106 protein-coding genes, 1 tRNA gene and 1 pseudogene (2 of these 108 cut by a window edge) are annotated in these 114,082 nt (G+C 60.9%); 41 read left to right on the forward strand and 67 right to left on the reverse strand.

Annotated features, from left to right (window positions below):
* Positions 1 to 157, reverse strand: partial view of a glycoside hydrolase family 25 protein gene (locus MHY13_RS00275; protein ID WP_239279943.1) — the beginning only. Its footprint begins 1,004 nt before the window's first position; only the first 157 of its 1,161 coding nucleotides appear in the window; it begins with the start codon at positions 155 to 157; the stop codon falls past the left edge of the window.
* A gap of 208 nt (positions 158 to 365) precedes the next feature.
* Here MHY13_RS00275 and MHY13_RS00280 point away from each other — a divergent pair, with 208 nt between their 5' ends.
* Positions 366 to 1,535, forward strand: a complete 1,170-nt coding sequence (locus MHY13_RS00280) for an HNH endonuclease signature motif containing protein (protein ID WP_239279945.1) — start codon at positions 366 to 368, stop codon at positions 1,533 to 1,535.
* Here the strand turns inward: MHY13_RS00280 and MHY13_RS00285 are convergent.
* The 6 genes from MHY13_RS00285 to MHY13_RS00310 are packed head-to-tail and all read right to left on the reverse strand — an operon-like array spanning position 1,532 to position 7,179.
* Complete coding sequence (locus MHY13_RS00285) at positions 1,532 to 2,647, reverse strand: cysteine desulfurase family protein (protein WP_239279947.1); 1,116 nt, start codon at positions 2,645 to 2,647, stop codon at positions 1,532 to 1,534. The genes MHY13_RS00280 and MHY13_RS00285 overlap by 4 nt on opposite strands.
* A complete protein-coding gene (locus MHY13_RS00290) occupies positions 2,647 to 3,588 on the reverse strand; it encodes an electron transfer flavoprotein subunit alpha/FixB family protein (protein WP_204609383.1) in 942 nt (313 codons plus the stop codon). The genes MHY13_RS00285 and MHY13_RS00290 overlap by 1 nt, the downstream gene beginning before the upstream one ends.
* A gap of 8 nt (positions 3,589 to 3,596) precedes the next feature.
* Entirely contained in the window at positions 3,597 to 4,379 is a 783-nt protein-coding gene (locus MHY13_RS00295; RefSeq protein ID WP_204609385.1) for an electron transfer flavoprotein subunit beta/FixA family protein, read from the reverse strand.
* 24 nt (positions 4,380 to 4,403) lie between these two features.
* Positions 4,404 to 5,537: an SAM-dependent methyltransferase gene (locus MHY13_RS00300; RefSeq protein ID WP_239279949.1), complete on the reverse strand. Its 1,134-nt coding sequence runs from the start codon at positions 5,535 to 5,537 to the stop codon at positions 4,404 to 4,406.
* Positions 5,534 to 6,361: an NUDIX domain-containing protein gene (locus tag MHY13_RS00305; RefSeq protein ID WP_204609389.1), complete on the reverse strand. Its 828-nt coding sequence runs from the start codon at positions 6,359 to 6,361 to the stop codon at positions 5,534 to 5,536. The genes MHY13_RS00300 and MHY13_RS00305 overlap by 4 nt, the downstream gene beginning before the upstream one ends.
* Positions 6,358 to 7,179 carry an ABC transporter ATP-binding protein gene (locus tag MHY13_RS00310; RefSeq protein ID WP_005327654.1) on the reverse strand — a complete coding sequence of 274 codons (822 nt, stop codon included), beginning with the start codon at positions 7,177 to 7,179 and terminating at the stop codon, positions 6,358 to 6,360. The genes MHY13_RS00305 and MHY13_RS00310 overlap by 4 nt, the downstream gene beginning before the upstream one ends.
* Before the next feature lie 58 nt (positions 7,180 to 7,237).
* Between MHY13_RS00310 and MHY13_RS00315 the strand changes: the two genes are divergently transcribed.
* Together MHY13_RS00315 and glgB are read left to right on the forward strand one after the other, a co-directional pair.
* On the forward strand, positions 7,238 to 9,247 hold the full coding sequence (locus MHY13_RS00315; RefSeq protein ID WP_239279951.1) for a maltotransferase domain-containing protein: 2,010 nt from the start codon (positions 7,238 to 7,240) through the stop codon (positions 9,245 to 9,247).
* Positions 9,248 to 9,291: 44 nt separating this feature from the next.
* Positions 9,292 to 11,409: a 1,4-alpha-glucan branching protein GlgB gene (gene glgB, locus MHY13_RS00320; protein WP_239279953.1), complete on the forward strand. Its 2,118-nt coding sequence runs from the start codon at positions 9,292 to 9,294 to the stop codon at positions 11,407 to 11,409.
* Positions 11,410 to 11,413: 4 nt separating this feature from the next.
* On the opposite strand, the gene MHY13_RS00325 is transcribed toward glgB, so the two are convergent.
* The 20 genes and pseudogenes from MHY13_RS00325 to rho all read right to left on the reverse strand — a co-directional run bounded on the left by MHY13_RS00325 (position 11,414) and on the right by rho (position 28,439).
* On the reverse strand, positions 11,414 to 11,806 hold the full coding sequence (locus MHY13_RS00325; protein ID WP_239191474.1) for a low molecular weight phosphatase family protein: 393 nt from the start codon (positions 11,804 to 11,806) through the stop codon (positions 11,414 to 11,416).
* 20 nt (positions 11,807 to 11,826) lie between these two features.
* Positions 11,827 to 12,753: a tetratricopeptide repeat protein gene (locus MHY13_RS00330; protein WP_204609398.1), complete on the reverse strand. Its 927-nt coding sequence runs from the start codon at positions 12,751 to 12,753 to the stop codon at positions 11,827 to 11,829.
* Positions 12,754 to 13,062, reverse strand: a complete 309-nt coding sequence (locus tag MHY13_RS00335; protein WP_005323373.1) for a thiamine-binding protein — start codon at positions 13,060 to 13,062, stop codon at positions 12,754 to 12,756.
* Between the two features lie 10 nt (positions 13,063 to 13,072).
* Positions 13,073 to 13,355, reverse strand: a pseudogene (locus MHY13_RS00340) (hypothetical protein).
* Positions 13,355 to 14,047, reverse strand: a complete 693-nt coding sequence (nucS, locus tag MHY13_RS00345) for an endonuclease NucS (protein WP_179386385.1) — start codon at positions 14,045 to 14,047, stop codon at positions 13,355 to 13,357. The pseudogene MHY13_RS00340 and the gene nucS overlap by 1 nt, the downstream one beginning before the upstream one ends.
* Before the next feature lie 23 nt (positions 14,048 to 14,070).
* Positions 14,071 to 14,547 (reverse strand): DUF2550 domain-containing protein, encoded by a 477-nt coding sequence (locus MHY13_RS00350; RefSeq protein ID WP_239191476.1) that lies wholly within the window; start codon positions 14,545 to 14,547, stop codon positions 14,071 to 14,073.
* A gap of 185 nt (positions 14,548 to 14,732) precedes the next feature.
* The gene (locus tag MHY13_RS00355) at positions 14,733 to 15,101 is read right to left on the reverse strand and encodes a F0F1 ATP synthase subunit epsilon (RefSeq protein ID WP_239279955.1); all 369 of its coding nucleotides are present in this window, start codon (positions 15,099 to 15,101) and stop codon (positions 14,733 to 14,735) included.
* A gap of 10 nt (positions 15,102 to 15,111) precedes the next feature.
* Positions 15,112 to 16,557 carry a F0F1 ATP synthase subunit beta gene (gene atpD, locus MHY13_RS00360; RefSeq protein WP_049361377.1) on the reverse strand — a complete coding sequence of 482 codons (1,446 nt, stop codon included), beginning with the start codon at positions 16,555 to 16,557 and terminating at the stop codon, positions 15,112 to 15,114.
* A gap of 3 nt (positions 16,558 to 16,560) precedes the next feature.
* A complete protein-coding gene (locus tag MHY13_RS00365) occupies positions 16,561 to 17,550 on the reverse strand; it encodes a F0F1 ATP synthase subunit gamma (RefSeq protein ID WP_239279957.1) in 990 nt (329 codons plus the stop codon).
* A 50-nt stretch (positions 17,551 to 17,600) separates the two neighbouring features.
* Positions 17,601 to 19,241, reverse strand: coding sequence for a F0F1 ATP synthase subunit alpha (atpA, locus tag MHY13_RS00370; protein ID WP_023021750.1), 1,641 nt, complete (start codon positions 19,239 to 19,241; stop codon positions 17,601 to 17,603).
* 60 nt (positions 19,242 to 19,301) lie between these two features.
* A complete protein-coding gene (locus MHY13_RS00375; protein ID WP_239279959.1) occupies positions 19,302 to 20,117 on the reverse strand; it encodes a F0F1 ATP synthase subunit delta in 816 nt (271 codons plus the stop codon).
* Positions 20,118 to 20,123: 6 nt separating this feature from the next.
* Positions 20,124 to 20,696 (reverse strand): F0F1 ATP synthase subunit B, encoded by a 573-nt coding sequence (locus MHY13_RS00380; RefSeq protein WP_239191484.1) that lies wholly within the window; start codon positions 20,694 to 20,696, stop codon positions 20,124 to 20,126.
* Positions 20,697 to 20,740: 44 nt separating this feature from the next.
* Positions 20,741 to 20,983 carry an ATP synthase F0 subunit C gene (locus MHY13_RS00385; RefSeq protein ID WP_049361381.1) on the reverse strand — a complete coding sequence of 81 codons (243 nt, stop codon included), beginning with the start codon at positions 20,981 to 20,983 and terminating at the stop codon, positions 20,741 to 20,743.
* Positions 20,984 to 21,086: 103 nt separating this feature from the next.
* Positions 21,087 to 21,899 carry a F0F1 ATP synthase subunit A gene (gene atpB, locus MHY13_RS00390; RefSeq protein WP_179386380.1) on the reverse strand — a complete coding sequence of 271 codons (813 nt, stop codon included), beginning with the start codon at positions 21,897 to 21,899 and terminating at the stop codon, positions 21,087 to 21,089.
* A gap of 458 nt (positions 21,900 to 22,357) precedes the next feature.
* Positions 22,358 to 22,735 carry a hypothetical protein gene (locus MHY13_RS00395; protein ID WP_239280180.1) on the reverse strand — a complete coding sequence of 126 codons (378 nt, stop codon included), beginning with the start codon at positions 22,733 to 22,735 and terminating at the stop codon, positions 22,358 to 22,360.
* Positions 22,736 to 22,808: 73 nt separating this feature from the next.
* Positions 22,809 to 23,984 carry a glycosyltransferase family 4 protein gene (locus MHY13_RS00400; RefSeq protein ID WP_179386378.1) on the reverse strand — a complete coding sequence of 392 codons (1,176 nt, stop codon included), beginning with the start codon at positions 23,982 to 23,984 and terminating at the stop codon, positions 22,809 to 22,811.
* 12 nt (positions 23,985 to 23,996) lie between these two features.
* Positions 23,997 to 24,665: an L-threonylcarbamoyladenylate synthase gene (locus MHY13_RS00405; RefSeq protein WP_005327639.1), complete on the reverse strand. Its 669-nt coding sequence runs from the start codon at positions 24,663 to 24,665 to the stop codon at positions 23,997 to 23,999.
* A gap of 32 nt (positions 24,666 to 24,697) precedes the next feature.
* Entirely contained in the window at positions 24,698 to 25,534 is an 837-nt protein-coding gene (gene prmC, locus MHY13_RS00410) for a peptide chain release factor N(5)-glutamine methyltransferase (protein WP_239279961.1), read from the reverse strand.
* Positions 25,535 to 25,540: 6 nt separating this feature from the next.
* Entirely contained in the window at positions 25,541 to 26,617 is a 1,077-nt protein-coding gene (gene prfA, locus MHY13_RS00415; RefSeq protein ID WP_239228092.1) for a peptide chain release factor 1, read from the reverse strand.
* Positions 26,610 to 28,439 carry a transcription termination factor Rho gene (gene rho, locus MHY13_RS00420; RefSeq protein WP_239279971.1) on the reverse strand — a complete coding sequence of 610 codons (1,830 nt, stop codon included), beginning with the start codon at positions 28,437 to 28,439 and terminating at the stop codon, positions 26,610 to 26,612. Before rho ends, prfA begins: the two co-directional genes overlap by 8 nt.
* A 355-nt stretch (positions 28,440 to 28,794) precedes the next feature.
* Here rho and MHY13_RS00425 point away from each other — a divergent pair, with 355 nt between their 5' ends.
* The 5 genes from MHY13_RS00425 to MHY13_RS00445 all read left to right on the forward strand — a co-directional run bounded on the left by MHY13_RS00425 (position 28,795) and on the right by MHY13_RS00445 (position 34,041).
* Positions 28,795 to 30,576 (forward strand): long-chain fatty-acid--CoA ligase, encoded by a 1,782-nt coding sequence (locus tag MHY13_RS00425; RefSeq protein WP_239279973.1) that lies wholly within the window; start codon positions 28,795 to 28,797, stop codon positions 30,574 to 30,576.
* 66 nt (positions 30,577 to 30,642) lie between these two features.
* Positions 30,643 to 31,755: a GTP 3',8-cyclase MoaA gene (gene moaA / locus MHY13_RS00430; RefSeq protein WP_239279982.1), complete on the forward strand. Its 1,113-nt coding sequence runs from the start codon at positions 30,643 to 30,645 to the stop codon at positions 31,753 to 31,755.
* A gap of 10 nt (positions 31,756 to 31,765) precedes the next feature.
* The gene (locus MHY13_RS00435) at positions 31,766 to 32,965 is read left to right on the forward strand and encodes a molybdopterin molybdotransferase MoeA (RefSeq protein ID WP_239279984.1); all 1,200 of its coding nucleotides are present in this window, start codon (positions 31,766 to 31,768) and stop codon (positions 32,963 to 32,965) included.
* A gap of 9 nt (positions 32,966 to 32,974) precedes the next feature.
* Entirely contained in the window at positions 32,975 to 33,454 is a 480-nt protein-coding gene (gene moaC, locus MHY13_RS00440) for a cyclic pyranopterin monophosphate synthase MoaC (protein ID WP_239191494.1), read from the forward strand.
* On the forward strand, positions 33,454 to 34,041 hold the full coding sequence (locus tag MHY13_RS00445; RefSeq protein ID WP_239279986.1) for a molybdenum cofactor guanylyltransferase: 588 nt from the start codon (positions 33,454 to 33,456) through the stop codon (positions 34,039 to 34,041). The genes moaC and MHY13_RS00445 overlap by 1 nt, the downstream gene beginning before the upstream one ends.
* A gap of 227 nt (positions 34,042 to 34,268) precedes the next feature.
* On the opposite strand, the gene MHY13_RS00450 is transcribed toward MHY13_RS00445, so the two are convergent.
* The 3 genes from MHY13_RS00450 to MHY13_RS00460 are packed head-to-tail and all read right to left on the reverse strand — an operon-like array spanning position 34,269 to position 37,881.
* Positions 34,269 to 35,636: a multicopper oxidase domain-containing protein gene (locus MHY13_RS00450; protein ID WP_239191496.1), complete on the reverse strand. Its 1,368-nt coding sequence runs from the start codon at positions 35,634 to 35,636 to the stop codon at positions 34,269 to 34,271.
* Positions 35,637 to 36,815: a beta-carotene 15,15'-monooxygenase gene (locus tag MHY13_RS00455; RefSeq protein ID WP_239279988.1), complete on the reverse strand. Its 1,179-nt coding sequence runs from the start codon at positions 36,813 to 36,815 to the stop codon at positions 35,637 to 35,639.
* Complete coding sequence (locus MHY13_RS00460; protein WP_239279990.1) at positions 36,802 to 37,881, reverse strand: hypothetical protein; 1,080 nt, start codon at positions 37,879 to 37,881, stop codon at positions 36,802 to 36,804. Before MHY13_RS00460 ends, MHY13_RS00455 begins: the two co-directional genes overlap by 14 nt.
* Positions 37,882 to 37,947: 66 nt before the next feature.
* On the opposite strand from MHY13_RS00460, the gene MHY13_RS00465 reads away from it, so the two are divergent.
* The 4 genes from MHY13_RS00465 (at position 37,948) to MHY13_RS00480 (ending at position 41,576) form a co-directional block, all read left to right on the forward strand.
* Positions 37,948 to 38,208 carry a DUF2249 domain-containing protein gene (locus tag MHY13_RS00465; protein ID WP_239235769.1) on the forward strand — a complete coding sequence of 87 codons (261 nt, stop codon included), beginning with the start codon at positions 37,948 to 37,950 and terminating at the stop codon, positions 38,206 to 38,208.
* Positions 38,209 to 38,276: 68 nt separating this feature from the next.
* Complete coding sequence (gene modA, locus MHY13_RS00470) at positions 38,277 to 39,041, forward strand: molybdate ABC transporter substrate-binding protein (RefSeq protein ID WP_239279992.1); 765 nt, start codon at positions 38,277 to 38,279, stop codon at positions 39,039 to 39,041.
* A gap of 4 nt (positions 39,042 to 39,045) precedes the next feature.
* On the forward strand, positions 39,046 to 40,878 hold the full coding sequence (locus MHY13_RS00475; protein WP_239279994.1) for an ATP-binding cassette domain-containing protein: 1,833 nt from the start codon (positions 39,046 to 39,048) through the stop codon (positions 40,876 to 40,878).
* 38 nt (positions 40,879 to 40,916) lie between these two features.
* Positions 40,917 to 41,576: a metalloregulator ArsR/SmtB family transcription factor gene (locus MHY13_RS00480; RefSeq protein ID WP_239279996.1), complete on the forward strand. Its 660-nt coding sequence runs from the start codon at positions 40,917 to 40,919 to the stop codon at positions 41,574 to 41,576.
* Here MHY13_RS00480 and thrB read toward each other — a convergent pair.
* The 4 genes from thrB to argS all read right to left on the reverse strand — a co-directional run bounded on the left by thrB (position 41,563) and on the right by argS (position 47,025).
* A complete protein-coding gene (gene thrB / locus MHY13_RS00485) occupies positions 41,563 to 42,492 on the reverse strand; it encodes a homoserine kinase (RefSeq protein WP_225747108.1) in 930 nt (309 codons plus the stop codon). The genes MHY13_RS00480 and thrB overlap by 14 nt on opposite strands.
* 24 nt (positions 42,493 to 42,516) lie before the next feature.
* Positions 42,517 to 43,860, reverse strand: a complete 1,344-nt coding sequence (locus MHY13_RS00490; protein WP_239280005.1) for a homoserine dehydrogenase — start codon at positions 43,858 to 43,860, stop codon at positions 42,517 to 42,519.
* 174 nt (positions 43,861 to 44,034) lie between these two features.
* A complete protein-coding gene (gene lysA, locus MHY13_RS00495; RefSeq protein ID WP_239191524.1) occupies positions 44,035 to 45,372 on the reverse strand; it encodes a diaminopimelate decarboxylase in 1,338 nt (445 codons plus the stop codon).
* Complete coding sequence (gene argS / locus MHY13_RS00500) at positions 45,373 to 47,025, reverse strand: arginine--tRNA ligase (RefSeq protein ID WP_239191526.1); 1,653 nt, start codon at positions 47,023 to 47,025, stop codon at positions 45,373 to 45,375.
* A gap of 212 nt (positions 47,026 to 47,237) precedes the next feature.
* Between argS and MHY13_RS00505 the strand changes: the two genes are divergently transcribed.
* The 5 genes from MHY13_RS00505 to MHY13_RS00525 all read left to right on the forward strand — a co-directional run bounded on the left by MHY13_RS00505 (position 47,238) and on the right by MHY13_RS00525 (position 51,971).
* Positions 47,238 to 48,023 carry a (Fe-S)-binding protein gene (locus MHY13_RS00505; protein ID WP_204611449.1) on the forward strand — a complete coding sequence of 262 codons (786 nt, stop codon included), beginning with the start codon at positions 47,238 to 47,240 and terminating at the stop codon, positions 48,021 to 48,023.
* A complete protein-coding gene (locus MHY13_RS00510; protein WP_239280182.1) occupies positions 48,023 to 49,528 on the forward strand; it encodes a lactate utilization protein B in 1,506 nt (501 codons plus the stop codon). Before MHY13_RS00505 ends, MHY13_RS00510 begins: the two co-directional genes overlap by 1 nt.
* Positions 49,525 to 50,145 carry an LUD domain-containing protein gene (locus tag MHY13_RS00515; RefSeq protein ID WP_239280007.1) on the forward strand — a complete coding sequence of 207 codons (621 nt, stop codon included), beginning with the start codon at positions 49,525 to 49,527 and terminating at the stop codon, positions 50,143 to 50,145. The genes MHY13_RS00510 and MHY13_RS00515 overlap by 4 nt, the downstream gene beginning before the upstream one ends.
* Before the next feature lie 124 nt (positions 50,146 to 50,269).
* A complete protein-coding gene (locus MHY13_RS00520) occupies positions 50,270 to 51,844 on the forward strand; it encodes an alpha/beta fold hydrolase (RefSeq protein ID WP_239280009.1) in 1,575 nt (524 codons plus the stop codon).
* A 53-nt stretch (positions 51,845 to 51,897) separates the two neighbouring features.
* Positions 51,898 to 51,971: transfer RNA gene (locus tag MHY13_RS00525), tRNA-Arg, on the forward strand.
* A gap of 64 nt (positions 51,972 to 52,035) precedes the next feature.
* Here the strand turns inward: MHY13_RS00525 and MHY13_RS00530 are convergent.
* Together MHY13_RS00530 and MHY13_RS00535 are read right to left on the reverse strand one after the other, a co-directional pair.
* Positions 52,036 to 52,380 carry a TipAS antibiotic-recognition domain-containing protein gene (locus MHY13_RS00530; RefSeq protein ID WP_239280011.1) on the reverse strand — a complete coding sequence of 115 codons (345 nt, stop codon included), beginning with the start codon at positions 52,378 to 52,380 and terminating at the stop codon, positions 52,036 to 52,038.
* Between the two features lie 3 nt (positions 52,381 to 52,383).
* Positions 52,384 to 52,833, reverse strand: coding sequence for a MerR family transcriptional regulator (locus MHY13_RS00535; protein WP_239280013.1), 450 nt, complete (start codon positions 52,831 to 52,833; stop codon positions 52,384 to 52,386).
* Positions 52,834 to 53,030: 197 nt separating this feature from the next.
* Between MHY13_RS00535 and MHY13_RS00540 the strand changes: the two genes are divergently transcribed.
* The 3 genes from MHY13_RS00540 to MHY13_RS00550 are packed head-to-tail and all read left to right on the forward strand — an operon-like array spanning position 53,031 to position 55,510.
* Positions 53,031 to 53,438: a hypothetical protein gene (locus MHY13_RS00540; RefSeq protein ID WP_239191536.1), complete on the forward strand. Its 408-nt coding sequence runs from the start codon at positions 53,031 to 53,033 to the stop codon at positions 53,436 to 53,438.
* A 2-nt stretch (positions 53,439 to 53,440) separates the two neighbouring features.
* Positions 53,441 to 54,340 carry an ABC transporter ATP-binding protein gene (locus MHY13_RS00545; RefSeq protein WP_239191540.1) on the forward strand — a complete coding sequence of 300 codons (900 nt, stop codon included), beginning with the start codon at positions 53,441 to 53,443 and terminating at the stop codon, positions 54,338 to 54,340.
* 3 nt (positions 54,341 to 54,343) lie between these two features.
* On the forward strand, positions 54,344 to 55,510 hold the full coding sequence (locus MHY13_RS00550; protein ID WP_239280015.1) for an ABC transporter permease: 1,167 nt from the start codon (positions 54,344 to 54,346) through the stop codon (positions 55,508 to 55,510).
* A 56-nt stretch (positions 55,511 to 55,566) separates the two neighbouring features.
* On the opposite strand, the gene MHY13_RS00555 is transcribed toward MHY13_RS00550, so the two are convergent.
* The 7 genes from MHY13_RS00555 to MHY13_RS00585 all read right to left on the reverse strand — a co-directional run bounded on the left by MHY13_RS00555 (position 55,567) and on the right by MHY13_RS00585 (position 64,258).
* Positions 55,567 to 55,770 carry a hypothetical protein gene (locus MHY13_RS00555; RefSeq protein ID WP_005323426.1) on the reverse strand — a complete coding sequence of 68 codons (204 nt, stop codon included), beginning with the start codon at positions 55,768 to 55,770 and terminating at the stop codon, positions 55,567 to 55,569.
* 108 nt (positions 55,771 to 55,878) lie between these two features.
* Positions 55,879 to 56,178, reverse strand: coding sequence for a molecular chaperone GrpE (locus MHY13_RS00560; protein ID WP_239228070.1), 300 nt, complete (start codon positions 56,176 to 56,178; stop codon positions 55,879 to 55,881).
* 5 nt (positions 56,179 to 56,183) lie between these two features.
* Positions 56,184 to 56,690: a MarR family winged helix-turn-helix transcriptional regulator gene (locus tag MHY13_RS00565; protein ID WP_239191547.1), complete on the reverse strand. Its 507-nt coding sequence runs from the start codon at positions 56,688 to 56,690 to the stop codon at positions 56,184 to 56,186.
* 4 nt (positions 56,691 to 56,694) lie between these two features.
* Positions 56,695 to 59,280, reverse strand: coding sequence for an AAA family ATPase (locus MHY13_RS00570; RefSeq protein WP_239191553.1), 2,586 nt, complete (start codon positions 59,278 to 59,280; stop codon positions 56,695 to 56,697).
* Positions 59,280 to 60,398: an exonuclease SbcCD subunit D gene (locus MHY13_RS00575; protein WP_239191555.1), complete on the reverse strand. Its 1,119-nt coding sequence runs from the start codon at positions 60,396 to 60,398 to the stop codon at positions 59,280 to 59,282. Before MHY13_RS00575 ends, MHY13_RS00570 begins: the two co-directional genes overlap by 1 nt.
* Positions 60,398 to 61,219, reverse strand: coding sequence for an SWIM zinc finger family protein (locus MHY13_RS00580; RefSeq protein ID WP_239191558.1), 822 nt, complete (start codon positions 61,217 to 61,219; stop codon positions 60,398 to 60,400). The genes MHY13_RS00575 and MHY13_RS00580 overlap by 1 nt, the downstream gene beginning before the upstream one ends.
* Before the next feature lie 3 nt (positions 61,220 to 61,222).
* Positions 61,223 to 64,258 carry a DEAD/DEAH box helicase gene (locus MHY13_RS00585; protein WP_239280017.1) on the reverse strand — a complete coding sequence of 1,012 codons (3,036 nt, stop codon included), beginning with the start codon at positions 64,256 to 64,258 and terminating at the stop codon, positions 61,223 to 61,225.
* 167 nt (positions 64,259 to 64,425) lie between these two features.
* Here MHY13_RS00585 and putP point away from each other — a divergent pair, with 167 nt between their 5' ends.
* The 3 genes from putP to MHY13_RS00600 are packed head-to-tail and all read left to right on the forward strand — an operon-like array spanning position 64,426 to position 67,101.
* Positions 64,426 to 65,991, forward strand: coding sequence for a sodium/proline symporter PutP (gene putP / locus MHY13_RS00590; RefSeq protein WP_204609485.1), 1,566 nt, complete (start codon positions 64,426 to 64,428; stop codon positions 65,989 to 65,991).
* Between the two features lie 37 nt (positions 65,992 to 66,028).
* Positions 66,029 to 66,607 carry an HNH endonuclease family protein gene (locus MHY13_RS00595; protein ID WP_239191564.1) on the forward strand — a complete coding sequence of 193 codons (579 nt, stop codon included), beginning with the start codon at positions 66,029 to 66,031 and terminating at the stop codon, positions 66,605 to 66,607.
* Positions 66,608 to 66,651: 44 nt separating this feature from the next.
* A complete protein-coding gene (locus MHY13_RS00600) occupies positions 66,652 to 67,101 on the forward strand; it encodes a DUF2269 domain-containing protein (RefSeq protein ID WP_239191570.1) in 450 nt (149 codons plus the stop codon).
* A gap of 20 nt (positions 67,102 to 67,121) precedes the next feature.
* Here MHY13_RS00600 and MHY13_RS00605 read toward each other — a convergent pair whose 3' ends face one another.
* The 4 genes from MHY13_RS00605 to hutU all read right to left on the reverse strand — a co-directional run bounded on the left by MHY13_RS00605 (position 67,122) and on the right by hutU (position 73,246).
* Positions 67,122 to 68,348: an HNH endonuclease signature motif containing protein gene (locus MHY13_RS00605; RefSeq protein ID WP_239191573.1), complete on the reverse strand. Its 1,227-nt coding sequence runs from the start codon at positions 68,346 to 68,348 to the stop codon at positions 67,122 to 67,124.
* A 148-nt stretch (positions 68,349 to 68,496) separates the two neighbouring features.
* On the reverse strand, positions 68,497 to 70,356 hold the full coding sequence (locus MHY13_RS00610; protein ID WP_239280019.1) for a DEAD/DEAH box helicase: 1,860 nt from the start codon (positions 70,354 to 70,356) through the stop codon (positions 68,497 to 68,499).
* A 43-nt stretch (positions 70,357 to 70,399) separates the two neighbouring features.
* On the reverse strand, positions 70,400 to 71,569 hold the full coding sequence (gene hutI / locus MHY13_RS00615) for an imidazolonepropionase (protein WP_239280021.1): 1,170 nt from the start codon (positions 71,567 to 71,569) through the stop codon (positions 70,400 to 70,402).
* The gene (gene hutU / locus MHY13_RS00620; RefSeq protein WP_239280023.1) at positions 71,570 to 73,246 is read right to left on the reverse strand and encodes a urocanate hydratase; all 1,677 of its coding nucleotides are present in this window, start codon (positions 73,244 to 73,246) and stop codon (positions 71,570 to 71,572) included. It abuts the gene before it with no gap.
* A gap of 189 nt (positions 73,247 to 73,435) precedes the next feature.
* Between hutU and MHY13_RS00625 the strand changes: the two genes are divergently transcribed.
* Complete coding sequence (locus MHY13_RS00625) at positions 73,436 to 74,227, forward strand: SGNH/GDSL hydrolase family protein (protein ID WP_239280025.1); 792 nt, start codon at positions 73,436 to 73,438, stop codon at positions 74,225 to 74,227.
* Here MHY13_RS00625 and hutH read toward each other — a convergent pair.
* A complete protein-coding gene (hutH, locus tag MHY13_RS00630) occupies positions 74,205 to 75,758 on the reverse strand; it encodes a histidine ammonia-lyase (protein ID WP_239280027.1) in 1,554 nt (517 codons plus the stop codon). The two genes, MHY13_RS00625 and hutH, sit on opposite strands and share 23 nt — an antisense overlap.
* A 78-nt stretch (positions 75,759 to 75,836) precedes the next feature.
* On the reverse strand, positions 75,837 to 76,580 hold the full coding sequence (locus MHY13_RS00635) for an IclR family transcriptional regulator (RefSeq protein WP_239280029.1): 744 nt from the start codon (positions 76,578 to 76,580) through the stop codon (positions 75,837 to 75,839).
* A gap of 63 nt (positions 76,581 to 76,643) precedes the next feature.
* On the opposite strand from MHY13_RS00635, the gene hutG reads away from it, so the two are divergent.
* Positions 76,644 to 77,576, forward strand: coding sequence for a formimidoylglutamase (hutG, locus tag MHY13_RS00640; protein ID WP_239280031.1), 933 nt, complete (start codon positions 76,644 to 76,646; stop codon positions 77,574 to 77,576).
* An 8-nt stretch (positions 77,577 to 77,584) separates the two neighbouring features.
* On the opposite strand, the gene MHY13_RS00645 is transcribed toward hutG, so the two are convergent.
* Positions 77,585 to 78,931 carry a YjiH family protein gene (locus MHY13_RS00645; protein WP_239280033.1) on the reverse strand — a complete coding sequence of 449 codons (1,347 nt, stop codon included), beginning with the start codon at positions 78,929 to 78,931 and terminating at the stop codon, positions 77,585 to 77,587.
* A gap of 133 nt (positions 78,932 to 79,064) precedes the next feature.
* Here MHY13_RS00645 and MHY13_RS00650 point away from each other — a divergent pair, with 133 nt between their 5' ends.
* The gene (locus MHY13_RS00650) at positions 79,065 to 79,460 is read left to right on the forward strand and encodes a (deoxy)nucleoside triphosphate pyrophosphohydrolase (RefSeq protein ID WP_239280035.1); all 396 of its coding nucleotides are present in this window, start codon (positions 79,065 to 79,067) and stop codon (positions 79,458 to 79,460) included.
* Here MHY13_RS00650 and MHY13_RS00655 read toward each other — a convergent pair.
* Positions 79,447 to 79,650, reverse strand: a complete 204-nt coding sequence (locus tag MHY13_RS00655; RefSeq protein ID WP_239191599.1) for a hypothetical protein — start codon at positions 79,648 to 79,650, stop codon at positions 79,447 to 79,449. The two genes, MHY13_RS00650 and MHY13_RS00655, sit on opposite strands and share 14 nt — an antisense overlap.
* Positions 79,651 to 80,017: 367 nt before the next feature.
* Here MHY13_RS00655 and MHY13_RS00660 point away from each other — a divergent pair, with 367 nt between their 5' ends.
* Both MHY13_RS00660 and MHY13_RS00665 read left to right on the forward strand, forming a co-directional pair.
* A complete protein-coding gene (locus tag MHY13_RS00660; RefSeq protein WP_239280037.1) occupies positions 80,018 to 83,140 on the forward strand; it encodes a DEAD/DEAH box helicase in 3,123 nt (1,040 codons plus the stop codon).
* Between the two features lie 93 nt (positions 83,141 to 83,233).
* Positions 83,234 to 84,526 carry an Nramp family divalent metal transporter gene (locus MHY13_RS00665; RefSeq protein WP_239191604.1) on the forward strand — a complete coding sequence of 431 codons (1,293 nt, stop codon included), beginning with the start codon at positions 83,234 to 83,236 and terminating at the stop codon, positions 84,524 to 84,526.
* A 14-nt stretch (positions 84,527 to 84,540) separates the two neighbouring features.
* On the opposite strand, the gene MHY13_RS00670 is transcribed toward MHY13_RS00665, so the two are convergent.
* Positions 84,541 to 85,782 carry an MFS transporter gene (locus MHY13_RS00670; protein ID WP_239280039.1) on the reverse strand — a complete coding sequence of 414 codons (1,242 nt, stop codon included), beginning with the start codon at positions 85,780 to 85,782 and terminating at the stop codon, positions 84,541 to 84,543.
* A gap of 112 nt (positions 85,783 to 85,894) precedes the next feature.
* Here MHY13_RS00670 and MHY13_RS00675 point away from each other — a divergent pair, with 112 nt between their 5' ends.
* Entirely contained in the window at positions 85,895 to 86,413 is a 519-nt protein-coding gene (locus MHY13_RS00675) for a hypothetical protein (RefSeq protein WP_239280041.1), read from the forward strand.
* Here MHY13_RS00675 and MHY13_RS00680 read toward each other — a convergent pair.
* The 3 genes from MHY13_RS00680 to MHY13_RS00690 form a co-directional block, all read right to left on the reverse strand.
* The gene (locus MHY13_RS00680; protein WP_239280043.1) at positions 86,410 to 87,252 is read right to left on the reverse strand and encodes a hypothetical protein; all 843 of its coding nucleotides are present in this window, start codon (positions 87,250 to 87,252) and stop codon (positions 86,410 to 86,412) included. The genes MHY13_RS00675 and MHY13_RS00680 overlap by 4 nt on opposite strands.
* 171 nt (positions 87,253 to 87,423) lie before the next feature.
* Positions 87,424 to 88,272, reverse strand: a complete 849-nt coding sequence (locus tag MHY13_RS00685; RefSeq protein ID WP_198492851.1) for a DNA primase — start codon at positions 88,270 to 88,272, stop codon at positions 87,424 to 87,426.
* An 81-nt stretch (positions 88,273 to 88,353) separates the two neighbouring features.
* Entirely contained in the window at positions 88,354 to 90,057 is a 1,704-nt protein-coding gene (locus MHY13_RS00690) for a carboxylesterase/lipase family protein (RefSeq protein WP_239280045.1), read from the reverse strand.
* Between the two features lie 116 nt (positions 90,058 to 90,173).
* Between MHY13_RS00690 and MHY13_RS00695 the strand changes: the two genes are divergently transcribed.
* Both MHY13_RS00695 and MHY13_RS00700 read left to right on the forward strand, forming a co-directional pair.
* Positions 90,174 to 90,908: a hypothetical protein gene (locus MHY13_RS00695; protein WP_239280047.1), complete on the forward strand. Its 735-nt coding sequence runs from the start codon at positions 90,174 to 90,176 to the stop codon at positions 90,906 to 90,908.
* Between the two features lie 159 nt (positions 90,909 to 91,067).
* Positions 91,068 to 94,808, forward strand: coding sequence for a multifunctional oxoglutarate decarboxylase/oxoglutarate dehydrogenase thiamine pyrophosphate-binding subunit/dihydrolipoyllysine-residue succinyltransferase subunit (locus tag MHY13_RS00700; RefSeq protein ID WP_239280057.1), 3,741 nt, complete (start codon positions 91,068 to 91,070; stop codon positions 94,806 to 94,808).
* A gap of 343 nt (positions 94,809 to 95,151) precedes the next feature.
* Here the strand turns inward: MHY13_RS00700 and MHY13_RS00705 are convergent, their stop codons facing one another.
* Positions 95,152 to 95,892 (reverse strand): hypothetical protein, encoded by a 741-nt coding sequence (locus MHY13_RS00705; protein ID WP_239280059.1) that lies wholly within the window; start codon positions 95,890 to 95,892, stop codon positions 95,152 to 95,154.
* A 105-nt stretch (positions 95,893 to 95,997) separates the two neighbouring features.
* On the opposite strand from MHY13_RS00705, the gene MHY13_RS00710 reads away from it, so the two are divergent.
* The gene (locus MHY13_RS00710; RefSeq protein WP_239280061.1) at positions 95,998 to 97,128 is read left to right on the forward strand and encodes an Mrp/NBP35 family ATP-binding protein; all 1,131 of its coding nucleotides are present in this window, start codon (positions 95,998 to 96,000) and stop codon (positions 97,126 to 97,128) included.
* Positions 97,129 to 97,132: 4 nt separating this feature from the next.
* Here the strand turns inward: MHY13_RS00710 and MHY13_RS00715 are convergent, their stop codons facing one another.
* The 3 genes from MHY13_RS00715 to sigE all read right to left on the reverse strand — a co-directional run bounded on the left by MHY13_RS00715 (position 97,133) and on the right by sigE (position 98,890).
* A complete protein-coding gene (locus tag MHY13_RS00715; RefSeq protein WP_239280063.1) occupies positions 97,133 to 97,687 on the reverse strand; it encodes a twin-arginine translocase TatA/TatE family subunit in 555 nt (184 codons plus the stop codon).
* Between the two features lie 23 nt (positions 97,688 to 97,710).
* Positions 97,711 to 98,160 (reverse strand): anti-sigma factor, encoded by a 450-nt coding sequence (locus MHY13_RS00720; RefSeq protein WP_239280065.1) that lies wholly within the window; start codon positions 98,158 to 98,160, stop codon positions 97,711 to 97,713.
* Positions 98,161 to 98,260: 100 nt separating this feature from the next.
* Entirely contained in the window at positions 98,261 to 98,890 is a 630-nt protein-coding gene (gene sigE / locus MHY13_RS00725; RefSeq protein WP_005323510.1) for an RNA polymerase sigma factor SigE, read from the reverse strand.
* 151 nt (positions 98,891 to 99,041) lie between these two features.
* On the opposite strand from sigE, the gene MHY13_RS00730 reads away from it, so the two are divergent.
* The gene (locus MHY13_RS00730; protein WP_239280067.1) at positions 99,042 to 99,689 is read left to right on the forward strand and encodes an O-methyltransferase; all 648 of its coding nucleotides are present in this window, start codon (positions 99,042 to 99,044) and stop codon (positions 99,687 to 99,689) included.
* Here MHY13_RS00730 and glgC read toward each other — a convergent pair.
* A complete protein-coding gene (gene glgC / locus MHY13_RS00735) occupies positions 99,686 to 100,903 on the reverse strand; it encodes a glucose-1-phosphate adenylyltransferase (RefSeq protein ID WP_204609533.1) in 1,218 nt (405 codons plus the stop codon). The two genes, MHY13_RS00730 and glgC, sit on opposite strands and share 4 nt — an antisense overlap.
* A 109-nt stretch (positions 100,904 to 101,012) precedes the next feature.
* Between glgC and glgA the strand changes: the two genes are divergently transcribed.
* Entirely contained in the window at positions 101,013 to 102,167 is a 1,155-nt protein-coding gene (gene glgA / locus MHY13_RS00740; protein WP_239280069.1) for a glycogen synthase, read from the forward strand.
* A 12-nt stretch (positions 102,168 to 102,179) separates the two neighbouring features.
* Entirely contained in the window at positions 102,180 to 103,622 is a 1,443-nt protein-coding gene (locus MHY13_RS00745) for a GH32 C-terminal domain-containing protein (protein ID WP_239280071.1), read from the forward strand.
* Between the two features lie 342 nt (positions 103,623 to 103,964).
* Here MHY13_RS00745 and MHY13_RS00750 read toward each other — a convergent pair whose 3' ends face one another.
* Genes MHY13_RS00750 through dapE form a run of 7 tightly spaced genes read right to left on the reverse strand, consistent with a single transcriptional unit; the run spans position 103,965 to position 108,720 of the window.
* Positions 103,965 to 104,831 (reverse strand): methyltransferase domain-containing protein, encoded by an 867-nt coding sequence (locus MHY13_RS00750; protein WP_204609539.1) that lies wholly within the window; start codon positions 104,829 to 104,831, stop codon positions 103,965 to 103,967.
* A gap of 9 nt (positions 104,832 to 104,840) precedes the next feature.
* The gene (locus tag MHY13_RS00755; RefSeq protein ID WP_005323535.1) at positions 104,841 to 105,008 is read right to left on the reverse strand and encodes a DUF3117 domain-containing protein; all 168 of its coding nucleotides are present in this window, start codon (positions 105,006 to 105,008) and stop codon (positions 104,841 to 104,843) included.
* 12 nt (positions 105,009 to 105,020) lie between these two features.
* Positions 105,021 to 105,314, reverse strand: a complete 294-nt coding sequence (locus tag MHY13_RS00760) for a DivIVA domain-containing protein (protein WP_005327512.1) — start codon at positions 105,312 to 105,314, stop codon at positions 105,021 to 105,023.
* A 3-nt stretch (positions 105,315 to 105,317) separates the two neighbouring features.
* Positions 105,318 to 106,040, reverse strand: coding sequence for a glucosyl-3-phosphoglycerate synthase (locus MHY13_RS00765; RefSeq protein WP_239280073.1), 723 nt, complete (start codon positions 106,038 to 106,040; stop codon positions 105,318 to 105,320).
* Complete coding sequence (folP, locus tag MHY13_RS00770) at positions 106,037 to 106,849, reverse strand: dihydropteroate synthase (protein WP_239280184.1); 813 nt, start codon at positions 106,847 to 106,849, stop codon at positions 106,037 to 106,039. The genes MHY13_RS00765 and folP overlap by 4 nt, the downstream gene beginning before the upstream one ends.
* Positions 106,850 to 106,863: 14 nt before the next feature.
* On the reverse strand, positions 106,864 to 107,628 hold the full coding sequence (locus MHY13_RS00775; protein WP_198492838.1) for a TIGR00730 family Rossman fold protein: 765 nt from the start codon (positions 107,626 to 107,628) through the stop codon (positions 106,864 to 106,866).
* A gap of 3 nt (positions 107,629 to 107,631) precedes the next feature.
* A complete protein-coding gene (gene dapE / locus MHY13_RS00780; protein WP_239228038.1) occupies positions 107,632 to 108,720 on the reverse strand; it encodes a succinyl-diaminopimelate desuccinylase in 1,089 nt (362 codons plus the stop codon).
* An 89-nt stretch (positions 108,721 to 108,809) separates the two neighbouring features.
* On the opposite strand from dapE, the gene MHY13_RS00785 reads away from it, so the two are divergent.
* From MHY13_RS00785 to MHY13_RS00810, 6 genes are all read left to right on the forward strand, one after another.
* Positions 108,810 to 110,168, forward strand: a complete 1,359-nt coding sequence (locus MHY13_RS00785; RefSeq protein WP_239280075.1) for an amino acid permease — start codon at positions 108,810 to 108,812, stop codon at positions 110,166 to 110,168.
* A gap of 17 nt (positions 110,169 to 110,185) precedes the next feature.
* Positions 110,186 to 111,157, forward strand: coding sequence for a 2,3,4,5-tetrahydropyridine-2,6-dicarboxylate N-succinyltransferase (gene dapD / locus MHY13_RS00790; protein WP_150851324.1), 972 nt, complete (start codon positions 110,186 to 110,188; stop codon positions 111,155 to 111,157).
* A gap of 99 nt (positions 111,158 to 111,256) precedes the next feature.
* Complete coding sequence (locus tag MHY13_RS00795) at positions 111,257 to 112,588, forward strand: amino acid permease (RefSeq protein WP_239280186.1); 1,332 nt, start codon at positions 111,257 to 111,259, stop codon at positions 112,586 to 112,588.
* Between the two features lie 318 nt (positions 112,589 to 112,906).
* Complete coding sequence (locus MHY13_RS00800) at positions 112,907 to 113,764, forward strand: type IV toxin-antitoxin system AbiEi family antitoxin domain-containing protein (protein ID WP_204609551.1); 858 nt, start codon at positions 112,907 to 112,909, stop codon at positions 113,762 to 113,764.
* Positions 113,765 to 113,821: 57 nt separating this feature from the next.
* A complete protein-coding gene (locus MHY13_RS00805; RefSeq protein ID WP_049377975.1) occupies positions 113,822 to 114,031 on the forward strand; it encodes a helix-turn-helix transcriptional regulator in 210 nt (69 codons plus the stop codon).
* Positions 114,024 to 114,082: the 5' portion of a transcriptional regulator gene (locus MHY13_RS00810; RefSeq protein ID WP_204609553.1), read on the forward strand. 424 nt of this gene lie beyond the right edge of the window; 59 of the gene's 483 nt are visible here — the first part of the coding sequence; the start codon lies at positions 114,024 to 114,026; the stop codon falls past the right edge of the window. Before MHY13_RS00805 ends, MHY13_RS00810 begins: the two co-directional genes overlap by 8 nt.

Here is a 114,082-nt window from a genome sequence, read left to right on the forward strand (position 1 = left end):
CGATGGGCGTGCCGCCTGGATGCTGGTGCGCCGCCACGTCAACGCCCTTGGGTGCACCAAAGCTCACCGCCTGGGCAACAGCGGTACCACTTACAGCTAGTGCAGCCACGGTGACTACCGCAGTAATGCTCTTTCGGAGTGCCTTCTTTGAAGTCATGCGCGTGAGTTTAGCAACGCCTTTACTTCTGTCACATCTTTAACACGCACCACTTGAGATATTTTTCTTTACTTCCGTTTCCCCCTTCTGGGAATACAAACTTTTAGAACACATATTTGCCCATAACTCTTGCGAAGCGGCAGGACACGGCTTAAAATGGACACCATGAAACTACGCACACTAGTTCTACTAATCGGGGGATTTAATCTTGGATGCCTACTACATAGTCAATGACCCCAACGATCCCATAGCAGTTAAAGCCACAGAAATCAGAAAGCAAGATTACCTGTTCTGGAGAGAGGTCAAGCCAGATCTAGAGGACGATTTCGACATCTCCTGCCACACACTTTCTACCCGGACGGGCTTAAGCGAGCGGCGCACGCGAGACATAACAATGGCCCTATATCGACTCGCAGAGCTGCCACTCACAAAAGCACTCCAGGAAACCTATTACTTCCTGGATTTCTCTCGTCTTATTACTATCGACGCCGTGCTGAGCAAGCTTGGCGACATCCCGACCGAGATACTCGAGCGGATAGACCAAGAGCTCGCGAGCTACCTGACCCCCACTAAGCCCGGCCAGGTACTGCCTTCGAATACGAATTTGCGGCGAAAACTAAATGGCCTCATCGCTGTAGAGGACCCAAACCCCAAAGAGGATACGGGGTCTGACACAGGGAACGACTCCTATTACACCTACCCCAGCTTCGGCGGAAAGGCCGGACTAGCAGTCGAATTCGATGAAGCAACCATGATAGCTATCGATGAACACGTCAGTAAGGCTGCCGAAGAGCATAATCTCACCAAAGCTGAAGCGCTAGCCAAGTTGATTCTGGGCGAAATAGAGTCGCGGACGAAAGTGGTTCTTCACATGTACAGAGCCCACGACCAGGAGGCGGCTCCCGCATTTATCCGGGGATTCGGGTGGGTAAGCCCAGAGACCGCTGACAGTCTGTGCCCCACCCAGACGCGAGACATGGATCGTGCCAAAGGAATGGAGAGCGAAAGCTACGTCACTCCCCCGCTCATTGGCGCCTACGTAGAAGGCCGCGATGGCGTGTGCCGATTCCCGGGCTGCAATCGCCCCGCAGAAAACTGTCAAAAGGACCACCGAATTGACCATGCAAAGGGAGGGAAAACTTCGGGAAGCAACTTGGCCTCACTGTGCCAGCACCATCACAACATCAAAACTGATGGTGGCGCCTTCTACATCATGGATCCACATACTGGGGACATAGTATGGCTCTTTGATGACGGTCGCTGGGAATACGATGAGCCCCAAGGACCGCTAGCGCCCAAGAACAAGAACTGGGCACTAACGGTGGGCCAAGCTATCGCCGCCCGGCGGGCGGCGGCAAAGGAAAGGAATGATAGCTAGACGGAGCGGGCTCGGGAAATGACCTCCGGCAGATGAGCCAAGACGTAGTCAACGTCCTCGTCCGAAGTGAGTCGGCCAAGAGTAAAGCGAAGAGAACCAATACCTTCCGCCTCACTTACGCCCATTGCTTCGAGGACATGAGACATGCGGTTTACGCCTGCGCTGCAAGCGCTGCCGGTAGAGGCCTCGATCTGCAAGGAATCCAGCAGCATGATGAGGCTATCGCCGTCAGCACCGGGGAAAGAGACGTGCAGGTGGGAAGGCAAGCACGGCTCAGCGGAATTGACCACCGCGTCATCAATGGTGGCGAGAATTCCGTCGCGCAGCTTATTGCGGAGAGCCGCAATTCGCTCGCCTTGGACGGCGATTTCGGAAACGGATTCCTCCAGCGCCGCAGCTAGACCGGAAGCGCTCGCGACGTCCACGGTGCCAGGGCGAATACCTCGCTCTTGGCCGCCACCGTAGGCAATCGGCTGGGGCGCAGGGCTGCGCTTGGCCAAAAGCAGACCGATGCCGCGGGGGCCGCCGAACTTGTGGGCGCTGGCGGCAAGGCTGGTGACCCCTAGCGAGGAAAAATTGATGGGGACTTTGCCAACAGCTTGGACCGCATCCACGTGCACGGGCGTGCCTGTCGCATTCGCTCGGGCTGCGATCTCTTCGATGGGCTGAATGGCGCCGGTTTCGTTGTTTGCCCACATGCAGGTAGCGACGTCGGCAAGCGTGTCTAGGACCGACAGATCTGCGATGTGCCCGGAACGGTCGACGGGAAGGATGTCGACGGCCGCTCCGGTTTTCTCCAGCTTAGAGACGGTGTCGCGCACGGCGGGGTGCTCGATATCGGTAGAAATAATGCGGTTTGTTTGCCCAGCCGCGTAGAGCCCCTGAATGGCGATATTGTCCGCCTCGGTGCCTGAAGAGGTGAAGATGACTTCGATGGGCTCGCAGCCGAGGAGGGAAGCCACCTTTTCGCGGGCATCATCCAGCACGGACCGAGCCTTGCGGCCGGAACCATACTGCGCGCCGGAGTTGAGGGAGCCGGCCGCCGCCACCCACGCGTCAATCGCGCTCTGGCGCATCGGCTGGGTAGCGGCATAGTCGAAGTAGTGCGGCATTACTGGCGCGCCTTCAGTTCCTCGGTCAGGGCCGGTGCGATTTCATGCAGGTCACCCACGACGCCGAGATCAGCGATCTGGAAGAACGGCTCATCCTGGTCTTGGTTGACCACCACAATGGTGCCGGAAGTCTGCATGCCAGAGGTGTGCTGGATAGCGCCAGAGATGCCCAAGCCGATGTAGAGGTCGGGCGAGACGGTAACACCGGTCTGGCCGATCTGATAGGCGGCGTCATAAAAGCCTTCATCGACGGCGTCGCGGGTGGCGCCGACTGCGGCTCCGAGGGCGTCGGCAAGCGGCTCGACGACGGCGCCGAACTCGTTGCCCACGCCACGGCCGCCGGCGACGACTGCCTTGGCCTCGGTAATTTCCGGTCGTGCGGACTTCTGTGCCGGAGTAAAGGAAGTTACCTTGACGTCTTTGCCCGTGGCGGCCGGCAACGGCATCGGCGCCGGCTGCGCCTCCACTTGCTGTGGCGCAGCCTCAACCGCGCCTGGGCGGAGGGTGTAGATCGGGCACTGGCCAGCGGCGGTGGAGGTGGTCTCATAAGAACCACCGAAAATACTCATCTTGGCGGAGCCATCAGCGGCGATGCCATTGACATTGACCAGCGCGCCAGAGGCGAGGCGAGCCGCGAGGCGGCCGGCAATCTCATTATTGGCCGGAGTTGCGGCCAGCACGATGGGCGCTGGGTTTGCAGCGCCAAGCGCATGCAGGGCATCGACCTCCGGGGTAAGGAACCGCTGGTCATAATCCTCGGCCGTTGCCTGAACTACCTGTGCGGCGCCGAGGGCGGCAAGGTCGGCATCGAACTTATCGGCCTGCTTGCCGACGACCACTGCGGACACCGTACCCAATTCCCGCGCGGCCGTAATCAGCTCGCCGGTAACGGGAAGGAGGTTGTCCGCGTCGTGCTCAACTAGTACGTAAACGTGCGACATATCTACTCCTAAATCAAGTTCTTTGCGGACAGGAAGTCAACGATCTTCTTCGCTGCGTCCTGCGGGTTGGGCTCCGAAATAACTTCGCCGGCGGTGCGCGGTGGGCGCTTCTCAGCGGCCGACACAGAGGTCGTCGGCGCAATAGCCTCGATGCCCAAATCAGCCAGGGTGAAGGTGGTGATTTCCGCCTTCTTAGCTGCCATAAGGCCCTTGAAGTTGGGGAATCGCGGCTTGTCGCTCTTATCGTTCACCGTAACGATCGCCGGCAGTGGCGCCTCGAGTTCCCAGGTACCGCGCGCATCATCGCGGGTGCCCTGCAGGGTGCCGTCAGCTAGCTCTACCTTGTGCAGGCCGGTAAGGGCCGGCAGCTGGCGGTATTCGGCGAGCAGGCCGGCAAGCAGGCCGGTGGAGGCGTCGGAAGCCTCGGCACCGGCGGTGATCAGCTGGACGTCGTCAAGCTTATTGAGCGCGGCATTGAGGGTCCACGCGGTCGATAGCGCGTCCGCTCCAGCCAGGGAGTCGTCAGAGACGAGCACGGCATCGTCGGCGCCCATGGCCAAAGCCTTACGCAGTGCCTCGTCGGCTTGGGCCGGCCCCATCGTCAGCGCTACGACCTTGTAGCCAGCATCGGGGTTATTGTCGCGCAGTCGCAGGGCTTGTTCCACGGAGTACTCATTAACCTCATCAATGACGTTATCCACGGAGGTGCGATCCAGGGTGTGGTCATCGTTCAAAGACTTGGTAGACCACGTATCCGGCACGTGTTTGACCAGAGCCACGATAGTTGGCATTGGGCACTCACCTTTCCGATATATTTATGTTGCGTAATTATCCTCGGACGATAATACTCGGGGTTGACACAGCAAGGCGATTCCCTGTGAGCCAATTCGCGTAATGATGACCGCAAAAGGTTTCTTTCCCTTCAGCTTCATCTTCTTCCGCAGCTGGTCAGGGTCCACTTCTACCCCGCGTACAAGGATTTCTAGGCTTCCCGCATCATAGGATTTAAGTACGGATTTTAATCTCTTTAGGGGTACTTTTTCTATGAATGGAAATCCCGAAGTCCCCTCCGGAATCCTCTCTCCTGTCAGGTATGCGATGCGCGGATCGATTTGATGCAGCCCTTCCCTGGCCGCGTAGTGCTGAACCAATCCCGCTCGCACGATGGCCCCATCCGGATCGATGAGGTAACTGCCAATGTCTCCGGCATCGGGTAGGTTGTCTGCGTGGTCATCGAGGACATCTAGCTTGCCTCCGCGAATCATTACCGCTCTTCGGCCGCTGCCAAGGCCTGGGGTATAAAGGCAGGCTTCTTTTACCCCGCCATCGACGCTCGCGACAGTAACGAGGCCGTCCCACTCGCTAAAATCAAGGCCAGGCGCGCACTTGATGGCCAGTTCCTTGTCGCGGTGCTTATCGACGACCTCCGGGAACGGTGGCACCAAATCCTCCGGCCGCGTGATCCGCCTGCCGCCGGCGCGGCGGGCCGGGTCTGCAAGGAGAACATCGGCCGTGGTAGTAGTCGTCAGCGCATCCGCGCGGAAAATCTTGGCGGAAGAGAGGTTGTGCCTCGCCATTCTTACCCGTGATTCATCCAGGTCTGAGCCAAAATAGTCGAGCGGAGAATTATAGCCTTCGGTGCCGATGGAACAGGTGACGTCGTGGACGCTGCGCACGCCCTGCTCGGCGAGGAATTTCGTCCGATACGCCGCCACTTCGAGGGGGGTTGCTTGCTGGGCGGAGTCTGCATCCATCAGCCAATCGTGCGGGAGCTTGCCGGAACTGCGGGCGGTTACCAGCTCCATGACCGCGCGGCCATACTCACCGAACTTAGCTTTGAGGATTTCGGTGTCTTTGAGCCGAGAAGCCTTGGTTAAGGTGAGGTCGAGGTGTGCTATTTCCTCTTGATGCTCGGCAAGGAAGTCAACTTCTGCGGGGGTATAACTCATATTCGGTCTAAAGGGGTGGTGGAGAAGAATTCGCGGTAACGGGGATCTTCGCGGGGATCCCCAATGACGGGGCGCAGGTCCGAAAAGGACGCATCCTCTAGGACCTCTTGTACGGAGGAATACTTGCTCAGCCTCTGCATCTGTGCCCACGTGGGGATGGCAAGGCGCACCAGCCCGGCGCGCCAGCCGTCCAGGATGAGCTGCGGGGAGAACCATCCGGCATCGTCTGCTTCATCGGTATCCCCATCGGGTTCTTGGCCGGAGGGCAACACCCCAACGAAGAAGAAGGTGTCGAACCACTGGCTCTTTCCCTTTCCTACCCAGCGCGCCCAGGGAAGGAGCATATCGGCGTCGACACGCATGCCGTTATTGCTGAGGAATTCGGTAAAGGAAATGGTGTGGTTTTCTAGTAGTTTTCGCTCTTTGTGATAGCGCCGCGCATTGGAGACAATGCCGTCCTCGCGGATGGCGAAAAGGGTGCCGGCCTCTTCGAAGAGCTCGCGGGCAGCGGCGAACACTAGGGCGTGGGCTTTGTACTTGGTCACGCCCATCCGGCGGGCCATGGAGATGACAGACTTTCCGGCCCACAGCTCGCCCGAGTCCCAGGAACGTGGTGGAAAGTCGCGCGGATCTACGCCGCCGCCGGGAAAGACTGAATGCCCCGGGTAGTTGTGCATGGTGTGGACGCGCTCTTGTACCCACACTTCAAGACCGTCAGCGCCATCCCGCAGGAGCAGGACGGTTGCCGCCAGGCGCCCACCGTGGAAGCCGGTGGTATCGCTGACGTCAATGGCATCGAGACGGTCATGAAAAGGATTGGTCATAGAGAAGCTCGGCGGGCGAAGTATCGCTGTCCAATGCGGTCCACCTGAATAGGCTGGTGGAAAGCGCGAGTCAGATTTTCGGAGGTGAGGACGGAATTAATCAGTCCTTTTGCCACAACTTTACCCTCATCCAACAGCATGGCGTGGGTGAAGCCATAGGGAATCTCCTCCACGTGGTGGGTGATCATGACAATCGCTGGGGCATCGGGGTCCATGGCTAGATTGCCAAGATATCCCACGAGGTCTTCGCGGCCTCCCAGGTCCATTCCGGCGGACGGCTCATCGAGGATGAGCAACTCCGGGTTAGACATGAGTGCGCGAGCGAGGACGACGCGCTTCTTTTCTCCCTCAGACAGGGTTCCCCAGGTGCGCTCTTTGAGGTGGGTGGCGCCAACTTGGGCCAAGATGTCATCCGCGCGGGAGAAATCCATGTCCTGGTATTCTTCCCGCCAGCGGCCTAGCACTGCGTAACCTGCGGAGACAACTAGATCGTCCACTCGCTCAGTGTCCGGGATACGCGATTGCACCGCCGCGGAGGAGATGCCGATAAGCGCGCGCAGATCGCGCATGTCGGTTTTGCCGATTTGCTCCCCCATCAAAAAGGCGGTGCCTTTCGAGGGGAACTCTTCGGCCGCGGCCATGCGCACCAGCGAGGTCTTGCCCGCGCCATTGGGGCCGATAATGACCCAGCGCTCATCGAGCTCTACTTGCCAGTCCACGGGTCCGACGAGGGTCTTGCCCCCGCGGCGCAGCTCGACGCCGCGAAAATCTACGAGCCAATCTTGATCAGTGGGAGTTACGTCGTTCACGCCTTCCATTGTGACTGATTTGTTCTTTGCCCGGTGAAATTGACACAGCTGCATTAGTCTTATGGGCATGACTTCTCGCCTTGGTATTGACGATGTCCGCCCGCTTATCTCCGCCGGTTCTGTAGCCTCCAAAGCCGTTGTAGGCGAGGTAATTCCTGTCACCGCCCTCGTCTGGCGCGAGGGCCACGATGCGGTCTCGGCAACCCTGTCTGCGTGGGCGGCACGGACCACGGCTACCTCCTCGGTCACCATGCAGGTTGATCCCGATGACCAGGATCGCGTGCACGGCGTATTTACCCCGGGCACCCAAGGCACCTGGTACTTCCGCGTCGATGCCTGGTCCGATCCCATCGCCACGTGGAAGAACGCGGTAACCAAGAAGATAGCGGCTGGGCAATCCGCTGCTGAGCTCGCCAATGACCTGCAGCATGGCGCAGATCTGTTTTCTCGCGCGGCTCTGCAAACCCCGTCGGATGTGGTGGAACCGCTCTTTGCGGCCGCTCGGGACTTGGAGGATGAGTCCTTGGACGTCGATAAGCGCGTGCAGGTAGCGCTCTCGGAGGAGGTAACAGGCATCCTGCACTCGCATCCCCTGCGCGACCTGCTGGTGGAGGGCGCAATCCATGAGGTATATGTGGAGCGCCCGGCCGCACTGTATAGCTCGTGGTACGAGCTCTTTCCTCGCTCCACGGGAGGCTGGGATGAAGAGGGAAATCCAGTCCACGGCACTTTTGCTACCACTGCCAAGGCACTGGAGCGGGTGGCCGATATGGGCTTCGATACAGTGTACTTTCCGCCTATCCATCCCATCGGCAAGGTGCACCGCAAGGGAAAGAATAATTCGGTCGTGGCCGAGCCCGGCGATGTGGGAAGCCCCTGGGCCATTCAGGACCACTCCACCACCCATCCGGATTTGGGCACAATGGAGGATTTCCAGAAACTAGTCACCCGCGCCCAGGAACTCGGGCTGGAAGTAGCACTCGATTTTGCTCTTCAAGCGTCGCCCGACCATCCGTGGGCGAAGAGCCACCCTGAATTTTTCACCGTACTTCCGGATGGCACCATCGCCTATGCCGAGAACCCGCCAAAGAAGTATCAGGATATTTATCCGCTTAATTTCGATAACGCTCCTGATGCCATCTACCACGAAATCTATGAAACCTTGATGATTTGGGTCGAAGCCGGAGTGAGTACGTTCCGCGTGGATAACCCGCACACCAAGCCGGCAAACTTTTGGGACTGGCTAATTACCCGCGTACATGCCACCCATCCGGATGTCATCTTCTTGGCCGAGGCCTTTACCCGCGCCCCTCGCCTCTTCGGTCTAGCGAAGGCAGGTTTTTCCCAGTCCTATACCTACTTCACCTGGCAAACCTCCAAGCACGAGCTCACCCAGTTTGGCCAAATGCACGTCGACCAAGCAGATATCTGCCGCCCTAACCTCTTTGTTAATACCCCGGATATCCTGCACGAATCCCTGCAGACCGGTGGTCGTGCCATGTTCGCCATTCGCGCTGTCCTAGCCGCGACCATGTCACCGCTGTGGGGCGTGTACTCCGGCTTCGAACTCTACGAGCACACCCCGGTAGCCCCAGGTTCTGAGGAATACCTCGACTCTGAGAAGTACGAACTACGCCCGCGCGATTTTGCGGCGGCGGCTGCCTCCGGAGATTCCCTTGAGTCCTATATCCGGCTGCTTAACCAGATCCGCCGCGATAATCCCGCTTTGCAGCAACTGCGCACCCTGCGGTTCCATGACACCGACAATGAAGCCATCATTGCCTATTCGAAGGCGGATCCGACCACCGGCAACGTAGTCCTCGTTGTGGTCAACCTGGATCCGCGCAATGCACAGGAAGCCACCGTCACGGTAGATATGCAGGCTATCGGCCGCCACCCCGGCGAGTCCTATACCGTCCAGGACACGATTACCGGCTCTGCCTACCATTGGTCCGAGCGCAACTTTGTGCGCCTAGAGCCGCTTCGCGACGTCGCCCATGTCTTCGTCCTTCCCCCTGCCGACCACGCCCTCCAGGAACAGCTCACCTGGCGCGGAGTAAGCGACTATCGCCCGTAAATATTCGCCCACCGGACCGCACTCGAACTAGGTACTCTGATTGTATGACTATCCCGGCCGCCGACCTCGCTCGCCTCAATGACTGCCGCCACCATGACCCGCACGGTTTCTACGGCTGGCACGAAGGTACCGTCCGCACCCGCCAACCAGGCGCTACCGAGGTGCAGCTGCACACTCCCACGCAGTCCGTGTCCATGGATTTGGTCGGCGATGACATCTGGGAGGCGGAAATCGGCGATAACTGCGATTACCGCCTAGAGATCACCTACCCCGAGGCCCCTACCCGCACCGTGGCCGATGGATACCACTTCCTTCCCACCGTCGGCTCGCTAGATCTGCACCTGATTGGGGAAGGCCGCCACGAGCGCCTCTGGGATGTCCTCGGCGCCAACCTGCGTTCCTATGACACCGAGATGGGTACCGTTTCCGGCGTCTCCTTTGCCGTGTGGGCTCCTAATGCCCAGGGAGTTGCCGTTGTGGGCGATTTCTGTGGCTGGAACCCCACCCAGTATCCGATGCGTTCTTTAGGATCTACCGGAGTATGGGAGGTTTTTGTTCCCGGTATCGGTGCTGGCGAGCACTATAAGTTCGCCATCTTTAGCCACGAGGGCCGCAAGGACAAGGCCGATCCCCTAGCTAAGCGCACCGCCTGCCCGCCGGAGACGGACTCTATCGTGGATTCCACCAGCTTCGCCTGGTCCGATTCCGCATGGATGGACAAACGCACCGGCAACCTCGATGTGCCCATGAGCGTCTATGAGGTTCACGTCGGCTCGTGGAAGGTTGGTGCCAACTACAACCGCTTGCGCGAGGAGCTCATCCCGTACCTCAAGGAGCACGGTTTCACCCACGTCGAGCTCTTGCCCGTGGCCGAGCATCCCTTCGGCGGATCCTGGGGCTACCAAGTCTCTGGCTACTACTCGCCTTCTGCGCGTTGGGGCTCGCCGGATGAATTCCGAGAGCTGGTCAATGCCCTGCACGAAAACGGCATCGGCGTCATCGTGGACTGGGTGCCGGCACACTTCCCCAAGGATGATTGGGCTCTTGGTCGCTTTGACGGCCAGGCTCTCTACGAGCACCCCGATCCCCGCCGCGGCGAACAAGCCGATTGGGGCACCTATGTCTTTGACTTCGGCCGCAATGAGGTCCGCAATTTCCTCGTGGCCAACGCCCTCTACTGGGCCGAAGAATTCCACATCGACGGCCTGCGCGTAGACGCCGTGGCTTCCATGCTCTACCTGGACTATTCCCGCGATGAGTGGCTGCCCAACCAATATGGCGGCCGCGAGAACCTTGAGGCCGTGCAATTCCTGCAGGAAACCAACGCCACCCTCAACCGCACGCATCCAGGCGTGCTCACCATCGCCGAGGAATCCACTTCCTGGCCGGGCGTTACCGCCCCCACCTCTGAAAACGGCCTAGGCTTTTCCCTGAAATGGAATATGGGCTGGATGAATGACACCTTGGAGTACTTCAAGCACGAGCCCATTCACCGTTCCTATCACCATGGCGAGCTCACCTTCTCCATGGTCTATGCCTACTCCGAGCGCTACGTACTGCCGTTTAGCCACGACGAAGTAGTTCACGGCAAGGGCTCGCTGTGGGAGCGCATGCCTGGCGACGACTGGAATAAGGCCGCCGGCCTCCGCGCCCTCTATGGCTACATGTTCTCCCACCCCGGCAAGAACCTGCTCTTCATGGGCCAGGAATTTGGCCAGACTACCGAGTGGGCCGAGGGGCATTCCGTGGACTGGGGCAACCTCGACGGTTGGGGTAGCGAATGGCACCAGGGCATCAAGCTCCTCGTGCGGGATATTAACCTCGTCTACCGCGATACCCCAGCGCTGTGGAGCCAGGATTTCAGCCAGGACGGCTTCCAATGGGTCAAGGCGGATGACTCGACCAATAACGTTCTGGGCTACGTCCGCTACGGCGCAGACGGCTCTGCCCTGCTCGCCGTGTGCAACCTTTCTGGTTCTTCTATCCCCAACTATGGCCTCTGGGTTCCACACGACGGCGAGTGGCAGATGGTGCTCAACACCGACGACGCCGTCTATGAAGGCGCCGGAAATCCACTTCCCCAGCGAGTCCGCGTGGAGAACAACTCCACGACCCTGCATCTGCCGGCCAATTCCGTGCAGTGGTATGTGTTGGAAGGCTAGTTCGCTACCGGTGCGCGCGCACGAACTCCGCCACACGGGCATCGATGTCATCGCGCAGCGCGTCCATGCGCTCTTCCCCTTCCAATCCGCGTAGCGATGGATCCTCAATGTCCCATCTCTGCGCTGGACCATCATAATCCGCATCGCCTACCACCACCACGTGGTCAACAGTTGCGGCAATCTGGGGATCCACGAGAGTGGGCGTACCCGACATCTCTACTCCCACCTTCGCCAGGGAAGCTTTCGCCTCTTTGTTGATTCCCTGCTTGACGTGCTCATCTGTAGTTTGCACGCCAGCAGAGTAAATATCCCAATCTGGTGCATGCTTGAGGGCGAGCGCCGCTGCCATTTGCGACTTGCCTCGGTTGGTATTGCAAAGAAAAAGCACTGAAGTCATGCTTTCCCATGCTACCCAAGCTAGTACAGGGCGCTCGCCAGCTTGGTGCGCGCCTCCAGGACGCGTGGGTCATTGCCCTCAAAGAGCCCAAAGAGCTCCAGCAGGCGCTCGCGTACGCGGGACTTCTCATCGCCGGCCGTTGTCTTCATCGTCTCGATGAGGCGATCAAAGGCCTTTTCTGGGGCTCCGGCTACCACCTCGGCGTCGGCAGCCCGCATTTGCTTATCGACGTCCCCCTTATCCCCCTCCGCGGCCGCAATCGGATCCTCGGTTTGGTTGGCGGGGTCGAGGCGCTTGAGCAAGACCGTGGTGTCACGCGCCTGCTTGATCTGCACATTATCGGGCTCAGATTCCAAGATGGAGTTGTAGACGTTGAGAGCGCCATCAAAGTCGCCGGCGTTCAAGAAGCTTTCTGCTTCCTGGAGCCGCGGATCCTCTTCTTCCTCCTGTGGCTGTTCCGATGCCTCATTGCCTTGCAAGCCCTTCAGCTGTGGACCAACATTCTGCACCAAGGTATCGACCCATTGCTTTAGGGCTTCTTTGGGTTGCGCGCCCTCAAAATTGGTCAGCGGCTGTCCAGCGCCCAAGGCCACGACTGTCGGCAGATTCTTAACGCCAAAGGCCTGCGCAACCTGCGGAGTAGCATCCGCATCCACGTAAGCAACCAAGAAGCTCAAGTTTCCTTGCGCGGCCAAATCCGCAAGGTCAGTCTTCAACTGCTCCGACTGGGTAGAGCGAGCAGTACCGATGAGGACCACGACCGGAACTTCCGTAGACCGGCGAACCACATCTTGGTCGAAGTTGGCCTCGGTTACCGCGAAGAAGGGTTGGATGCCGCCCGCATTTGCCTGCGGCGACTCCTGTGCCTTTTGCCGGGCCTCGGCTCGCGCCTTGACTTGGCTGAGGTCGAGCGCTCCTCCTACATAAGCATTATTTGGTGAAGTCATCTAGTCCTCCTTTGCAAGGCGGCGATTAACCGCATCTACCTTATCCGTTAGCTGGTTAGTTACGCCTTCGCGAATATCGGCCTTAACCACCAAAGAAGTGCGCGGGGAAACCGCACGCACTGCATCGGTGGCCTTCTTAATCGTGTCAAAGACCTCGTCCCATTCGCCTTCGAGCAAGGTGAACATGGCATTGGTCTCGTTGGGCAGGCCGGATTCGCGGACCACGCGCACGGCCTCGGACACAGCATCGGCCATTTCTTGGGAGTCATTATTGACCACCGCAGGGGCTACAGAAAATGCAACAATCATGCCCGCCAGTCTACCTACGCTCCCAGCAGTGGCTGCCAGTGCCGGCGATCGTCGCCCTGGCGGCCCACGTCCCACGGCCAGGCAACGATGTGTGCCACCCCGGGTGGGATGTTCTGGTTACACCCCGGGCACACGTAATACTTCTGGGCCCGAGCAGAACCGATATGCCGCATGACATAGGGTTCGCCGTGCGTCCAGCTTGGCCCCTCGACCGTTTGCGAGCCGAGGAAAGTTGAGCCGTCCTTAGGCAGGGATCGGATCTCTACGGGTTTGCGCCTATTTCGCCGTGGCATTAGAACAGCCGCAATTCATTCGACTCGAGCCCACGCAGCTCTTGGTAATCCAGTACGACGCACCGAATCCCGCGGTCCTCAGCCAAGGTACGTGCCTGCGGCTTGATTTCCTGGGCCGCGAATACACCGGACACAGGGGCGAGAAGCTCATCGCGGTTAAGCAGCTCCAGATACCGCGTCAGCTGCTCTACGCCATCGATGCCACCCCGGCGCTTTACCTCAATCGCCACATTATTGTTGTTTTCATCCTTCGCCATAATGTCTACGGGGCCGATGGCGGTGGGATATTCGCGGCGCACCAGGGTGTAGCGCTCGCCCAAGGTATCGATCTGATCTGCCAAGAGCTCTTGTAGGTGAGCCTCGACGCCATCCTTGACTAAGCCTGGATCCTCGCCCATGTCATAGGAGATTTCTTCATGAATCTCAGCAATGGTGATGCGCAACTGTTCGCCCTTAGGGTTTTCCACCAGCCACAAGACCTCGCCCGTATCTTCACCGTCGAGGTCCTCAATCGCGGACTCCTTCAGGGTGCACGGGGGTGTCATCCAGTTGAGCGGCTTATAAGCGCGGTCGTCGGCATGCACGGACACGGAACCGTCCGCTTTGACGATGAGCAGGCGGTCTGCCATCGGCAGGTGGGCATCCAAGCGGCCCACGTAATCTACTGAGCATCGGGCGATTACTAAACGCATGCTCTCTACCCTAGCGGGTGGGCCTATCGCTTGGATTGACGGGTAGCGCGCTCGCGCAATTGCCGGAAGTCAAAGCGCTGCTGGCGCTTGGATGGAGCGGCCTCGACCCACGCCCCGAAGGCCATGATGCCGTGGGCGTCGGAAGCCAGCTCATATTCTTTTCCCTTAGCCCGAAAGCGAACGACCTCGGTGGCAGCGGACATAAAAGAAGCCTCGTCATCATCAAGCGGGCGGGTGCTCACTACTTCGATGTCGAGGCGGTTGATGCGCAGATCGCAGCGCGGAGAGACAGAACGGAGCTTGAAATACTCCACAAACTCTCCTTCATAACGCAACGAACCATGGCGCCAGGAAAGGGAATTCTTAGCCGGAACTCGGCGCAGGAGGACTGAAGTACCGCGCGATCGCACGGTGAAAAAGCGAAGCGCAGCCAGAAAAATAACTAGCAGCAGGGCCACTCCAAGGGCCCACAGAAGCACTGCAACCACCGTTGAATTCATGGGCCTTTTCACGCCATCCTCGCTCTGTGGGGAAACTGATTCTTTGGATTGTAGCGCCTTGAAGGGCCTACACGCCAATAAGAAAAGGCAAAGAAAAACGAAGAAGGCGCACCGGCTATAAACCGATGCGCCTTAAGAGAGCAGGAAGGGCGGCTATTGCTGCCCTCTCCTACCAATCCAAGGTATTAAGCCTTGGCGCGGCGAACTGCACGCTGTGCGGCCTCGCCACGGGACTTGGTGAGCTCGTGCTCAGAAGCGAAAGCATTCTGAGCCTTCTCCTCATCCACCTCATCGGACCAGATGGCCCAATCAGCGAGGACGGTGATCTTGTCCTGGGTAACGGAGAGGAAACCACCCTGCACGGCGGCGACGCGGCGCTCGCCGTCCACTGGGTGGATGGTCACCACGCCATTATCGATCAGCTGACCGATCATTGGCTCGTGACCGGGAAGCACGCCGATCTCACCCTCGGTGGTCTCAGCCGTGACCATGGAGGCCTGTCCAGACCACAGCAGGCGCTCGACGGAAACCAATTCGGCGGTGATGTCAGCCATGTGCCTCTCCCTACTTCTCGTTCAACTTCTTGTATGCAGCCTCGACGTCGTCCAAGCCACCCAAGCCGTTGAAGGCCTGCTCTGGGTAGTGGTCAAACTCGCCATCGCAGATGCGCTCGAAGGCATCGATGGTCTCAGACAGCGGCACGTAGGAGCCCGGCAGGCCGGTGAACTTCTGTGCGACGAAGAAGTTCTGGCCCAAGAAGCGCTCGATACGGCGGGCACGCTGAACGGTGACCTTATCTTCCTCAGACAGCTCGTCCATACCAAGGATGGCGATGATGTCCTGGAGCTCCTTGTTCTTCTGCAGAATACCGATGACGCGCTGTGCAACCTCGTAGTGCTTCTCGCCAACGATACCCGGCTCGAGGATACGAGAGGTAGAGGTCAGCGGGTTCACTGCTGGGTAAATACCCTTGGAAGCAATAGCACGGTCCAGCTCGGTAGTGGCGTCCAAGTGAGCGAACGTCGTTGCCGGGGCCGGGTCGGTGTAGTCATCGGCAGGAACGTAAACGGCCTGCAGGGACGTAATGGAACGGCCCTTGGTCGAGGTAATGCGCTCCTGCAGAACACCCATCTCATCTGCCAGGGTTGGCTGGTAGCCCACGGCGGAAGGCATACGACCCAGCAGGGTCGAAACCTCAGAGCCGGCCTGGGTGAAGCGGAAGATGTTGTCGATGAACAGCAGCACGTCCTGGTTCTGCACATCGCGGAAGTACTCCGCCATGGTCAGGCCGGACAGAGCCACGCGCATACGGACTCCTGGCGGCTCATCCATCTGGCCGAAGACAAGTGCGGTATCTTGCAGCACGCCCATCTCTTCCATCTCCAGGAAGAGGTCGGTGCCCTCACGGGTACGCTCGCCGACGCCGGCGAAGACGGAGGTACCGGAGAACTCACGGGCGATACGGGTAATCATCTCCTGAATGAGAACGGTTTTACCCACACCTGCGCCGCCGAAGAGGCCAATCTTGCCGCCCTTAACGTACGGGGTCAGCAGGTCAATGACCTTAATGCCGGTCTCCAGAATCTCGGTCTTACCCTCGAGCTGGTCGAACGCTGGCGGTTCGCGGTGGATGCCCCACTGCTCACCATCGCGGCCGAGGCCCGGCTCGTCGAGGCAGTCACCGAGGGCGTTGAAGACGTGGCCCTTGACGACGTCGCCGACCGGCACGGAAATTGGCTTTCCGGAGTCGATGACCTCGGCACCGCGGACGAGGCCGTCGGTCGGTGCCATGGAGACGGTACGGACAAGGTTGTCACCGAGGTGCTGAGCGACCTCGAGGGTGACGGTCTTTGCAACAGCTTCGAGCTTAATGTCGACGTGCAGTGCGTTGTACAGGGCCGGCAGTGCCTCACGTGGGAATTCCACGTCCACAACCGGACCGATGACGCGCACGACACGACCGGCGACTGCCGAAGACTGTGCATTCTGCTCTTGCAGAGCTGTAGTCATAATCTAGTCACTTTCTGCGCTGTCAGATAGCGCGCCAGCGCCACCGACGATCTCTGAAATTTCCTGGGTAATCTGTGCCTGACGGGCCTGGTTAGCCACGCGAGAGAGGTCCTCGACCATCTCGGTTGCGTTGTCAGTAGCAGACTTCATAGCTGTACGGCGTGCAGCGGACTCGGAAGCGGAAGCCTCCAAGAACATAGCAAACAGGATACGCGAGACGTACTGCGGAAGCAGGGCTTCCATGAGCGTATCTGCGTCTGGCTCGAACTCGAATCCTGCGGCAACGTCGTCCGCAGACTCGGAGTCAGTCAGAGCGGAGTCACCGAGGTGGTACTCCTCATCCTGAATAACCGGCTGAACTGGCAACAGCTGCTGAGCACGCGCGGTCTGGGTCAGCATGGACTCAAACTCGGTGTAGACAACGTGTACCTGGTCAAAGCCACGTACACCGGCGCCCTCACCCTGCGCATGCAGGCCGTCGCGGCCCTTGGTAGTGCCATGGGAACCAGCAATAAAGCCATCAATCAAGTGACGGCGCACATCGTGGGTGGTCTCCCAGGTTGGATCCTGAGAGAAACCGCCCCAGCTGCCAACTACCTCGTCCTCGCGGAACTTGTAGTGGCCGATGCCCTTATTACCGGTAACGTAGCGAACTACCTCGTAGCCCTTGCTTTCCAGGAGAGCTTGCAGCTGTGCAGCCTTCTTGAAGACGTTGTTGTTATAGCCACCGCACATACCGCGGTCAGAAGTGACCACGAGGATGGCGGCGACGTTTCCGTCTTCACGCTCACGCAGCATGTCATGCTCCAATGTAGAGGCGGCAGCCAGCTTGTTCATCATGCTGGTCATCTCAGCCGCGTACGGCTGAGAGGCCTCTACCCTAGCCTGCGCCTTGGTAATGCGCGAGGTAGCAATGAGCTCCTGGGCCTTGGTGATCTTCTTAGTCGAATTGACGGACCGGATGCGGTCACGTAGTTCGCGAAGATTAGCCATCGTTTCTCCTCCCTTCTTTAATCTAGACGGTTAGTTGTGAGTTCTGAACTCTACTTAGCCGTCTTGCGGGAGACGTTGAGCTCGGTGTTCTTTACGTCGCTTTCATCCAAAGGCTCTACCGGCGCCTCGGAGCCCAAGTTGTGGCCCTCGGAGGTGCGGAAGGTCGGCTGGAAGTCCTTAGCTGCCGCAACCAATGCGTCCTTGGACTCATCGGTCAGCGGCTTGCCGCCGGAAATCTGCTCAAAGACCTCTGGGGTATTGGCGTTGAGGTACTCGTGTACCTCGTCCTCGAAGCGGCGGACGTCTTCAACGGGAACGACGTCGAAGATGCCAGCCTCGGCGAGGTAGATGGACACCATCTGGTACTCCACTGGCTGCGGGGAGGACTCCGACTGCTTGAGCAGCTCGACCAGACGGGAACCGCGCTCCAGCTGAGCCTTGGAAGCAGCATCCAGGTCAGATGCGAATGCCGCGAAGGCCTGCAGGTCACGGTAGGAAGCGAGGTCCAGACGCAGGTTACCTGCGACCTTCTTCATGCCCTTGGTCTGTGCAGCGCCACCGACACGGGAGACGGAAACACCGACGTTAATAGCCGGGCGAACGCCCTGGTTGAACAGGTCGGACTCCAAGAATACCTGGCCGTCAGTAATGGAAATGACGTTGGTCGGAATGAAGGCGCCGACGTCGTTTGCCTTGGTCTCGATGATCGGCAGGGCGGTCATGGAGCCAGCACCCATGTCGTCGGAAAGCTTTGCAGCACGCTCCAGCAGGCGGGAGTGCAGGTAGAACACATCGCCTGGGTATGCCTCGCGTCCCGGCGGACGGCGCAGCAGCAAGGAAATGGCACGGTAGGCCTCAGCCTGCTTGGTCAGATCATCGTAGATAACCAGGACGTGGTTGCCCTGGTACATCCAGTGCTGACCCAGCGCTGCACCGGAGAACGGTGCCAGCCACTTGAAGCCGGCGGAATCGGAAGCCGGTGCAGCCACGATGGTGGTGTAATCCAGTGCGCCGTGCTCCTCAAGGGTGCGGCGCACGCCGGCGATGGTCGAGCCCTTCTGGCCGATAGCGACGTAGATGCAGCGTACCTGCTTGTCCTTGTCGCCGGACTCCCAGTTAGCCTTCTGGTTCAAAATGGTATCGATGCAGACCGCGGTCTTACCGGTCTTACGGTCACCGATGACCAGCTGGCGCTGGCCGCGGCCGATCGGGGTCATTGCGTCGATAGCCTTGATGCCGGTCTGCATTGGCTCTTCAACCGGCTGGCGCTGCAGCACGGACGGTGCCTGCAGCTCGAGGACACGCTCCTCTTCAGCGTTGATTGGGCCCATGCCGTCAATCGGCTGACCCAATGGGTTAATTACGCGGCCGAGGAATTCCTCGCCCACTGGGATGGAGAGAACCTCGCCGGTCCTCTTAACCTCGTCGCCCTCCTTGAGGGACTCGAAGTTACCCAGGACCACGACACCGATGGAGTTGGTGTCGAGGTTCTGTGCGACGCCAATAACGCCGCCTGGGAACTCGAGCAGCTCATTCGCCATAACGGATGGCAGGCCAGAAACCTGCGCAATACCGTCAGCTGCCGAAATGACCACGCCGACCTCCTCACGGGAGGCCTCCGCGGAGTAGCTCGAGGTGTAGTTCGCAATCGCACTACGGATCTCGTCGGAGGAGATCGTCAGCTCCGCCATGTTCTTCCTGCTCTCGGTAGTATCTTCCAGCACTTACTTAAATCGTTTCTGTCGTTTCGGCTACGCCATCTGGGCACGCAGGCGGGCAATCTTGCCTGCCGTGGAGCCATCAATGACTTCATCGCCGACGCGGATGCGCATGCCACCGAGGAGGCTGGTGTCAACCTCAGAGTGAATGGACATCGCACGACCATAAATTTTGCCCAGCTTCTCAGCGAGTACTGCTTGCTGGCCTTCGTTTAGTTCACCCGCTACGGTAACGCGCGCAATGGTGCGGTCCTGCAGGTCAGCTGCAGTATCGGCCAGTGCGGCTACGTCATCGATCGGGTTCTGCTCTGGGCGGGAGATGGCCTGAAGCACGAGGGCCTCAGTAAACATCGTGACCTTGCCGTAGAGCACGTTTGCCAGCAATCCGCGCTTGCGGGCGGAATCAGCAGTTCGGTCGGAAAGCAGCTGGGTGAGCTCGCCCTCACGGTCAAGGATCTGGGACAGGCGGAAGAGCTCGTCTTCTACCTGGCCCAGCTGACCCTGCGCTTCAGCACCGCGCAGCAGTGCGCGGCGGCCCAGGGACACCAAGCCCTTGACAAAGTCCTTCGGGGTGGACCACTGTGCGGCCGCAGCTTCCTGGATGATACGCAGTGCGCCACCGGAAATCTTGGAGCCGAACAGGGTCTCTGCCAGGGACTTGCGTGCCTCGCTCGGGGCGGCGATATCGGTGAATGCGACGCGCAACTCGCGGTCTGCATCCAAGACATCGACAACCTCGAAGATATCCAGGCCCGCCTGTGCAGCGGTGGCGACATTGTTATCGCCTGCCAGGATCTCGTCCAAGCGGGTTTGTGAGGTTGCGAGTGCTTCGCGGCTAGCTGCCTTCATAGTTGCCTACTTTCCGGCCGGTGCCACAGAGTCGAGCTCGGACAAGAAGCCATCAATGGTGGAGGACTTCTTAGAGGCGTCGGAAAGCTCGCCGCCCAGAATCTTCTCCGCCAGGTTGATGGAGTTCTGGCCCATTTCGGAACGCAGCTCAGTAACAACCTGCGAGCGGGAAGCCTCCAGCTGCTTCTCGCCATTGGCGACGATGCGACGGGACTCTTCTTCCGCGTTGGTCTTAGCCTCGGCCTCAATCTGCTTACCGCGCTCGCGCGCCTGCTCGCGGATCTCGGCTGCCTCTGCACGGGCGTCGGCCAGCTGAGCATTGTACTTTTCCAGAGCAGCCTTAGCCTCGGCCTGCTGGGCCTTGGCACGCTTCAAGCCGCCCTCGATCCGGTCTTCACGCTCCTGCAGCATCTGGCTGTACTTCGGAAGAACGAACTTCGCGAAAATCAGCAAGATGATGGCGAACGGAATGATTGACCAGACTAAGTCGTACATCTTGGGCAGGAGGATGGAGTTGCCGCTCTCCCACGGCAGGTGCTCACTTCCTTCTGCTGCAAGGTAGTAAATGACGTTGTTCATGGGTCTCCGTTCTTAAAGTTCGATTTACTTGTGTAAAGCGTTCTTTAGAACAGGAAGCCTGCAACGAGGCCGATGAGGGCCAGTGCCTCAACGAAGGCGATACCCAGGAACATGGTGGTACGCAGCTGGCCGGCCATCTCAGGCTGGCGTGCCATGCCCTCAACGGTCTTGCCAACGAGGATGCCGATGCCCAGGCCCGGGCCGATGGTGGCCAGGCCGTAGCCGAGGGACTGAAGGCCGTCGAAGGAGGTGGTTGCTGCGTCCTGAGCCAGGATGATCTCGTTCATGTGAAAGTCGTTCCCTTTCAATGTATATCCCGCGGGAGTGTCCTGCGGGGCGGTGTTGGTTTGATTTTGGGGTATTTAGTTAACCGCGAGGTTCGCGTTGTTGTTAGTGCGAATCTGCATGCAACGACAATTCGATGTATACCGCCGTCAGCAGGGCAAAGATGTATGCCTGCAGGAAGATGACGATAAGCTCGTAAAGCGTGAACAGAACCGCTGCGACCAGGGTCAAGCCACCCACTGCGGTCCAGGCGTTGAACTGGAAGAAGAAGAAGTTCGTAGCCGAGTACAACAGGACCAAAATGAGGTGACCAGCCAGGAAGTTCGCCATAAGACGAAGAGCCAAGGTGACTGGGCGCATAACAAACGTAGAGAAAGCCTCAATCGGCACGACAAGAATGTGCAAGGCCGGCGGCAGGTTAGGAATAACCACCGAGGACTTGATGAACTTGCCAAAGCCATAGCGCTTAGCGCCGGCGTAAATCATGGCGATATACGCGACAGCGGCCAAGACGATTGGCATACCGATACGGGCGTTCGGAGAAATGTTCAGGCCCGGCACAATAGTTGTGAAGTTCCAGAACAAAACTGCAAAGAAGATAGAGGCCAAAAGTGGAAGGAAGCGACGTCCTTCCTTCTTGCCCAAGATGTCTTCTGCGATCTGAACTCGCACGAAGTCAATCGCATGCTCGCCTACGTTTTGAATTCCTTTAGGAACCAGCTTGGGGTTCCTGAAGGCGACAACAAATAGGAGCACCAGCACGGCCGCCATCAGAAGGCGAACGAGCATGATGCGATCCAAAGCGAACCAACCGTTGGCAAAATCGCTCAACCAGAGGTCAACGACTCCGCCATCATCGGTTACGTGCCCCGGGAAAAATTCTGGGTCCAGTTCGGGTGCGTGGAAGCTACCCTTCATGGCCAATGTTGTAACGCTCAGCGTTCTCTCCCGTGTTCGGGCCACACAGCTTGTCGAAGGCCGTGTGGTGCGATGGACGTCTCAAACTCTCTGCCTCACACACGGACTCCGTCGCACATCAGCGTGCGCAAGACAGGGATTCACCGCTGCGAAAGCCAGCTTTTGTGCTAGCCCGCGGTAACCCGAAGAAAAGCGTATCAGTTAGATCAAGAGTTTTCGCACGTGGGGGGCCACTAACGCCCCTAGTTTCACCACTGCGGGCTCAATTCCGCCACAAATTCACAACAAAAAGGCCACATTCTGCCTAAATCCTGCTACGTGGAGTTCATCACACTTGCCTATTTCCCCACCTTGACGGGGGTAACCACAACAGAAACGATTGCATGCACGCAAAGCAAAAGGGCCCACCACCTTTCCTTCCAGAAAAGCGGTGGGCCCTTTAGGAGGCCTCTTCCCTACTACGAGACGTAGGTGACGCGCGAGGTAACTACTGCCCACACCTCCGTGCCCAAGGTGGCAAAAAGTGCCAGCATGACGGTTACGAACAGCGCCATGGTGTCATAGAAATCCATATCTCGGATTACGAGAAGCACCATGACCAAGACGATGACCTTGAGCAGCCAACCGCCCAGCACCACGGCCATGGTGTTGGCAGGAGTGGTATTGGCGGTTAGCAATACCGACAAGGCGGTGAACAAGACGAAGCCGCCACCGATAGCGGCACCGACCAGGACTCCCCAAATGCCGGGGAGACCACTGATACCGCCCCAGACGGCTAAGGAGACCACCGTAATAACCAGCAGGGCAAGACCACCCAGCTTGACCGCCCTTTGCATGGGACGGCGGTGGTCATCAAATTCCGAGGGTTGCGTAGTCGCTTGTGCTTCACTCACGGCTACACACCCTACCTCACGAGGGCTCAGATTCCTTCACCACGACGGTCTCTCGCGCGGCAGGCCCAATCTTTCCTTGGCGCAAAGGCACGAGGGTCGCCGCGAACGCGAGGAGCAAGGCAACGATGGTGACGCCAATGGCCACCGGCGCGGGCACGATGGAAAAGGACACCGCGCCGAAGGCTACGGCGGAGACCCACAGGTAAAGAACCAGCACGGTCCGGCGGTGGGTATGGCCGAGCGAGAGTAGGCGGTGATGGATGTGCGCCTTATCCGCAGAAAACGGTGAGCGGCCCTGGGACAGACGGCGAATGACGGCCCAGACAAGGTCTAGGACTGGAATAAACACCGCTGCGGCCACCACGATGATGGGCGACATCAAGGCGACAATGTCCACCGTGCCGTAAAGCGACATGTTGATCTTGCCAGACGCGGAAGTCGAGGCCGCAGCGAGCAAGAGACCAATAAGCATCGAGCCAGAATCGCCCATGAAGATGCGCGACGGTTCGAAGTTATGCGGCAAGAATCCAGCGCACATTCCCACCAAGGCAGCGCTGATGATGGCCGGTGGGTAGGCCGAGACTGCACCGCCCTGGTCATGGAGAACGGTCAAGGAAAAGACCAGAATTGCCCCGCCCGCAATCATGCCAAGGCCTGCCGCTAGGCCATCGAGTCCGTCGACAAAGTTGATGGCATTGATCAGCAGAACGGTAAAGAATGCGGTAAGCAGGGTGCTTTGCAATTGGTCCAGGACGACCGTGGTGCCGCCGCCAAAGGGGATGAAAAGCAGCGTCCAGGTAAGCCCCAGCCCGCTCATCAAGGTGGCCGCGAAGAGCTGGCCAAAAAGCTTCACTATGGCACTGAGTTCCACCAGGTCATCGACCACTCCGACAAGCACGAGCGCCAGGGCCGCCCACAACACCGCATTCATCTCCGGAGTGACGGGCATAAAGCCCCGAGTCAAGGCTGGAAGCTGGGCCGCGAGGAATATCGCCGCCGCGAAGCCGGTAAACATGGCTACCCCACCCATGCGCGGGGTGGGCTGCGTGTGGGCGTCGCGCAGGCGAATCTCCGCCACCCGGCCGGTGCGCACCAAAAAGGAGCGCACCACACCGGTGGTGAGATACGTAAATGCTGCTGCAACGAGGATGACGAGGGCCAGCTCGCGCAGCGGGACACCACTGCCGCTCACGCGAATTCCCCCTTAAGCCTGTGGGCGGGTGCGCAGGGTCTGCGCGTCGACGCCGATAACCTCGCCGATTTCCTCGGCCGAAAGCGCGCCTTCGCGCAGGAGGTATGGGCGCTCACCGGAGAGGTCAATGATGGTCGAGGGCTTGCCGACGGCCGTCTCTCCCCCATCCAAGTAAACCGTCACGGCTTTACCTAGCTGCTGCTTGGCCATAAGCGCCGTGGTTGGTGGCTGATGGCCAGAAATATTGGCGGAGGAGACTGCCATGGGGCCAACCTCGCGCAGCAACTCGATGGCGATGGGATGCAAAGGCATGCGCAGCATCACGGTGCCGCGGGTATCGCCGAGGTTCCACGGCAGGGACGGCGCTTGCGGGACGACGATGGACAGGCCACCGGGCCAGAAGGCCTCCACCAAGTCACGCGCGGTATCCGTATAGGAAGCGACCAGACCGCGAACGGTATCCCAGGAACCCACCAAAACCGGCACCGGCATATCCGGGCCACGCTGCTTGGTGGCCAAGAGGTTGGCTACGGCATCATTATCAAAGGCATCGCAGCCGAGTCCGTAGAGCGTATCGGTGGGCATGACCACAAGGCGGCCAGATTGCGCAGCCTTGACCGCAATGTTCATGCCCTCTTCGCGCTCGGCATCATCGGCGCAGTTAAAAATCTTTCCTTGCATAATCTTTTCCCCTTCTTGCCCTCAATGGTGTCTTAGTCTACCCCGCGCACCGCAGTGGCAAAGCGGGGCGTTCCCGTCAGGTCCTGCAGCGCGGCGATCTGTTCAAAGCCGCCGTGTCGGGCCAATGCGGCTTGGACGGCCTCGCTCGTGGAGTCATCGTGTTCGATGGCTAGCTTGCCGCCCGGGCGCACAAGTCGCGCAATGGTCGGGATAAGGCCGGTGATGACCCCCATCCCATCCGCTCCGGCAAAAACCGCGTTATGCGGGTCATGATAGACCTCGGGATCAAGATCCGGGGTCTCCGGCACGTAGGGCGGGTTGGTCACGAGTAGGTCCACGGTCCCATTCCATTCCGCCAAAGTATCGTCGGCCGTGGCGTCAGCCTGGATGACCTCTACCCCGGTGTTACGGGCATTGGCTTGGGTGTAGGCGAGGGCGGCGTCGGCAAGCTCCACTGCCTTCACTTGCGCCTCCGGTAGATAGTGGTGCAGGTAGAGCGCTAGCGCGCCCGTGCCGGTGCACAGATCTACCAGCCGCGGGCCATCTGCGTTGCGCACAGCCCAGTCCGCCATCACCTCGGTTTCCGGCCGCGGGATAAACACGCCTGGGCCCACCTTGAGCTCCAGCGGGCCGAACCAGGCGCTGCCTAGTACGTACTGCAAAGGCTCGCGGGCCTCCCGGCGGCGCAGCAGCTCAGCAAAAGCCACGTCGAAGCCGGGCATAGGAGACTGATCGAGCGGGATATCCATGTGGCCGCAGTGGATGAGGCGCGCGGCCATGATGCGTGCATCCCATTCAGGGCTGGCTACCCCGGCAGCACGAAGGCGCTGCACCCCGCGGCGCAGCGCCTGTCCATACGTGTTTTCCACGCTGGTTTAACCCTCGGCTTCGAGGCGCTCGGCGCGCTCTTGGTCCTGCAGAGCCTTAATAAGGTCATGCATGTCACCGTTCAGCACGGAGTCCAAGTTATTGGCCTTGTAACCAATGCGGTGATCCGTGATGCGGTTTTCCGGCCAGTTATAGGTGCGGATGCGCTCGGAACGGTCCATGGTGCGCACCTGGGAGGCGCGCTGCTCGCCGGCCTCAGCCTCGCGGGCCTCGCGCTCCATTTGATCCAGACGGGCCTGCAGAACCTGCAGCGCACGCGCCTTATTCTGAATCTGGGAACGCTCCTTCTGACAGGTCACGATGAGCCCGGTGGGCAGGTGGGTAATACGCACCGCGGAGTCGGTGGTGTTCACGCCCTGACCGCCCTTACCGGAAGAGCGGTAGACGTCGACGCGAATATCCTTGTCATCGATATTGACGGACTCGACCTCTTCCGGCTCCGGGTAGACCAGCACGCCGGCGGCAGAGGTCTGGATGCGGCCCTGGGACTCAGTGACCGGAACGCGCTGTACGCGGTGCACGCCGCCCTCAAACTTGAATACGGACCATGCACCATCGCGCGACGGGGACTTGGAGCGGAAGGAAATCGTCATATCCTTCACCCCGCCCAAATCGGACTCATTGAGGCCCAAGACCTCCCAATTAAAGCCCGTCTTATCCGCATAGCGCTCATACATGCGGGCCAAGTCGCCGGCAAAGAGGGCTGCTTCTTCGCCGCCCGCGCCGGCCTTGATTTCCATAATGATGTCCTCGGAATCCTGCTCATCACGCGGCGCGAGCAGATCAGCGAGCTTTTCTTCCAAGTTCTCCACGGACTTTTCTAGCCGGTCCGCTTCTTCCTGGAAGTCATGATCCTCGTAGGCCATCTCCTTGGCATCAGCGAGATCCTCGCGCGCCTGGGTCAGCTCATCATTGACCATGATGATGGGGCGCAGCTCCGCGTAGCGCTTGGAGAGCTTGCGGAATTGCTTCTGGTCGCCGGCTACTTCCGGATCGGCCATCTGCATCTCAATGCCCTGGTACTCGGACACGATGTCATCAACGAGTGAAACCTGATTAGACATAATCTTCTTCATCCTTATCCGCAGCCATCGGGGCCGAGGAGGCCACCTGCATCAAGAACTCGCCGTTGGAGCGGGTCTTCTTCAGCTGCTTAATGAGCAGGTCAATGGCCTGGTGGGAATCCAGGGCGGAGAGGATGCGACGCAGCTTGGTCATGATGCGTGCCTCCTCTGGAACGAGCAGCAGCTCGTCCTTACGGGTGCCGGACGGGTTGACGTCCACGGCCGGGAAGACGCGGCGCTCAGAGATGCCACGATCCAGCTTCAGCTCGGCGTTGCCCGTGCCCTTGAACTCCTCGAAGATGACGGTATCGCCGGTAGAGCCGGTCTCCACCATGGCGGTGGCGATAATCGTCAGCGAACCACCCTCTTCTATATTGCGGGCGGCACCCAGGAAGCGCTTTGGCGGGTAGAGCGCATTGGAGTCCACACCGCCGGAAAGAATGCGGCCAGAAGCCGGGGAGGAATTGTTATAAGCGCGGCCCAGGCGGGTGATGGAGTCCAGCAGAACAACGACGTCCTTGCCCTGCTCCACCAGGCGCTTGGCGCGCTCGATAGCCAGCTCCGCCACGGAGGTGTGCTCTGATGGCGGGCGGTCAAAGGTGGAGGCAATAACCTCACCGTTGACGGAGCGCTGCATGTCCGTAACTTCCTCAGGGCGCTCGTCTACGAGGACGACCATGAGGTAGCACTCCGGGTTATTGGTAGAAATCGCATTAGCGATATTCTGCAAAATCGTCGTCTTACCGGCCTTTGGCGGGGAGACGATAAGCGCGCGCTGACCCTTACCAATCGGCATGATGAGGTCAATGACGCGGGTGGTGAGGATCTTCGGATCCGTTTCCAAACGGAGGCGCTTATTCGGGTACAGCGGGGTGAGCTTATTAAAGTGCGGGCGCTGCTTTGCGCCTTCCGGATCGATGCCGTTGACGGTATCGACCTGTACCAGCTGGTTGTACTTGCGGCGGTTGCGGCCATTGCCGTGCGTATGCGTCGGGCCGGAGACCTTGACCTGTCCGGTGATGGCGTCACCAGAGCGCAGGCCCAGGCGTCGGACGATGCCGTTGTTCACGAAGACGTCGGAAGCCGCGGCACGGTAGCCCGTGGTGCGCAGGAAGGCGACATTATTGTCTACGACGTCCAAGATGCCGCCTACGGCCTGCAGCTCATCGCCCTCGCGGACCTGCAAATCGTTGCCGCCGTTATTGTCATTGTTATTTCCGCGGCCGCGGCGGTTGCGGCGGTTGCGGCGCCCACGGCGATTGCCGCGCTCGTGGTGATTGTTGTCCTCATGGCGGTTGCCGCGCTGCTTATTATCGCCGCGGTCATTCTTCTCGCCCTGATTATCGGAGCCGTCCTGGGAGTTATTGTCGCGGTTGTCTTTAGTGCCGCCCTGCTCCTCGTTGCGGTTGCGCTCTTCGCGCTCTTGGCGTTCCTGGCGCTCCTGACGCTCTTGGCGGCGGGCGCGGTTGCGGCGAGCGCGGCGGGCCTGGGAGCGCGACTCATAGCGCTGCTCCTCGCCAGAGCCCTGCTGGCGATTATCCTTCTTCTCGCTGGATTCTTCCTGCTTTTCCGCCTTATGCGGCGCTTCATCCTGCGCCTTATTGCGCGGCTTATCTGCCTTGTCCGCCTTTTCTACCTGAGCGGCCTTTTCCACCTTGGCCTTCGCCTTAGGCGGAACCTGTCCGGTCTTGATGGCGGTGATGAGATCCCCCTTGCGCAGGGCAGAGACACCACGTAGGCCGCGCTCTGCGGCCATTTTGCGCAATTCCGGCAGCTTCAGGGATGCAAGATCCTGTGCTGCGGTGTTGTCCGTTTCGCTCACGGATATCCTTTCGTTGCTTGACCAGGTCCGATTATGCGGGAGCCGCCGCAGCCTATGCTCGCGGCGTTGCACTGGAAGCCAATGTGTATTTTTCTAGGACTTCTCGCCCTCGTGCCAAGGCGCATGTGCGTCCTGCCGGGCAATAAGTATGAGGCCTCTTCCGTGTCCTCGAGGAGACTTCGCACAGCTAGTGCGCGAACCGGAAGAAATCAAGAAACGACTGCGGGCAAAAATACTTCTCTGGGCCCGAATGCATAGGAAAGGGGAGCTAAAACTTTCCGGTTTCCTACCAGTCGCGAACAAGTATAACGCATAGGGCGCAACGCCCGCACCATGACACCGCTACAGTAGAGGCATGCTTTCCACGATGATGGATATCCCCCTCTCCCTGACCCGCATTTTGGAATACGGTGCCTCAGTACACGGGGACACCACGGTTACCACCTGGCACGGTGAGGGCACCGGCTCGGAATTCGATCCGGCCGAGGAAGTTACCTTCCGCGATATCGCCGCCCGCGCCGCCGCGTTCGCCCACGCCATTCACGATGAATTGGGTATCACCAGCGATGAGCGCGTGGGCAGCTTTATGTGGAATTGCGCCGAACACTTGGAGGTAATGTTCGGCACCGCCTGCAAGGGCGCGATTTTTGCCCCGCTGAATAAACAGCTGATGAATGACCAGATTCGCCACATTATTAACCATGCGGAAATCTCCGCCATCGTGTGCGATCCCCGCCTGGCGCAGCAGCTAGGCAAGGTGCTCGTGGGCACCAACTCCGTGGGAAGCGTCATCATCACCGGCGCCCAACCAGCGCAGCAGTTTGCCCACCTTTTCCCCCGCGGGGTTGAGGTGTATTCCTATGAGGCTCTTATCGACGGCCGCTCAACCGTCTATGACTGGCCCGAACTAGATGAGCGCACGGCCGCGGCGCTGTGCTATTCCACGGGCACCACGGGCGCTCCCAAGGGAGTGCTGTATTCGCACCGGTCTCTCTATTTGGAGGCCATGCAGCTGCGTTCCTCGGACTCGCTGTGTATTACCCACGGCGAGACCTTCCTGTGCTGCATTCCTATCTGCCACGTGCTCAGCTGGGGCGTTCCCTTCACCTGCTTCATGACGGGCACCCCGCTGGTGCTTCCCGACGCCGACGTGTCCGCCCCCACCCTTGCCAAGGCCATCGCCGCTACTTCTCCGCGCGTGGCACACGGCGTGCCCACCATCTGGATTCAGCTCTTTGTCCACTACATGCATCATCCACCAGAGCGCATGACACTCACCGAGATTTACGCCGGCGGCTCCCCCGTCCCGCCGACGCTGATCAAGATGTGGGAGGAGCGCTACGGCGTCGATGTGGTCCACGTGTGGGGCATGGTGGAAACCTCCACCGTGGGCAGCGTTGCCCGCCCGCCCCAGGGTGCCTCCGGCGATACCCGCTGGGCCTACCGCGTATCCCAAGGTCGCATCCCCGCCTCGCTGGAATACCGCGTGGTCAATGATGGGCAAGTCGTCGCCCGCACCGACCGCAATGCCGGCGAGCTGCAGGTGCGCGGCAACCTGGTCACCGGTTCCTACTACCACTCGCCCACCGCTGAGCCGGGCGAAATCGCCTCCGAATTCCGCGGCAAGCAAGTCGAGGCCGCGGAGGATAAGTTCACCGCCGATGGCTGGCTGCGCACTGGCGACGTCGGCTCAGTTACCAAGGACGGCTTCCTTACCGTGGAGGACCGCGCCCGCGATGTCATTCGCTCCGGCGGCGAATGGATCTATTCCGTGCAGCTAGAAAACCTCATCATGTCTGACGAGCTTGTCGTCGAGGCCGCCGTGATTGGCTACCCCGATAAGCAGTGGGTCGAGCGCCCACTCGCCGTCACAGTATTGGCCGAGGGCGCCTCACCCACCATCGAGACCGCGGAGCGCCTGCGCGCCAGCATGCGCAAGGAACTGCCGAGCTGGATGCTGCCGGAGTATTGGACCTTTGTGAAGTCCATCGATAAGACATCCGTGGGCAAGTTCGATAAGAAAGATTTGCGCGCCCACCTGGCAGAGGGCGAGTACAACATCATCCGACTCAAGGGCCCAGGCGAATCCCAGCGCCTCGATGCCACCAACGCCGCCGATTTAAGCCGGGAAAACTAGGAATAAATTCGCGTCAGTCGCCGTTGCAGCTTGGTGTACCTCGTCCCCTCTCTTAGACTGGCACCAATGACCTCTTCCTCCCAGCAGCCCGTGGTTTCCCTGCCCCTGCCTACCGTGGGCCGAGTGAAACCGCCGGCGGATCTGCCTGCACCGGCCGCTGATGGCACGCGCGCATTGCTGGATCGCTATGGACGCCAAGCCCGCGACCTGCGCGTCTCGCTCACGGATCGCTGCAACCTGCGCTGCACCTATTGCATGCCGGCCGAAGGCTTGGAGTGGATGCCCACTGAGCAAACCTTGAGCGATGAGGAAACCATCCGGCTGATCCGGATAGGCGTCGGCAAGCTGGGCATCCGCCAAGTGCGCTTTACCGGCGGCGAACCACTGCTGCGCAAGTCGCTGGAGAAAATTATTGCCGCGACCAAACAGCTGCGCACCGACCAAGGCCGCTCCCCATCCACCGCGCTGACCACCAACGGGCTTGGCCTAGAAAAGCGCGCCGGCGCCCTCGCCGCGGCCGGGCTCGACCGCATCAATATCTCGCTCGACACCATCGACCGCGAGCGCTACGCCGCACTCACCCGCCGCGACCGGCTCGACCGCGTGTTGCAGGCCATCGCCGCCGCGGATGCCGCGGGCCTGCATCCCATCAAGATCAACGCCGTGGTCATGCCCGGGGTCAACGAAGAAGACATCGTTCCACTGGCGGACTATGCCGTCCACCACGGCGCCCAGCTCCGCTTCATCGAGCAGATGCCGCTCGGGCCCCGCGAGCAGTGGCGCCGCGAGGACATGGTCACGGCCGAAGACATTCTCGCCCGCCTGCGCACCCACTTTTCCATGGCGCCGGCACGCGAACCTCGCGGTTCCGCCCCCGCCGCTCTGTGGGAGGTCAGCGCTCCGGATGGCACGCGCGGCACGCTAGGCATCATTGCCTCGGTCACCCACCCCTTCTGCGGCGATTGCGACCGCACCCGCCTTACTACCGATGGCGCCATCCGCAATTGCCTCTTTGGCAATTCCGAAACCCCACTGCGAGACCTGCTGCGCTCCGGCGCGAGCGATGAGGACATCATGGAGGCTTGGGCCGGGGAAATGTGGACCAAAAAGCCCGGTCACGGCATCGACGACGAGGACTTTCTCCAACCGGACCGTCCGATGTCCGCCATCGGCGGCTAACCTGAGTCTTATGTCCACGCCCCGCAGCATCTCCGCGCACCTCGATGCCGTACTCGCGCTGGCTTCCACGCCGCCGGCCGAGTCCGCGCCCGTCGACGCCTCCCTCATCGGCCGCGTCCTCGCCGCCGACGCCACCGCGCGCTTCCCCGTGCCGCCCCATGCCAATTCGGCGATGGATGGCTTCCTCGTCCATGCCGCGGATATTTCCTCCTCCGCGCCATGGACCCTCCCCGTCGCCGGCGATGTACCGGCCGGCGCGGCTCCCATCGCTGTGCCCGCCGGCCACGCCGTTCGCATCATGACCGGTGCCCCCGTGGCCGATACCGCAGGAATGCTCGTCGTTCCCGTGGAAAACACCACCACCCCGTCCGGCCCGGTAGCACTTCCTCACGAGGTCACCATCACGGAGGCCCCCACCAAATCGCATATCCGCCCCGCCGGCGAGGATATCCAGCCCGGCGCGCCAGTCGCCACCGCCGGCACGCTTATCGACGCCGCCGTCATCGCCGCCCTCACCTCCTCCGGCGTATATACCGTTACGGCCTACCGGCGCCCACGCATCGCGGTCATCTCCTCCGGCGAAGAACTCGTCTCTTCCCCAGTAGAGCTCGCCCCCGGCCAACTACCGGATTCCAATGGCCCAATGCTCGCTGCCCTCTCCGGCGCAGATACGCACGTGCACGTGGGCGACAACTCCGCCGAGCTGTCCGCTGCGCTCGATCAGTTGTCACCGTCCCACGACCTCATTATCACGTCCGGTGGCGTATCAGCCGGCGCCTTCGACGTCGTGCACACCGTACTCGGGCGCACGGATTCCGCGTGGTTCGGGCACGTCGACCAGCGCCCGGGTGCCCCGCAGGGCTACTCCCTGTGGAATGACACCCCGGTGCTGTGCTTGCCCGGCAATCCCGTGGCAGCCTTCGTCGATTTCCAGCTTTATGCCCGGCCACTTATCGCCGCACTGTCCGGTCACCCCGCGCCACGCCAGCGGGTCAACCTGCACGCTCGAGTGGAGTCTCCCCTTCCCGCCTCCCGCGGCCGGCCGACCATTGTTCCCGTCACCGTAGACTTTCAGGCAGCGCCCGCCATCACCTCGCACCTGCCCCACGGCAGCCACCGCGTGGTGTCGCTGGCCGGCACCAATGGCTTTTGCCTCATAGACTCCGAGCCACCGGCCATGGGCAAGGACATCACCGTTTATCTGTATTAAGGAGCAACCATGGAATTTACCCACCTGAACTCTGACGGCGCCGCCTACATGGTCGACGTCACCGAGAAGCAGCCCACCGTGCGCACCGCCACCGCTGAGGGCGAGGTCGCCTGTTCCCCCGAGGTCATGGCCGCCCTGCGCGATGGCACCGTGCCCAAGGGCGATGTCCTCGCGGTAGCCCGCATTGCTGGAATTTCGGCCGCCAAGAAGGTCCCCGAGCTACTTCCCTTGGCACACACCATCGGCGTGCACGGCTGCGCAGTCGAACTCACGCTTGCCGACGACCACGTGTCCATCTCCGCTACCGTCCGCACCGCCGACCGCACCGGCGTGGAAATGGAGGCGCTGACGGCCGTGAACGTTTCCGCGCTCGCCATTATCGACATGGTCAAGGGCGTGGACCGCTCCGCGTTTATCCGCCGCTGCGGAATCGTGGCGAAATCCGGCGGCCGCTCCGGGGACTGGTCCCGCACCCTCCCGGAGTCCTAATGCTCGGCGCGGTCATCCTCGCCGGCGGCCACGGCAGGCGCATGGGCGGCACCGATAAGGCCTCCCTTTTTGTCCACGGCACGCGGTTTATCGACCGCCTGCTCGCCCAGCTTCCCTACGGCACGCCGACCGTGGCCGTCTCCCCGCATCGCCTCGGCCTGCCCCAGGTGTGCGAGTCACCGCTCTACGGTGGTCCCGTCGCCGGCATCGCGGCCGGCGCCCAGGCATTATCCCACTGCTCCGAGCTCGCCCTCTTCGCCGTGGATGCCCCCGATTCGCCGCTACTGCTTCCCCGCCTGCACTCGGCCCTCGTCTCCTCCTCGGCCGATGCCGTCCTCACCCGTGCCGCCGACGGATACCTCCAGCCGCTGTGTTCCCTCTGGCGCGCTCCCGCGCTCCACTCTCAGCTCGAATCCCTTCCTACGACTCGGAACGTCTCCGTCCGCCGCCTCATCCGTGGCGCCAACTTCATCGAGATTCCCGGCACCGGCGCCGAACGCGACTACGACACCCGTGCGGAGCTGCGCGAGGTTCCTGCGTTCCCTCCCCACACCGCCCTTCGCGCTCACCGGCAGCCGCTCGGCTAGTCCTCCACTTCCGCCGGTGACCGCCAAGGGAGAAGTCTCCGCCTCCCCTCCCTTCGCGCTCACTGAGAGCCGCAGCAAGCGCGAAATCGCCGCCTCCGTGAGCGCGAGGGATGGACGAATACACAAACCCGCCCTTCGCGCTCACGGTGGGCATCAAATGTGACCACGAACGGTCGCTGGTAAGCGCGAAGGGCGGGAGGAGCGGGAGGGGCCGTACCGCTGGAGGGCTACTCGGTAACGATGAACTTGCCGTGCTGGCCCTTCTCCGCGTTAGTCATGATGTGATTGACAAAGGAATAGGTACCGGGCTCGTTGAAGGTCATCTCGACGAATCCGCCTTGCGCCGGGAGGAGGTCTAGGGCTTGCGAGCCGGTAGAGTCCTCATTTTTGATGAGGTAGGCGCCTTCCTTGTAGGCAGTATCGAATTGCTCGCCCACAACGTGGAAGCTCAACGGCTGGTCGGGGCCTAGGTTGGTCAGCCACAGGCGGACGGTATCGCCTACCTTGGCCTTGATGGGCTCTGCGTCATATTGGCCGGGGTAGTAGTTGAAGGCCATCAGGTCGAAGCGGCCGTCGGCAACGCGCTGGGCGTCGGCGCCAGTGGATTCCTCGCCTAGGAAGACATCGGTAGCCATGAAGTTATACTCCGCGTCAACGGGCTTAAGGTTCGGCGGATCGATGATGACATTGCCGGCCATGCCGTTGGCGATGTGAAGGGACATGGGCATCGTGGAGCAGTGATACATCCAGATGCCGGAGCGGTTCGCGGTGAACTTGTAGGTCAACTCCTCGCCCGGCTGGATGGATTTCATGGTCTTATCTGGGTTGACCTCGCCGGCGTGGAAGTCAATGGAGTGGGCCATGGAGCCCTCGTTCTTGATGGTGATTTCGAACTTATCGCCCACCTTGCCGCGCAGGGTGGGACCAGGGGCTTGGCCGTTGAAGAGCCAGCGCATCTGCTTGATGCCGGGGGCGACCTCCACGACTTCCTCGGTCATCGTCCAGGTCTCTTTGTGCGTCTTCGTCTCAGCGGCCGGCTGCAAGGTGGCGTCAAAGGCGGAAAACTCGTCGCGCTGTGCGCCAAGTTCGGCGGCGGTTGGCACGTCTACGTGCGGGTTGCTAGCTGAGGACACCGCATGGTCATGTCCTGCAGCGGCGCCGTCTCCCACGTTGACCTGGAAGGTCATGCCCTGCATCTTGTGGCCGGCGATGGTGCAGTAGCCTTCCTCGGAGGAGTCGATGACTCCAGCGTCGAGTTGGACGGTCTCGCCGGGGTCGACGCGGCCGGTCTCGGCGTCGCCAATCTTAAGGTCATGGACTTGGTCGCCGGAGTTGGTGAAGTTGACCACCAGGTGGGTGCCGGGATCGATGTCGATGGACGAGGGGGTAAAGGCCATACCATCCACGCCCACGTCAACGGTCTGCGTTTCGCCAGAGGATACCGGTGCCGCGGACTCCGAGCCCTTACCAGTGGAATTGACCACCGCGAGCGCGATGACCGCTGCCAGCGCGATGCCGATGAGCAGCCACGAGGCCCAGGAAGAATCCTTCGGCGCGGGTTTGTCCGCAGGTTGTGAGGAAGAAACGCTCAGCATTTAACTCTCCAGTCTTTTCTGTAAGTAGATGGCTCGGCCGACGGCGATAACGTTGGCGGCAAGGCCTATCCCCATCATGATAAGCCCGGCCACGGTAGCGCCTAGCAATGTCAGCACTCCGCCCAGGTTGATGAGCAGCAGACGGGCGTAGCCGGTGCGCTCGGTGGTATTAGGGCGTGCGCCGGTAAGGATGGGTAGCAAGTGGTGAAGGACACCGGTGACCAACTGCAAGAGGCCGGCACCGAGGAAGCCTGGCAGCAATATCAGGGTGATGGCGCGCGGGTAGGCACCCACCGCTGCGGAAATGGCGTCACCGGCACACAGCGCCAGCACCCACAGCAGTCCGGCGATAACGGCCACGGTGGCGGTGGTCAGCCGCGGCGAGCGCCCCATAACGGTGGCAAGCACCGGCTGGATGATGAGTACCGCCGCCAGGACCACGAGCAGTTGAGCCACGCCTGCGGCGCGGGTAAGGCCCACCGCGTACAGCGCCATCGCCAAGGCCAGGCCAACACAGTGCACGATGAGCGCGCGAGTACACCGCGCGCGAGCGGTGGGCGAAATCGCGGTGGCCGATAGCGTGGGGAGCAACGTGACCACCGTGCCGATGACGGTAAGCCATGCGAAGCCCCAGATCATGCCGCGCGAGTGGGCGCCGACAAGGAGGGAATACTCGCCTACCCCATTACCGCTGAGGATGACAAGCACTACGGAGACAATCATGAACACAGACGCCGCGATATAAAAGGGCACGGTCACGGCAAAAGAACCAGACAATGAGCCGCGCAGGCGCCGCGCGATGAACCACAGGTGCCAGGTGAGGGCGGCGATGATGAGGGCAGAGGCGGCGTCGGCAAGCGGGCCCCAGTCATACCCCGCCCTATCAATGAGCAGCAGGATAAGCCCGAGCTGCACGAGGCCCACGCGACTGCCGACGCCCCGATAGTCCCCGCCCGCAGTCCGGGTCAACGCCTCAGTGAAATGGGTGGAAAAGACGATGATTGCCGTGGTCAGCGCGCCAATGGTGAAGGGATGGATGATATCCCACCACACCACAGGAGCGCCCAAGGATGCAGCGATGAGCAGGCCGAGGCCGGTAAAAATCCACAAGCCAATAAGGGCGGCGCTCAGGGTATGCCAGCGGCCGCGCGCGGCCAGGGATACGTCATGAATGCGCACGTCGCGCCTCCTTTCCGGTCAGGGCAATCCCGCAGGCGAGAAAAACTAACACTGCGATTATCGTAACCACCCCGCCAGTGTGGAGGGCCGAGGTGTGCTCGGCGCAATCGGCAAGGATGCGCAGCGCGAGGCCGCCATGTAAGAGCGCCACCGGAACATAGAGCACCGGGCGGTACGGCAATCGGCGGCGGATAACGGAGGTAAAGATGATGGGTGCGTGCGCAAAAATCATGGACATGACAAAGCCCAAGAAGATGGCGTGCACTGCGGCATCATAGGCAAAGCCGGTGGACTGTCCGTGTAGCAGCCAGAGGTAACCGCCGAGGGCGAGCCAGCCGTAGCCGGCCAACATGCACGCCGCCGAGTAGCGCGGCAGGCCGTGAGAGCGCACCAGATTCTTGGCCACGTCTACCCGCGCGGTGGCCGCAGCGATGGCGATGAGCACCACGCCCATGGCGCGATAGCCCACCGCAGGGGCAAGCACGTAGATGACGCTGGCCGCCGCCAGCCCCAGAACCAGAAGGGTCAGGTGGTTTTCGGCGCGGGTTCCGGCCATGGTGACGCGCGCTAGTTCCATGCGCTCGCCGATGATGGTGGCCACGGCGTAGAGGACGCACAGCGGCATCGCCGCGGCGAACCCCGGGCCCATGGCCCATAGGGCGGCGGCTGCTACTCCCCCGATTACACCAGCTGCCTGCACCAAGATCGCGAGGCTCGCCTGACGGCGATAGATGGTGGCGTAAATGAAGCCAAGGACGAGGAAGCTGGCGGCAAAGCACACTGCGGGGACCGCCCGCGGCAGGCCGGCGAGAATGCCCATTACGCCGGCAACGTGGCACGCGGGTCCGGCCCATGCCCAGGAGGTGCGCACGGCAACGGTGCGCTCAAGGCCGATGGCTCCGCCCACGAAACCGAAGACCATGAGCGGTCCGTGGTCGGCGGCGAAAGACGCTCCCGGGGTAACGTTCAGCCCCAAGAGGGTGGCACCCGCAACCAGACCTACCAGCAGGGACAGTCCTGCGAAGGCGAGGAAGATGAGGCGATGCGCCACGCTATTGTTTTGCACGGGTTTTATCGTACTAATATTGCTAACAGAGCGAAACTCGCACCCCTTAAGAAAGGACCACTCGCTATGCAACTGCCCATCTCCGATGCCAATAAGCCACACTCCATCCCAACTCTGAATGCCTCCGAAATTCCGCACGCCGTTCGCCACGGCGCCATCCACGGCGCACTCGGCACCCTCAACGTGGGCGAAGCAATGATCCTCATCGCCCCGCATAATCCGGTTCCCCTGCTCAAGGAGGTCGAGGCTCGCGAGGAGAACTTCGAGCTGGACTACCTCAAGGAAGAAGAAAACGATTTCCATATCAAGTTCACCCGCGTGAGCTAAACCATTGCCGGGGCGGAGGGCTATCCTGGATAGGTCACACTCTCCGCTGTAGAAGGAGCCCTCCGCAGATGAAGAAGCGCGCCGCCGCACTCCTCGCCGCCATCGCATTCGCCCTTGCGGCCTGCGCTCCCCCAACGTCAACGACCTCCGCCCAGGACGCGGATGCTCCCACGCTCAATGTCCTGGCTGCATCCTCCACCCGCGTCATCAATGACGAACTAAGTCAGCGCGCAGGCCAGCTCGCGCCGCCGGTAAATCTGAACTTTGAAAATGGCGGCTCCTCCGATTTGGTAAGCAAGCTGCGCGAAGGCGCCCCGGCTGATCTTCTCCTCACGGCATCGAAAAAGACCATGGATAAGGCGGTGCAGGATGGCACGGTTGCCACGCCCGAGGTGCTTGCCACCAATGTCATGGTCATGGTCGTGCCCAAGGGCAACCCGGCGGGAATCCAGTCAGTGGAGGATCTCCCCCACTCCCACCACTTCGTGCTTTGCGATCCCCAAGTTCCCTGTGGCGATATCTCCTCCCAGATCATCGACGATAAGCGCCTTGACGTCCACCCTTCCTCCCAAGAGCGCCAGGTAGCTGACGTATTAGGCAAGGTTGCCTCGGGCGAGGCCGATGCAGGGTGGGTCTACTCCACAGACGCCGCTGCGGCAGGCGATGATGTCGAGGTGATTGACATTCCTGGCGCGGAGAAGTTCTCTAACCAGATCGTGGGCGCCGTAGCCAAGGATGCATCCCACCCCGATCAGGCTCGCGCGGTGCTCGATATCTTGAGCGGCGACTTTGCGTCCACCTGGCGCGACCGCGGCTTTAACCCGGCGGAGTAGTTCTGTGTCCTCACCCCAGCCGATTCGCCCCAAAGCCCCGCTTCTTATCGGCCTTATTGGCCTCATCGCGGTGGCGACCATCATCGTCCCCGTTGCCGCTCTTGGGCTGCGCGTGCCATGGGCGCGCATTAGCGACTACCTCGCGCGCGACGAGATCCGGGATATGCTGCTCATCTCAGTGGCAGCCGCTTTCCAATCCATGATCCTTGCGCTCGTTCTGGGCTTGGGGCTAGCCCTGTGGGTGCAGCAGCTCGGCCGCGGCAGCTCCGTAGTGCGTCTCTTGGTCTACCTGCCCTTGGCCATGCCACCGGTGGTGGGCGGCTTGGCCCTTACCGCAGCCTTTGGCCGCAAGGGGTACCTGGCCCCGCTTCTCGACGCCCTAGGCATCCACCTCGCCTTCGCCTTCCCCGGAGTCGTTATGGCGCAGACCTTTGTGGCGCTGCCCTTTGTGGTGGTCGCGGTTGATTCGGCATTGCGCCAGCTGGACCAGGAAATCCTCGCCTCTGCGCGCGGCGTGGGCTTGGGCCGGTGGGAGGTCCTGGGCAAAATCACCCTGCCGTCCATCGCCCCGGCCTTGGCTACGGGCGCGGGGTTGGCCTTCGCGCGCTCGCTGGGCGAATTTGGCACGACCCTAACCTTCGCCGGCTCGCAGCCGGGGGTTACCCGCACCATGCCGCTAGGCATTTACTTAGAACGCGAGGTCGATGCGGATGGCGCATACGTGCTCTCCGCGCTACTTATCGGGTTGGCCTTGGTCTGCCTGGCGCTGGCGGCCTTGCCTGTGCTGCGGCGGCGGAGCTACCAGCCGCAGGCCAGGCGGTTGCATGAGGTGGACGTCGATAAGCTCCGCGACCTTACCCGGCCCACTGATACGCCGGCGTTGTCGGTGACCGTCGACGGTGTGCGCACGGATTTTTCCCCGCGCGCCATTACGGCCGTAGTCGGCCCGAATGGTTCCGGCAAGACGACCCTGATGGGGCGCATTGCCGGGCGCCTGAGCGGCGGGGAGGTCTCCCCGGAGGGCGCCGACGTCGTCTTGCTCACACAGCGGCCGGGCTTGCCGCCGCGCTCGACGGCCGTGCAGGCGGTCGCCATGGTCACCCGCGATAAGGTACGTGCGCAGGAGCTCCTGGCGGCAGCGGGATTGCACGAGCTTGCCGACGTCCCCGTTCCCGCCCTGTCCGGGGGCCAAGCCGCCCACGTGGCGCTCGTGCGCGCGCTAGCCGCACAGCCGGCCGTCCTGATTGTGGACGAGCCCCTGGCCGCAGTCGATGTGAAATCCGCCGAGAGGTGGCGCCGCTTCTTGCACGCGGCCCGCGCAGACCGCACCACACTGCTTGTTACCCATGATGCGCTCGATATTGCGCACCTGGCGCAGAACATATTGGTCATGGAATCCGGCCAGGTGCGGGCCCACGGCGCAACCGCGCGTCTGCTCGAGGCACCGCCGACAGGATTCGTTGCGGCGCTAGCGGGTCTTAACCGCCTCGAGGGAACCGTAACCGAGATCGGCGCGTCCGCGGTAGAAGTCGCGTGCGGCGATATTACGGTTCTGGCGGCCACGAAGCATGCGTCTCTTGCGCCCGGCCAGAAGGTGGCGGTGACCTTCGACCCGCATGCGGCGACTATTGGCGCGGGGCCAGAGGCCTGCAATCAATGGGCAGCGCGCGTCTTGGCCGTCGAGGCCACCAGCCTCGCAGCGGCGCAGCTGCGGGTTGATCTGGGCGGCCAGGAAGCTACCGTACCGGTAGACCGCGAGTTCGCTTTAGGCGTCGCGGTGGGTAACATCGTATCCTTAACAGTGTCTAAAGCAAACGTTTTTGTCCACCCCAACTAGTTATTCTGTATTCGCAGACCCCAAGGCGGATTTCCACCATGCCTGATTCACTTCCCCGGCCCACCACCGAACTCTTTCCGGAGGCCCTCAACCTCTCGCCCAAGCAGCGCGAGGTGCTCACCGCTGTGCAACGCCACCCCGAAGGCGCCAAAGCCGGCACCGTGGCCGAGGAACTAGGCATGCACGTCAACACCGCTCGCGGACACATCGATGAACTGGTCAACGCTGGGGCCGTCAACGTAGTCTCCGCGCCGAGTAAGGGCCGCGGGCGCCCCTCGCTCATCTTCCAAGCCCGCATTCCGGATAATAAAGCGGTGGCAGAGGAATACATCACCTTGGTGGAAGTGCTGACTACGATGCTGGCGGATACGGAAGAGCTTGATGACGCCGCCTCGGCCAAGGCCCTCGAGATCGGACGACGCTGGGCGCGCGCCGCGGGCGCGGATGCCTCCGATGGTGCGCTCGATACGCTCTTTGCCACCCTGCGCGATATGGGCTTTGATCCTGCCACCAAACCCGATTCAACCGACATCGAGCTTCATGCTTGCCCGTTTGTCTCTTCGGGTCTCGAACCTTCGCCGTTCCTGTGCGCTGTACACGCTGGCTTTCTGCAAGAAACTAGCGATGATACAACCTCGATCACCTTGGTTCCGCGCCAGCACCCCAACGTGTGCCGTCTAAAAATTAAGCCTGCGTAAGCTCCACGCGGACGGGGCCGGCCACGGTGAGGTCGATGACGCGGAGGTTCTGCTCGCGGGCGTCGGCAAGAATGCCCTCCTCAATATCCTCGGTGTGCAGCACCATGACGGTGGGGCCGGCACCGGATAGGTAGGCCGCATAGCCGCGGTTGCGTAGGCGGTTGACCCACTCCGCGGTCACGGGAAGCACATCCGCGCGGTACGGCTGGTGCAGGCGATCGCGGGTTCCCTCCCACAGGAGATCCGGATAGTTCTGCAATGCCGCCACCTGGACCGCGGTGCGCGAGACGTTGAACGCCGCATCCGAATGCGTCACGTGCGAGGGCAGGACGCGGCGCACCGCCTGGGTAGAGGCGTGGAAATCAGGCACGAGCGCGGTGGCGCGGATATCTTCGTGCACCTTGATGGACGCGGCGCGGTAGTCCGGCAAAGAATGGCCGTCGACAGGAACATTTGTCCACGACACCACGGCGTCACCCAACACGGAGGCGGCCGCATTATCGGGGTGGCCCTCAAAGGCGGAAGAAAGCTGCACCACTTGCTCTTGTGTCAGGGGGTTTCCTGCCAGCGCATTGCCGGCGGCCACGCCCGCCACTGCGGCGGAAGCGGAAGAGCCCAGGCCGCGCGACTGCGGGATATTATTATGCGAGACCACGCGCAGGCCGGGCACGGTGGCGTCGGCCGCCGAGAGTGCGGAGCGAATCGCCTTGACCACCAAGTGGGAGCCATCGCGCGGCAGGTCTTCTGCGCCCTCGCCGAAAATTTCCACCGTAAGGCCCGAGGCGGTGACCTCTACCTCGACGGTGTCATACAGGCTCAACGCCATGCCCAAGGTGTCATATCCTGGGCCCAAGTTCGCCGTGGAGGCAGGAACAGTCACGATGGCTTTAGTGCCGACTTCAACTTCGATACTCATAGCTGTCCAGTCTATTTGGCCGGGCTAGCTGCCGAGGCGGATTACGGAATGAACGGCCTTGACCTCTTCGAGCTCGCCCAGGGCAGCCACAATGGTATCCAAGGTGGCCTCCTTCGCGGCATGGGTGACCACGATGAGGCGGGCGGTGTCCGCGCCGTCTTCCTGACGCACGGTGCGCAGGGAAACGCCATTATCGGCAAAGACGGCGGAGATGGCGGCCAGCACACCGGTGCGGTCTTGGACTTCCATATCGATGTGGTAGCGGGTGTCTACCTCACCGAAGTCTGCGATAGGCAAGTTGGCATAGGTATTCTCGCCCGGTGCGCGGCCGCCGTGGACGATATTGCGGGCTGCCCCGACGACGTCGCCAAGCACGGCAGAAGCCGTAGGATTGCCGCCCGCACCATTGCCGTAGAACATCAGGGAACCTGCGGCCTCGGCCTCGACGAAGATGGCATTATAAGACTCGCTCACGGAAGCCAACGGGTGCTCCTTGGGCACCAACGTGGGGTGCACGCGGGCATTGACCGCCTCGGAGCCATCCGCACGCTTAAGGCGCTCGCAAATGGCCAGTAGCTTGATGGAATAGCCGGCATCATTGGCCGCGGTGATATCCGCGGCGGTAACCTTCGTAATGCCTTCACAGTGAACGTCCTCAAACTTTACGCGAGTGTGGAAACCCAAAGACGCCATGATGGCGGCCTTGGAGGCGGCGTCATGGCCCTCTACATCCGCGGTGGGATCGGCCTCGGCATAGCCCAGGCGGGTAGCCTCCGCCAGCGCTTCATCATAGGAAGCGCCCGTGGACTCCATCGCGTCCAAGATGAAGTTGGTGGTGCCATTGACGATGCCAGAGATGCGCTCTACCTGATCGCCGGCCAAGGAGCGCCGCAGCATTCCTACCACCGGGATTGCGGCGGCCACGGCTGCCTCGAAGTAGAGATCTACACCGGCGCGGTCGGCGGCCTCCGCCAGCTCGTCTGCGTGCGCGGCAACCAGGGCCTTATTGGCGGTCACCACGGACTTTCCGGAATTAAGTGCGGCGAGCACCAGCTCGCGTGGGAAGTCGATACCGCCGATAACCTCAACCACAAGGTCGATATCGTCGCGGGCGACGAGCGCCTTGGCGTCATCGGTCAACAACTCCTGGGGCACACCCGGGCGCAGCTTATTTTTATTGTGGATGGCGATGCCGCGAATCTCGGCTGGGCCACCGATGCGGTGAGCAAAGGCATGAGCATTCTCTCCCAGCAGGCGAAAGACCTCAGCACCAACGGTGCCAAAGCCCAGCAGCGCGATACCAACGGTCTCGCCCTCGCCCTTGCCGGAATGCTCGTGTGCCTGAAGCTCGCTAGTCGATGCAGCCATAATCCGTCTCCATTGTGCGGTTGGGGTAAAGGTTTAGTGCCCGCTAAAAGCGGATACAGGACACTATACAGAACAAGCTGTCTACTTTCGCCGTAAATGGGTCAACAGATAGAAAAGTCCCCGTCACAGGCCCTGAATTAAATTAGGCGCTGTGACGGGGGCCGAGTGGCCGGGCTAGTCCACTTCGAGGGAAAGAAGATCCTCGATGGTCTCGCGGCGCAGCATGGGCTTGGTCTGGCCCACGCGCGTGGCGACGACCGCCGGGCGCACCGCACCGTTATAGCGCGAGGACATCATGTACTGGTAGCCACCGGTAGCAGCAAAGGCGATCAAGTCTCCCGGCTGGATATCATTGGGTAGCTCGCCGTCTTCAAGGAGAATATCGCCGGACTCGCAATGGAAGCCCACCACGCGGGAGGGCACCTCTTCCCCATCGCTAAAGCGGTTGACCACGCGCACGTCATAGGCCGAACCGTAGAGTGCCGGGCGGATATTGTCTGACATTCCACCGTCGACGGAGATATAGCGGCGCAGCGGCAGATCCGACTTGCCGGTTTCTACATCCTTGACGGTACCCACGCGGTAGACGGTCACCGCCGAGCCGGCAACCAAGGAGCGACCGGGCTCAACCAAGAGGAAGGGCGCCTCAATGCCCAGCTCCTCTGCGGTGTGCTTGACCGCGCCGAGCATATCGCCGGCCACGCGCTCGATATCCAGCGCCTCCTCATAAGTCATGTAGGGAATACCAAAGCCGCCGCCCAGATCGAGCTCTTCCAGCGTCACGCCCAGCTCGGTATAAATCTGGCGGTACAGCCCCATGACGCGCTCTGCGGCAAGTTTGAAGCCCTCCGCATTAAAGACCTGGGATCCCACGTGGCAGTGCAGGCCGCTCAGGTGCAGGTTGTCCGCCTCCAAGCAACGCTTGGCCGCAGCAAAGGCCGCACCCGTGGCGAGCGAAATGCCGAACTTTTGGTCCTCATGCGCCGTGGCGATGAATTCGTGCGTATGCGCATCAACACCCGGCTTGACGCGGATCATCACCGGCTGGACCTTGCCAGCCTCGCCCGCAATGCGATTGAGTTCTTCCAGCTCGAGCTCGTTATCAATGACCACGTGGCCCACGCCGGCGTCTACGCACAAACGCAGGTATTCATCGTCCTTATTGTTGCCGTGCGTGGTGATGCGCTCGGCCGGAAACTCCGCGGCCAAGGCAATCTTGAGCTCATTGAGCGAGGCCGCATCCAAGCACAGGCCTTCCTCATTGACCCAGTTCACGATCTTCTTCGAAATGAATGCCTTGGAGGCATAGTGCACGTGCTCGGGTCCACCGAAAGCGCGGGCCATATCCTGGCAGCGAGACCGGAAGTCATCTTCATCGAAGACATAGAGCGGGGTCTGGAATTCCTCCGCCAAATCCGGCAGCGGAACACCAGCAATGGTTACTACGCCGTCTTCCTCGCGCTTTGCATTGCGCGGCCAGACGTGGGCCGGCAGCTCATTGAAATCCGCCACTTACATCTTCTCCGGAGTGCTCACGCCCACCATGGTCAAGGCATTGGCCAAGACCACGCGGGAGGCTTGTGCCAGCGCGAGGCGGGCACCATGGATAGGAGCTTCGTCCTCGCCAGCCTTGGGCAGAACCTGGCAGGAGTCATAGAAGCGGTGGAAGACTGCAGCGAGGTCCTCGGCATAGCGGGCGATGCGGTGCGGCTCGCGCAGCTGCGCGGCTTCTTCCACCACGGCTGGGAACTCACCCAGGGTGCGGATGAGGTCGCCCTCGCGATCATGGGTGAGCAAGGAAAGATCCGCGCCTTCCGCATCGACGCCCAGCTCGGCTGCCTTGCGGCCGATAGAGCACAGACGGGCGTGGCCGTACTGCACGTAGTAGACGGGGTTATCGGAGGACTGGGATTCCCACAGGCCTAAGTCAATATCGATGCTCTGGTCCACAGAGGAACGCACCAGGGAATAACGGGAAGCATCCACACCGATGGCGGACACGAGATCCTCCATGGTGATGACCGTGCCCGCACGCTTGGACATGCGCACTGGCTTGCCATCGCGTAGGAGGTTAACCAGCTGGCCAATGAGCACCTCGACGGCGTCGGCATTGTAGCCCAAGGCGGCTGCGGCAGCCTTCAAGCGTGGCACATAGCCGTGGTGGTCAGCGCCGAGCATGTAGATATTCAAATCGTGTCCGCGGTCGAACTTATCGGCCACGTAGGCAATGTCACCTGCAATATAAGCTGCATTGCCATCGGACTTGACCACCACGCGGTCCTTGGAATCGCCGTAAACGGTGGACTTGAGCCACCACGCATTCTCGGCCTCGTACATATGGCCTTCGGCCTTGAGCTTTTCCAGCGCGGCATCGACCGCACCGGATTCGAAGAGGGAGTTCTCGTGGAAATAGACATCAAAGTCCACGCCAAACTCGTGCAGGGACTGCTTGATCTGCGCAAACATCATCTCCACGCCGTCTGCGCGGAAAGCTTCCTGGACCTCTTCGTCGCTGCCCTCTAGCGCGGATGGGTTCTTCTCCACGACGGCCTGGGCAATGTCCTGGATATAGGCTCCGCCGTAGCCATCCTCCGGAGTAGGATCGCCCTTCGCAGCAGCCACCAGGGAACGGGAGAAACGGTCAATCTGGCCGCCATGGTCATTGAAGTAATACTCGCGGGTGACCTCCGCGCCAGAGGCCTCCAGCACGCGGCCCAGGGAATCGCCCACGGCCGCCCAACGGGTACCGCCGAGGTGGATCGGCCCGGTCGGGTTAGCGGAGACAAACTCGAGGTTAACCTTCTTACCCGCAAAGGAATCGTTAGAACCGTACTCCTTGCCGGCGCGAAGGATCTGCGTGACGATCTCTCCCTGGGCGTCGGCAGCTAGGCGAATATTAATGAAACCAGGGCCCGCGATGTCGGCCTCTGCAACAGCATCATTGTCCGCCAAGGCCTCTGCCAACCAGCCGCCCAGCTCGCGCGGGTTTGCACCTGCCTTCTTAGCCACCTGCAATGCCACGTTGGTGGCGTAATCGCCGTGCTCAGGATTGCGTGGGCGCTCTACGGTTACCGTTTCCGGCAAAACGGAGGAATCAAGCTCATGGCTTTCCATGACCTTAACGGCAGTTTCTTTAATCAATGTGGCCAAATCAGCTGGTGTCATGTCGCACGATTCTAGTGGACTGAAAAGTCAAGTGTGAAAAGGGCCGGGCCAGAAAACTCCTCTTTGCAGGACAAACGTTTGATAACAACTTTTTGCAACATTGATATTGCGAAATAATCGCTGGTCAACAAAGGGACGCATTACGCACGTACTGCTTAAAAGGAGTAGGGTTGTGCCTACCCCCCATGTCAAGAATCAACGAGGAGCACCGTATGCGCATTGCGCTATTTTCCACTTGCATTGGTGACGCCCTTTTCCCGGACGTACAAAAGGCAACGGCACTGGTTCTCTCCCGCTTGGGCCACGAGGTGGTCTTCCCGGAGGAACAGACCTGCTGCGGCCAGATGCACATCAATACCGGCTACCAGAAGGAAACCCTGGGCATGATCCGCTCCTATGCGGATGCCTTCGCAGATCCCTCCATCGACTACGTCGTTGCTGCCTCTGGCTCCTGCGTGGGTGCCGTTCGTGAGCAGCACGAGCGCATCGCCGACCGTTACGGCAACTCCGCCGACGTCGACGGTGCCCGCAAGACCACCCAGAAGACCCTGGACCTACCGGAATTCCTGGTAGACGTGGCAGGCGTTACCAACGTGGGCGCATTCTTCCCTCACCGCGTGACGTACCACCCCTCCTGCCACGGCCTGCGCTTTTTGAAGCTGGGCGACCGCCCACTGCAGCTACTGCAGGAAGTCGAAGGCATCGAACTGGTCACCCTTCCGAATAAGGAAGAATGCTGTGGCTTCGGCGGCACCTTCGCCATCAAGAACGCAGAGGTATCCCGCGCGATGGTCACCGATAAGACTCGCCACATCAAGGAAACCGAGGCGGAGTTCGTCACCGGCGGTGACTCCTCTTGCCTGATGAACATCGGTGGCGCCCTGAGCCGCCAGCGTTCCGGTGTCCGCGCCGTTCACATGGCTGAAATCTTGGCTTCCACCAAGGAGCACCCATGGACTCCGACCTCCGCCGCCTACTCCAAGGAGACGATGCTCTAATGACCTCTTTCCTCGATACCACCCCACCGCGCGCGCCGGAAGGCTACGGAAACCTGCGCGGTAGTAAGGCCTTTGTTCCCCTGGCACACGTTGGCCTGAATAACTCCACCCAGCGCCACAACCTGCAGCATGCCACCACCTCCATTCGTGAGAAGCGCTCTGGCGCTGTAGAAGAGCTGGATGATTGGCAGGAGCTGCGTGCTGCCGGTTCCGCGATTAAAGAAGATGTCGCCGCCCGCATGCCCGAACTGCTCGAGCAGTTCGAGGAGGCAGTTAAGGCACGCGGCGGCGTCGTCCACTGGGCACGCGATGCTAAGGAAGCTAACCAGATCATCGAAGGTCTGATTCGTGCCACTGGCGAAACCGATGTGGTCAAGGTTAAGTCCATGGCCACCCAGGAGATCGGCATGAACGAGCACCTGGAGGCAGCGGGCATCAACGCTCGCGAGACCGACCTGGCAGAGCTCATCGTGCAGTTGGGCGAGGATAAGCCATCCCACATTCTGGTTCCGGCTATCCACCGCAACCGCGCGGAGATTCGCGATATCTTCGTCAACAAGATGCCGAATACCGATGACTCCCTGCAGGCAGAGCCGGCCGAGCTGGCAGAGGCATCCCGCCAGTTCCTGCGCGAGCAGTTCATGCAGGCCAAGGTTGCCATCTCTGGCGCCAACTTCGGCGTAGCAGAAACCGGCACCATCAACATCGTGGAGTCCGAGGGCAATGGCCGCATGTGCCTGACCCTGCCGGAGACCCTCATTACCGTGATGGGCATCGAAAAGCTGGTTCCTACCTTCCAGGACTTGGAGGTCTTCCTCCAGCTGCTGCCGCGTTCTTCCACCGCGGAGCGTATGAACCCGTACACCTCCATGTGGTCCGGCGTTACTGAGGGCGATGGCCCGCAGAACTTCCACTTGGTGCTGCTGGATAACGGCCGTACCGCGGCCCTGTCCTCCCCGATCGGCCACCAGGCTCTTAAGTGCATCCGTTGCTCGGCTTGCCTGAATGTTTGCCCAGTCTACGAGCGCGCCGGCGGCCACGCCTACGGCTCTGTCTACCCTGGCCCGATCGGCATCTCCCTGACGCCGCAGCTGACCGGCATGAAGGATCACAACGATCCTTCCGCCAGCCTGCCTTATGCGTGCTCGCTGTGCGGCCGCTGCGACGAGGTGTGCCCGGTGAAGATTCCGCTTTCCGACGTCATTTTGGAAAACCGCCACCAGAAGGTCACCCACGCCACCCCACCAATCGAGCCGAAGCTCTTCAAGACCATTCAGCTACTGTGGAGCAACCCGAAGCTGTGGAACAAGGCAACTCACATGGTCGCCTTGGGCCGCATCTTGGGTGGCACCAACAAGACCATCGAATCCCTGCCACTGTTTATGTCCGGTTGGTCCGAGGGCCGCGACACCGCGGTTCCGCCAAAGAAGTCCTTCCGCCAGTGGTTCGAGTCCGAAGAAGGCAAGGAACTTCTTGCCGAGGCCCGTGAGGAGTCCAAAAAGTGAACGCAAAGCAGGAAATCCTAAGCCGCATCCGCTCCGCTCAGAAGCAGGCTGGTCTGCCCGACCACGTTGATGCCCCGCGCGACTACCACCACGAGGGCACCCTGAACGCGGACGAGCTGCGCGATATGCTCATTGACCGACTCGAGGATTACAAGGCCGAGGTGCACGTCACCGAGGACGGCGAGCTCAAGCAGACCATCGCCACGATCCTCAAGGACCGCGAGTGCAACGACATTCGTTACGCCGAAGGCATGGACGCCACCCTCTTCGAGGGCTTCGACGCCAAGCCGGACGATAAGTCCGTCGATCCGCGCACCCTGAACGAGACCGACGCTGTGGTCACTTATTCCCACGTCACCTCCGCACAGACCGGCACCATCGTGCTCGAGTCTGATGAGCGCTGCGGCCGTCGCGCACTGACCCTGGTTCCGGACCGCCACCTGTGCATCGTCCACCAGAATGAGATCGTCTACGGCATCCCCGAGGTCATCTCCCGCATGAACCCGGAGAAGCCAGCGACCTGGATCTCTGGCCCATCCGCTACCTCCGATATCGAGCTCACTCGTGTCGAGGGCGTGCACGGCCCGCGTGACCTCATCGTTGTCATCGTCAAGTAGTTCTGTGTAGCCCCTCTCCTGCCTCGGCCGGTGAGGGCACCCACCTACTGTGAATATGATGCTAAAAGCATCAAAAAAGCATAGGCTAGGTCTACCAATCATTTTTATTCTGGAGACCTAACCTATGCTTTCTTTTTCTTCTAAGCTTGCGGCCACGCTCGGAGCTGCTGCGGTCGCCCTTGGTGTCACCGCGCCGATTGCCACGGCCGCTCCGCAAGAAACCAAGCCCGCCATTTCCTGGGAAGACTGCCCCGAGCAAGTGGACGTCGCCAATGCCGAATGCGGCCGCATCGACGTGCCTACGTATTACGACAACCCACAGGCCGGCACCATTAGCGTCGGCTTCGTGCGCGTTCCCGCCGCAAAGCCAAGCGCCCGCCGTGGCGCATTGTTTACCAACCCTGGTGGCCCAAGTGGCGATGCCTATGGTTGGGCCGGCAATAGCGCTAATCCATGGCCACAGGCCGTGCGCGATGAGTGGGACACCATCGGTGTACAACCGCGTGGCTTGCCCGGCTCCACGCCAGTAAAGTGCGATGCCACTGCAACCACCGATCCGCTCCAAGAAAGCCTCCAGGTAGGTAAGCTCACCCGCGATGCCTGCGAAAAGCACACCCCGGGCTATACCAACTCGCTGACCACCGCGAATACCCTGCAGGACTGGGAAATGGTGCGCCGCGCCTTGGGCGAAGAAAAGATTGACATCGCCGGCACCTCCTATGGCACCTACCTCGGCTCCGCCTACGCCACCAAGTATCCGGAGCATACCGGCAAGGTCCTGTTGGATTCGGGCATGAGCCCCAAGCTGGCCTGGAATGGCATCTTTGCTTCGCAACAGCGTGGCTATGAAAAGGGACTGCATGATCTCTTTGGGTTCATTGCCAAAAATGACGCCAAGTACCACCTCGGCACCACCCCGCTGCAGGTCTATGAAAAGTGGTCTCAAAAGGTAGCTCGTGAGGCAGGTGTACGCCCTACCGTCTTGCCACCGAACGCCAAGATTGGTGACCTACCTCCAGGCCTCGAATTTGCCGGTCAGCCCGGTGCGGACATTATGACCGCCACCGGCCCATTGCGCGTGCAGGCGGAGTTCCTCAGCCAGAAGATTCAAAACCCCAACGCCCTGCAAGTAGCCTCCCCGTTACTGAACATGACGCGCCTCCTGGTTGTACCGACCCCTTCGCAATGGGATGCCTTTGCCAAGCACTTGAATGGCAGCGAGCCCATGGACACCGAGCAGCCTGACCCAGAGACACTGCGCAAACAGCAAGAATTCCTCGCTCAGGCGTCGAATATGCAGAACCTCATTGTCTGTAATGAAAATACCGTGCCTGGAAATCCGCTGCTATACCCGAGCTACCTGTGGTCCAACTTCGTCAGCGCTGATCCCTTCACCCAATTCAACTCTCTCTACGGCTCCGGCGCAGGCTGTGGTGGACGTGCGCCGGTCACGGGCCAGGCACCTCTCGACGGCTCCAAGCTCGCCACCAAGCCCCTCCAGATTCAAGCAACGGGCGACCCACAAACGCCGTACCAATACCACACGAGCCTCTCCAAGCCGATGCAGTCGCGTGTAGTCACCGTCCACGGCCCTGGCCATGGGCACTTTGCCTCTAAGAATAAGGTCGTTGATGACATTGGCGTGCACTACCTGCGCACCGGCGAAGTCACTACTGCCGACGCCCCCGGGTTGATTTAGTCCCCCACTACCCCATGCGCTAAAATCACATCGTTGGGAATTTTCCCAGCGATGTCTCCGTAGCTCAGCGGATTAGAGCATCGGTTTCCGGTACCGAAGGTCGCAGGTTCGATCCCTGTCGGGGACACGGTTACCGCTGACCACTAGACCTTTCTAGTGGTCAGCGGCTTATTTATCTTCCGGCCCGCTAATTATTTCCACTCCGGGTTTACGGTATCCACTCCTTGCGCCTTAGCCGCATGCTCAATCGCGTCCGCCAACCACTGGGCCAGCCCCTCCTGCTGCGCCTCATAATGGGCACGGAAGCGCTCGTCAGCTACGTAGCCGCGCGAGATTAAGAAGTGCTTTGCCGGCGTGACGGGAAAGAAGGCGCTTAATGCTTCGCGGTGCTTTTCGACGAGCCCCTGCGCCTCCTCCGACCACACATCCGCACCGCTCGCTACGGCCTGGGTCAGCTCCTTTTCCACCTCAACCACGCCGGCTTGCGCATCGCTCCAGTTTTTCTTCGACCAGCCGGCAGTGCGCTGCTGATACACAGCCTAATCCTCACTCGATCCGTAGGCCTCCTCGGCTTCTTGTTGATGCGCGGCGAAGTTGGCATCGCCGACAATCTGTCCGATTTCTTCGGTGGTGAGCTTTCGGTTATTCATTGCATCCTCCATCAAGGTGTCAATTGCTGCCAGCATGTCAGTAAGGCTGTCGCGCTGCGCGAGCAGGCTCTCCTTTTGCCTCCGCAAATGTTCTAAATCGGAGGCACCGCCATCTAGCAGCTGTTTAATATCGGTCAATTTCATACCGGTGGCGCGATAGATCAGAATCTTCTGCACGCGGGCGCAGTCCTGTTCGGTATAGAGCCGGTAATTGGACCAGCTGCGCCACGTTGGAGACAGCAAGCCTTGTGCCTCCCAGTGATGCAGAGTCCGTACCGTAATGCGGAAGAGCGCGGCTACCTCGCCAACGGTATATAGAACTTCATCGATGTCGTCCATGGCTTCATTGTCACGCCTTACGCTGCGTCAGGGTCAACTGCAGAGAGAATCTCCAGAAACACTTGCCAGAGTGTTGGGTTTATGCAACACTTGGGTGTATGACAGCAAACGACGCCCCTGTTTCAACAACGATCCGCGCCGAACGGTTCCGCAGACCCGGCCCCACACGTGGATTAATCGCGTCAATGTATGGCTGCGTGGCCGTATCCGCGATTTTCCTCATCATTGCCCTAGCATTTTCCGCCTATTGGGCCCTCTTTGCCATGTCGATAACAATCGCGCTCTCGTGCGTACCGTGGACCATTCTGCGAATTTCCATCGACTCCAAGGACACGAAGCCTCTGGCCTCTCTCGATGAATATGAGGCCCAGGTACTGGACCACTGGCGGCAAAAGGCGTTCAAGCTGTCTACGTCATTGCTTATCGGCGGGAGCGCGGCTGCTTTCATATCCAACTTTGGGTTCCTGGGCGCAGATATCTTCGAATTAAATAGCACCAAATTTCTCTTAGGAGTCGGCTACTACCTGCTCTTTAGTTATTTCATCTCTGCCACCCTGCCCGCTGTCGGCTACGCACTGACCTTCAACCAGAACTCGGAGGACTAAACATGCCCACTTTGACCATCGATCACCTCAATAAGTCCTTCGGGGAGACTCAAGCCCTGCGGGATATGACCTTTAGCGTTGGCGAAGGCGAAATCTTCGGCTTCGTCGGCTCCAACGGCGCCGGAAAGTCCACCACCATGCGCATTGCGCTTGGTGTGCTAGCGAAAGACTCCGGCGAAGTCTATTTCGATAGCACCCCAATTAATGACGATAATCGCCGCCGCATAGGTTATATGCCTGAAGAGCGCGGCCTCTACGGCAAGGAGCCGTTGCTGAGCCAGCTAGTCTTCCTCGGCACGCTGCACGGCATGGATAAACCCGCTGCCAAGCGCGCCGGCACTGAGCTCCTTGAGCAGCTTGGCCTGGGTGAGCGTATGGACGATAAGCTCGATGACTTGTCTTTGGGCAACCAGCAGAGGGTGCAGCTGGCGGCCTCCCTTATCCATGATCCTGACATGCTGATTCTGGACGAGCCTTTCTCCGGCCTAGACCCGGTTGCGGTCAACGTCATGTCAGACATGCTGCGCGAGCGCTCCAACCGAGGTGTGCCCGTCATTTTCTCCTCGCACCAGTTGGACCTGGTGCAGCGCTTGTGTGACCGCGTGGGCATTGTGACGAAGGGGCATATGGTGGCTGAAGGGGGCGTCGATAAGCTGCGCAGCCAAGGCCCGCCTCGCTTCGAGGTCGCTACCCCAGCGCGCGGCTGGTATCCGGAAGGCACGGAGCTGGTGGCAGAAACTGCCGATGCCGTAGTGCTCCAAGCCGATCCCGCCGTAGATGACCAGACGATCCTGCAGTCGGCCTTAGCCGCTGGCCCGGTGCATTCCTTCGGCCGCAAGATCCCAGATCTCACCGAACTTTTCCAGGACGTCGTCACCAGCAACCAGAATGAGGAGGCCTAAGCCATGCAGTATTCCGCAATGAAGACCATCGGGGTTGTAGCCAAGCGTGAGATGGCAGTCGCGCTGAAGTCGAAGATGGTAGTGGGCACTATGCTGCTACTCATCCTCGGCGCCATTATCGCGCCACTTGCTATCAGCTTCTTCAGCGGCGATGACGAACCTGATTCCGTAGCCGTCGTGGGCATGGAAGCGTCTGCTTTTGATGATTCCGGTATCGATGCCACAGAGGCAAAAGACCGCGCAGAAGCACAGCAATTGGTGGAAGACGACGAGGCCGATGCCGCCCTAGTACCGGCAGAGAACGACGGCTGGGATCTCCTCAGCAAGGGCGATACGCCTGCCGCGGTAACTACCACGGTCAACCAAATCGTGTCTTCTCAAGCACAAGCAACGGCGCTGGATAAGCTCAATATCGACCCACAGGACTTAGCAGACGCTACCCCATCCACCACAGTCAACCAGGTGAACTTAGAAGAAGAGGACGGCTCAGAGCAAAAGATGGCCGGCGTAGCCACGGTCCTCATTGGCGCAATGGTGGTCGTCTTTTCCGTCATGACCTTCGCCGGCCTCATTGGCGGCCGCGTCACGGAGGAAAAGTCGTCTCGAGTGGTGGAAATTATCTTGTCTTCCGTGCGTCCGGTGGACTTTTTGGCCGGCAAGATTCTGGGCAATACCATCGTTGGATTCCTAGCCACGCTGCTCATCTTGGGCGGCGGTGCTATCTCTCTTGCTACGACTGGATTGGCTAGTGACATCGAGCTGGACTACGGCTTGGTAGCCGTCCTCCTTGTTGGCGAGATTCTCGGCCTGCTCTTCTTTGGCAGCCTCTACGCTGCAGCCGGCTCGATGGTGCAGCGCACCGAGGATCTCCAATCCACGCAGGCACCTATCCTGTTCCTCGTCTTTGCCACCATGTATGTACCGATGTTCGGCTGGATGCACCTAGATGCCACATGGATGCAGGTCATGACCTGGCTGCCGCCGGTATCCATGCTGGTCGCCCCTATGCAGGTGGCCGGGGGCAACCTCAGCTGGCTGGGACTTGCCGCTAGCTACCTGCTCATGGCCTTGGTCACGGCACTTATTATCGTCATCGTTGGCCGCATCTACCGCCGCGCCATTTTGAACAATGGACGCAAAATGACCTGGCGCCAAGCCTTGGGCAAATAAAAATAATCCGGCTCCCCGCCGATTGTGCGGGAGCCGGATTCTTCTATGTGCCGAAGCTACTGAGTAATGAACTCGTTGGTGATCGGCTGGGTGATGTCCAAGGTGCCGTGCTCGATGTAGTACATACCGAAGAACATGGCAGCAACCATTACCAGTGCCAGCAGCATGTTCGGGATCCACTGCACAAAGACGGAAACCCAGCCCTTGCTCTTATCGCGAGCTGCCGCTTCGCGCTGTTCCTGAGCCTCACGCTCGTTCATAATGATAAAACCTTTCGATCCACCGAGGATTAACTACGGATATCTTAACAGTTAAGTGCCCACAAGGCCGCATTCCTCGCACTTTTGATTGACACCAAAATTCGGCAATTAAATTCCTGGGTCCTCATCATTGAGCAGCGCCTCTACGAAGGACTCGCGGTCTCCAAGCATGCGCTCAATGTCCTCTTCTGCGCCGACGATCCACAGCTCGGTGTCTTGGTCATAGGTGAGAGCGGAATCTGGGTAGGCCTCTAGTGCCTCCTCCATGGCGGCAACCTGGTCCTCGCTGGCGGCGTTGTCCAAGTGCACCTCTGGATCGCCGATGCGCGGGCTAAGCTCCTCCAACGCGGTGATCCCGTAGGTCTTATATTGCTTCTTCGGGTGCTCAAAGAGCTCTTGTCCCATCATGGAGCTTAATCCTTTCCGTGTAGTAGCGAATCTGGCACGTACCCCTCATAGCCCGGGATGTTATTGACCTGAAGTACTCCGGCGAAAAAGCGCCGCAGCGCCGGTACGTCCTCGGGTTGCAGATGGTCAAAGACCATGCGGCGCACGGATTCCACGTGTTCAGGAGCGGCACGCCGCAGGTGTTCTAGGCCAACATGAGTCACGCACACGTTGATGCCGCGAGCATCGTCCTCGTCTGGTTCCTTGGTGAGCAGGCCGCGCTTTTCCATGCGAGTTACTTGGTGGGAGGCGCGGGAGCGGTCCCACTCCAGCTGCGTGCACAGTTCGTGCAGGCGCAGGCGTTGTTCCGGTGCCTCGGACAGGGCAACGAGGACGGCGAACTCGGAGGCAGATACTTCGCCGCCGGCCTTGAGCGTTTCCTCCATTCCCCTATCGATCTTGCGCACGGCGCCAAGGAGCAGGCGCCATAGCTCCTGCTCTTCGTCGTCTAACCAGCGAGTTTGATAAGGCATGGCACTAGATTACCCCTTTGAGCGCGGCTATGTCGCGCTCACTGCGTCCCGGCACGCGGGAGTAGCGCTCCGGCATGCAGGTAAAGACCAACACCTGGTTGTCTCGGCCCACGTGGGAAAAGAGCGTGGCCATAAGTTGCAGGCGGTGTGCATCGGTAGAGCCCAACGCGTCATCCACAATGACGGGAACCGACTCCGGCCCCACCAATTGCGCGATGGCAAAGCGGGTGAGGATGGCCAGCTGCTCGCGGGCACCACCGGAGAGGCTGGCCAGGCTCACCGTCTCATTGTCCTGGGTGCGGGTGGTCACGCGGAGGTCGTCATCGAGCTCGAAAGTGATGTCGCCGCCGTACACGGTGCGGGCCAGCCGCGACAGTGCAGCCACGAAGGGCGCGGCGTAGCGCTGGCGGGCGGCGTCGCGGTGCTTGAGCAAAAGTTCTCGCAGATAGCGAGCGGCTTGCGCACGCTTGTCCACACTCTCATATACCGCCCGAGCCATCTCCACCGCCGCGGTGGCCTGTTGGGCGCGCTCGGCGGCACCGGAGTGGAAATTCACCTCGCTGGAAAGCCGACCAAGGTCTACCTCGCAGCGTTGGATCCGGTCGGTCAGGTAATCCAGGTGGGACTGCGCGCCTTCCACCAAGGAGTTGGCGGTCTTAAGGTCTACAGCTTCCATCTGATCCAGTTGCCCGCGCAGGTCTCCCACGACGCCTTCTAGGCGGCTGACCTCGGCACGCAGGTCCTCGTCGGCGGCGCGTTCGCGCGCGGAGGAAAGGTCTCGAGTCACGCGCTGCGCGTTTTCGCGGGCCGCGGCAAGTTCGGCATCGAGGCGCACAGCCTCATGGGCTAGGCGGCTTTCGCGGTACGGCACGAGTTCGCGGTCGAGCGCATCGACCTTTTCGCTAGCTTCTTCCTCCGCGGCTTCGGCGGCGACGAGGTTTAGCTCCTCCTCGTCCGCAAGGTCTGCGACTTTCTCAGCCAGTGCGGCATGCTGGGCGCGCAGCTCACCCAAATCATCCGGTCCCAGTTCCGCGGCAAGAGCGCGGGTGGCGGCATCGAGGGCGTCGTTCTGTGCACGGTGCGTCTCATGGGCTTCCTCGGCCGCAGCCACTGAACCTACGCCCAGGGTATCGAGCAGCTCGTGCAGCCGGGTGCGGGCCTGTTCCACATCGCGCTGGGTGTCTTGCGCGGAATAGGAACCGGCCGAAAAGCGGGCGGTGATATCGCCGATGGTGATAACGCGGGCGTCGACAAGCTCAACGGCGGTGTCCTCCCCCACCTCGATGTCCTCGCCATCAACGCGGATGGTGGAGCCAGCAGGTCCGGAGAAATGGACCTTGGCGGCGGCAGCCTCGTGCAGGCGCTCGGCCACCGACAGCGCTGAGTCCGCCTTATGCAGGCCGGTGATATCGGCAGCGGTGACCTCGCGGCCGCGCTGGGCGATGGTCGCACGGGCCTGGTCCACCTCGGCAGCTAGGCCGTCAAGCGATTCCAGCCGGGCGCTGAGCTGCTCAAACTTCTGCTTGTCCTGTAGGCGACGTGCCTGTTTAAGAGTGGTGCGGGCCGCGGCATAGTCCTCTTTGGCTTCTGCTAGATGCTTCTCCAGCGATTCTCTGGACGCGGCTTCTTCTTTCGCCTTGTCCTGGGCGGCGGTGAGCTTGTCCTGGGCGGCCTCGGTGGCCACGGCAGCTTCCTCGGCCGCGGTGACGAGCCCGGCGCGCTCGGTGACAGCGGCTTGCGCACGGGCAAGATCCTCTGAAGCACGAGCGAGGGTGGCCTTATGGGAGTCCAGGGTGGCCTGCGCGGTGGCGGCTTCCTCGGCCTGCGCCTGTTTGTCGGTGAGATCGGCGCGGGCGGCGGGGAGCTCTGCTTCAGCGGCGGCTTGGTCGCGCTCGAGTTGCTCGTAGCGCTCGACCACGGAATCGAGCTCGCGCAGGACGCGGGTGGCTTCTGTGTATCCCTCTTCGGCGCGGGCTAGGGCTGCGACGGCGTCCTTGTACTCGCCGGCCGGGTTACCTTTCGCCGCGGTGAAGTAGCGCTGGTATTCCTTGTCCACGCGAGCGAGCAACGCGGAATCGTCGCCGGAGACCTCGTCCTCGGCCAGGCCGGATTCGCGCTCGAGCGCGCGGGTCAGGCTGGGAATGCCAACGGCAGAGATGGCCTCGCCGGTGTCGTCTTGGCGCATAAAGAGGGCGTCGACAAGCGAGCGATCCAAATGCTCAGAGAGGATGCGCTCCAGCTCATCGTCGGCCTGGCTGCCGGTAAACTGCGCCGGCCGTGGGGAAGAAACATTCAGCTCGCAGGATTTCTTAGACAGCCAGCGTTTGGCAATGCGGAAGCGGTACTCCCCCACGCTCAGCTCGGCCGTTACTTCCGGGGCAACGTCCTTGCCCACCGGCTGCAGGGAGCGAATGCGCTTGGAGCGGCCGCTGTGCTTTTCGGTGAGCACCACATCGAGCGCCTCCACGATGGTGGACTTGCCGGCCTCGTTCTCGCCGTGGATGACCACGACACCGGTCTCGGGCAGCTCATCGAGGACCAGGTGCTCAATGCCGCGGACGTTGGTGAGTTCTAGGCGGTGGATGCGCATTAGGACTGTCCCTCCAGGCGGAATAGCAGGTTGGCGGCGTCGCGGGCGACGGGATCCTCGCGGTTATCCAATAGTTCATGCAGCGCTTCGGCCGCATAGCCGGAAATATCGAGGCTGGCCAATTCCTCCTCGCTGGGTTCCAAGTAAAGGTCCATGGTGCGCTCACGCGGGCGCAGGGACGCAAATACGGCCTCATACTCGTCCAGTCCGCGCTGCAGGCGGGCGTGGGCCTCGACGCCGAGCGTGCCGCGCAGGCTATATTTCACGGCCGTGCGCACCTTATCGGGGTACTCGCCTAGGCGCGCAAGGAAGCGGTCCACGTCTTCGGCGGAATCCACGGCAGCGTCGAGGGCTTCAAAGGTCCAGCGGCCAATGCGGCGCTTATCGACGTCCACCTTATCCCCCACGCGCACCACCAACGCATTGCCGGAATCGGATTCGCCGCCACCAGTACTCGTTTCCTTATAGTCCGTGGTCTCCGGGCTACCGGAGAACCACACCCGGCCGGTCGTGCCAAGGCTCGCGGTGGAGTGGGTATCGCCCAGCGCCAGGTAGTCGATGACCCCGCGGTCCAGGCAGTCCTCGACGAAGGCAAGGTCGATGGTATCGGCGTCATCCTCGCCGGAGCGGGAGTCCACCTGGCCGTGGCCGACTGCGATGCGGATGCCCGCGGCCGGCTCCAAGGGTTCGAGCGCTTGGCGGACCAAGTCGTGATTCGCGCGCTTGGACAGGTACGGCGCGCCAACCAGTTCCACGCCGGGTGCGACCTCGATGGGCTCCGAGTCTGCTATGACGTGGACATTGTCCGCGCTGGCCTTATAAAAGACCGAATCCGCCACCAGCGGGTCGTGGTTGCCGGGCAGGACATAGACCGGCACCGGCAGGCGCTTGAACATCTCCGTGGCGCGGGCGAGGATTTCGCGCGAGAGGGCATTGTGCTCAAAGACGTCGCCGGCCACGACTATGAAGTCCGCGCCCGTGTCCTGAGCCAGCTCTCCCAGCCGGACGATGGCGGCCTCGCGGTCATCATTAAAGCGGCCTTGAGCCTCGCCCTTCAAGAACCACCGGGTCATGCCCAGCTGAAAATCGGAGGTATGGATAAACGTGGTAGCAGTCATTAGTGCGAGAGGTGATAGTAGAGGTCTTCAATATCGGATACCGCGCGCAGGAGATCCAGATTGGTGTGTGAAACCGAGCGCATGGCCTTGCGCAACAGGTCCGGATCGGAGTCATCGATGGCTGGGGCTACCTTGGGCTGCGGCAGCTTCGGCAGCTCGCGGCCGTTCCAGAAGATGTCATTCTTTTCTTCCTCGGACAGGTCGCTCGGGGTAAAGCTTTCGCGGCTGACCGTCTTGGCCTGCTCTAAGACCATGCGCTCCAGCCGGGCAAAGTCCAGCCCGCGCATATTAAAGATGACGGCCGGGTCCGCATCAGCGCGGGTGGCGAGCTTATCGCCCACCGCCACGATGTGCTTGCACACGTACTCGCCATCCGGGCAGTCGCAGGTCAGGCGGAGGTCTTCGGCCTCGGGGGCAAAGAGGGTGTCCAGGGCGGCGTCGGAAAGCAGGCCCTTGCGCGCATTGGCCACGGAATTGGGGGTCCGGGCGAACTCGGTGGCCAGCTGGGCAATATCGTCGTTATTGCGGTACGGCAGCTGGATGAGCACCGCAAAGGGCTCGTTCTGGGAGCCAGCCACGCGCCCGTGGATGGCACCGTTGCGCACCTCGAGACCCACGACGTGTCCGCCCTCGGCATACTGGCGGCCGCGGGTAATCCGGCCGCGATCCGCGCCCTGCGAGGTAAAGGCAGCAATACGCGATGCGGTAGTGGACAGGATGCGCCCGCTGCGGTCCACGTGATTGACCTCGGCCGGGGTGCTTACCCGCTTGCGAGTGCCAAAATTGGCATAGATAACATTGTCGTCGCCTTGGACGGCCATGGATTACTCCCTCCCCCGGTAGCTCATGAGTGCGGCCAGCTGATCCGGATCCAGCTCGGTGAGCCAGCCCTCGCCTTCGCCCACCACGGCGCCGGCCAGCTGCGTCTTACCGTCCAAGATATCCTGGATGGATTCCTCCAGCGTACCTGCGGTGATCATCTTATACACCTGCACATTGCGGCGCTGGCCAATGCGGAAGGCACGGTCCGTCGCCTGGTTTTCCACCGCCGGATTCCACCAGCGGTCCATGTGCACGACGATAGAGGCGGCCGTGAGGTTCAGGCCGGTGCCACCCGCCTTGAGCGATAGGATCATCGCCGGCGGTCCGTCCTCGGACTGGAAATCTTCCACCATCTGGTCGCGCTTATTCTTGGTTACTCCGCCGTGGAGGAAGGGGATCTCGCGGCCGAGTTGGTCGCTCAGGTAAGGCTGCAGGATATCGCCAAAGGCCTTGTACTGGGTAAAGACGAGGAGTCGCTCGCCGGATTCGGTGGCCTCGTCCACGATGCGCATGAGCTCTTTGACCTTGCCGGAGCGGTGCTTGCCCTTCAGCGTCACCGGCGAGTTATCGCCTAGGTAGTGCGCGGGGTGATTACAAATCTGCTTAATGCGGGTTAGCGAGGCCAGCACCAAACCGCGCTTATTGATGCCTGTCGCCTCCTGCAGGTCCTTCTTTACCTGGTTGACCAGTGCCTTATACAGGGCGGCCTGCTCGGTGGTCATGGATACGGTGAGGATCTGCTCGGACTTTTCTGGCAAGTCATCGATAATATTCGGGTCCGTCTTGACGCGGCGGAGGATAAACGGTGCGGTGAGTTGGCGGAGGCGCTCGGACATCTCCTCGTCATTATTGCGCTCGATGGCCTTGGCAAAGTGATTGCGGAAGAACGAGGCGGTGCCCAACACGCCGGGATTGCAGAAATCCAGGATGGAGCGCATCTCGGAGAGTCGATTTTCCACCGGGGTGCCGGTCAGCGCCACGCGGTGCTCTGAGGGCAGCGAGCGCACGGCTTTGGACGAGCGGGTCGCGGAGTTCTTGATGGCCTGGGCTTCATCGAGGACAACGCGCTGCCAGCCCACCTCGCCCATGTCATTAAAGTCGCGGCCCACGGTGCCGTAGGTAGTGATAACGAGATCGCTCACGCCGGCCTCCTTAAAAAAGTCCTCGCCGCGCGGGCGACTCGAGCCGTGCTGCACCATGACCTTAAAATCTGGAACGAAGCGTTGAGCCTCGCGGGCCCAGTTGCCCACCACGGACGTTGGTGCCACCACGAGCGTGGGACCGGTCTGCTCACCGCGGTCCTTTTCCACCGCGAGTAGGGACAGTAGTTGGAGGGTTTTGCCGAGCCCCATGTCGTCGGCAAGCACTGCCCCAATGCTGTTGCGCGACATCCAATACAGCCAGTCGACGCCACGACGCTGGTACTCGCGGAGCTCCGCCTGCACAGTCGTGGGGATCTCCACGCGTTCCGGGGCGACCTTATCCACCCCGCCGAGCAGCGCCGTGTGCCAGGTGCTGCCGGTGAACTCGATGGGCTCTTGGGTCATGGACTCCAGCGCCAGCTCGCGCAGCTCAGCCACGGTGACCTGCTCGTGCTCCTCGCCGCCCTCATTAAACTCCTGGCGACGGCGTTCCACGTCCGCCATCAGGGCTTCCCACCCTGGCTGGTCGAGCTGCTTGGCCATTTCCGCGGAGGCAGCTAGCTGCTCGAGCTCCTTCTTCTTGCGCGCGATGGACTTTTCCCGCAGCGCGTCCATGTAGCCGGAGACTTGGGAAACGACCTGCTTATCGGCCATGACCCACTTGCCGCGCAGCTGAATGAGGCCGGACTTGGAATTGACCAGGTCCTCCATCTCTTCTTCGGTCAGCTCCACATCGCCTACGGACATGCGCCAGTTATAGTCCACCAGCTTATTCATGCCGATGTGTTTCTTCGTGGCGGCCTCGGCCGGATCGCGGGCCTCGTGGGTTTCCAGCTTGGCCTTAGTCTCCATCTGTGCCCAGGCTTTGGGCAGCATGACGGTCACGCCGCTGGCCTTGAGCTTATCCACCTCGTGGGTAATAAAGTGGGTGAGCTGGTGGGTTTCAAGGTAGACGTCCCAGTCGCCGTCGCCAGGCTGCGGCAGCTGCGCGGTCTCCCCCAGCGTGGGTGCGATGCGCACGGCTTTGCGGTGAGCCTCGCGCAGCTTTTCCACACTCGCCCTATCCAAACTCTGCGCCGACACCGGCCGCGGAGAATCCGTGCCCGAGCGCACCCGCACGCGCACTGGCCACTTGGCCGTATCCGGGTCAACGTCAAGCGGCTCCTCCACGATGTAGACCAGCTGGAGCTCAACCTCGTAGATGGAATTCTTCCACTCATTGAGCCCGCGCAGCAGCTGCGAGCGTCCCCGCCGGATTGGCCGCGTATCGAGCAGGGCGCGGGCGAACTCGTGCCATGGCATCGGCCGCGGCGCCTCCGCCACGGGCCGCAGCTCGCGAAAGGCAATCCAGTGGGTGAGCTCATCGGCCATGTCATCCGAGAGCGCCCGATTATTCACGTGCAAAATGCCCGGCGCGGCCGCCATCATCTCCGCGAGCCAGCCGCGCTCGCCCAGGCCGGAGGCCAGCTGCCACATGGGGAACCACTCATTGGCTTGGTAAGCCAGCCGGAAGGTCACGCGCCCGGCGCGCACGAACTTGCACAGGCCGCTGTAGGCATGAATCAGCCACTGAAGGTCGGGGGCGATGGTGGCGGGCGGCTTGTGGTTCAGGTGCTCCATTTGGGCGAGCGCCGCCACGGCCTCTTCGGGGCCGAACATCGCCATGGGCACCATCAGGGAGACATCCTTGCCCTTTGGCGTACGCAGCGATACCCGCGCTCGGTTGCGGAAGGATTTCTTCGCCAGGATGGACTCCACCGCTGGCGGGAAGGTGCCCTCAGGAACGGCATTGGGCATGACGATCTTGTGTCCTTCTACCTGTTCAATCCATAGACCTAGTCCCGTAACGGGGAGCCACAGTCCATGCACGAGGTAAGAAGCCATAGCCGCCAGCATAGCAGCCCCTTTTGGTTTTGTTACAGGCTCGTTATGTTCCACCCTTTTCCCAGTTGAACGACAGAAAATCGAAACGGAGATCTGCGCCACACCTGTGTTTTCGCTTGGGTTAACCTTGTGACCCCGTTAACGTGAGAATGTCATCACACACCTACAAGGAGTAAAACGTGCAAGATTCAACTTGGTACGTCATTGCGATGATCGTGTATCTCCTCGCAATGGCAGCCATTGGCTATTGGAGCTACAAGCAAACCGATCAATATGACGATTATGTTTTGGGCGGCCGTGGTCTGCACCCATTCGTAGCGGCCCTCTCCGCAGGCGCTTCCGACATGTCCGGCTGGCTGCTCATGGGCCTGCCTGGCGCGCTCTTCCTCTCCGGCATGTCCGAGCTATGGATGGCCATCGGCCTGCTCGTCGGCTGCTGGGCAAACTGGAAGTGGGTCGCACCGCGCCTGCGCTCCTACTCGGAGATCGCGGCCAACTCCATTACCGTGCCGTCCTTCTTTGAAAACCGCCTGCACGATAAGTCCCGCCTGCTGCGCATCATCTCCGCAGCCATCATCATCTTCTTCTTTACCTTCTACGTCTCCTCCGGCATGGTCTCCGGCGGCCGCTACTTCGAGTCCACCTTCGGTGGCGACTACCTCACCGGCATGCTTGTTATCGCCGCGGTGACCATCTTCTACACCTTCGTCGGCGGATTCTTGGCTGTGTCCTACACGGACGTCGTCCAGGGCGTGCTTATGTTCGTCGCCTTGATGATCGTGCCAATTATGGCAATCGTCTCTCTCAGCGATCCTGCTTCCATCTTCTCTTTCGCAAGCAATAATGCCTACGGCACCGATGGCGTAGTGGAAAATGACAACTACTTCTCCATGTTCGCGGGCGTTTCCGCTGGCGTCATCATCGGCAACCTGGCCTGGGGCCTGGGCTACTTTGGCCAGCCACACATCGTGGTCCGCTTCATGGCGCTGCGTAAGCCTTCCGACGCCCGCCAGGGCCGCTTCTACGGCGTTACCTGGATGGGTCTGTCCGTTATCGGCGCTATCTTCGTCGCTCTCTCTGGCACCGTCTACTTCACCCAGACCGGCCACAGCATCACCGACCAGGAGAACTTCGAAACCATCTTCCTGGATATGGCGCAGGCCATGATGCACCCACTGCCCGCAGGCTTCGTCCTGACCGCGGTTCTGGCCGCCATCATGTCCACCATGTCGTCCCAAATGCTCGTCGTCTCTACTTCCCTCATCGAGGACCTCTTCCTCATCTTTGCTAAGAAGAAGCCCAGCGAGCAGGTCCTCATCAATCTCTCCCGCACCGCCATCGTCGCCATCGCGGTCATCGCCGCCCTGCTGGCAATCAACCCATCTGACTCCATTTTGGGTCTGGTTGGCTTCGCTTGGGCAGGCTTTGGTTCTGCCTTCGGCCCGATCATCTTGCTCTCCCTGTACTGGAAGCGCCTCAACTCCGCCGGTGCCATTGCCGGCATGCTTACCGGTGCAATCGTTGCTATTGGCTGGGGCATGTCTCCGCTTTCCGACGTCCTCTACGAAATCGTCCCAGGCTTCTTCCTGGCCCTCATCGTGGCGGTTATTGTCTCCAAGCTCACGAAGGAGCCTAAGCCAGAGGTTGTTGCCGAATTCGAAGAGTCCACCAAGCTGGCCAAGCTCGTGGAAAATGACTCCAACCTCGACTTTGAGGAAGCCGCAGAAAAGGTCACCGATAAGTAATCGGAACCAACGCGGACTCCTCGCAGTCCAATAGGACATGAAGTCCTATTACCTGGCCGCGCTATCATGCATCACCGTCCTCATCGGTGCATGGTATGCGTGGCCTTTTCCGCGTTTTGACGTCACCACGCTCCCCTCCCGCCCCGAAGCCGCCGGCTACAACCGTGAAGACTTCGGCATCTGGCAGCCCCACGGCGCCTGCACCACCCGCGAGGTCATTCTAGAAAGCCAATCCAGCGAACCCCTCCACGCCTGCCACGCCCGCAGCGGGGCCCTTTATGACCCCTATAGTGGCACCACCATTCCCGCTACCTCGCCCATTGAGATCGACCACATCTTTCCCCTCTCCGCGGCCTATGACATGGGCGCTTCCGAGTGGGACCGCGAAACCAAGGTCCGCTTTGGCAACGACCCGCTCAATCTCGTAGCCACCAGCCGTGAGCTCAACCAAGAAAAGTCAGACGCCCTCCCCGCGGAATGGCTACCTCCCGCCAACCGCTGCGACTATTCCCGCCGCCTTGCTGACATAGCCCGAAAGTACTCCCTTCCCCTGCCTTCCAAGGACGTGCGGGTGATGCAAAGGCAATGTCGGTTAGCCGTACTCACCGGAAATTGATTAGGGTTGACGTGGCAACTTTCCGCGATTGAAGGGTTCTTTCAATGACTTCTTTCCTTGTATTCCTCCACGTGGCCGCAGCCATTCTCTTGATCGGCCCAGTATGCGTATCAACCTCTAGCTTCCAGACCCAAATGGTCAAGGCAGCACAGGGTGACCACGCGGCGCTCGGCTCCGCTCGCGTCCTGCACAACATCACCAATACCTACGGCTACATCTCTGCCATCGTGCCTATCCTCGGCCTCGGCGTATTCCTTTCCGATATCAGCGCTTACAAGTCCGAAGTGAACTTCCACATCGCCATCTTGGTTGCCATCATCGCATGGTGCCTGCTCTTCTTCGTCATTCTGCCAAAGCAGAAGAAGGCGATGGCCGCCCTCGAATCGACTGAATCCTTCGACTACGCGGCAGCTAAGAAGCCACTGTCCGCATTCGGCGGCGTATTCAACCTTCTGTGGATCATCTGCCTCATCCTGATGTACGTCCACTTCTAAGTGGCCTTCTAAAAAGCCATTTACTCCTCTGGGACAGTGTCTTCACTGTCCCTTTTCTCGTTTTCTAGCTCTTCCTTCAGCTTTTGCGCATCTTCGTGCGCATTTTCTCGACGCCGCCGCGTCGCCTGCGCCACAGTCTGCGCCCACCTCCGATTCTTCGGCGCGAGCGGCCCGCTGGCTTCGTCATAGACCCAAGTCGAATCTTCAAAGAGCCAGACGACGTCCCCGCTAATCGGATCCTTGATATAAAACGCCCGTCCATCAGTCTTGATGTTGTGGTGATGTTGACACAGGCAGGTCAAGTTTGCCGCCGAAGTAGGTCCTCCGTCAGCGAAATCATGCCGGTGGTCCATCTGGGAAGCCATCGCCGGCCGCGTACATCCGGGCCACCGGCAGGTTCCATCGAGCCCTTCCACAAAGGCGCGAATATGCGGCGGCGTGACATAGTTTCCGCTTTCATCTTGTGCCGCCTTCTCCATGTCGCGCACGGTCGTGGCCCGCGATTGCATGTCATCGGCAACCTCCGGCGAAACCCACCCCAAGCTTTGGACGAAGGCGGGAGCATCCGGCAGATCGCAGCGGTACATATTGAGCACCACCTTCGCCTTAGCCTCAGCCTCGCCAGTGAGCAACTCGACCGCAGCCTGAGCCAAGGAGATGTCCTTCTCCGAGGCCACACCGCGAATATTTCGGTCAATGATTTCGGCAGTCTCTAGGCCCACGTCGAGACAAACAGCGGCCCACTCCCCGCCCGTAGGCTCGAGGTGATAGGACTCCTTGCGCCGCGGATCGCGTGCGGCGATGGTCGGATCAAGGCGGACAATGAGCTCCCGCAGCTTTCGCCGCAGGTTGCGATGGGACGGTAATTTTTGGTTGGGGCGTTTGGGGGTGAGGTAGGTGGTTAATTCGGCGTCGATAAGCAGGCATTGTTCGGCGTCAATCTCTCCCAACTTGGAGAGGGTCTGATCGATGGTAATTAAGCGGTCTAAATCTAAGTGGTAGTGCTCTTCCTGCCGGGCTTTAAGGCGCGGCAGCTCCTGCAATCGCTCAAAGGCGAAAATAATATTTCTAATTCGGGACTGCCGTGTTCCGGTGAGATCCGACAGTGATTGGCTAATTATTTCGATATCATCATCCGGGTCTGGATGCAGGCGTTTCCATAGGAGGTATTCTGCCTTGCGAATGTCTGTAGCTGCTTGTGAGGTGGAATTTGCTGGATTGGTATTGGCAAAGTAGGGCGCATTCATGGACTTCCCCCGCAGAAGTTTCTCTAGAACATGTTTGCGCTTTCAGTATACAAAAACCCTCCGACACACTACCCCCGTTTATAGTAAAACCGCAGGTCAAATGGCACGAAAAAATGGGCCTCCAAAGAGGCCCATCGAGTCGAAAATGCTAGTCGCGCCAGCGTCCACCGCGCTTGCGTCCACCGCCGTGGTCACGGCGAGGTGGGCGGCCGGTGTCCTTTTGAATCTTGATCAGCTGGCCGGAAATGCGGGTATCTTTCAGGCGGTCCAGCACTGCTGGGTCGAGGTTCTTTGGCAGGTCAACCAGGGTATGGCCCACCGCGATGGTGATGCGGCCAAAGTCCTTGGCAGACAGGCCACCCTCGTTGGCAATAGCGCCGACGATGGCTCCTGGGCGCACATTTTGCCGCTTGCCGACGTCCAATCGGTACGTCTCAAAGTCTCCGTCCGGCCGCTTGGGGCCGCGACCCTTGCCGCCGCTCTTGAAATCGCGCTTGCGATCATCGCGGCGGTCGCGGTCACGCTTCGGCTTGGGAAGCGGCTTGTCTTCCATCAGGAAGTTCTTGCCACCCTGCAGCATGACGGCGAGGGCTGCAGCGATGTCATCCATAGCCGCATTATTGTCCTCGGAGTACTTGCGCACCAAGGTGCGGAAGAAGTCCGCCTGCTTATTGTCCATGGAGTTGGTAATGGACTGCGCGAACTTTTCCTTGCGCTTTTCATTGACCTCATCGACGGACGGCAGTTCCATCTCTTCCAAGCGGGCGTTGGTCACGCGCTCGATGGAGCGCAGCATGCGGCGCTCGCGCGGGGTGACGAACAGGATGGCTTCGCCGGAGCGTCCAGCGCGGCCGGTGCGGCCGATGCGGTGCACGTAAGACTCGGTATCGTTCGGGATATCGAAGTTCACCACGTGCGTGATGCGCTCAACGTCGAGGCCACGGGCGGCGACGTCGGTAGCCACGAGGATGTCTAGGCGGCCATCCTTGAGCTGATCGACGGTGCGCTCACGCTGCGCCTGCGCAATATCGCCGTTGATGGCGGCGGCGCTGAAACCGCGGTCACGCAGGGTCTCGGCCACCTCTTCAGTCTCGTGCTTGGTGCGGCAGAAGACGATGATGGCGTCGTAATTGATGACCTCAAGGATGCGGGTGAAGGCATCCATCTTTGCGCGGTGCGGAATGAGGAGGAAGCGCTGCGTGATGTTGTCATTGGTGCGGCGCTCGGACTTCACCGTGACCTCGGCGGGGTTGTCGAGGTACTGCTTAGAAAGGCGCCGGATAGCGTTCGGCATGGTGGCCGAGAAAAGCGCCACCTGCTTGCGGTCCGGGGTGTCCTCCAGGATGCGCTCGACGTCTTCTTGGAAGCCCATGTTCAGCATCTCATCGGCCTCATCGAGGACGAGGAACTGCAACTGGGACAGGTCCAGCGAGCCCTTCTCCAGGTGGTCGATGACGCGACCCGGGGTGCCCACGATGACCTGCGCACCGCGGCGCAGACCGGATAGCTGAATGCCATAGGCTTGGCCACCGTAGATAGGCAGCACCTCGACACCCTTGAGGGACTCGGCGAAGGATTGGAAGGAGTCCGCCACCTGCAGGGCCAGCTCGCGGGTTGGCGCGAGCACGAGGGCCTGCGGGTGGCGGGCCTTGGTGTCAATCTGTGACAGAACCGGCAGCGCAAAGGCTGCGGTCTTGCCGGTACCGGTCTGGGCAAGGCCGACAACGTCGCGGCCTTCCATCAAGATCGGGATGGTTTCTTCCTGAATGGGGGACGGCTTGGTGAAGCCAACTTTCGCAACGGCCTCCAGAATTTTCTCTGGCAGGCCAAGATGCGCGAACCCCTGGGAGTTGTCGTTGGCTGAATCTTGGGACTCAGCGCCGGTGTCCTCAGAAGTATTCGCAGCCCTGGTGTCCTTGGTGACACCTTGCGAGTTGTCCTGAGATTCCGACTTATTAAAATCTTCCGGCTCGTTGACGCCGCCGGTGGCGTTATCGGTAATGCTCATTGCTTCACCAACCCTACGCGATTGCCGCCCCAAACTCCATATCCTAAGCGCCCGCGACGAAAGTGCGGTAGCTCAGTGGCATGCCTGGGCGGTAAGCCAAGTGCACGGCGCTGGGGGCGTCGAGCACGTGCAGGTCCGCGGCGGCACCCTCCACGATGGTGCCCTTGGCGGGGCGGCCCTGCGGGTCGTGGCCGTTGCCAACGTTGTGGCGGCGCAGGGCGGTCGCTCCGCCGGTGGTGGCGGCGTGGATGGCCTCATCGACGGAGAGGTGCTGCTGCAGGACCGCGGTGGTCACGCAGTAATTCATCGAAGAGGTATAGGACGTGCCGGGGTTGAGGTTGGAGGCGATGGCGAGGGTAGCTCCGGCGTCGAGAAGCGTGCGGCCCGGGGCGAGCGGCTCGCGGGTGGACAGGTCGCACGCCGGCAGCATGGTGGCCACGGTATCGGAATTGGCTAGCAGCTCGACGTCCTCGTCGGTTAGGTGATTGACGTGGTCTACCGAGGCGGCGCCCAGTTCGACGGCGAGGGCAACGCCTGGACCCACGCCCAGCTGGTTGCCGTGCACGCGCAGGCCAAGGCCCAACTTCTTACCGGCCTCCAGCACGCGGCGGGATTGTTCCTCGTTGAAGGCGCCGCGCTCACAGAAGACGTCGATCCACTGCACGTAGGGAGCAACGCCTTCGAGCATGGGGCCAACGACCTCGTCGAGGTACTCCTCCGCGTCCGCTCCCGGCGGGACCAGGTGCGCACCTAAGAAGGTCACGTCATCGACGTGGCGGGAGGCTACCTTGGCGGCCTCCACCTCGGACTCGGTATTGAGGCCGTAGCCCGTCTTGGTTTCGAAGGTGGTGGTGCCACCGCGGCGGCCGGCGGCCACGCGGTCCGCCACCAGCTTGTCCAGGCGGTCGGTGCCGGCCTGGCGGGTGGCGTCCATGGTCACGGCGATGCCGCCTGCCTCATAGGAACCGCCGGAGATGCGGGCCTCGAATTCGGCGGAGCGGTCACCGTCGAAGACCATGTGGGTGTGCGAATCTACCCAGCCGGGCAGGACGGCGCGGCCACCCAGGTCCACCTTCTCATCGGCGGCCGGAGCCTCGGAGGCTGGGCCGACCCAGGCGATGGTGCCGGATTGGGCGATAATGGCGGCGTCGTTAAGCGTGCCACGCTCGCTGACCGTACGGAGTTCTGAAATGCCGGTAAAAAGTGTGCTCATCTAGTCCCTTGCCTTGAATTCCATTGGAATGCGGACGCCGCGCTCGTCGGCGACCTCCTTTGCGCGAGTGTAGCCGGAATCAACGTGGCGGATAACGCCCATGCCCGGATCATTGGTGAGCACCGCGCGCAACTTGGCCGCGGCGAGTTCGGTGCCGTCTGCAACGGTGACCTGGCCTGCGTGGATGGAGCGGCCCATGCCCACGCCTCCGCCGTGGTGGAGGGAAACCCAGGTAGCGCCGGAAGATACGGCAGTCATGGCATTGAGCAGCGGCCAGTCGGCCACGGCATCGGTGCCATCGAGCATGGCCTCGGTTTCGCGGTATGGGGATGCCACGGAGCCAGAATCCAGGTGGTCACGGCCGATGACGATCGGCGCCTTGATCTTGCCCTCGCGGACCAGGTCATTAAAGAGCAGACCAGCCTTGTGGCGCTCGTTGTAGCCCAGCCAGCAAATGCGTGCCGGCAGGCCCTCGAACTCGACGTACTCCTCGGCGGCGTCGAGCCAGTTGTGCAGGTGCTCGTTGTCCGGGAAGAGCTCCTTGAGTGCTTGGTCGGTGACCTTGATGTCCTCCGGGTCGCCGGAAAGCGCGGCCCAGCGGAAGGGGCCCAGGCCCTCGCAGAAGAGCGGGCGGATATAGGCCGGAACGAAGCCCGGGAACTCGAAGGCACGCTGGTAGCCGGCCTTACGGGCCTCATCGCGGATGGAGTTGCCGTAGTCAAAGACCTCGGCACCCTCATCCTGGAACTCGACCATAGCCTGGACCTGGGCAGCCATGGACTCGCGAGCCTTCTTGGTAAAGGTGGTCGGATCCGCCTTGGCCTCGTTGTGCCAGTCTTCCATAGTGATTTCAGAAGGCAGGTAGGACAGAGGGTCATGTGCGGAGGTCTGGTCCGTGACGATGTCTACGGTAAATTCCCCGGCGCGCTGGCGGCGCAAAACCTCTGGGAAGACCTCGGCGGCGTTGCCCACGAGGCCGACGGACAGGGGCTTCTTGTTCTCCTTGGCGTCTAGGACCAGCTTGAGGGCCTCGTCGAGGTCGGTGACAACCTCATCCAGGTAGCGCTTGTGCTGACGACGCTTCAGGCGGGTCTCATCCACGTCCACGATGAGGCAGGCGCCGCCGTTGAGGGTGACGGACAGCGGCTGTGCGCCGCCCATGCCGCCGCAGCCACCGGTCAGGGTGAAGGTGCCGGCTAGGCTGCCGCCGAAGCGCTTCTTGGCCACGGCCGCGAAGGTCTCGAAGGTGCCCTGCAGGATGCCCTGGGTGGCGATGTAGATCCAGGAGCCGGCCGTCATCTGGCCGTACATCATGAGGCCCTCGTCCTCGAGCTTGCGGAAGTGCTCCCAGTTAGCCCAGTCTCCCACGAGGTTGGAGTTAGCGATGAGCACGCGCGGTGCCCACTCGTTGGTCTTCCAGATGCCCACCGGCTTGCCGGACTGCACCAGCAAGGTCTCATCGGACTCGAGATCCTTGAGGGATTCAACGATGGCGTCGAAGGCTTCCCAGCTGCGTGCTGCGCGGCCGGTGCCGCCATAGACCACGAGGTCCTCGGGGCGCTCGGCAACCTCGGGATCGAGGTTATTCATGAGCATGCGCAGGGGCGCTTCGGTCTGCCAGGACTTGGCGGACAGTTCGGTTCCGCGCGGCGCGCGTACTTCGCGTGGTTGAGACATGGGCTTCCTTTCGTCGTGCTTTTCTGACGCCCTCCCAAGCCCCCTAGGCCGGTGTCCCGGGGCTGTCCCCGAGGACTTGTTCAGCGTCACATGTCACAAGGTACTGTGACCTAGCTCTGTGCACCATGCCACACAAACCCGAACTGTCTCGTATATGAGACACCCACGGAATGATCTACGATGGCCTGCATGCGTCGGTTCATCCCCCTCCTTTCCGTGGCCCTCCTCGCCGCCTGTTCCACCCCCGCCGAGGAACCGCAGCCACCCCACTACGTGGCGCTGGGAGATTCCTATGCGGCCATGGGCTCGACCACGCTGCCGCTGGACCCTCCCAATACCTGCGTGCGCGCACAGGATTCCTACCCCGAGCTCGCGGCCAAGGAGATGGGCGCAAAGCTCACCAATGTGGCCTGCCAGGGCGCCAGTACCCTCGACGTGCTTTCCTCCGCCGGCGAACACCCCGCCCAGGTGGACGCCCTACGCGAGGACACCGACCTGGTGAGCCTATCCATCGGCGGCAATGACGCCAGCTTCGTGCGCCTTACCCAGTGCGCCACGGACGATATCTGCCAGGCGGAATCCGGCGCGCAGATTGACCTGGAAATCCGCGATCTGCCGCGCCGGCTCGACAAGGTCTACGAGGAGATTCACCGTCGCTCCCCTAACGCGAAAATCCTCGCTACCGGCTACCTTCCCCTCATAAAGCGCGGGGAGACCTGCCCCTACATAGAAAAAATCCCGGCCACTGACCGGGAATGGGTGGCTCGCTCCATCGAGCGCATCAACCAGGCGGTGCGCGAGGCCGCCGAGCGCAATGGGGCTACTTACGTGCTTGCCGACGCCGCCCTAGACCACACCGCCTGCTCCCCCTCGCCGTGGGTGGATTTTACGGGCAAGGAGACCGATTCCTTCCCCATGCACCCCACCCACGCGGGACAGGTGGCGATGGCCCAAGCCCTTAGCCGCGCAGCTGGCCGGTAGCGTCCTCGACGGCGTCGATAAGAGCGCCCTCCTTGACTAGACGTACAGTTTCCTCGATTTCCGGGGACAGGTAGCGGTCCACGCCCGGGCCCTCCACAGTCTCGCGCAGCTTCTCAATCACCGCGCCGGTTCCCTTGGCCGGGGTACCCTCGCGTATGTCGATGGCGCGGGCGGCGGTGAGGATCTCTACGGCGAGCACGCGCTGCAGCCCATCAACGGCCTTGCGCAGCTTGCGGGCGGCGGACCAGCCCATGGACACGTGGTCTTCCTGCATGGCCGAAGACGGAATGGAATCGGCCGAGGAGGGGTTGGCCAGGCGCTTCATCTCACTGACGATGCCAGCCTGCGCGTACTGCGCGATCATGTGACCGGAGTCGACACCGGGGCCATCAGCAAGGAAAGCATTCAACCCGCGGTTGCGCGCCGGGTCCAAGAAGCGGTCGGTGCGGCGCTCGGAAATGGACGCCAAGTCCGCGGTGACGATGGCGAGGAAATCGAGCGCATAGGCCACCGGCGCACCGTGGAAATTGCCATTGGAGACCACGCGGCCATCCTTGGTCACCACCGGGTTATCCACGGCGGCGGCGAGCTCGCGCTCGGCCACCTGGGCGGTGTGGGCCAAGGTATCGCGGAACCCGCCGGCAACCTGCGGGGCGCAGCGCACGGAGTAGGCATCCTGCACCTGGTTCTTCTTGAACTCCTCGAGCGCGGCCTCCAGGATCTCCGAGCCTTCGGCCACCTGGAGGATATTCGCCGCGGCATCGGCCTGGCCTGGGTGCGGGCGCAGCTGCTGCAGGTCATCGGCAAAGACCACGAGAGTGCCGAGCAACCCTTCCACGGTCATAGCAGTGGCAATATCGGCGGTCTTTGCGGCCGCACGCAGATCAGTAATGGCCAGGCAGAGCTGGCCGAGCATGCCATCGGTGCCGTTAATAAGCGCGAGGCCTTCCTTCTCCCGCAGCTGCAACGGCTCGATGCCGGCCGCGGCCAGGGCGTCGCCTGCGTCCTTGAGCTCGCCGTTGACGCGCACCTCGCCCTCGCCCAGCAGGGCCAGCGCACAATGTGCCAGCGGCGCCAAGTCGCCAGAGCAGCCCAGCGAGCCATACTCGCGCACCACCGGAACGATGCCAGCGTTCAGCGCCTTGGCATAGGTTTCTACCACCACGGGGCGCACGCCGGTCCGACCGGTACACAAGGTGGACAGGCGCAGGAGCATAAGCGCGCGGATGACCTCTTCTTCCACCTCCGGGCCAGTTCCCGCAGCATGCGAGCGCACCAGGGAAAGCTGCAGCTGGGCGCGCATCTCCTCCGGAATGTGGCGGCGGGCAAGTGCACCAAAGCCGGTGGAAATGCCATAGACCGGGGTCGGATCCTGTGCCAGTTCTTCCACGCGCTCGCGGGTTGCGGCTACCTCTTCGAGAGCCTCGGGCGCAATCTCCACCTTCGCTCCATAGCGGGCAACGGCAACGACGTCCTCGATGCTCAGCGCACCGACGTTGACGGTCACGGTGGATGGGTAGGCGTTAGGCATGGCAAAAACTCCTTGGAGTAGGGATTGATAATCAAAAATGTGTCGCGCGACAACCCAACGCGATAGATGTATGCTACCTCACTTTTTTCGATTGCGGTACATTTTCCCCGCGACCTTGTCTGACGCCTCCTGCAGTGCCCGAATGGCGCCATCCACCTTTGCATCTGGCGTCCCTACCGGATACGTCACCGCCACCGCCGCCGCTGGGCGGTCCAGATGGTCCAGAATAGGCACCGCTACAGAAGCCTGGCCGCGGGTAATTTCCTCCACCTCTTGGTCCCAACCCCGCGCGGCCACCAACCGCAAGCGCTCCTTCAAAGCAGAAAAGCCACTACCACCCGCGGTATCGAATGCGGCGCGCACCTCCGCGTCAGGAAGATGCGCCAGCATTACGCGCCCCGACGCCGTCTTATGCGCTTGCAATCGCACTCCAACCTCGGTCACCAAAGAGATTGCCCCTGCGGCACGGACCTCCTGCAAGTACAAGATTTCCGATCCAGCCATACGAGACAAGTGCCCCGATCCACCCACCAGATCCGCACACCTTTCCAAGTCCCGAGTAGCCATTCGCACCAAAGGCTGTTGAGTTACATAGGCCGAAGCCATGGAATAGGCCGCAAGGCCCAGGCCATATGTCTTATGTTCCGGCAAGTGCGCCACAAAGCCGGCATCCACCATCTCCGCTAGCAAGTGATACGTAGATGACCGTGGCAGTCCCAGTTCGCCTTGTATCCTGGCAGCAGAAATTGGTACGTCAATCGTCGATAACAACTTAAGAATCTCTAACGCGTGACGGGCCGCTGGAACTCGATTTGTACTCACACTTAGTGATTGTAGGCAGAATTTTCCTGCCATATCCCGCGTTCTTGCCTACCCTCGGTAACCATGAACACCGAAAAAGCTGAACTTTTCACCCCCGCCCCCGAATGGTCCGGTCGCTCCGATGGCCCTGGCCCAGAGCATGCCCGTTGGCATAGCGTTATCAATCAGTCCACCGACTCCCCCGCCCCGATAACCCTCCTGGGCTTTGCCTCCGATGAGGGCGTGCTGCGCAACGGCGGCCGCCAGGGTGCAGCCGCCGGCCCGGCCGCACTGCGTTCCGCGCTGGGTTCCTTGGCAGTCCACCATAAGCATGCGCTTGCCGACGCCGGCACGATCACCACCCAGGCCGACGACCTCGACGGCGCCCACGATGCGCTCTCCGATAAGGTGCAGAAGCTCGTCGAAGCCGGCACCCTCCCCATCATCCTCGGCGGCGGGCACGAGACTGCCTTCGGCTCGCACCGCGGCCTCTACCGCGCGGTAGGCGCCACCAAGATCGTTAACCTGGACGCCCACTTCGATCTGCGCCGCGCCGATCAAGCAACCTCCGGCACCCCGTTCAAGCAGATTTCGGAGCTCACCGATGACTTCGACTACACCGTGCTGGGTATCTCCCGCCCCAATAACACCGCGGTGCTTTTCGACGAAGCCGAGTCCCTCGGCGTGGCCATCACCCTAGACGAAGAGCTGGTCAACCTCTCCCCGGCCGAGTGCGGCGAGCTCGCTGCCCGCGCCACGGAGGGCAAGGACAAGGTCCACCTATCCATCGACCTCGACGTTTTGCCAGCGTCCACCGCGCCGGGCGTATCCGCACCGGCGTCGCTAGGCGTCAGCTACGAGCGCATCCGCGCCATGGCCGTAGCTATTGCGCAAACGGGCAAGCTGGCCCTGGTGGACGTCGTCGAGCTCAACCCCACCTTTGACATAGATAACCGCACCGCCAAGGCAGCGGCGCGGCTTATCGATGACATCGTCACGGCCCACCTCGGGGCCTAGCTCCTACCTCAAAACAGCAGGTGGGCAATCGGCGTGGCGATGAGGATGGTCAGCGCCACGCGCTCAAACCAGATGATGACCAGGTGGGTGAGCTTCACCGGAATCTTGGTGGCCAGGATGCACGGCACCAGCGCGGAGAAAAAGATGATGGCGGAGACTGCCACCACGCCGATGACGAACTTGAGCACCATGCTGTCGCTGTCTGCCACTGCGGTGGCGGGCAGGAACATCTCCGCAATACCCATGGCAGCGCCCTTGCCGGCCTGGACCGGCTCCGGCAGCTGCACAACCCACGCGAATGGGTAAAACAGGTAGCCAATCCACTCGAAAATGGGCGTAAAGCGCGCGAGCAGTAGGCCAATAAGGCCCACCGACATGATGGAAGGCACGATGGCCGCCGCCATGCGCACGCCATCGCGCAGGTTCTCCCAGATGGACTCCCACAAGGACGGTGCGCGCTGCAGCGCCAGCATGGCCTCACGCCACGCGTTCTTGATGCGCGAGCCCTCCACCGGCTTTTCCGGGTCTGGGTGCGCTTCTGCACAGTACTCGTCCGGAATGGTGCGCAGCGGCGGAATGCGCACGGTAATGGCCGTCACCACAAAGGTCACGATGAGCGTGACAATAAAGTAGGTGCCCCAGATTTTCATCAGGTCAAGCTGCTTGGCCACGATGACCATGAAGGCCGCAGAGACCGTCGAAAAGCCGGTGGCAATAATGGCCGCCTCACGCCCGGTATAGCCGCCCTTTTGGTAGACGCGGTCTGTGACCAAAATGCCCAGCGAGTACGAGCCCACAAACGAGGCCACCGCGTCAATGGCGGAGCGCCCCGGCGTCTTCCACAGCGGCCGCATGATGGGCTGCATGAGCACGCCAACAAATTCCAGCAAGCCAAAGCCGATGAGAAACGCCAGGAACGCACCTCCGATAGGCACGATGAGGCCTACCGGAATCGCGATGGAGTTCCACAGGAACGGCACCAGGTCTTCATCGCCCAACACCCACGGCAGCGCATCGATGACCATGAGGAAGGAGATCACCGCACCCACAATGTTGAGCACCGCAAAGACCGCCTGCAGCGCGCTTTCCTTAAACGCCCCAGTGCTAAAGCTGCGCACCGTGCCATAGACCGCAAGCGCAAAGATAATCCACGGCACCGCCGCTGGAATCCCCTCGCGCACCATGGTGACCATGTGGTCCAAAGGAATGGAGCGCTTATCCTGGTACGTCACCGGCAGGAAGAATACGAACGCGCCGATGGCGCTATATAAAAAGAGTTTCCACCGTCCCCCAGGCTGCGGGATCTCCCCGTCATGGCTCTGGTGAGAGGTATAGACAGATTCGGTAGAAGTCACAGTAAAACCGTCCCCTCAAGCTTGCATACAAAAATCAAGCCCGCGTGACAGCCTTACGCGAACATTGGGGATATGTTATCTAAGTAACAGCTCACTGTCTAGATGTTTCCGAGATCCAAGGCACAATGGAGTTATGTCTAACCCCATACGCGTCGTTGGCGCCGTCTTCCACGACGGCGAGCGGTTCCTCGCCTGCCGCAAGAAACCAGGCAAACCACTGGAAGGCCATTGGGAATTTCCGGGTGGAAAGATCGAGCCTGGCGAAACCCCTGAGCAAGCTCTAGCTCGTGAAATTCGCGAGGAGCTCAACCTCATCGCCGAGGTCGGCCAGAAAGTGACGACAACAACCTATGAGTACGAATTTGCGACCATTGAGCTAACCACTTTCTATTGCACGCTTGTCGACGGCGACCTACGCCTGACCGACCACGACGATACAAAATGGGTTACCGCCGCAGAGGCCGCGCACCTGACGTGGGCCCCCGCTGATATCCCGGCAGTAGAAGCTATTGCTTCTAGTCACAGCTAAGAAAAGAAAGATTCTTCCTTTCGTATTTTCCTTCTGCCAGCATGCGGCGGATATCCTCCGCCAAACGCACTACCAATTGCGGATCGGATTCCGCCAACGCTGCGATTTCCTGCGTTGCCTTGCCTCCGTTTGTCGTTTGTCCTTCATAGGAGGGGCGCGCCGAGTAGAGATCAAAGTATTTCCGGCTCACGCCATTGACATTCCTAAATTTAGGACCTGGCTGGAATTCATCTCCATACATGACTCCCCTGGCCAGAAGGTTGGAAACCCGAGATATTTCCTCCTTAGGTCCTGTAGCTGGCCATCCTAAACGGATTCCAATTTCGGCGACCAAAAGAATCTCATCTCGTAGCCATTTTGGACTTCTCAATCCGATCTCCAATCGACAGGGATATAGGTCTAGGCTGCAGGGATTGATCTTCTTAATTGAGATCAAAGAACTCTAGTGAATGCCATGCCTCAAAATCACTGAAGGGCAACACCGCCTGGAGAAAAATTACTTCGCCAATCCTTGAATCAGCCAATTTGCATTCCGAAGCCTTTAGAATTTGGTCATTATGAGTGCTAACCCTGACTCTTCCCTACCTTTCGGCGTTTACGAGACCCCTATTACGGCCCGAATCCGTGAACGCATGAACGAAACGTTAAGCCAACATCCTGCTGCAGGATTCGGTATTGGAAGAAGCTCCGATGAAGAAGCTCATGGCCGCTATACCTCGGCGGTTTCACAACACATTGGTTCACTTCTAGAGCGACGGCTATACGGTTTAAAGTCACCCGAAGACCGGGTTGCCCTAATCAACAACATCGCGCTTCTACTGGGTGAAGATGAAGAGATTGATTCCGAAGAACTCCTCTACGCCGTATACAACTCCGGGTTGGCAGAGCCTCCTCTGCTTCCGGATGTTTCACTCACCAAGAGTGCACTATTCACCAATGCCCAGGGAGAATCTAGTTTAACCAGCGAAATCGAGAGAGAAATTAAAACTGCTGATTCGGTTGATTTGCTCTGTGCGTTCATCAAGAACTCCGGCATCAGCGTTCTTGATAGACAACTCGAGTACCTTCGCGATAACGAGATCCCTTTCCGGCTACTCACTTCTACCTACTGCGGTGCGTCCGACGCAGCTGCGTTCGAGCGATTGGTTGAAAAGTATCAGGCCGAAGTAAAGATTTGCTATGAGCACAAATCCACTCGCCTTCATGCCAAAGCTTGGCTATTCCGCCGAAAGTCCGGATTCGATACTGCCTTTATCGGCAGTTCCAACCTTTCCCGATCTGCTCTCGTCGATGGTTGGGAGTGGAATGTCCGCGGGTCCAATACCGCGACTCCTGAAGTAATCGATAAGTTCATCAAGACTTTCGATAGCTACTGGCACGACAGTCATTTCAAGACCTTCGACCCAAATCGCGACATGGAGAGACTCGAGCGGTCTCTTCGCGTTGCCAAGGGTGGCGAAAACTCCGGAGCACTTCGCCAACTGGAGTTATCTGGCCTTGAGGTAACTCCTTACCCCTACCAAGAAGAAATGCTCGAAGCGCTACGCTCAGAGCGTGAGGTAAAAGATCGGCATAGGAACCTCCTGGTTGCTGCTACAGGAACAGGAAAGACAGTAGTTGCCGCATTGGATTACCGGAACCTATGCGAACAATGGAAGCGACGCCCTCGGCTGCTTTTCGTTGCACACCGAAAAGAAATTCTTCAACAAGCCCGCCGGACATTCCAGGAAGTGCTTAAAGACGCGGACTTTGGCGAGCTGCTAGTCGACGGCGCTCAGCCTCGCCGCTGGGACTATGTGTTCGCCAGCGTGCAATCTCTCAGCGCTTCCCGTTTACAAAACCTAAATAGCAAGCATTTTGATGCCGTAGTAATCGACGAGTTTCATCACGCACAAGCCCCCACTTATAAAGCACTTTTGGACCACCTCCAGCCACAAGAGCTCCTGGGTTTAACGGCAACACCAGAACGTGGTGATGGCGAAAACGTCCAGAAATACTTTGACTATCGCGTAGCACATGAACTGCGTTTGTGGGATGCCTTGCGTCTACAGCTCTTAGTCCCTATGCATTACTACGGGATTGCCGATGGAACGGACCTTTCCTCATTGACTTGGAGCCGAGGAAAAAAGGACTACAACACCGAAGAGCTCTCCGAGTTTTACATCAAAGCGGGAGAAAAGCGCACCCGCTTCATTGTTAACGAGCTAAACCGGCGCATCTTCGACCTCTCAGATATGAAGGCTATCGGGTTTTGCGTCACGATTGCTCACGCAGAATATATGGCGCAGCAGTTCCAGCAATTCGGAATCCCAGCACGAGCGGTAACAAGCAATCTCACAGCCACCGGGCGCGCTCAGGCCATTAAAGATCTGGAGACTGGCGACGTCAGAGTCCTGTTCTCTGTAGATATATTTAATGAGGGTGTTGATATTCCTGCTGTAAACACCCTTCTTTTGCTCCGCCCGACACAAAGCCCTGTGGTCTTTCTACAACAACTGGGTCGTGGTCTTCGTCTTTCGCCGGGCAAGGACTCCTGTGTCATTCTCGATTTCATTGGACAGCAGCACGTCGATTTTGATTTTGAGAGAAAGTTCCATGCCTTAACCCGGAAGCGGGGCAAGCGCTTAGCTGAAGAAATTGAGCAGGGCTTCCCCACCACCCCACCGGGTTCGCATATCCAGTTCGACCAAACGACGACCGAGCAGGTTCTTCGAAACGTCAAGAAGGTCTCACGGAATTCCTTACGCAAAGTGCGTGCATTGCTCTCTGAGATTCGAACCACGAATCTCAAAGAGTTCCTTGAGGATTCGAACCTGCAATTAGAGGATATCTACCGGCCATCCAAATATTCATGGACCCGGCTACTTCGAGAAGAAGGGCTACTACAGCAAAACACGGATGAGACCGAATCGTTTTTGCTTAACCGAATTCGGGTCTTCCTTCACGTCAACGATCCACACCGAATCGATGCCTATCTGCGTATCCTTTCCTCCTCAAATCTTCGCTACTCCGACATGGGGCCATCAGACCAGGCCTTCACCCGAATGCTCGTACTCGGATTCTGGGCGAACTCAAATTCTCCACACCCTGGTTCCTATGACGCCGCCCTGACGATTTTGCGCCAGCATCCACAAGTTGCTTGGGAGTTGGAGCAGGTTATGCAACTGAGCAGCGACTCCTCGCGCATCGTTCCACAGCATAGCGATAGTTCAGTTTTGGAAACGCATGCGGATTATTCGTTGGCCGAGCTTATTGGTGCTTTAGAGTCAGGAAGCCTTCAGCAGCTTGTAAACCTGCCACGCGAAGGTGTGAAATATTTTCCCGATATCAACACTGATCTTTTCTTGGTGACGTTTCAAAAGGACGAGCAAGTCAGTGCCTCCACGAATTACCGAGACTATCCAATATCACCCGATCTGTTGCACTGGGAATCTCAATCGACAACCACTTTGAAATCAAAGGCGGCTAGGCGATATATCGGCCATCAGGAGCGAGATGGAAAAATTCTCATTGCCTCGCGCTTTACCAAGAAAAACGAAGTAGGGACAGCGAGCGCATATACCTACCTCGGTGCAGTGGATTATGTTTCCCACCATGGAGAAAAGCCAATTCAATTTGAGTGGAAGCTCCAGAGGTCAATGCCCAAGGCTCTCTATGCTGCGGGAAGAACGGTGGCTTAAATCTCCGCTCGAGGAATTGAATTCCTCGTTTTCCTGATACTAGACAGCACTCTCCCTATAGTGATTAGAAACACAATCAATCGAGAGGGTGCTATGAGCCAGACCAGCGAATCGAATTCCGCCCGGCCTGCAGGGGGCAAGCACGACACAGAATCAACCGACCAGACAAGAGTGAAATGGACCCTGGTCGGTCCGGGGCTAGTTGCGGCAGCAACAGGCGTCGGCGCAGCCGACCTAGTTGCCACCATGATTGCCGGTCAACGCTATGGCTACGCACTCCTGTGGGCGGTCATTATCGGAACAATTATGAAAATTGTGCTGGTCGAAGGCGTCGGTCGGTATAGCCTTGCTACCGGAAACACTATGTTCCATGGCTGGCGCGAGTTGGGACGGTGGACTTCCTGGTATTTTGCCCCTTATATCGTTATTTGGGGTCTTGTCTACGGTGCCGCATCGATGTCCGGCGCTGGTCTCGCTCTTAGCGCTCTTTTCCCAGGTACCAGCCTAGAAATGTGGGCAATTATTGCCGGAATATCCTGCTTTACTCTAACTTGGCTTGGGCGGTATCAGCTTTTCGAGAAGCTATCAGCCATCTTGGTCGGAATCATGTTTGTCACCGTGGTGGGCATCGCAGCCATTACGGCCCCGAACCTTCCCGAGGTCATCGGCGGTTTGGTACCGCAGATTCCGGATGGCTCCTTCGTCTACGTGTTGTCCATCGCCGGCGGAGTGGGCGGCACAATCACGCTTGCCGCTTATGGCTACTGGCTAAGAGAAAAGGAATGGTACACACCGAAATGGATGCAGGTTATGCGCATGGACAATGCGGTGGCTTACGCAGTTACCGGTATTTTTGTTCTGGCTACACTCGCGCTGGGCGCTGAACTCCTTTACAGCGCCAACGTCGCGGTCTCCGATAATGATCAGGGGCTCGTTGATATGGCGGACGTTCTCGAGGACCGCTACGGAACGTTCATGTCTAAGTTGTTCATCGTCGGGTTCTTCTCCGCCGCATTCTCTTCCTGCCTTGGCGTTTGGAACGGTGTATCCCTGATGTTTGCTGACTACATCGGTCACCTCAAAAAGATTCCGCAAGGCGATCCCCGAACCAGCACTGGTGGAAAGTACTACCGCGCTTACCTCATCTGGCTGACCTTCCCACCAATGCTGCTTTTGCTCCTTGGAAGACCAACCGGACTCATCATCGCCTACGGCGTCCTGGGCGCTTTGTTTATGCCGTTCTTAGGCCTTACGCTTTTGGTCCTGCTGAATACCAAACACACCCCAAAGCAATGGAGAAACGGTTGGATCGTCAACACCTTGATGGCGGTAATCTCCGTTGCCTTCGTTTATCTATGTGTTTCCCAATTGGGTGAAATTCTCTAGCCGAGAATTAGTACCTACTTCCCCTGCGGCACTCGCTTCGGCTTGTTCCCCACCCCGGCGTGCGGGTCGCGACCGAATGCCCAGGCAATGATGCCGATGAAGGCGATGGCGCCGCAGACGGTGAAGGCGAGGGGGAAGCCGGAGGCGTCGGCAAGCAGGCCAATGAGCATGGGCCCCAAGATTTGGCCGAAGTCTCCTGCCATCTGGAAGGTGGATAGCACCTTGCCGCCGGAGCGATCATTGCCCACGATGTCTCCCACCGCGGCCTGTTGGGAGGGGTTGATAAGCCCGGACGATGCACCGGCAAAGGCGGAAATAAGCAGGAGGAACCACACGCTGGTAGCCATGCCCATCAGCACCATGAAGATGGCTGAGCCGATAAGGCCGATGAGAATGAGTGGCTTGCGGCCGTGGATATCAGACCATTTGCCGGAAAATTGCAAGACGATGGCGTTGCCGGCCGCGAAGACTGCGAGCGCCAGGCCGGAGGCAGCCGCGCCATTGTGGAAGATGGAGGCAGCAAAAAGCGGCAGGACGGATACGCGCACGCCCATGTTGATCCAGCTATGGGCAAAGTTGGAGGTCAGCACCGCGCGGTAGGCGGTATCGCCCCAGGCCTCCTGCAGGCGCATGGGCGGCAACTTATCCTTGCTGGCTTGTTTGTGGTTCACGCGGGGCATTTGCCACCAGACGACGAACGCGGCCAGCGCCACGCCCACACCGTAGATGAAAAATGGCCAGCGAAAGCCCAGGAAGGACAGGCTAGCACCAAGAACGGGGCCGGCGACGTTACCGAGCAGGAAGGCCGTGGCGTAGGTGGCAGAACACTTGCCACGAATCGTCGGCGGGGACATGCGCACGATAAGGCCCATGGCGGAGACGGTGAACATAGTAGAGCCAATGCCGGCCAGGGCACGCAGGGCCACGATGTGCCAGTAGCTTTGTGCAATGGAGACTAGCCCCGTGGTTACCGCGACGGTCATGAGCCCGATGAGGTAAACGCGGCGCGAGCCGACGCGATCCACCAAAGAACCGGACATGGGCGCGAAGATAAGGCGCGAGGCGGCGAAGATGGAGACCACCAGGCCTGCGGCGGCCATGGAGACATCGAAGCTAACCACAAACTGCGGAAGGAGCGGGGCAATAAGGCCGTAGCCCAAAGCGATAATAAAGGCGGCAGTAACCATGACCCAGATTTCGCGTGGGATCTTTGGCGCTTCCTCGTGTTCTACTTCCCCGCTGTGTGTATTCATCATATCGGCTGCAACTCTAATCCTTGGCATCAGGGAAAGCCATTTGCAGGTTGTGTTCGAACATGTGTTTGCTTTTGCTGGGGCTGTGTCCGCGTTGGGTTCTAGTGTGATGGCCATGCACAACGTACAAAAGAAGTTTCCCCAGCCCACCGCAATGAATCTGCCCCAGTCCGCTTCCGAGATTGCGGCGGACTTGCTCTACCACGAAAATGACACCATCAATTCCATCGCCACCATCATGCATCACCCACGCTCCCTCGCGCGCCCCACGCCCACGTGGCGCCCACCGATAAAGCAACTGCCGACGCCCGCCGGTGGACCGAGTGGAGAGTACTGCATGAGCATTACCCGCCACCGCGTAGGCGCACGCGTGAAAGCTCGCGTGCGCGGCTTTGGGCAAAACCGCATTCCTGCCTATCTGATTACCATTCGCGTTACCGAGAACTTTGGTCAGCCGGTAGAACCGGCCGTAGCCGAGGGCTGGGTGCGCACGCTCGTGCCGGCAGAGATGGTTGGTGCAGTCCACGAGGTCTCCCGTGGCCCGAATGCCACTTATGTGTGGCTCGTGGATAGCTCCTATCAGCCGGTCCACTCCCCCGAATCACTCTTCGCCGGCTTCAGCCAAGCCGCCTAGGCGGTCGCGCGCTGTTTTGTTGACTGCGCAGATGCGTCTGGCTCTGCATGCGGGTCAGGCGCGTGGAGCACCTTCCGCATCACCTCGCGATTGAAGGTCACCGTGTAGTGCCGGGCGATTGCCTTTGGCATAAAGCGCAGGATCAGGCAGGCGATGAGGACGGTAAAGACCTTATCCAGAATGTTCGAGGTAAGTCCCTGCAAGATGATGGCCAAGCGCTCGTCTTGGAAAATCATCTCGTAGAACTTGGTGAGGTTTTGTGGCCCCTTGCGCGGTCGTCCGCTGAAGGAGAAGATGAGCACGTACACGCTCATCACGCCGGAGCCGATGCCCATTCCGAGGCCGGAGAAAATGATCCACGACAGCTTGTTGAATACCCCGCGGCGGGCCAGAATGCCTACGGCAGCGCCGATAAAGATACCCACGGGTGCAAAGGCGAGATCATAGGCAAAGTACACTCCGCCCAATACGGTGGTGGTAAGCCCCGTGGCCATGCCGAGCACGGGACCGGCGATGATGGCGACGATGGCGGTGCCGATGGTGTCGAAGAACATAGGCACCTGCGAGCGCACCGTCAACGAGCCCAACAGCAGGTTGATGGAGGCACCGAAGATGGGATACAGGAGGATGCAGTTAGGCACCAACCCATGCTGCGAGGTATATAGCAGCACCGCAGCCACCAGGAGGAGGACCCAGACGCTGGCGGTCAGGTAGGACTCGAAAGTCACATTTACCGTGGAGTACACCCCAAGGACGGTACAAAGCCACGCGGCGAGCGAGAGTGCCACGGCTACTACAACAAGGACGTAGCGCCACGTGGTGTCGCGGGTCATCGCCATGGTCTCCTCCTCACGAGGTCTGGTTTAGGGCGGATTCCCAGCTGCAAGCTGGGATTGTCCTAAAGCCTAATTGGCGGCGCGCGAAAGTAGCAACATAAAAGGGCCCCTGAAACGGGAAAGGCCCAGCCTGGCTGCTGGGAGCGGCGGGCTGGGCTATGGGGAAGGCCGGGACTACTTTTCGTCAGCTTCGGGGGCGTCGGATTCGTCGTCCAGGTCGGCATCGTCGCCGTCCAGGTAGTCCTCGTCTTCGTCCTCGTCGTCTTCACCGAAGATGTCGTAGACGTCAGGCTCTTCGTAGTCCTCGTCATCAAAGGAGACGAGCTGTGCTTCCCAGTCCAGGGCCTGCTCGGAGACGAGGCCTAGGACATCAAAGAGGCGATCGAAGTCGGTGTAGGTGCCAAGCTCAAGGGCCTCGGCGGGAACCTCCACGATGGGGACATCATCAAACTCGGCGTTATCGAAGAGGGCGAGGCGGTCAGCCTCGTCGAGATCCTCATCCTCTTCGTCCACTTCCCAGGCGAGGGCGACTGCCTCATCTTCCATGTCATCGAGATCGTCTTCGTCGAAGTCGAAGGCAAGGAAGCGCACGATAGCGGACGGAACGCCGTCGATGGTTTCCACGAGCACGCGCAGCTCCGAGTCATTGGCCACTTCGGCCACGACGAGGTGCGGGTTGAGCTCATCTTGGGCAAATTCTAGTTCCGCGATGCGCTCATCGGTGCCCTCCAGCAGGTCCCGCAGAACGGTGACCACCTGGTCGGTAGCGATGTGGCGGGACACCGCCTCCACGGCATCATCTACAGAGAAGGCGACGGAGACGAGGACTGCCTCAAATTCCTCATCGTCTTCATCAACATCCGCCGCGGCAATGTAGACGTTCGCGGCGGGGAGAAGCGGATCGATTTCAATAAATTGGATTTCCAGATCAGAAGTGATTGGAACGAACATGACGTCATCGTTGACGCGGGACTCGATGCCCTCGGCATCCAATGCAGAAGCAATATCTTCGAAAAAGCTCATGGTGGTTTAAAATCCATCCTTCGGAAGCAGAGGTTCCCACGGTAGGCAAGCCGCCGCCCGCGGTCACTGTGGAGTCTACCGTTATTCCCACCCGGATGGTTGGAAGCCCAAAGATCTCACCAGCTCCGGGCGCCCACTTCCCCACTCCAACATGTGGTATCCCTCCCAGGCTTGTCGCTTGAGCTCGTGCGGGGCGTGCTCAATATAGGCCTCGGCATCGAAGATCATGGTGGCGCGGTGGTTGGACCCGTAGCGCGGCCAGCTCATCTCCGGGCGGCCGCCGTGGATAAAGGCGGACCAGTGTTGCTGCATGGTGGCGGTAAGTTCCTCCATCTCCGCGCGCGAGCCCCAATTGGTCAGGAAAGACGCGCGCGAGGAATAAGGGTCACCGAAGACATTGCCGAGCTCCATCGAATGCATCGCGCCGAGGCCGAGCCACTTGAGCACGGCAGAGGCGAAGTCGAAGCGATACATCCACGTTGGCGCCACTTTTGCATGGGCGGTGGCGATGCGGGTGGAGGGGGCCCAAAAGAGGGCGTCGGCAAGCAGGTGCGCAAAGTCCTCCCGGGCCACCGCGCCGTCATAGGCGGCGACGACCTCGGGGGCGTGCTGGGGATCGAAGGAAGCCAGAAGGCGCAAGGCGGCGCGCTCGCGGGAGCTTTGCCGCTGGAAGAGGAATTTGCCAAAGCTAGCCTCGTCCGAGTTTGTGCCGATGAGCAGCGGAATCTGGTGCTGGTTCCCGCTTTCAAAGGCGGCGATGGGGTGTTCCGGAATGAGCTCATCATCCACCGTGGGCGCGTAGCAGGAATTAAGGTGAATGAGCTCGCCGGCCCGCCACATCATGGATTGGCCCGAGCGCACCAGATCGGCAAAGTTTTCCTGGCGCAGGTCCTCCACCGAGGTGCGCCGGGGCAAGGCCAGGCGGTGAACCAGCTCGCGCGCCCACAAGGTGGACTGGGCGCGGGAATGGATCATCGCAATCGGTGGGGACTGGGCGATGGCGCGGTGGAAGAGGCCCTCCGCGGCCGGGCTCGTCATAAGGGTGAGGACCGCCGCGCCGCCGGCCGATTCGCCCATGAGGGTGACGGAATCAGGATCGCCGCCAAAGGCCGCGATATTGTCGCGCACCCATTGCAGCGCCAGGATCTGATCGGCCACCGCCGGGTTAGCGCTGCAGTCCCCGCCCAGGCTGCGCAGATCCAAATAGCCCAGGGAGTTGAGGCGGAAGTTAATGGATACGTAGACCACGTCCATGCGGGTGGCTAACTCAAAGCCGCGGAGCATAAGCATGTGGGACGAGCCCATTATGAAGCTGCCGCCGTGTAGGTAGACCACCACGGGAAGCTTCTCTTCAGTGCGCGGGCGCACGATGTCGAGGTGCAGACAGTCCTCGGAGCCGATAATGCGGTCGGTCCAGGAATACGTGGTCTGCGGGGCCGGTGGGCCGAACTGGCTGCAATCGCGCACGCCCTCCCAGGCCGGTGCGGGCTGCGGGGCGCGGAAGCGGTTGTCCCCGGCGGTGGTATCGCCGAAGGGGATGCCGCGCCAAGTGAGCACCGGCCCGGCGCTAATGGGGCGATCGGTGCGCAGGTCCTCCTCTATAACGCCGCGCACCCACCCGGAGGTGGTGCGCACGGTGAGCTCATCTGCCAAGGCGTTTTGGGCCTCTTCATGCGCGCGGCGGGCGCGTTCGTGGGCCTGCTCCGCTTTCAGGCGCGCCGCCGCGGAAGACTCCTCCAGAGGGAAACCCTCGGAGTCGCGGTTGTTCTCGTGCGGCGTAACCATACCCACTAGCTTAGGTCGCTTGCACGCCCTCGGCGATCTCATCGCGGCGCGGCGGCGCATTAATAGAGCCTTTACTATGCTGGGCGCAGATAAGTTTTAGCGAAAGAATAGGACACATGGGTTTCTTTACTAAAGACAAAAAGGACAACTCCACCGAGGTCGACACCGTCGATACCTATGACATCGATCCGGAAGATACCAACCGCTTTACCTCCGCGCTCCTCAATTCCCTGGACCGCGCAGTAGCCGTGCAGTCCGGTGTCATCATCAAGTACGTCGAGAACCTGAAGAAGCGTAATAAGGACGCAAGCCCGCAGCAGCTGCAGGAGCTCATTGACAAGCACTTCCTCAATATCACCTCCGGCACCGGTGCGGCCGCGGGCGCTTCCGCTGCCATCCCTGGTGTCGGTTTGGTAACCGGCGCAGCTACCATCGCCGGCGAATCCGTGGTCTTTTTGGAGGCGGCCGCGTGGTACATCTTGGCTTCGGCCTACCTGCGTGGCGATGACATCAAGTCCCCCGAGCGCCGCCGCGCCCTTGTACTTTTGGTGCTGACCGGTTCGAAGGGCTCCGCTTTGGTGGATACCTTTGTGGGCGATCTCAATAGCGTGGCGGGCATGCGCTCGGCCGCTAGCCTCTCCCGTTTCTCCGGCCCGACGCTGTCTGGCATCAACGGCCGCCTGACCAAGCTTTTTACCAAGCAGATCACCAAGCGCCTGAAGTGGGCGTGGATCAGCAAGCTCATGCCCATGGGCATCGGCGCCGTGCTCGGCACTACCGCCAACCGCAAGCTGGCCAAGCAGGTCATCGAGCACGCCGGCGAGCAGCTTTCTCCCCTCACCCAAGCCTAGGGGTAGCCGGGAACCGATAAGTGGGGCAATTGATACCCCTAACATAGTGAGTTTAGGGGTATGACCCGTATCATGTAGGCAGACTCTTTGGCGAGTGACGCATCCGCTCGTGCAAAGGCCGCACTAAAGTCGAATAAACGACCATTTTAAAGCAGAGAAATGAGGCGAATACCTGCCGTGAGCACATCGAATATCTTCGGCCCCAATGCGTGGCTGATAGACGAGCAGTTCCAGCAGTACTCCAAGGACCCTAACTCCGTAGATAAGGAGTGGCGCGACTACTTCGAAGCAAACGGCGCGCCCAAGTCTGAGGCACCTGCCAAGGAAGCCCCGAAGAAGCCGTCTAAGCCTGCCGCGAAGAAGACTGAGGGTACGACTACCGCCCGCAAGCAGGAGGCCCGCGAGACCAACGTGGATAAGTCCGTGGCCAAGGCGCAGGAAAAGTCCGCTAAGGCAAAGCAGTCCGTGAAGAAGTCCGAGTCCCCGCTCGATCGCATCGAAGACTACGAGGGCGGCGACGAGCGCCAGCTCAAGGGCATGTTCAAGGCCATTGCGAAGAACATGGAGGAATCCCTGGAGATTCCTACCGCTACCACCGTGCGCGATATGCCGGTCAAGCTCATGTGGGAGAACCGCTCCATGATCAATGACCACCTCAAGCGCACTCGCGGTGGCAAGATCTCCTTTACCCACATCATCGGCTACGCCATGGTTAAGGCCGTACAGCTGCACCCAGACATGAACGTGCGCTACGAGGAAAAGGATGGCAAGCCTTATGTCATCCAGCCGGAGCACATTAACCTGGGCCTAGCCATTGACCTGCCGCAGAAGGATGGCTCCCGCGCATTGGTCGTCGCCGCCATCAAGGAGTGCGAGACCAAGTCCTTCTCCGAGTTCGTTGAGGCCTACGAGGACATCGTTACCCGTTCTCGCAAGAACAAGCTCACCATGGATGACTTCTCTGGTGTGACCATTAACCTCACCAACCCAGGCGGCATCGGCACCCGCCACTCCATCGCCCGCCTGACTAAGGGCGCCGGCTCCATCATCGGCGTGGGCTCTATGGATTACCCGGCCGAGTTCGCTGGCGCTTCCGCGGACCGCTTGGCAGACCTGGGCGTCGGCCGCCTGGTTACCCTGACCTCCACCTATGACCACCGCGTCATCCAGGGTGCAGAGTCCGGCGAATTCTTGCGCACCATTGGCCAGCTGCTTGTCGACGGCGCCTTTTGGGACGACCTCTTCTCCTCCATGGGCGTGCCTTATGAGCCGTTCCGCTGGGCGCAGGACATGCCGAACTCCGGCGTGGACAAGAACACCCGCGTCATGCAGCTCATCGAGTCCTACCGCTCCCGCGGCCACCTGCTGGCCGATACCAACCCGCTGGGCTGGATCCAGCCGGGCCTGCCTAACCCAGACCACCGCGACCTCGACATCGCAACCCACGGTCTGACCATCTGGGATCTGGACCGCACCTTCAATGTTGGTGGCTTTAGCGGCAAGGAGCAGATGACCCTGCGCGAGGTGCTCTCTCGCCTGCGCGCCGCCTACACCTTGAAGGTCGGCTCCGAATACACCCACATCCTCGACCGCGATGAGCGCGGCTGGCTGCAGGACCGCTTGGAGGCGGGCATGCCGAAGCCAACCAACGCGGAGCAGAAGTACATCCTGCAGAAGGTCAATGCCGCCGAAGCATTCGAGAACTTCCTGCAGACCAAGTACGTGGGCCAGAAGCGCTTCTCCCTCGAGGGCGCCGAGACCCTCATCCCGCTGCTGGATTCCATCATTGATACCGCCGCCGGCCAGGATCTGGACGAGGTCGTCATCGGCATGCCACACCGCGGCCGCCTCAACGTCCTGTTCAATATCGTGGGCAAGCCACTGGCCGATATCTTCGGCGAGTTTGACGGCAACTACAAGGGCGGCCAGCTCGGCGGCTCTGGTGACGTGAAGTACCACCTGGGTTCCGAGGGCCACCACCTGCAGATGTTTGGCGATGGCGAAATCAAGGTCACCCTTGCCGCCAACCCATCCCACCTCGAGGCCGTCGATCCGGTCATGGAGGGCATCGCCCGTGCTAAGCAGGATATCTTGGACAAGGGCCCAGAGGGCCACACCGTTGTTCCGGTCATGCTCCACGGCGATGCTTCGTTCACCGGCCTAGGCGTTGTCCAGGAGACCATCAACCTGTCGCAGCTGCGCGGTTACACCAACGGCGGCACGGTCCACATCGTGGTCAATAACCAGGTGGGCTTTACCACCACCCCGGACTCCGGCCGCTCCACCCATTACGCCACCGATTTGGCCAAGGGCTTCGACTGCCCGGTCTTCCACGTCAACGGCGATGACCCAGAGGCAGTTGTCTGGGTTGGTCAGATGGCAGCAGAGTACCGCCGCCAGTTTGGCAAGGACGTCTTCATTGACCTGATGGTCTACCGCCTGCGCGGCCACAACGAGGCCGATGATCCGTCCATGACCCAGCCGGAGCTCTACTCGGTCATCGACGAGCACCAGGCAGTACGCGAGCACTACACCAACGACCTCATCGGCCGTGGTGACCTTTCCGCCGAGGACGCCGAGGCAGCCGCTCGCGACTTCCATGACCAGATGGAATCCGTCTTTGCTGAGCATAAGGAAGCCGGCAAGGCTCGCCCGAAGGAGCAGACCGGTATCACCTCCTCCCAGGAGCTCACCCGCGGCCTGGATACCTCGATTACCGCCGAGGAACTCGCCGAGCTGGGTGCCGCCTATGGCAACCCACCAGAGGACTTTGAGTACCACAAGCGCGTGGGCAAGGTAGCCAAGGAGCGCGAGAAATCCTCCCGTGAGGGCGGCATCGACTGGGGCTGGGGCGAGCTCATCGCCTTCGGTTCCCTGGCCGGCGAGGGCAAGGTTGTCCGCTTGGCTGGTGAGGATTCCCGTCGCGGTACCTTCACCCAGCGCCACGCCGTCACCTTCGACCCACGCAACGGCAACGAGTACAACCCGATGCACGCCATCGCCACCTCCAAGGGCAACGGCGGCAAGTTCATGGTTTATAACTCCGCGCTGACCGAGTTCGCCGGCATGGGCTTCGAATACGGCTACACCGTGGGCAACCCAGACGCCCTCGTGGCCTGGGAGGCACAGTTCGGTGACTTCGCCAACGGCGCCCAGACCATCATCGACGAGTACATCTCCTCCGGTGAGGCCAAGTGGGGCCAGCTGTCCAGCCTGGTACTCCTCCTGCCACACGGCTACGAGGGCCAGGGCCCGGACCACTCCTCCGCCCGCATCGAGCGCTACCTGCAGCTGTGCGCTGAGGGTTCCATGACCGTGGCTCAGCCTTCCACCCCGGCTAACCACTTCCACCTGCTGCGCCGCCAGGCACTCGGCGAGATGAAGCGCCCGCTGGTCGTCTTCACCCCGAAGTCCATGCTGCGCAACAAGGCGGCTACCTCCGCCGTGGAAGACTTCACCGAAGTCAAGCGCTTCCAGTCCGTTATCAACGACCCGAACTTCGTTGATGTCAACGGCAAGAAGGTCGGCGATACCGACAAGGTCAAGACCATCATGCTGGTCTCCGGCAAGCTGTACTGGGATCTGGAAAAGAAGCGCGAGGCCGATGGTCGCGATGACATCGCCATCGTCCGCGTGGAGATGCTCCACCCGATTCCGTTCAACCGCCTGCGCGAGGCTTTCGAGGCTTACCCGAACGCCACCCAGGTCCGCTTCGTTCAGGACGAGCCGGCCAACCAAGGCCCATGGCCGTTCTACAACGAGCACCTGCGCACCCTGATTCCGGATATGCCGGAGCTGGTTCGCGTTTCCCGCCGTGCTCAGTCCTCGACTGCCACCGGTAACGCCAAGGTTCACCAGATTGAGCAGAAGAACCTGCTGGAAGAGGCCTTCGACATCTAGTCGCCTCTGCCCCGTTTAAACCCCAGTGAGGACCGCCTCACTGGGGTTTACTCATGCCGACGCCAGCGTCTTGACGGTCGCTTTACCATGAGCGCAAAGGGAGCGGGTTAAGAATTAGAGCGTTTACTCGATATGTCCAATCGTGTCGCGGATGCTTGTCACTCACACCCGGGAGCAATGAAAAAGCACTAGCGTCGGCATTCACAAGCCCAGAATGGTTCCATATCGAGTCACACGTGTCCTTGATCCTGTGGAGGTGTAGGTCTGCCGGTTGCTAACCATCAGGAGCTCCAAGTTGCCAACAAGCCCGGGAAGCTCACACAAACCTGCCAACGATCAATCATTAAGAACCAGTGAGATTCGACCCGCCGGAAGAATCGGAGTCGCCTTCTTCATGGGCGATGTCGCCACCGGAGGAATTCATCCAAGAGCGTACGACCTTCTCCGCGCTGGAGTCGTCGTTTTCTACCTCTTCGACCATGTCAGAGAGGTCTTTTTGGGTAATGAACTTAGTCAGCGAGGCCACAGCCTGGCGCTCTTCGCGGTCGAAGAGACCGTCTTGATAGAGCACCACGAAATTCTCTGGCAATTCGGGCTCGGCGTCCTCGCAGCCGCTGGCACCGGAAGGCTCAACCGTGGAGGTATCCGTGGGCAAGCTCGACATGAGCGCAATGTGGGTACGGGCCAGGTAGTCCTCGCCGCCGGGCTCGGAGGCTTTCTGTGCCTTCTTGTAGTCCTTCGAAATCGCCCGTGCCTCACCGGGGTTTAAGATATTGAGAAACGCGCCGGTGCAGCCCACATAGAAATTGCCGCCTGGGTTCATGGAGCGCCCACCCTTGGTGTTCTGGAAGATGTCTTCCTTCACAATGGACGCCTCACGGCCCTGTCCCATCAGCTCCTGTCGGTAGATCTCCGCGAGGACCAGCTGGTCGGTCTCATTGGCATCGACCAAAATGCCAATCGGCTCGCTCTGGGGACTCTTAGCAATGGGGTTGGTATCGAACTGGGAAGAGCAGCTGGAAAGCAGCGTTGCAGACAGCACCACACCGGCAATGGCGCGGGCGGGGCGGGCAAAGCTGCGCATAGCGATACTCTTCTCCTTTTAGTTAGCGGCGCGTGAGCGTCTAGCTGATTCTACACCGAGGGTGTGTTTACCTCCTGTTGCGGCGTGACTAAGATGGCAAGGGTTATGTCTAGCGTTATTACTGAATCCGCCGTACGCGAGGCACTCTCCCGCGTCGAAGACCCCGAAATCGGCCGCCCCATCACCGAACTCAACATGGTGAAGTCCGTTACCGTCACCGGTAATGACGTGGCCGTGGAAATCTACCTCACCATCGCTGGCTGCCCCATGAAATCCACCATCGAGTCCAATACCCGCGCTGCGGTAGAGGATATCGAGGGCGTTGGAAACGTCACGGTGACGATGGAAGCCATGAGCGATGAGCAGCGTCGCGAGCTCAAGAAGAAGCTCCGCGGCGGCCAGGCCGAGCCGGAAATCCCATTTGCAAAGCCGGATTCCACCACTCGCGTTTTCGCGGTGGCCTCCGGCAAGGGCGGCGTGGGCAAATCCTCCATGACCGTCAACCTGGCTGCAGCGCTGGTCCAGAAGGGCCTCAAGGTTGGTATTGTGGACGCCGATATCTACGGCCACTCCGTCCCTAACCTCTTGGGCTGCACCGACGGCCCCACCGTGCTCGATGATGAGATGCTGCTGCCGCCGATTTCTCATGGCATTAAGCACATTTCCATCGGTCAGTTTGTGGAGGGTAATGCCCCGGTAGTCTGGCGCGGCCCCATGCTCCACCGCGCGCTACAGCAATTCCTGGCTGACGTTTTCTGGGGCGACCTCGACGTGCTGCTCTTGGATCTGCCTCCGGGCACTGGCGACGTCGCCTTGTCCGTAGCCCAGCTCATCCCGAATGCGGAGCTACTCATTGTCACCACCCCGCAGGCCGCGGCGGCCGAGGTGGCAGAGCGCGCCGGTTCCATCTCCCAGCAGACCCGCCAGCGCGTGGCCGGCGTAATTGAAAACATGGGTGCCATGGTGATGCCGGATGGCTCCACCATGGATGTCTTTGGCACCGGCGGCGGACAGATTGTGGCCGATCGCCTAGGCGTCATCTTGGGCCATGAGGTGCCGCTGCTGGCTTCCGTGCCGTTGGATCCCACTTTGCGCGGCGGTGGCGATGCCGGCACGCCGATTGTCCTCGATTCCCCCGAGTCCCCCGCCGCCCAACAGATCCAGGCAGTGGCCGATAAGCTGGCCATCCGCTCCGATTCCCTGGTGGGCAAAAACCTCAACTTGGGCGTGAACTAACGCCTTAGGTCACATCGCCCCACATGCCGCCGCCGGTGGATTCTTCCCCACCGCGTGGCGGCTTTTTCTCGGGCGCGGGCTGCTCCGTCAGCTGGGGGGCTGCGGTGCGTTGCTGCGGCCGGGGCTCTGGCTGCGGCTGCTCAGCGTAGATCTGGGAGTAGTCGAAGCTCGGGCGCTGCTGCTGCGGTTGGGACTGCGGCTGCTCCTCCGGCTCCTGTGGAGCGGTAGCGGTCTTGACGTTTTCTGCCATTTTCTTGGGGTTGAAATCGTCCCAGGCGGAATCGTCGCCATCGAAAAGCGCCTTGGTAATTGCCCCCTTCGGGCCGAGGCGCGTCCACTGGGCAGCTTGGGTGAGCGGGGCGCGGATATCATCGAATTCCGAGGTAATCGAGCCCATCTCGCCGTTGAGCTCCGCCTTGGCGTTATTGATGGCCTTGCGAGCCGCGTAAATGGCCGCGCGCACATCCTTAATCACCTCGGGCATGCGCTCCGGGCCGATGACGATGATGCCCAAGAGTACGATGACGAAAATCTCGGGCCAACCAATGGAAGAAAACACGGTTAAATACTAGTCCCTCACTCTTAGCCGCGCTGATTGTGCTTGATTGCGCGAACCACCATCTCCACCTTGTCCAAGAAATCCTGCTGCGGCCGGTGCACGGGCGTTGTCGCATCCGGCCCGGGCGCAACCTCTTCGGTGGCAATGCCTGCGAGCTTTGCCAGCAGGGATTGCGGCGCCTTGACTTTAGCGGAATCCGCGCAGTGGCGAACCCACTCTGAGGCATGGCGCTGCTGATGCACATCCGCCCGGCACTCGGCGCAGTGCACCAAGTGGATGCGCACGCGGTGCATGAATTTCGGCTCCATCTCCCCGTCTACGAAGGCAACGACAGCCTCTGGGCCAAGGTGCCCGATGGTATCGCTGCGCCGCGCCTTGGCTTTCGCCTTATCGCGGGCTTTGGCCTGGGCGGCATCGAACCCGCCGCGCACGCTCAGCGTGGACACGGTCCGGCGTCCTCGCAGCGAGTCCATCGACACCCTCCTCCACTAGTTGCTTGGCCTTCAGGGACACGGAAAGTCCCCGCCGGCAGCGGGGACTATGCAGTTTCTTTAGAGTCTAGCGCGCGATGGTTTAACGCGTGCGCAGCAGCATGCGGGTTTCCGCATTGGTTTGCGCCTCTTTTTCGAGCGCCGCGCGCAGTTGGGAACGGCCGCGGTGGATGCGGGAGCGCACCGTACCCATCTTGACGCCCAGGGTCTCCGCAATCTCGTCATAGCTCATACCAACCACATCACACAGCACCACGGCCACGCGGAAATCGGGAGCCAGGCCATCGAGCGCGGATTGCAGCGCTGGGTCCAGGTTGGCCACGGTATAGGCCTGCTCCGGCGTCATATCCGTGCCGGGCACGCGCTCATAATCCTCCGGCAGGGCCTCCATGCGGATCTTGGAGCGATGGCGAACCATGTCCAAGAAGAGGTTGGTGGTAATACGGTGCAACCAGCCTTCAAACGTACCGGCCTGATACTTATCCAGGGAGCGGAAGACGCGCATGAAGGTCTCCTGCGTGAGGTCTTCTGCATCGTGCTGGTTGCCGGAGAGGCGATACGCCAAGCGGTAGACGCCATCGGCATGCTCGGCAACCAGGTCTCCCCAAGCGGGCATGTCGGCTTCACCGGCATCGAACGCCGCGGTACCGGTCAACTCCGCCTCAGGGGTGGCGGGCTGAAGGGATTCGGCATCGCGCTTCGTTGTTGTCATGCATGTCATCTTTCTATACTTCAAAGTGAAACTCCAGCCACAGTGCTGATAATTTCCTGTGAGTCCGTCACATTATCCCCACCCACCACAACCTCGCTGGCTAGGCGCGTTTTTGCCACATTTGCGGGCACTTTTCCCTAAGGTTTATTACGTGACTACTACCGCATATGAAGCACTGCGTTCTTATATCGAGACCACCAGCGAGCCCTCCGCGGCCCTGCGTGGCGCGCGCGACCACGCCGAGGAGTACGGTCTGCCGGTTCCAGATGAATCTACGGGCCAGCTGCTCACCACGCTGACGGCCGCCTCCGCCGGCTCTACCGAACGCCCCCAGTCCGTGGCGATCACCCCAGCCGCCAATGTGATAGGCCTCTACCTGCTTGCCGGCATGCCCGATAATGGCATCTTGACCTGCATCGACCCCGAGGCTGAGCACCAGCGCAGCGCCAAGACCGCCTTCGGCGAGGCGGGCTATGCACCTTCACGCGGCCGCTTCTTGCCGTCTCGCCCACTCGAGGTCATGGGCCGCCTGGCTAATGATGCCTACCAGGTCATCTACGCCGACGTCGCCGCGCTCGAGCTCCCCGCCATCATCAAGGCAGCGTGGCCACTGCTGCACCAAGGCGGCACCCTGGTCTTGGCTAATTCTTTGCTCGATGGCACGCTTGCCGACGCCTCCCGGACCGACCGCGACACCGCCGCTGCCCGCGAAGCAGACGAGTACCTGCGCGAGCTCGAGGGCGCGAACGTCACCCGCTTGCCACTGGGGTCCGGGCTCACCGTTGTAACGAAGCTTTAGACCTTCTGGTTTTTGCCGACGACAACCACGCCGCCGTCAGAAACCTTGAAGCGCTCCTCATCGCGCTCGCGGTCCACGCCGATAATTGCGCCATCGCTGACGACGACGTTCTTATCGAGGATCGCGCGGCGCACCACGGCACCCCGTCCGATGCGCACGCCCGGCAGGATGACCGATCCTTCGACCGTGGCGCCATCGGCCACGTGGACGTCAGACGCCAGCACGGAATTGCGCACCGTGCCGCCGGAGACGATGCAACCCGGCGCCACCATCGAGGACTGCGCGATGCCATTTTGCACGAACTTCGCCGGTGGGAAATTGGAGTCATCCGTGGAGTGAATCGGCCAATTCCGGTTATAGAGGTTGAAGATCGGGTGCACCGAAATCATGTCCATGTGCGCTTCATAGAAGGAATCGATGGTGCCCACGTCGCGCCAGTAGCCGTGATCGCGCTCGGTAGATCCCGGCACCTCATTGGCCATGAAGTCATAGACGTGTGCCTGCCCGCGCTCCACAAAGTACGGAATAATATCGCCGCCCATATCGTGGGCGGAGTCCTCGTTCTTTTCGTCCTCCAAGAGGGCGTCAATAAGCGCCTGCGCCGTAAAGACATAGTTGCCCATCGAGGCATAGCTCATATTCGGATCATCCGGCGTAGCCGGTGGGTCCGCAGGCTTTTCCACGAACTCCGTGATGGTTCCCATGCCGTCGGCCTGGATGCATCCGAACGCCGTTGCCTCCGAGCGCGGCACGCGAATGCCGGCCACCGAGCAATCTAGCCCTGTGGCGATGTGCTCTTCTACCATCTGCGCCGGATCCATGCGGTAGACGTGGTCTGCGCCGAAGACGATGACGTAGTCCGGCTTCTCGTCATAGATGAGGTTAAGCGACTGCACAATGGCATCCGCCGAACCGTTGTACCACCGCTTGCCGCGGCGCTGCTGGGCAGGCACCGAGGCAATGTACTGCGGCGTCGGCCCCGCCAAATTCCATGCCTGGGAAATGTGGCGGTCTAGGGAGTGGGATTTGTACTGCGTCAGCACCGCAATCTTGAGGTAGCCGGCGTTGACCAGATTGGACAGGACAAAATCAATGAGGCGGTAGGACCCGCCAAAAGGCACGGCGGGCTTAGCGCGGTCTTCGGTCAGGGGAAAAAGGCGCTTTCCCTCGCCGCCGGCTAGGACGATGGCTAGGACATTTGGCAGGCTTCTCACGTTTCCAAACCTAACCGCAAATCCCACATTTCGCAGCAGATATATGCACATTTCTACCCCCATCCCGTATTTCTGCACGCGGCACCAGAGATACGTATTCTGGGTGGGCATGAGAGCCGGAATCTTTTCCAAAGAATACCCGCCGGAAATCTACGGCGGGGCCGGAGTTCACGTAGCTGAACTCACCCGTTTTATGCGCGATATCATCGATGTCTCCGTGCACTGCATGGGCTCCCCGCGCGAAGAAGAAGACGTCTTTGTCCACGGCGTAGACCCCGCACTCGAGGGTGCCAATGGCGCGCTTAAGACCTTGTCCACCGAGCTTCGCATGGCCGATGCCGCCTCTGATATCGACATCGCCCATTCCCACACGTGGTACACGGGCCTCGCCGGCCATCTTTCCGCCCAGCTCTACGATATTCCGCACGTGGTCACCGCCCACTCGCTGGAGCCGCACCGCCCGTGGAAGCGCGAGCAGCTCGGCGGCGGCTATGACGTTTCCTCTTGGTCTGAGAAGAACGCCATGGAATATGCCGACGCCGTCATCGCCGTCTCCGCCGGCATGAAGGACTCCATCCTGGATGCCTACCCGCGCATCGACGCCTCCAAAGTCCACGTCGTCCTCAACGGCATCGACACCGAGCTGTGGCAGCCGCGAGAGGGGGATGTGTTGGACAAGCTGGGCGTCGATAAGCAACGCCCCATCGTTGCCTTTGTCGGCCGCATTACCCGGCAAAAAGGCGTAAAGCACCTGTTGCAGGCGGCGCAGAAATTCGACCCGGATATCCAGCTGGTGCTGTGTGCTGGCGCGCCCGATACGCCCGAAATCGCGGCGGAGACCGAGGCGCTGGTAGATGAGCTGCGCGCCCAGCGCGATGGCATTTTCTGGGTCAAGGACATGCTCCCGCGCAACGAGGTCCAGCAGATTTACTCCGGCGCAGATGTGTTTGTCTGCCCGTCCATCTACGAGCCGCTCGGCATCGTCAACCTAGAAGCTATGGCCTGCGGCACGGCCGTCGTCGCCTCCAACGTAGGCGGCATTCCGGAGGTTGTGGTCGATGGCGAGACCGGTGTGCTGGTGCCTTACGACGCCGCCGCTACCGCCGCCTTCGAAGCCGACCTCGCCGCCGCCGTCAATGACGTCGCCGCCGATAAAGAGCGCGCCACCCAATTTGGCCGCGCCGGCCGCGAGCGCGCCATCCGCGATTTCTCTTGGGCTACCATTGCCGCCCAGACCGTCGATATCTACCGCAGCTTGATTTAAGGAAGGATAGCCGTGACAACTCACCGCCCCGAACTGCATTTTGTCCCCGAAGACGGCGTCCTCGACGCCCCCGCTGGTATCCTGCGCGACGGCGATACCTGGCACCTGTTCTACCAGTACCGCCCCACCGCGGACTCCCCTGCCCGCTGGGGACACACCTACTCCGAAGAGTCTCCCTTTGACTGGTTGGACTGCGACGATGTCCTCGCGCCCGTTGGCGGCGAGCTCTCCCTGCGTGCCGGTTCCGTAGCCCAAGGCCCGGACGATATCCACCTTTACTTCACTTCCGTGACCGCCGCCGGTATCTCCGTTCACCTCGCCCGCTACGCTGACGTGGACGAAATCTGCGAGGTCTCCGATGACCCGCAAGCCCTCGACGCGAATGTCGTACGATTCGGCGAAGTCGTAGGCAATACCCGCAACTTTGATCACTTCCGCTCCCCCTCCGTGGTGCCCGATTGGGCCTCCGAGGACCGCGATGACGGCCACGACGGCTGGCTCATGCTAGCGCTCACCGGCCACTCCGACGCCCCAGTTCCCGTCATCCTCGAGTCCGCCGATGGCGTAGCCTGGCGCCTGCGTGGCAGCCTCAAGTTCGACGGCGACCCTGGCTTCTTGGAAGGCGAGGTCCCCGCTACCTCGCCCATCCCGCCGGTCGTCTCCCCGCGCTTGGTCCGCCTGCGCGATGAGGTCGACGGCAATATCTACGACGTCCTCTTCGTCACCCTAGAGCGCGGCGGCCGCGACGTCTCCGGTTACCTCGTCGGCCGGCTGGAGGGCACTACTTTTACCGTGGTCTCCGGCTTCCGCCGCGTAGACTTCGGCCACGACTTCTCCCGTCCGCGCAATACCAATACGACCACCGGCACTCTCACCCCAGAGCAGCGCTACGAGCGGGCCGTCATCGTCGGCCTCCTCAACGGCAACGGCCGCGGCGACGACGCCACCAAGCACGCCTCCTGGGAAGCCGAAGGCTGGGCCAATGCCCTGTCCCTGCCCCGCCGAGTCACCCTCGAGGGCGGCGTCCTCTACCAAGCCCCCGCCCGCGGCCTGCCCGATGCCGTCAACCTCTCCGATTACGCCCGTTCCTGGACCGGCGTCATGGAGGTCCCTTCCGGTTCCTGCGTGACTGTCACGCTTCTCGACGGCGCCGGTGACCCCGCCGCCACCATCTGTCACTCCGGCGATGACATCAGCCTCGATCGCTCCATGAACAAAGCCTTCGACCACTGTTTCGCCGATTCCGAGCCCGCCACCGCCACGCTTGCCGAAGGCGACTCCGATACCCTCACCATCATCCAAGACGGCTCCACCGTTGAGGTATTCGTCGACGGTGGCCTCATCGCCATGGCCTCCCGCGTATACTTCGAAGGCGGCTGCTCCGGCCTGCGAGTCGAAACCTCCGGCGATGCCGTCATCGAGCAGGACTGGCAGCGCTCCGGCTCCAAGCTTTAATCCGCCAGGCTCTCAACGCCGGCCTGCCCCTCCTCACCTAACCCGTCCCTCCCCGCCCTTCGCGCTCACCGGCGCGGCCGCCCACCGCGGTTCCGCCTCCCCTGGTGAGCGGCAAGGGCGGGGTTGCGCGTTTTCGGCCTCACTCCGCTGAGCCGCGTCTGTCCTCGCTCCCTCATACGCGTCCTTCGCGCTCACGGGGAGAAGCTGGGGCGTCGGAAAGCGTGTGCCAGTGAGCGGCAAAGGCGAAAACCTCCCCTCGCGCTCACTGGGGAGACGAAAGAACCGCCCCACGCGCTGCCGGTGAGCGCGAAGGGCGGTGAGGTGGCTGGGGCCAGCCGGGAGCTAGACGGCGCGGAGGCGGTCCAAGCGGGCGCGAGCGGTGACCGTGAGCGTCGGGGGCAGCGCGGCCATGCGCTCGGCGAGTTCGCCGGCGCTGATGTGGCGCGCGGACGGGCTCATGCCTACCTGAGCGGCGACGGAGGCCTTATCAAGCTCGATGGGGAACGAGATATCGACCGGGTCGGCCGCCTGCTCGAGGAAGCCCTCGGCCTGCTCATACATGCGCTCGACCTTGCCTTCTTCCACGCCGAGGATGCCGAGCGGCTCGCGCAGCTCATCCAGGTGTCCGGCGCCGGGGGTCAAGACGATGACCTGGCCGCCTGGGGCAAGCACGCGCTGGAATTCGGCGGGATTGCGCGGGGCGAAGACGACGGAGATTGCGTCGACGGACTCATCCTGGATGGGAAGGCGCTCCCACACATCGGCCACGACGGCGCCGACGCGCGGGTGGCACTTAGCCAAGTGCTTCGCGGCGTGCGGGGAAATGTCGAGGCCAACGCCGCGGGCCTCCGCGATGGAGTCCAGGGTGTGGGCCAGGTAGTAGCCGGTGCCGGCACCCACCTCGAGGAGGGAGGCGGGCGTGGACTCGGCCAGGGAGGCGGAATCCAGTCCGTCCTGGACGGCCCCGGTTACGGCCTCAACGAAGGGCGCGAAGTGGCCCATGGCCAAATAGGTCTCGCGGGCGTTGACCATATCCATGTCATCGCCCTTGTGCTTGAGTCCGGCGCCGGCCGCGAGGGTGACGTAGCCCTGCTTGGCCACATCATAAGAGTGGCCGGATTCCGAAACGAGGCGAGAGAAATCATCGGCACCAGAAAGCGCGGTGCCATCGTTGGGATCGGCCAGAATGTCGACGATATGAGAAAGCATGTACCTAGACTAGCTAGAAACCTCGGTCAACAGGGAACCGAGCTCGGCGGCCTCGTCCTTGCTCAGCTCGATGACGATGCGACCGCCGCCATCCGAGGGGATGCGCATGACAATTTTGCGGGACTCCTCTACTGCTTCCATTTCTCCGCCCGTCGTGCGCGGCTTCATTGCTGCCATAGTGAGTCTCCTTTAGTTAACTTCTTTTCCTTCCAGCTTAGACCTTTTCTGCGCGGAAGATAGTTGTTCTTCCAGTTGCGCGAGGAGATCGTCTACCTGGTCCTGGCGGTATCCACGGGGAACTACCTCGAATTTCACCTGGTCAAGGCGGCCTTCGCGGAGGGCGGCGCGGTTATTTTCGCGCACCTTCTGCGGCTCGTCGAGCGGGTGCATGACCTCGCCGCGGCCAAAGATGGAGCCCCATACCCAGGTGCCGATGACGGTCAGGGCGATGAGGACAAGGAGGAGCATAATCCAAGACAGCATGGCTTAAACCTTACCTTTTAGCGGCGGGCGTTGAGCAACGGGAGCGATGACCCCGGCGCGGGCAAGCAGCGTGCGCGCGACTACCTCGGCCATCGGCGCCAGCTCGTGCAGCGGCCGGTTGCGGTGTACCCGCGTGCCCAGGTCTACCTGTGCGATTGTGCCCCGCTTGCCGACGTCCACCAATAGCCCCGCTTCCACCCCATACCCCTCCACGAAAGGTAGTTCTAGGGCGGTGGCGCGGCGCAGGGCGTATTCGCCGCCGAGGGGCTGATCGATGTGGGCGAGCTCGGGAAAGAACTGCTTGATGAGCGGCTTGGCGGTCAGTTCGGTCACGCGGCCACCGCCGGTGGGCTGGCCGTTGAGGCTGCGGCGGTAGCGGGCTTTGACCATCTCCACCGCTGGGTCAGCGAAGGGCGCGGCCAAGGCAGTGACCATGCCGGGCGCGGCGGATTCAAGGTCGGCGTCGACAAAGACGACGATGTCTCCCTTCGCTGCGGCAACCCCGCGCCAGAGGGATTCGCCCTTACCGGGGCGCGGTTCCTCTGGGAGGATATCGCGCCAATTGCGCACATCCGCCCCGGCGGCGGCAGCGCGGGAGGCGGTGGCGTCGGTGGAGTCTGCGTCGATGACGAGCACCTCGAGCGGTTCATCGGCGAGGCAGGCGCGCACGACGTCCGCGACGGTGTCCTCCTCGTTGAGCGCTGGAATGATTACAGAGACGCTCATGCAAGGCCTCGCGTGGTTGCTAGTGGGGCCACCTCGCCTTGGATGGCGGCGGTCATGCGGATGACATCGGCGGTCTCGGCCACCTCGTGCACGCGAAAGGCGGCCACGCCGCGGGCGGCGGACCACGCGGTGGCGGCCAGGGTGCCGGCCACGCGCTCTCCTACCCCGCGGTCGAGCGTCTCGCCCACGAAGTCCTTATTGGATAGCGCCATGAGCACCGGCCAACCGGTGGCGACGATCTCGTCGATACGCCGCAGGAGCTCGAGCCCATGGAAGGTGTTCTTGCCAAAGTCATGCGTCGGATCGATGAAGGTCAGGTCCTCCGGGCAGCCGAGGGAGGCGGCGCGCTCGGCCAATTGGGTGGTTTCCGCGATGACATCGGCCACCACGTCGTCGAAGTGGACGCGATGCGGCCGGGTGCGCGGGGTGATGCCGCCGGTGTGCGAGCACACGTAGCCCACGCGGTGGTGGCCGGCGACCTCGATGAGCTCGGGGTCCCAACCGGCCCAGGTGTCATTGACCAGGCCGGCGCCGGCTGCGATGGCTGCCTCGGCTACCTCGCTGCGCCAAGTATCGACGGAGATGAGCACGTCCGGGTGGCGCTCGTGCACCTTCTCGATGGTCGGCACCACGCGGTCGATTTCCTCCGCCGCGTCCACGGCCTTGCCGGGGCCAGCCTTCACACCGCCAATATCGACGATCGACGCACCCGCTGCGATCACCTCATCACAACGGCGCAGCGCCGGGTCGAGGTCAAAGGTTGCGCCCTTGTCATAGAAGGAATCCGGGGTGCGATTGACAATCGCCATCACACGCGCGAGGCTCAACGCGGCTCCCTGATGCGCTTATCGCTCATGACTTGGTGGCGCTGGATGATGTGGGAGAGGGCCTCATCGGGGTCGTCGGTAAGCAGGAAAAGCTCCCGGTCGCCCTCGTTGATATAGCCGCTGGCCGCGAGCGTGTTATCCATCCATTCCAGCAGGCCGGACCAATACTCGGTGCCCATGAGCACGATGGGGTAATTGGTTACCTTTCCGGTCTGCACCATGCACATGACCTCGAAGAACTCATCCATCGTGCCCATGCCGCCAGGCAGGCAGATGAAAGCCTGCGAGTATTTCAAGAACATTGTCTTGCGGGCAAAGAAGTAGCGGAAATTCAGGCCTAGATCCACATACTCATTAAGCCCCTGCTCGTGGGGAAGCTCGATGCCCAGGCCCACGGATAGCCCGCCGGCCTCGTGGGCGCCGCGGTTGGCTGCCTCCATGATGCCGGGGCCGCCGCCGGTGATGACGGCATAGGAGTGCTCGGCCAGCTTGCGGCCAACCTCGACGCCCAACTGGTAGCTCGCATCCTCCGGCGTGGTGCGTGCGGAACCGAAGACGGTCACGGCCTTCGGCAGCTTGGAAAGCGCATCGAAGCCAGCGACGAACTCGCCTTGGATGCGCAGGACGCGCCACGGATCGGCATGCTGCCACTCATGGTCCGCGCCGGACTCCAAGAGCCGCTGGTCAAAGGTGGAGGCCTGCTCGCCTTCGGTGCGCAGCAGCATCGGGCCGCGCAGGGTGCGCATCTGCTCAGGGGTCATGGTCTATCCCTTCAGGTAGTTCAAGAGGGCGGTGGATACTTCGGTGATCTGGGCGGTGGGGACCTGCTCGTCCTTCTTATGCGCGAACCCGGGGTCGCCGGCGCCGAAGTTTACGGCTGGGGTGCCCATTTCGGAGAAGCGGGCGACGTCGGTCCAGCCGTACTTGGCGCGGACGTTGCCCCCGACGGCGTCGATAAGAGCCTTGGCCGCTGGCTGGCCCAAACCGGGCTGGGCGGCCGGTGCGATGTCATCGATCTCGATGGTGACGTCTTCTTCCTCGCCGATGATGGACTTCATGTAGTCCAGCGCCTCGTCGCTCGTACGGTCCGGCGCGAAGCGGAAGTTCACAAACATCCATGCCTCATCCGGCAGCGTATTGGTGGCCACGCCGGACTCGAGGTGGACGATGTTGAGGCCCTCGCGGTAGGTGCAGCCATCGATGGTGACATCGCGGGACTCATAGGCGGCGATGCGGCTCATAATGGGCGCGAGCTTGTGTGCTGCGTTGGAGCCGAGCCAGGCGCGGGCCGAGTGTGCACGGGTGCCGTGGGCGGTCACGCGCAGGCGAATGGAGCCCTGGCAGCCGGCCTCCACCATGGCACCGGAGGGCTCGCCCAGAAGAGCGAAGTCGCCCTCGAGCCACTCCGGGTGGTCTTTTTGCAGGTGGCCCAGGCCATTAAATTCAGTGGCCACTTCTTCGCCCTCGTAGGCGATGACGGTCAGGTCATGCTTGAGCTCGTCCGCTTCGTGCAGCTGGGCAAAGGCATTGAGGTAGACGGCCATGCCGGACTTCATGTCCACAGTGCCGCAGCCCCACATAATCTCTACCCCGTCTTCAGAGGTTTCCATGTGATGCGGTACATTTTCTGCCAACGGAACGGTATCAATGTGGCCAGCGAGCACCACGCGGGAACCGAGCCCGCGGTTCGTGCGGGCGCACACGGTATTGCCGTAGCGGGCAACCTCGACGTCCAATCCGCGCAGCGCTTCTTCGATGGCGTCTGCGATGGCCTCCTCATGGTGGGAGGGGCTCGGAATATCTACGAGCGCCTTGGTTAGTTCGATGGGGTCTGCATATAGATCTAAAGTCACAAAGCGCCATGCTAGCGCTCCGCGCAGCTCACCGCATTGTGTAAAGTTCACTTCACTGCAAATAATTCGTCCCCCGTAAGGTGATAACAATGGCCGAAGCCACTCAATTGAAATCCCGTCATCTCACGATGATGGGCCTTGGCTCCGCCGTGGGCGCCGGTCTCTTTCTCGGCGTGGGCCTCGGCATCCAGATTTCCGGCACCTCCGTGCTCATCTCCTATGCCGTAGCCGGCGCGCTCATCGCACTGGTGATGTGGATGCTTGGTGAAATGGCTGCCGCCCGCCCCTCTTTGGGGTCATTTTCCACCTACGCCGGCCAGGCCTATGGCCACTGGGCGCGCTTTACCATGGGGTGGATTTACTGGTTCATGCTGATCATGGTCATGGGCGCCGAAATCACCGGCGCGGCCGCCATCATTTCCAATTGGTTCGATATTGCCCCATGGATTCCAGCGCTTATCGCCGTGGCGTTTTTCGCGGTGGTCAACTTCGCGGCCGTGGGCGGTTTTGGTGAGTTCGAGTTCTGGTTCGCCATCATCAAGGTTGGCGTCATCGTCGCCTTCCTCGTCATCGGCGTACTCATGGCGCTGGGCATCCTGCCGGGCATGGATTTCTCCTTGGCCGGTACCAACTTCACCGAGAACTTCCTGCCCAATGGCATGCCGGGCTTCGCCGCCGGTTTGCTGGCCGTTGCCTTTGCCTTTGGCGGCATCGAGCTGGTGACGATCGCGGCGGCCGAATCCGAGAACCCGGCGCACAACGTGGCCACCGCGGTGCGCGCCATCATCGTGCGCATCATGATTTTCTACATCGGCTCCATCGTGGTGATCACCATGGCGCTGCCGTTTAGCTCCATCCAGGACGCCGATGTCGCGGCCGATTCCCCCTTCACCCTGGTGCTCGCGGCCGCCAAGATTCCATTTGCGGCCGGCTTCATGGAGGCGATTATCGCTCTCGCCTTGCTGTCTGCCTTCAACGCGCAGATTTACGCCACCTCCCGCTTGGTCTTTGATATGGCCAAAGACCACTGCGCCCCGGGATTCTTCCTCAAGCAAAACCGCGCCGGCTCCCCCATCAACGCCGTCATCTTGTCCATGGTCTTCGCCTTCGCTTCGGTGGGCCTGCAGTTCTGGAACCCGCCGGGGCTCCTGGCATTCCTCTTCAACGCGGTCGGAGGGTGCCTGCTGGTCATCTGGTCCTTCATCGTGGCTTCCTTTATCAAGCTGCACCCCGTGCTGCGCAAGAACGGCGAGCTGACCGAGATCCACGTGCCCGGCTTCCCCTGGCTGCCCTGGATCACGGCCGCCGCCCTGGCCGGACTAACCCTGCTCATGCTCTTTGATCCGGCCGCGCGCAACCAGGTCATCTCGGTGCTCATCCTGGCTGCGGTGCTCGTCATCTTGTCCTTTGTACTTCCCACCGGCCAGCGCGCGGGGGCGCGGAAGTAGTTGCTAAGCTAGCGGGCATGACTTCTGCATCCGCACGTGGCCTAGCAACCATTACCCATGACGGCACCGTCCTGGACGTATGGTTCCCGGCCGTATACACCGATAAGAACGTAGAGACCACCGAGACCAAGCGCCTGGAAGAGGTTCCCCAGCAGTTCTCCGCACTGGCAGGCCCGGACGAGGAGCGTGGCGTGGCCCGCGTCGCCGTTGAGACCTCCATCAAGGATCTGGATGACGCCCCCGTCGATACCTACGATGCTTACCTGCGCCTGCACCTCCTGTCCCACCGCGCGGTCAAGCCGCACGGCCTGAATATGGATGGCATCTTCGGCCACCTCAACAACGTTGTCTGGACCAACTACGGCCCGTGCGCCGTGTCCGATTTCCAGATGGTGCGCGGCCGCCTGGCCTCCCGCGGCCCGGTCGTTGTCTACTCCGTGGACAAGTTCCCCCGCATGGTGGACTACGTTGTGCCGTCCGGCGTCCGCATCGGTGACGCAGACCGCGTCCGCCTGGGCGCCCACCTGGCTGAGGGCACCACCGTCATGCACGAGGGCTTCGTCAACTTCAACGCCGGCACCCTAGGCGCCTCCATGGTGGAAGGCCGCATCTCCGCGGGCGTCGTCGTAGGCGATGGCTCCGATATCGGCGGCGGCGCGTCCATCATGGGCACCCTGTCCGGCGGCGGCAAGGAGGTCATCTCCATCGGCGAGCGCTGCCTCCTCGGCGCCAACTCCGGCATCGGCATTTCGCTTGGCGACGACGCCGTGGTCGAAGCCGGCCTCTACGTCACCGCCGGCACCAAGGTAGCCGTCTTTGGCAAGGTCGCGGAAGCACTGGGCGTCGACAATGGCGAGAACGTCAAGGGCTCCCAGCTCTCCGGTGCCTCCGGCATGCTGCTGCGCCGCAACTCCGTCTCCGGCGCGGTTGAGGCCGTGGAGTGGAAGGCTGAAGCCGTCGCGCTTAACGACGAGCTGCACAAGAATTAACACCCCCGATTCCTATAGCCCAATCGGGCAAAATAAGATGGAGGGGTGACTGATAACTCCTCCACCCTCGGTTCTGGCCTGAAGGTCCGCCACCTGACCATGATGGGGCTAGGCTCCACCATCGGTGCCGGACTTTTCTTGGGCACCGGCGTCGGCATTTCCGCCGCCGGCCCCGCCGTGCTCCTCGCCTACGTCATCGCAGGCTTTCTGGCCATTTTGGTGATGCAGATGCTGGGCGAGATGGGCACCGTTATCCCCGCCTCCGGCTCCTTTTCCGAATACGCCGAACACGGCATCGGCCGCTGGGCGGGCTTTACCCAGGGCTGGATCTATTGGCTAGCCACCGTCGCCGTGCTCGGCGCCGAAATCACCGGCGCGGCCGGCTTCATCGGCTCTTGGTTCAACGTCTCGCCATGGATTCCCGCCGCCATCTGCGTGGTCCTCTTCGGCATCATCAATCTGCTGCGCGTGCGCAGCTTCGGCGAATTCGAGTACTGGTTCGCCCTCATCAAGGTCGTTGTCATCGTGGCCTTCCTCATTATCGGCGCGCTGCTCATCCTGGGCCTCCTGCCCGGCCATTCCTTCATCGGTACCTCCGTCTTCTTGGAGGACGGCTTCATGCCCAATGGCCTCGGCGGCGTCGCGGCTGGCCTGTTGGCCGTAGCCTTCGCCTTCGGCGGCATCGAGGTGGTTGCCATCGCTTCTGCCGAATCCGAAGACCCCGAGAAATCCCTAGTCAACGCCGTGCGCTCCACCATCTTGCGTATTTCCGTGTTCTACCTAGGCTCCGTCCTCGTCATCACGTTCCTCCTGCCCTATTCCATCCTGGGCGGTGCCTCCACGGCCGCGGAATCCCCCTTCACCATGGTTCTCGAGCGCGCCGGCATCCCGGGCGCGGCCGGCATCATGGAAGTCGTCATCGTCCTCGCACTACTCTCCGCCTTCAACTCGCAGATCTACGCCTCCTCCCGCATGATGCATTCCCTAGCCTCCCGCGGCGAGGCCCCACGCATCTTCACCACCACCAATAAGGACGGCGTTCCCACCACCGCCATCGCCCTCTCTGTCCTCCTCTCGGCCGTCATGGTGGTGCTCAACTACGCCGATACCGGCTGGCTGCTTAGCTTCATGCTCAACGCCGCCGGCGCCTCCCTACTCATCGTCTGGGTCTTCATCGCCGTCAGCCAGCTACGCCTGCGCCGCCAGCTCGAGGCCCTCCGCCCCCTCCCCATCCGCATGTGGGCCTTCCCCTACCTCACCTGGTTCGCCCTCGCCCTCTTTGCGGCCATCGCGGTGCTCATGCTTACCGACGCCACCGCCCGCACCCAACTCCTCTCCGCCGCCGCCATGTTCGTGGTGCTCGCCATCGCCGGCGTTATCAATTCCAAGGTTCGCGGCATCAACCCGACCTCAACGCTGCCCCTCACCTAGCCCCTTATCCCAGGGGGCTCACCTCGCCCCTCCGTCCTCCCTCGGCCACTCCCGCCCTTCGCGCTCACCGGCACGAGGCGGGGTCTCTCTTTTTCGTCACCTGGTGAGCGCCTAGGGCGAACTCTGCCCACGCCCCCTCCCGTCGCGCTCACGGGGAGCACAAATCAGGGCAACCCGGGGCCGCCGGTGAGCGCGAAGGGCAGTTATCCACAGCTATCCGGACCACGCAGCGGAAAATCGCCCCCGAACCCCGGGTTATCCACAGGATGCCGCGACGCGCATAGCTACAGCTCACCACGACCGCTTAGGTTAAGCCCCATGGGGGAATGGACTACCGCGGAACTACGCGGGCAGGGTTTGAGCAAGGATGCGATTCGTCGCAAAGTGCGCGAGGGGAAGCTGTATCGCGTGCACAGGGGGATTTATACCGATGAATGGACGCCCTGGGCGGTGGCGCGGGCGCTGGCGCATGGGCTCAGCCGCATCCATTTCACGGGAAAGACGGCGCAAGAGATTTACCTCGGCCGGCAGCTGACATTTCCTCTGGAAGCGGAGGGACCGCGCACTTTGAAGGGTAAGAGCTTTCGCGTTTCACACTCGCGACTTCAAGCCACGCACAATGTCAACGGCCTTCCGGTGATGCAACCGTTGTGGGCCGCGCGAAGGATTTCGCGTGCGTGCAGGCCTCTTCTGGAAGAACACTACCGAGGAAAACACGGCCCCGGCCGTCTAGAAACGGACCGTCGGCGAATGCGGCGCGTCCCAAGGAGTCTAAAAGAGACGATCCGGCACGCCGCGATTGGAGCGGATAGCCCACCGGAGCGCACTTTAAGCAGAAAGCTGCGCACTGAAGGAATTTTCCCAGAACACAATGCTCTCATTGCGGGGTACCGCTTTGATCTCAGGATTGGAAGGCTCCTTGTGGAGGTCGATGGCTGGGAATACCACAAGCACAGCGAGGCCTTTCAAGCTGACCGGTCCAAACAAAACTCGGCCGTCGCCCACGGATATACGGTTTTGCGCTTTACTGCCGACGACATCAACTACCACCTCAGCGAAGCCATCCTACTTATCAAAGCCACTCTTGAGGTGCTAAAAGGCCGCAACCCTGAGCTTCCGACCTCAGCAACTCAGCCTTACTGGAAATGGCATCTATGTGTGAAACATTTGCTTTAATGACAATTATCCTTTACATTCGGATATGCAAGCAAGACACACAGTAAAGGAGTCCAGATGGCCGACCACCCCAACATGGTCCGCAAATGGCGCCGCTGGCTCGAATTATCACAAGCCGAACTCGCTGAAAAAGCCGGCGTCTCCCGCCAGACCATCGCCAATATCGAACGGGGCAATTACTCCCCTTCGGTGCACCTCGCACTGGACATTTGCCACGAACTAGGTAAATCCGTCGAAGAAATCTTTGGAGCCGAACAACATGATTAACGCCATTGCCAACTACTCCCTCAATGAAATCGAGCGCGCCACTCGCGATGA

Origin of the sequence: Corynebacterium sp. ACRPE (assembly GCF_022347435.1) — a bacterium.
In the GTDB taxonomy this organism is placed as follows: Bacteria; Actinomycetota; Actinomycetes; order Mycobacteriales; family Mycobacteriaceae; genus Corynebacterium; species Corynebacterium tuberculostearicum_D.

Bases quoted from the DNA above. Each gene is read 5' to 3' on its own strand.
- atpD (WP_049361377.1), bottom strand. From the start codon at position 16,557: ATGACTACAGCTCTGCAAGAGCAGAATGCACAGTCTTCGGCAGTCGCC.
- hutG (WP_239280031.1), top strand. From the start codon at position 76,644: ATGAACACCGAAAAAGCTGAACTTTTCACCCCCGCCCCCGAATGGTCC.
- MHY13_RS00685 (WP_198492851.1), bottom strand. From the start codon at position 88,272: ATGAGCTTTTTCGAAGATATTGCTTCTGCATTGGATGCCGAGGGCATC.
- MHY13_RS00310 (WP_005327654.1), bottom strand. From the start codon at position 7,179: ATGGAAGGCGTGAACGACGTAACTCCCACTGATCAAGATTGGCTCGTA.
- MHY13_RS00700 (WP_239280057.1), top strand. From the start codon at position 91,068: ATGAGGCGAATACCTGCCGTGAGCACATCGAATATCTTCGGCCCCAAT.
- dapD (WP_150851324.1), top strand. From the start codon at position 110,186: ATGACTTCTGCATCCGCACGTGGCCTAGCAACCATTACCCATGACGGC.
- MHY13_RS00785 (WP_239280075.1), top strand. From the start codon at position 108,810: ATGGCCGAAGCCACTCAATTGAAATCCCGTCATCTCACGATGATGGGC.
- MHY13_RS00750 (WP_204609539.1), bottom strand. From the start codon at position 104,831: ATGCTTTCTCATATCGTCGACATTCTGGCCGATCCCAACGATGGCACC.
- hutH (WP_239280027.1), bottom strand. From the start codon at position 75,758: ATGCCTAACGCCTACCCATCCACCGTGACCGTCAACGTCGGTGCGCTG.
- MHY13_RS00405 (WP_005327639.1), bottom strand. From the start codon at position 24,665: ATGCAAGGAAAGATTTTTAACTGCGCCGATGATGCCGAGCGCGAAGAG.
- sigE (WP_005323510.1), bottom strand. From the start codon at position 98,890: ATGACAACAACGAAGCGCGATGCCGAATCCCTTCAGCCCGCCACCCCT.
- MHY13_RS00335 (WP_005323373.1), bottom strand. From the start codon at position 13,062: ATGATTGTTGCATTTTCTGTAGCCCCTGCGGTGGTCAATAATGACTCC.
- MHY13_RS00720 (WP_239280065.1), bottom strand. From the start codon at position 98,160: ATGGACTCGCTGCGAGGACGCCGGACCGTGTCCACGCTGAGCGTGCGC.
- atpB (WP_179386380.1), bottom strand. From the start codon at position 21,899: ATGAAGGGTAGCTTCCACGCACCCGAACTGGACCCAGAATTTTTCCCG.
- MHY13_RS00560 (WP_239228070.1), bottom strand. From the start codon at position 56,178: ATGATGGGACAAGAGCTCTTTGAGCACCCGAAGAAGCAATATAAGACC.
- MHY13_RS00550 (WP_239280015.1), top strand. From the start codon at position 54,344: ATGCAGTATTCCGCAATGAAGACCATCGGGGTTGTAGCCAAGCGTGAG.
- MHY13_RS00355 (WP_239279955.1), bottom strand. From the start codon at position 15,101: ATGGCTGACATCACCGCCGAATTGGTTTCCGTCGAGCGCCTGCTGTGG.
- MHY13_RS00660 (WP_239280037.1), top strand. From the start codon at position 80,018: ATGAGTGCTAACCCTGACTCTTCCCTACCTTTCGGCGTTTACGAGACC.
- argS (WP_239191526.1), bottom strand. From the start codon at position 47,025: ATGACACCAGCTGATTTGGCCACATTGATTAAAGAAACTGCCGTTAAG.
- MHY13_RS00570 (WP_239191553.1), bottom strand. From the start codon at position 59,280: ATGCGCATCCACCGCCTAGAACTCACCAACGTCCGCGGCATTGAGCAC.
- MHY13_RS00465 (WP_239235769.1), top strand. From the start codon at position 37,948: ATGCAACTGCCCATCTCCGATGCCAATAAGCCACACTCCATCCCAACT.
- MHY13_RS00610 (WP_239280019.1), bottom strand. From the start codon at position 70,356: ATGAGCATTACCGATAACGCCACCGGCGGCGTCAACGAGCCGGAAGAT.
- hutI (WP_239280021.1), bottom strand. From the start codon at position 71,569: ATGAGCACACTTTTTACCGGCATTTCAGAACTCCGTACGGTCAGCGAG.
- MHY13_RS00775 (WP_198492838.1), bottom strand. From the start codon at position 107,628: ATGACCCCTGAGCAGATGCGCACCCTGCGCGGCCCGATGCTGCTGCGC.
- MHY13_RS00295 (WP_204609385.1), bottom strand. From the start codon at position 4,379: ATGCCAACTATCGTGGCTCTGGTCAAACACGTGCCGGATACGTGGTCT.
- MHY13_RS00510 (WP_239280182.1), top strand. From the start codon at position 48,023: ATGACCTCTTTCCTCGATACCACCCCACCGCGCGCGCCGGAAGGCTAC.
- MHY13_RS00365 (WP_239279957.1), bottom strand. From the start codon at position 17,550: ATGGCTAATCTTCGCGAACTACGTGACCGCATCCGGTCCGTCAATTCG.
- MHY13_RS00575 (WP_239191555.1), bottom strand. From the start codon at position 60,398: ATGACTGCTACCACGTTTATCCATACCTCCGATTTTCAGCTGGGCATG.
- modA (WP_239279992.1), top strand. From the start codon at position 38,277: ATGAAGAAGCGCGCCGCCGCACTCCTCGCCGCCATCGCATTCGCCCTT.
- MHY13_RS00605 (WP_239191573.1), bottom strand. From the start codon at position 68,348: ATGAATGCGCCCTACTTTGCCAATACCAATCCAGCAAATTCCACCTCA.
- MHY13_RS00425 (WP_239279973.1), top strand. From the start codon at position 28,795: ATGCTTTCCACGATGATGGATATCCCCCTCTCCCTGACCCGCATTTTG.
- MHY13_RS00670 (WP_239280039.1), bottom strand. From the start codon at position 85,782: ATGATGAATACACACAGCGGGGAAGTAGAACACGAGGAAGCGCCAAAG.
- hutU (WP_239280023.1), bottom strand. From the start codon at position 73,246: ATGTCTCAACCACGCGAAGTACGCGCGCCGCGCGGAACCGAACTGTCC.
- MHY13_RS00305 (WP_204609389.1), bottom strand. From the start codon at position 6,361: ATGACCAATCCTTTTCATGACCGTCTCGATGCCATTGACGTCAGCGAT.
- nucS (WP_179386385.1), bottom strand. From the start codon at position 14,047: ATGCGTTTAGTAATCGCCCGATGCTCAGTAGATTACGTGGGCCGCTTG.
- MHY13_RS00765 (WP_239280073.1), bottom strand. From the start codon at position 106,040: ATGAGCGTCTCTGTAATCATTCCAGCGCTCAACGAGGAGGACACCGTC.
- MHY13_RS00450 (WP_239191496.1), bottom strand. From the start codon at position 35,636: ATGCTGAGCGTTTCTTCCTCACAACCTGCGGACAAACCCGCGCCGAAG.
- MHY13_RS00505 (WP_204611449.1), top strand. From the start codon at position 47,238: ATGCGCATTGCGCTATTTTCCACTTGCATTGGTGACGCCCTTTTCCCG.
- MHY13_RS00600 (WP_239191570.1), top strand. From the start codon at position 66,652: ATGACTTCTTTCCTTGTATTCCTCCACGTGGCCGCAGCCATTCTCTTG.
- MHY13_RS00585 (WP_239280017.1), bottom strand. From the start codon at position 64,258: ATGCTGGCGGCTATGGCTTCTTACCTCGTGCATGGACTGTGGCTCCCC.
- MHY13_RS00795 (WP_239280186.1), top strand. From the start codon at position 111,257: ATGATGGGGCTAGGCTCCACCATCGGTGCCGGACTTTTCTTGGGCACC.
- MHY13_RS00535 (WP_239280013.1), bottom strand. From the start codon at position 52,833: ATGGACGACATCGATGAAGTTCTATATACCGTTGGCGAGGTAGCCGCG.
- MHY13_RS00555 (WP_005323426.1), bottom strand. From the start codon at position 55,770: ATGAACGAGCGTGAGGCTCAGGAACAGCGCGAAGCGGCAGCTCGCGAT.
- MHY13_RS00565 (WP_239191547.1), bottom strand. From the start codon at position 56,690: ATGCCTTATCAAACTCGCTGGTTAGACGACGAAGAGCAGGAGCTATGG.
- MHY13_RS00665 (WP_239191604.1), top strand. From the start codon at position 83,234: ATGAGCCAGACCAGCGAATCGAATTCCGCCCGGCCTGCAGGGGGCAAG.
- MHY13_RS00705 (WP_239280059.1), bottom strand. From the start codon at position 95,892: ATGCGCAGCTTTGCCCGCCCCGCCCGCGCCATTGCCGGTGTGGTGCTG.
- MHY13_RS00800 (WP_204609551.1), top strand. From the start codon at position 112,907: ATGGGGGAATGGACTACCGCGGAACTACGCGGGCAGGGTTTGAGCAAG.
- MHY13_RS00480 (WP_239279996.1), top strand. From the start codon at position 40,917: ATGCCTGATTCACTTCCCCGGCCCACCACCGAACTCTTTCCGGAGGCC.
- MHY13_RS00650 (WP_239280035.1), top strand. From the start codon at position 79,065: ATGTCTAACCCCATACGCGTCGTTGGCGCCGTCTTCCACGACGGCGAG.
- MHY13_RS00805 (WP_049377975.1), top strand. From the start codon at position 113,822: ATGGCCGACCACCCCAACATGGTCCGCAAATGGCGCCGCTGGCTCGAA.
- MHY13_RS00325 (WP_239191474.1), bottom strand. From the start codon at position 11,806: ATGACTTCAGTGCTTTTTCTTTGCAATACCAACCGAGGCAAGTCGCAA.
- MHY13_RS00435 (WP_239279984.1), top strand. From the start codon at position 31,766: ATGTCCACGCCCCGCAGCATCTCCGCGCACCTCGATGCCGTACTCGCG.
- MHY13_RS00680 (WP_239280043.1), bottom strand. From the start codon at position 87,252: ATGGCGATGACCCGCGACACCACGTGGCGCTACGTCCTTGTTGTAGTA.
- MHY13_RS00675 (WP_239280041.1), top strand. From the start codon at position 85,895: ATGCACAACGTACAAAAGAAGTTTCCCCAGCCCACCGCAATGAATCTG.
- MHY13_RS00595 (WP_239191564.1), top strand. From the start codon at position 66,029: ATGAAGTCCTATTACCTGGCCGCGCTATCATGCATCACCGTCCTCATC.
- MHY13_RS00315 (WP_239279951.1), top strand. From the start codon at position 7,238: ATGACTTCTCGCCTTGGTATTGACGATGTCCGCCCGCTTATCTCCGCC.
- MHY13_RS00330 (WP_204609398.1), bottom strand. From the start codon at position 12,753: ATGACTTCACCAAATAATGCTTATGTAGGAGGAGCGCTCGACCTCAGC.
- MHY13_RS00285 (WP_239279947.1), bottom strand. From the start codon at position 2,647: ATGCCGCACTACTTCGACTATGCCGCTACCCAGCCGATGCGCCAGAGC.
- MHY13_RS00445 (WP_239279986.1), top strand. From the start codon at position 33,454: ATGCTCGGCGCGGTCATCCTCGCCGGCGGCCACGGCAGGCGCATGGGC.
- MHY13_RS00580 (WP_239191558.1), bottom strand. From the start codon at position 61,219: ATGGCCGTCCAAGGCGACGACAATGTTATCTATGCCAATTTTGGCACT.
- glgA (WP_239280069.1), top strand. From the start codon at position 101,013: ATGAGAGCCGGAATCTTTTCCAAAGAATACCCGCCGGAAATCTACGGC.
- MHY13_RS00300 (WP_239279949.1), bottom strand. From the start codon at position 5,537: ATGAGTTATACCCCCGCAGAAGTTGACTTCCTTGCCGAGCATCAAGAG.
- MHY13_RS00290 (WP_204609383.1), bottom strand. From the start codon at position 3,588: ATGTCGCACGTTTACGTACTAGTTGAGCACGACGCGGACAACCTCCTT.
- MHY13_RS00375 (WP_239279959.1), bottom strand. From the start codon at position 20,117: ATGAAGGCAGCTAGCCGCGAAGCACTCGCAACCTCACAAACCCGCTTG.
- MHY13_RS00755 (WP_005323535.1), bottom strand. From the start codon at position 105,008: ATGGCAGCAATGAAGCCGCGCACGACGGGCGGAGAAATGGAAGCAGTA.
- MHY13_RS00690 (WP_239280045.1), bottom strand. From the start codon at position 90,057: ATGGTTACGCCGCACGAGAACAACCGCGACTCCGAGGGTTTCCCTCTG.
- moaA (WP_239279982.1), top strand. From the start codon at position 30,643: ATGACCTCTTCCTCCCAGCAGCCCGTGGTTTCCCTGCCCCTGCCTACC.
- MHY13_RS00760 (WP_005327512.1), bottom strand. From the start codon at position 105,314: ATGCTGTCTTGGATTATGCTCCTCCTTGTCCTCATCGCCCTGACCGTC.
- prfA (WP_239228092.1), bottom strand. From the start codon at position 26,617: ATGTCTAATCAGGTTTCACTCGTTGATGACATCGTGTCCGAGTACCAG.
- MHY13_RS00385 (WP_049361381.1), bottom strand. From the start codon at position 20,983: ATGAACGAGATCATCCTGGCTCAGGACGCAGCAACCACCTCCTTCGAC.
- MHY13_RS00710 (WP_239280061.1), top strand. From the start codon at position 95,998: ATGTCTAGCGTTATTACTGAATCCGCCGTACGCGAGGCACTCTCCCGC.
- glgB (WP_239279953.1), top strand. From the start codon at position 9,292: ATGACTATCCCGGCCGCCGACCTCGCTCGCCTCAATGACTGCCGCCAC.
- moaC (WP_239191494.1), top strand. From the start codon at position 32,975: ATGGAATTTACCCACCTGAACTCTGACGGCGCCGCCTACATGGTCGAC.
- MHY13_RS00380 (WP_239191484.1), bottom strand. From the start codon at position 20,696: ATGAACAACGTCATTTACTACCTTGCAGCAGAAGGAAGTGAGCACCTG.
- MHY13_RS00695 (WP_239280047.1), top strand. From the start codon at position 90,174: ATGGGTTTCTTTACTAAAGACAAAAAGGACAACTCCACCGAGGTCGAC.
- thrB (WP_225747108.1), bottom strand. From the start codon at position 42,492: ATGAGTATCGAAGTTGAAGTCGGCACTAAAGCCATCGTGACTGTTCCT.
- MHY13_RS00520 (WP_239280009.1), top strand. From the start codon at position 50,270: ATGCTTTCTTTTTCTTCTAAGCTTGCGGCCACGCTCGGAGCTGCTGCG.
- MHY13_RS00350 (WP_239191476.1), bottom strand. From the start codon at position 14,547: ATGAATTCAACGGTGGTTGCAGTGCTTCTGTGGGCCCTTGGAGTGGCC.
- MHY13_RS00545 (WP_239191540.1), top strand. From the start codon at position 53,441: ATGCCCACTTTGACCATCGATCACCTCAATAAGTCCTTCGGGGAGACT.
- folP (WP_239280184.1), bottom strand. From the start codon at position 106,849: ATGGCGATTGTCAATCGCACCCCGGATTCCTTCTATGACAAGGGCGCA.
- MHY13_RS00625 (WP_239280025.1), top strand. From the start codon at position 73,436: ATGCGTCGGTTCATCCCCCTCCTTTCCGTGGCCCTCCTCGCCGCCTGT.
- MHY13_RS00490 (WP_239280005.1), bottom strand. From the start codon at position 43,860: ATGGCTGCATCGACTAGCGAGCTTCAGGCACACGAGCATTCCGGCAAG.
- MHY13_RS00395 (WP_239280180.1), bottom strand. From the start codon at position 22,735: ATGCAAAGGGCGGTCAAGCTGGGTGGTCTTGCCCTGCTGGTTATTACG.
- atpA (WP_023021750.1), bottom strand. From the start codon at position 19,241: ATGGCGGAGCTGACGATCTCCTCCGACGAGATCCGTAGTGCGATTGCG.